Annotated in this window: 88 protein-coding genes and 2 tRNA genes (2 of these 90 cut by a window edge); 60 read left to right on the top strand and 30 right to left on the bottom strand. The window is 60.9% G+C overall.

The features are described 5' to 3' along the window. Nucleotides 1-729: the 5' portion of a gluzincin family metallopeptidase gene (locus BM193_RS09150; RefSeq protein ID WP_092798540.1), read on the bottom strand. It extends 669 nt beyond the left edge of the window; 729 of the gene's 1,398 nt are visible here — the first part of the coding sequence; the start codon lies at nucleotides 727-729; the stop codon falls past the left edge of the window. A gap of 198 nt (nucleotides 730-927) precedes the next feature. On the opposite strand from BM193_RS09150, the gene BM193_RS09145 reads away from it, so the two are divergent. From BM193_RS09145 to proX, 4 genes are all read left to right on the top strand, one after another. Next, complete coding sequence (locus BM193_RS09145) at nucleotides 928-1,212, top strand: polyhydroxyalkanoic acid system family protein (RefSeq protein WP_092798165.1); 285 nt, start codon at nucleotides 928-930, stop codon at nucleotides 1,210-1,212. Between the two features lie 583 nt (nucleotides 1,213-1,795). Further along, nucleotides 1,796-3,028 carry a glycine betaine/L-proline ABC transporter ATP-binding protein ProV gene (proV, locus tag BM193_RS09140; protein ID WP_092798541.1) on the top strand — a complete coding sequence of 411 codons (1,233 nt, stop codon included), beginning with the start codon at nucleotides 1,796-1,798 and terminating at the stop codon, nucleotides 3,026-3,028. After that, nucleotides 3,025-4,119 carry a glycine betaine/L-proline ABC transporter permease ProW gene (proW, locus tag BM193_RS09135; RefSeq protein WP_092798166.1) on the top strand — a complete coding sequence of 365 codons (1,095 nt, stop codon included), beginning with the start codon at nucleotides 3,025-3,027 and terminating at the stop codon, nucleotides 4,117-4,119. The genes proV and proW overlap by 4 nt, the downstream gene beginning before the upstream one ends. 12 nt (nucleotides 4,120-4,131) lie before the next feature. Next, the gene (gene proX, locus BM193_RS09130; protein ID WP_092798167.1) at nucleotides 4,132-5,184 is read left to right on the top strand and encodes a glycine betaine/L-proline ABC transporter substrate-binding protein ProX; all 1,053 of its coding nucleotides are present in this window, start codon (nucleotides 4,132-4,134) and stop codon (nucleotides 5,182-5,184) included. A gap of 91 nt (nucleotides 5,185-5,275) precedes the next feature. Here proX and BM193_RS09125 read toward each other — a convergent pair whose 3' ends face one another. The 3 genes from BM193_RS09125 to BM193_RS09115 all read right to left on the bottom strand — a co-directional run bounded on the left by BM193_RS09125 (nucleotide 5,276) and on the right by BM193_RS09115 (nucleotide 6,594). Then, nucleotides 5,276-5,737 carry a GNAT family N-acetyltransferase gene (locus BM193_RS09125; RefSeq protein ID WP_092798168.1) on the bottom strand — a complete coding sequence of 154 codons (462 nt, stop codon included), beginning with the start codon at nucleotides 5,735-5,737 and terminating at the stop codon, nucleotides 5,276-5,278. Nucleotides 5,738-5,782: 45 nt separating this feature from the next. Next, nucleotides 5,783-6,037: an acyl-CoA-binding protein gene (locus BM193_RS09120; RefSeq protein WP_034782468.1), complete on the bottom strand. Its 255-nt coding sequence runs from the start codon at nucleotides 6,035-6,037 to the stop codon at nucleotides 5,783-5,785. 200 nt (nucleotides 6,038-6,237) lie between these two features. Continuing rightward, nucleotides 6,238-6,594 (bottom strand): FKBP-type peptidyl-prolyl cis-trans isomerase, encoded by a 357-nt coding sequence (locus BM193_RS09115; RefSeq protein WP_092798169.1) that lies wholly within the window; start codon nucleotides 6,592-6,594, stop codon nucleotides 6,238-6,240. A gap of 198 nt (nucleotides 6,595-6,792) precedes the next feature. On the opposite strand from BM193_RS09115, the gene BM193_RS09110 reads away from it, so the two are divergent. The 7 genes from BM193_RS09110 (at nucleotide 6,793) to BM193_RS09080 (ending at nucleotide 15,287) form a co-directional block, all read left to right on the top strand. Continuing rightward, nucleotides 6,793-7,764: a YVTN family beta-propeller repeat protein gene (locus tag BM193_RS09110; RefSeq protein WP_092798170.1), complete on the top strand. Its 972-nt coding sequence runs from the start codon at nucleotides 6,793-6,795 to the stop codon at nucleotides 7,762-7,764. Between the two features lie 197 nt (nucleotides 7,765-7,961). Next, nucleotides 7,962-8,651, top strand: coding sequence for a polysaccharide deacetylase family protein (locus BM193_RS09105; RefSeq protein ID WP_254786003.1), 690 nt, complete (start codon nucleotides 7,962-7,964; stop codon nucleotides 8,649-8,651). Beyond that, nucleotides 8,648-9,673 carry a sterol desaturase family protein gene (locus BM193_RS09100; protein ID WP_254785970.1) on the top strand — a complete coding sequence of 342 codons (1,026 nt, stop codon included), beginning with the start codon at nucleotides 8,648-8,650 and terminating at the stop codon, nucleotides 9,671-9,673. The genes BM193_RS09105 and BM193_RS09100 overlap by 4 nt, the downstream gene beginning before the upstream one ends. Continuing rightward, complete coding sequence (locus BM193_RS09095; protein WP_092798171.1) at nucleotides 9,673-10,500, top strand: EI24 domain-containing protein; 828 nt, start codon at nucleotides 9,673-9,675, stop codon at nucleotides 10,498-10,500. The genes BM193_RS09100 and BM193_RS09095 overlap by 1 nt, the downstream gene beginning before the upstream one ends. 62 nt (nucleotides 10,501-10,562) lie before the next feature. Continuing rightward, nucleotides 10,563-11,348, top strand: coding sequence for a competence/damage-inducible protein A (locus tag BM193_RS09090; protein WP_092798172.1), 786 nt, complete (start codon nucleotides 10,563-10,565; stop codon nucleotides 11,346-11,348). A 381-nt stretch (nucleotides 11,349-11,729) separates the two neighbouring features. Next, nucleotides 11,730-14,846: a transglycosylase domain-containing protein gene (locus tag BM193_RS09085; RefSeq protein WP_092798173.1), complete on the top strand. Its 3,117-nt coding sequence runs from the start codon at nucleotides 11,730-11,732 to the stop codon at nucleotides 14,844-14,846. Between the two features lie 60 nt (nucleotides 14,847-14,906). Further along, nucleotides 14,907-15,287 (top strand): hypothetical protein, encoded by a 381-nt coding sequence (locus BM193_RS09080; RefSeq protein ID WP_092798174.1) that lies wholly within the window; start codon nucleotides 14,907-14,909, stop codon nucleotides 15,285-15,287. On the opposite strand, the gene BM193_RS09075 is transcribed toward BM193_RS09080, so the two are convergent. Then, complete coding sequence (locus tag BM193_RS09075; protein ID WP_092798175.1) at nucleotides 15,284-15,889, bottom strand: glutathione S-transferase family protein; 606 nt, start codon at nucleotides 15,887-15,889, stop codon at nucleotides 15,284-15,286. The two genes, BM193_RS09080 and BM193_RS09075, sit on opposite strands and share 4 nt — an antisense overlap. 132 nt (nucleotides 15,890-16,021) lie before the next feature. Here BM193_RS09075 and BM193_RS09070 point away from each other — a divergent pair, with 132 nt between their 5' ends. Beyond that, nucleotides 16,022-17,392 (top strand): TAXI family TRAP transporter solute-binding subunit, encoded by a 1,371-nt coding sequence (locus tag BM193_RS09070; protein ID WP_092798544.1) that lies wholly within the window; start codon nucleotides 16,022-16,024, stop codon nucleotides 17,390-17,392. On the opposite strand, the gene BM193_RS09065 is transcribed toward BM193_RS09070, so the two are convergent. The 3 genes from BM193_RS09065 to BM193_RS09055 form a co-directional block, all read right to left on the bottom strand. Next, nucleotides 17,379-17,663 carry a helix-turn-helix domain-containing protein gene (locus BM193_RS09065; RefSeq protein WP_092798176.1) on the bottom strand — a complete coding sequence of 95 codons (285 nt, stop codon included), beginning with the start codon at nucleotides 17,661-17,663 and terminating at the stop codon, nucleotides 17,379-17,381. The genes BM193_RS09070 and BM193_RS09065 overlap by 14 nt on opposite strands. Continuing rightward, nucleotides 17,660-18,010 carry a type II toxin-antitoxin system RelE/ParE family toxin gene (locus tag BM193_RS09060; RefSeq protein ID WP_092798177.1) on the bottom strand — a complete coding sequence of 117 codons (351 nt, stop codon included), beginning with the start codon at nucleotides 18,008-18,010 and terminating at the stop codon, nucleotides 17,660-17,662. Before BM193_RS09060 ends, BM193_RS09065 begins: the two co-directional genes overlap by 4 nt. Nucleotides 18,011-18,236: 226 nt before the next feature. Beyond that, nucleotides 18,237-18,698, bottom strand: a complete 462-nt coding sequence (locus tag BM193_RS09055; RefSeq protein ID WP_092798178.1) for a rhodanese-like domain-containing protein — start codon at nucleotides 18,696-18,698, stop codon at nucleotides 18,237-18,239. Nucleotides 18,699-19,081: 383 nt separating this feature from the next. Here BM193_RS09055 and glnA point away from each other — a divergent pair, with 383 nt between their 5' ends. The 6 genes from glnA to BM193_RS09025 all read left to right on the top strand — a co-directional run bounded on the left by glnA (nucleotide 19,082) and on the right by BM193_RS09025 (nucleotide 26,425). Next, nucleotides 19,082-20,497 (top strand): type I glutamate--ammonia ligase, encoded by a 1,416-nt coding sequence (gene glnA, locus BM193_RS09050; protein ID WP_070219258.1) that lies wholly within the window; start codon nucleotides 19,082-19,084, stop codon nucleotides 20,495-20,497. 156 nt (nucleotides 20,498-20,653) lie between these two features. Continuing rightward, entirely contained in the window at nucleotides 20,654-21,163 is a 510-nt protein-coding gene (locus BM193_RS09045) for a DUF4124 domain-containing protein (protein ID WP_368087088.1), read from the top strand. A 5-nt stretch (nucleotides 21,164-21,168) separates the two neighbouring features. Next, the gene (gene glnL, locus BM193_RS09040) at nucleotides 21,169-22,257 is read left to right on the top strand and encodes a nitrogen regulation protein NR(II) (RefSeq protein ID WP_092798179.1); all 1,089 of its coding nucleotides are present in this window, start codon (nucleotides 21,169-21,171) and stop codon (nucleotides 22,255-22,257) included. Nucleotides 22,258-22,305: 48 nt separating this feature from the next. Further along, complete coding sequence (gene ntrC, locus BM193_RS09035) at nucleotides 22,306-23,793, top strand: nitrogen regulation protein NR(I) (protein ID WP_092798180.1); 1,488 nt, start codon at nucleotides 22,306-22,308, stop codon at nucleotides 23,791-23,793. 160 nt (nucleotides 23,794-23,953) lie between these two features. Next, the gene (gene corA / locus BM193_RS09030) at nucleotides 23,954-24,919 is read left to right on the top strand and encodes a magnesium/cobalt transporter CorA (RefSeq protein WP_092798181.1); all 966 of its coding nucleotides are present in this window, start codon (nucleotides 23,954-23,956) and stop codon (nucleotides 24,917-24,919) included. Between the two features lie 132 nt (nucleotides 24,920-25,051). After that, complete coding sequence (locus tag BM193_RS09025) at nucleotides 25,052-26,425, top strand: GAF domain-containing sensor histidine kinase (RefSeq protein ID WP_092798182.1); 1,374 nt, start codon at nucleotides 25,052-25,054, stop codon at nucleotides 26,423-26,425. Between the two features lie 8 nt (nucleotides 26,426-26,433). Here BM193_RS09025 and BM193_RS09020 read toward each other — a convergent pair whose 3' ends face one another. Further along, the gene (locus tag BM193_RS09020; protein ID WP_092798183.1) at nucleotides 26,434-28,062 is read right to left on the bottom strand and encodes an NAD(P)/FAD-dependent oxidoreductase; all 1,629 of its coding nucleotides are present in this window, start codon (nucleotides 28,060-28,062) and stop codon (nucleotides 26,434-26,436) included. Nucleotides 28,063-28,065: 3 nt separating this feature from the next. On the opposite strand from BM193_RS09020, the gene BM193_RS28270 reads away from it, so the two are divergent. Further along, nucleotides 28,066-28,500 carry a hypothetical protein gene (locus BM193_RS28270; protein ID WP_139176137.1) on the top strand — a complete coding sequence of 145 codons (435 nt, stop codon included), beginning with the start codon at nucleotides 28,066-28,068 and terminating at the stop codon, nucleotides 28,498-28,500. 131 nt (nucleotides 28,501-28,631) lie between these two features. On the opposite strand, the gene BM193_RS09015 is transcribed toward BM193_RS28270, so the two are convergent. Continuing rightward, on the bottom strand, nucleotides 28,632-28,949 hold the full coding sequence (locus tag BM193_RS09015; protein WP_139176138.1) for a hypothetical protein: 318 nt from the start codon (nucleotides 28,947-28,949) through the stop codon (nucleotides 28,632-28,634). Between the two features lie 282 nt (nucleotides 28,950-29,231). Between BM193_RS09015 and BM193_RS09010 the strand changes: the two genes are divergently transcribed. Further along, on the top strand, nucleotides 29,232-32,093 hold the full coding sequence (locus BM193_RS09010) for a TonB-dependent receptor domain-containing protein (protein WP_092798185.1): 2,862 nt from the start codon (nucleotides 29,232-29,234) through the stop codon (nucleotides 32,091-32,093). 78 nt (nucleotides 32,094-32,171) lie between these two features. Here the strand turns inward: BM193_RS09010 and BM193_RS09005 are convergent, their stop codons facing one another. After that, nucleotides 32,172-32,897: a 16S rRNA (uracil(1498)-N(3))-methyltransferase gene (locus tag BM193_RS09005; protein WP_092798186.1), complete on the bottom strand. Its 726-nt coding sequence runs from the start codon at nucleotides 32,895-32,897 to the stop codon at nucleotides 32,172-32,174. 186 nt (nucleotides 32,898-33,083) lie between these two features. Between BM193_RS09005 and tkt the strand changes: the two genes are divergently transcribed. Together tkt and gap are read left to right on the top strand one after the other, a co-directional pair. After that, on the top strand, nucleotides 33,084-35,081 hold the full coding sequence (gene tkt, locus BM193_RS09000) for a transketolase (RefSeq protein ID WP_092798187.1): 1,998 nt from the start codon (nucleotides 33,084-33,086) through the stop codon (nucleotides 35,079-35,081). Between the two features lie 100 nt (nucleotides 35,082-35,181). Beyond that, nucleotides 35,182-36,192 (top strand): type I glyceraldehyde-3-phosphate dehydrogenase, encoded by a 1,011-nt coding sequence (gene gap / locus BM193_RS08995; protein ID WP_046685413.1) that lies wholly within the window; start codon nucleotides 35,182-35,184, stop codon nucleotides 36,190-36,192. 66 nt (nucleotides 36,193-36,258) lie between these two features. On the opposite strand, the gene BM193_RS28265 is transcribed toward gap, so the two are convergent. From BM193_RS28265 to glnE, 5 genes are all read right to left on the bottom strand, one after another. Continuing rightward, a complete protein-coding gene (locus tag BM193_RS28265; RefSeq protein ID WP_139176139.1) occupies nucleotides 36,259-36,453 on the bottom strand; it encodes a hypothetical protein in 195 nt (64 codons plus the stop codon). A gap of 137 nt (nucleotides 36,454-36,590) precedes the next feature. Then, nucleotides 36,591-37,373, bottom strand: a complete 783-nt coding sequence (locus BM193_RS08990) for a YoaK family protein (RefSeq protein ID WP_092798188.1) — start codon at nucleotides 37,371-37,373, stop codon at nucleotides 36,591-36,593. 96 nt (nucleotides 37,374-37,469) lie between these two features. Then, nucleotides 37,470-37,931: a hypothetical protein gene (locus BM193_RS08985; protein WP_254785968.1), complete on the bottom strand. Its 462-nt coding sequence runs from the start codon at nucleotides 37,929-37,931 to the stop codon at nucleotides 37,470-37,472. 104 nt (nucleotides 37,932-38,035) lie between these two features. Continuing rightward, nucleotides 38,036-40,879 (bottom strand): TonB-dependent receptor domain-containing protein, encoded by a 2,844-nt coding sequence (locus tag BM193_RS08980; protein ID WP_254785966.1) that lies wholly within the window; start codon nucleotides 40,877-40,879, stop codon nucleotides 38,036-38,038. Between the two features lie 1,020 nt (nucleotides 40,880-41,899). Further along, nucleotides 41,900-44,683, bottom strand: a complete 2,784-nt coding sequence (gene glnE / locus BM193_RS08975; RefSeq protein ID WP_302847653.1) for a bifunctional [glutamate--ammonia ligase]-adenylyl-L-tyrosine phosphorylase/[glutamate--ammonia-ligase] adenylyltransferase — start codon at nucleotides 44,681-44,683, stop codon at nucleotides 41,900-41,902. 237 nt (nucleotides 44,684-44,920) lie between these two features. On the opposite strand from glnE, the gene BM193_RS08970 reads away from it, so the two are divergent. From BM193_RS08970 to tldD, 3 genes are read left to right on the top strand one after another with little or no spacing between them, the layout of a single operon-like run. Continuing rightward, nucleotides 44,921-49,096 (top strand): YhdP family protein, encoded by a 4,176-nt coding sequence (locus tag BM193_RS08970; RefSeq protein ID WP_368087089.1) that lies wholly within the window; start codon nucleotides 44,921-44,923, stop codon nucleotides 49,094-49,096. A 30-nt stretch (nucleotides 49,097-49,126) separates the two neighbouring features. Beyond that, a complete protein-coding gene (locus BM193_RS08965) occupies nucleotides 49,127-49,927 on the top strand; it encodes a carbon-nitrogen hydrolase family protein (RefSeq protein ID WP_092798193.1) in 801 nt (266 codons plus the stop codon). A gap of 19 nt (nucleotides 49,928-49,946) precedes the next feature. Then, the gene (gene tldD, locus BM193_RS08960) at nucleotides 49,947-51,407 is read left to right on the top strand and encodes a metalloprotease TldD (protein WP_092798194.1); all 1,461 of its coding nucleotides are present in this window, start codon (nucleotides 49,947-49,949) and stop codon (nucleotides 51,405-51,407) included. 206 nt (nucleotides 51,408-51,613) lie between these two features. Here the strand turns inward: tldD and BM193_RS08955 are convergent, their stop codons facing one another. Further along, on the bottom strand, nucleotides 51,614-54,460 hold the full coding sequence (locus BM193_RS08955) for a TonB-dependent receptor (protein WP_092798195.1): 2,847 nt from the start codon (nucleotides 54,458-54,460) through the stop codon (nucleotides 51,614-51,616). Nucleotides 54,461-54,994: 534 nt separating this feature from the next. Here BM193_RS08955 and aroG point away from each other — a divergent pair. Beyond that, on the top strand, nucleotides 54,995-56,059 hold the full coding sequence (gene aroG / locus BM193_RS08950; RefSeq protein WP_092798546.1) for a 3-deoxy-7-phosphoheptulonate synthase AroG: 1,065 nt from the start codon (nucleotides 54,995-54,997) through the stop codon (nucleotides 56,057-56,059). Nucleotides 56,060-56,149: 90 nt separating this feature from the next. Here the strand turns inward: aroG and BM193_RS08945 are convergent, their stop codons facing one another. Next, the gene (locus BM193_RS08945) at nucleotides 56,150-58,696 is read right to left on the bottom strand and encodes a TonB-dependent receptor (protein WP_254785965.1); all 2,547 of its coding nucleotides are present in this window, start codon (nucleotides 58,694-58,696) and stop codon (nucleotides 56,150-56,152) included. A gap of 461 nt (nucleotides 58,697-59,157) precedes the next feature. Next, on the bottom strand, nucleotides 59,158-61,827 hold the full coding sequence (locus BM193_RS08940; protein WP_092798196.1) for a TonB-dependent receptor: 2,670 nt from the start codon (nucleotides 61,825-61,827) through the stop codon (nucleotides 59,158-59,160). A gap of 592 nt (nucleotides 61,828-62,419) precedes the next feature. Here BM193_RS08940 and BM193_RS08935 point away from each other — a divergent pair. The 21 genes from BM193_RS08935 to BM193_RS08835 all read left to right on the top strand — a co-directional run bounded on the left by BM193_RS08935 (nucleotide 62,420) and on the right by BM193_RS08835 (nucleotide 88,485). Further along, complete coding sequence (locus tag BM193_RS08935) at nucleotides 62,420-64,264, top strand: ABC transporter substrate-binding protein (protein WP_254785964.1); 1,845 nt, start codon at nucleotides 62,420-62,422, stop codon at nucleotides 64,262-64,264. A gap of 40 nt (nucleotides 64,265-64,304) precedes the next feature. Further along, a complete protein-coding gene (locus BM193_RS08930; RefSeq protein ID WP_092798198.1) occupies nucleotides 64,305-65,243 on the top strand; it encodes an ABC transporter permease in 939 nt (312 codons plus the stop codon). A 6-nt stretch (nucleotides 65,244-65,249) separates the two neighbouring features. Continuing rightward, on the top strand, nucleotides 65,250-66,368 hold the full coding sequence (locus BM193_RS08925; protein WP_092798199.1) for an ABC transporter permease: 1,119 nt from the start codon (nucleotides 65,250-65,252) through the stop codon (nucleotides 66,366-66,368). A gap of 9 nt (nucleotides 66,369-66,377) precedes the next feature. Beyond that, nucleotides 66,378-68,069, top strand: a complete 1,692-nt coding sequence (locus BM193_RS08920) for an ABC transporter ATP-binding protein (RefSeq protein WP_092798200.1) — start codon at nucleotides 66,378-66,380, stop codon at nucleotides 68,067-68,069. Nucleotides 68,070-68,096: 27 nt separating this feature from the next. Beyond that, nucleotides 68,097-69,059, top strand: coding sequence for a VTT domain-containing protein (locus BM193_RS08915; protein WP_092798201.1), 963 nt, complete (start codon nucleotides 68,097-68,099; stop codon nucleotides 69,057-69,059). A gap of 389 nt (nucleotides 69,060-69,448) precedes the next feature. After that, nucleotides 69,449-70,468, top strand: coding sequence for a glucokinase (locus BM193_RS08910; protein ID WP_092798202.1), 1,020 nt, complete (start codon nucleotides 69,449-69,451; stop codon nucleotides 70,466-70,468). A 410-nt stretch (nucleotides 70,469-70,878) separates the two neighbouring features. Next, the gene (gene scpB, locus BM193_RS08905) at nucleotides 70,879-71,667 is read left to right on the top strand and encodes an SMC-Scp complex subunit ScpB (protein ID WP_092798203.1); all 789 of its coding nucleotides are present in this window, start codon (nucleotides 70,879-70,881) and stop codon (nucleotides 71,665-71,667) included. Next, nucleotides 71,660-73,738: a 23S rRNA pseudouridine(2605) synthase RluB gene (rluB, locus tag BM193_RS08900; RefSeq protein WP_092798204.1), complete on the top strand. Its 2,079-nt coding sequence runs from the start codon at nucleotides 71,660-71,662 to the stop codon at nucleotides 73,736-73,738. The genes scpB and rluB overlap by 8 nt, the downstream gene beginning before the upstream one ends. Before the next feature lie 344 nt (nucleotides 73,739-74,082). Next, entirely contained in the window at nucleotides 74,083-74,571 is a 489-nt protein-coding gene (gene rimP / locus BM193_RS08895) for a ribosome maturation factor RimP (RefSeq protein WP_034760462.1), read from the top strand. Next, nucleotides 74,568-76,133 (top strand): transcription termination factor NusA, encoded by a 1,566-nt coding sequence (gene nusA / locus BM193_RS08890; protein ID WP_092798205.1) that lies wholly within the window; start codon nucleotides 74,568-74,570, stop codon nucleotides 76,131-76,133. Before rimP ends, nusA begins: the two co-directional genes overlap by 4 nt. Before the next feature lie 46 nt (nucleotides 76,134-76,179). Beyond that, complete coding sequence (gene infB / locus BM193_RS08885) at nucleotides 76,180-79,038, top strand: translation initiation factor IF-2 (RefSeq protein WP_092798206.1); 2,859 nt, start codon at nucleotides 76,180-76,182, stop codon at nucleotides 79,036-79,038. A gap of 117 nt (nucleotides 79,039-79,155) precedes the next feature. Next, nucleotides 79,156-79,578: a 30S ribosome-binding factor RbfA gene (rbfA, locus tag BM193_RS08880; protein ID WP_092798207.1), complete on the top strand. Its 423-nt coding sequence runs from the start codon at nucleotides 79,156-79,158 to the stop codon at nucleotides 79,576-79,578. 2 nt (nucleotides 79,579-79,580) lie between these two features. Beyond that, complete coding sequence (truB, locus tag BM193_RS08875) at nucleotides 79,581-80,516, top strand: tRNA pseudouridine(55) synthase TruB (RefSeq protein WP_092798208.1); 936 nt, start codon at nucleotides 79,581-79,583, stop codon at nucleotides 80,514-80,516. Nucleotides 80,517-80,770: 254 nt separating this feature from the next. Further along, the gene (typA, locus tag BM193_RS08870) at nucleotides 80,771-82,603 is read left to right on the top strand and encodes a translational GTPase TypA (protein WP_076569139.1); all 1,833 of its coding nucleotides are present in this window, start codon (nucleotides 80,771-80,773) and stop codon (nucleotides 82,601-82,603) included. Between the two features lie 117 nt (nucleotides 82,604-82,720). Then, entirely contained in the window at nucleotides 82,721-83,716 is a 996-nt protein-coding gene (gene dusA / locus BM193_RS08865) for a tRNA dihydrouridine(20/20a) synthase DusA (protein WP_092798209.1), read from the top strand. Further along, entirely contained in the window at nucleotides 83,716-84,180 is a 465-nt protein-coding gene (locus tag BM193_RS08860) for a hypothetical protein (protein WP_092798210.1), read from the top strand. The genes dusA and BM193_RS08860 overlap by 1 nt, the downstream gene beginning before the upstream one ends. Before the next feature lie 518 nt (nucleotides 84,181-84,698). Further along, on the top strand, nucleotides 84,699-86,459 hold the full coding sequence (locus BM193_RS08855; RefSeq protein WP_254785963.1) for a methyl-accepting chemotaxis protein: 1,761 nt from the start codon (nucleotides 84,699-84,701) through the stop codon (nucleotides 86,457-86,459). A gap of 77 nt (nucleotides 86,460-86,536) precedes the next feature. Beyond that, nucleotides 86,537-86,806: an energy transducer TonB gene (locus tag BM193_RS08850; RefSeq protein ID WP_092798548.1), complete on the top strand. Its 270-nt coding sequence runs from the start codon at nucleotides 86,537-86,539 to the stop codon at nucleotides 86,804-86,806. A gap of 51 nt (nucleotides 86,807-86,857) precedes the next feature. Then, nucleotides 86,858-87,184: an energy transducer TonB gene (locus tag BM193_RS08845; RefSeq protein ID WP_092798549.1), complete on the top strand. Its 327-nt coding sequence runs from the start codon at nucleotides 86,858-86,860 to the stop codon at nucleotides 87,182-87,184. A 169-nt stretch (nucleotides 87,185-87,353) separates the two neighbouring features. After that, nucleotides 87,354-87,926, top strand: coding sequence for a hypothetical protein (locus BM193_RS08840; protein WP_092798212.1), 573 nt, complete (start codon nucleotides 87,354-87,356; stop codon nucleotides 87,924-87,926). Nucleotides 87,927-88,101: 175 nt separating this feature from the next. Then, nucleotides 88,102-88,485 (top strand): hypothetical protein, encoded by a 384-nt coding sequence (locus BM193_RS08835; RefSeq protein ID WP_092798213.1) that lies wholly within the window; start codon nucleotides 88,102-88,104, stop codon nucleotides 88,483-88,485. Between the two features lie 300 nt (nucleotides 88,486-88,785). Here BM193_RS08835 and BM193_RS08830 read toward each other — a convergent pair whose 3' ends face one another. The 3 genes from BM193_RS08830 to BM193_RS08820 form a co-directional block, all read right to left on the bottom strand. Then, nucleotides 88,786-89,235, bottom strand: coding sequence for a hypothetical protein (locus BM193_RS08830; protein WP_092798214.1), 450 nt, complete (start codon nucleotides 89,233-89,235; stop codon nucleotides 88,786-88,788). Nucleotides 89,236-89,489: 254 nt separating this feature from the next. Continuing rightward, nucleotides 89,490-90,149, bottom strand: coding sequence for a DUF642 domain-containing protein (locus BM193_RS08825; RefSeq protein ID WP_092798550.1), 660 nt, complete (start codon nucleotides 90,147-90,149; stop codon nucleotides 89,490-89,492). A gap of 330 nt (nucleotides 90,150-90,479) precedes the next feature. Then, nucleotides 90,480-92,591 (bottom strand): TonB-dependent receptor family protein, encoded by a 2,112-nt coding sequence (locus tag BM193_RS08820; RefSeq protein ID WP_092798215.1) that lies wholly within the window; start codon nucleotides 92,589-92,591, stop codon nucleotides 90,480-90,482. Between the two features lie 286 nt (nucleotides 92,592-92,877). Between BM193_RS08820 and BM193_RS08815 the strand changes: the two genes are divergently transcribed. After that, complete coding sequence (locus tag BM193_RS08815) at nucleotides 92,878-93,324, top strand: response regulator (RefSeq protein ID WP_175533209.1); 447 nt, start codon at nucleotides 92,878-92,880, stop codon at nucleotides 93,322-93,324. On the opposite strand, the gene BM193_RS08810 is transcribed toward BM193_RS08815, so the two are convergent. The 6 genes from BM193_RS08810 to BM193_RS08785 form a co-directional block, all read right to left on the bottom strand. Further along, on the bottom strand, nucleotides 93,325-93,582 hold the full coding sequence (locus BM193_RS08810; protein WP_092798217.1) for a hypothetical protein: 258 nt from the start codon (nucleotides 93,580-93,582) through the stop codon (nucleotides 93,325-93,327). It lies immediately after the preceding gene. Nucleotides 93,583-93,632: 50 nt separating this feature from the next. Then, nucleotides 93,633-94,994 carry a family 43 glycosylhydrolase gene (locus BM193_RS08805; protein WP_092798218.1) on the bottom strand — a complete coding sequence of 454 codons (1,362 nt, stop codon included), beginning with the start codon at nucleotides 94,992-94,994 and terminating at the stop codon, nucleotides 93,633-93,635. A 181-nt stretch (nucleotides 94,995-95,175) separates the two neighbouring features. After that, a tRNA-His gene (locus tag BM193_RS08800) sits at nucleotides 95,176-95,251 on the bottom strand. A gap of 133 nt (nucleotides 95,252-95,384) precedes the next feature. Then, nucleotides 95,385-96,230: a glutamate racemase gene (murI, locus tag BM193_RS08795; protein WP_092798219.1), complete on the bottom strand. Its 846-nt coding sequence runs from the start codon at nucleotides 96,228-96,230 to the stop codon at nucleotides 95,385-95,387. Nucleotides 96,231-96,378: 148 nt separating this feature from the next. After that, the gene (locus tag BM193_RS08790; RefSeq protein WP_092798220.1) at nucleotides 96,379-97,920 is read right to left on the bottom strand and encodes a fumarate hydratase; all 1,542 of its coding nucleotides are present in this window, start codon (nucleotides 97,918-97,920) and stop codon (nucleotides 96,379-96,381) included. A 189-nt stretch (nucleotides 97,921-98,109) separates the two neighbouring features. After that, complete coding sequence (locus tag BM193_RS08785) at nucleotides 98,110-98,724, bottom strand: YqhA family protein (protein WP_092798221.1); 615 nt, start codon at nucleotides 98,722-98,724, stop codon at nucleotides 98,110-98,112. 308 nt (nucleotides 98,725-99,032) lie between these two features. Here BM193_RS08785 and acs point away from each other — a divergent pair, with 308 nt between their 5' ends. The 10 genes from acs (at nucleotide 99,033) to BM193_RS08735 (ending at nucleotide 110,012) form a co-directional block, all read left to right on the top strand. Continuing rightward, nucleotides 99,033-101,039 (top strand): acetate--CoA ligase, encoded by a 2,007-nt coding sequence (gene acs, locus BM193_RS08780; protein ID WP_092798222.1) that lies wholly within the window; start codon nucleotides 99,033-99,035, stop codon nucleotides 101,037-101,039. A gap of 249 nt (nucleotides 101,040-101,288) precedes the next feature. Further along, nucleotides 101,289-101,379 (top strand) — tRNA-Ser (locus tag BM193_RS08775). Nucleotides 101,380-101,610: 231 nt separating this feature from the next. After that, a complete protein-coding gene (locus tag BM193_RS08770) occupies nucleotides 101,611-102,921 on the top strand; it encodes a tyrosine-type recombinase/integrase (protein WP_092798223.1) in 1,311 nt (436 codons plus the stop codon). After that, on the top strand, nucleotides 102,914-103,552 hold the full coding sequence (locus tag BM193_RS08765; RefSeq protein ID WP_160309316.1) for a DUF4102 domain-containing protein: 639 nt from the start codon (nucleotides 102,914-102,916) through the stop codon (nucleotides 103,550-103,552). The genes BM193_RS08770 and BM193_RS08765 overlap by 8 nt, the downstream gene beginning before the upstream one ends. Before the next feature lie 997 nt (nucleotides 103,553-104,549). Beyond that, nucleotides 104,550-105,416: a phage integrase N-terminal domain-containing protein gene (locus BM193_RS08760; protein ID WP_092798224.1), complete on the top strand. Its 867-nt coding sequence runs from the start codon at nucleotides 104,550-104,552 to the stop codon at nucleotides 105,414-105,416. 136 nt (nucleotides 105,417-105,552) lie between these two features. Next, complete coding sequence (locus BM193_RS08755; RefSeq protein ID WP_092798225.1) at nucleotides 105,553-105,753, top strand: helix-turn-helix transcriptional regulator; 201 nt, start codon at nucleotides 105,553-105,555, stop codon at nucleotides 105,751-105,753. Between the two features lie 588 nt (nucleotides 105,754-106,341). After that, the gene (locus BM193_RS08750) at nucleotides 106,342-106,881 is read left to right on the top strand and encodes a hypothetical protein (RefSeq protein ID WP_217638482.1); all 540 of its coding nucleotides are present in this window, start codon (nucleotides 106,342-106,344) and stop codon (nucleotides 106,879-106,881) included. Then, entirely contained in the window at nucleotides 106,878-108,251 is a 1,374-nt protein-coding gene (locus BM193_RS08745; protein ID WP_092798227.1) for a 7-cyano-7-deazaguanine synthase, read from the top strand. The genes BM193_RS08750 and BM193_RS08745 overlap by 4 nt, the downstream gene beginning before the upstream one ends. Further along, nucleotides 108,248-109,417, top strand: a complete 1,170-nt coding sequence (locus BM193_RS08740) for an XRE family transcriptional regulator (protein ID WP_092798228.1) — start codon at nucleotides 108,248-108,250, stop codon at nucleotides 109,415-109,417. Before BM193_RS08745 ends, BM193_RS08740 begins: the two co-directional genes overlap by 4 nt. Next, nucleotides 109,392-110,012, top strand: coding sequence for a PIN domain-containing protein (locus BM193_RS08735; RefSeq protein ID WP_092798229.1), 621 nt, complete (start codon nucleotides 109,392-109,394; stop codon nucleotides 110,010-110,012). Before BM193_RS08740 ends, BM193_RS08735 begins: the two co-directional genes overlap by 26 nt. 255 nt (nucleotides 110,013-110,267) lie before the next feature. Here BM193_RS08735 and BM193_RS08730 read toward each other — a convergent pair whose 3' ends face one another. Beyond that, complete coding sequence (locus tag BM193_RS08730; protein ID WP_092798551.1) at nucleotides 110,268-111,593, bottom strand: hypothetical protein; 1,326 nt, start codon at nucleotides 111,591-111,593, stop codon at nucleotides 110,268-110,270. Nucleotides 111,594-112,497: 904 nt separating this feature from the next. After that, nucleotides 112,498-113,259: an IclR family transcriptional regulator gene (locus BM193_RS08725; RefSeq protein ID WP_092798230.1), complete on the bottom strand. Its 762-nt coding sequence runs from the start codon at nucleotides 113,257-113,259 to the stop codon at nucleotides 112,498-112,500. Nucleotides 113,260-113,439: 180 nt separating this feature from the next. Here BM193_RS08725 and BM193_RS08720 point away from each other — a divergent pair, with 180 nt between their 5' ends. After that, nucleotides 113,440-114,294, top strand: a complete 855-nt coding sequence (locus BM193_RS08720; protein ID WP_092798231.1) for a fumarylacetoacetate hydrolase family protein — start codon at nucleotides 113,440-113,442, stop codon at nucleotides 114,292-114,294. A gap of 105 nt (nucleotides 114,295-114,399) precedes the next feature. Next, nucleotides 114,400-115,343: the 5' portion of a bifunctional 3-(3-hydroxy-phenyl)propionate/3-hydroxycinnamic acid hydroxylase MhpA gene (locus BM193_RS08715; protein ID WP_092798232.1), read on the top strand. 556 nt of this gene lie beyond the right edge of the window; only the first 944 of its 1,500 coding nucleotides appear in the window; the start codon lies at nucleotides 114,400-114,402; the stop codon falls past the right edge of the window.

Genomic DNA, 115,343 nt, shown 5'->3' with positions numbered 1-115,343 from the left:
CGACTCGTGCAGGCCGCCCGTCTGCGGTGGGTTGTTGCTGAGCAGCCAATTCGGCTTCAAGCCATCGAGCACGGCATGGCCCGTTTCATGCGAGACGATGTCGAGCGAGCGGCAGGTATAGACGCGCTCGGTGGCGCCGCTGGGAATGAAGTCGCCGAACTTGAGGGCCTTGTCGCTGCGGCTGTAATAGGCATTCATGACATTCGGCAAACCGTGCGGAAACACGCGCAAGGGCGCCGTGTTGCTGGCACTGTTCCATTGCCAGGGCAGCGGTGGCGCCGTGTCGTTGCTGGCCAGGGCGCGCTGGTACATGGTGAGCGTCATGCGCACGATGGCGAAGGTGTGGACGGCATCGAACTGGTCGGTGTTGGGCGAGACGATGAAGTCGCCGAAGGCGTTCGGGCTGACCTGGGCGATGCCCGGCTCGCCAAAGGTGATGCGCGCGTCGCGCGGGCCTTGCAGGATCAGGCCCGGCAAAAAAGCTTTGCGGGTGCCCAGGTCGCTGACGGACGGATCTTGCTTCCAGATCAGCACGCGCGAGCCGACAGGCACGGCGGCTACGCCGCGGGCCGTCGCTTCCGTGAGGCGGGGCGGACCCGGTTGCAAGGTCAGCTGGGCATTCTTGCGGTGCTCGCGGTAAGGCGCCGAGGGGGTGGGGACATAGCCGACGGGCAGGGACACGCATTTGGTCAGCACGGCTTCGACCGGCACGATGACTTTCTGGTCCATGGTGGTTCTCCCAAACATGCTGCGACTGGAACTGAAATAGTCGGCCTGCTTGGGCGGATCAGGTTTGATGCGGCGCAAATGAGCGACTGGAAAATGCGTTTTTATGCCTTGCATCGGCACCCGCCATGGTCGTGCCTGCCGTAGCGTGGCTGGTATGATGCTGGCCGTAAGGTTCGTTTTTAATAAAAGGAAAGCTTGATGGCGGATATAAATATAGTTCAGCAACATAAGCTGACAGCGGTAAAGGCCCGTGAAGCGGCGCAGCAAGTGGCCGACAAGCTGGCCCGGGAATATGACCTGGCGTGCGCCTGGGATGGCGACGTGCTGCGTTTCGAGCGCAGCGGCGTCGACGGCTCGCTGACCCTTGAAAAAGAGCAGGCGCAGCTGCATATCAAACTGGGATTCATGCTCAGCGCCTTCGCTTCCACGATTGAAGGCAAGATCGCGGAAAAGATGCGCAAGGTATTTACCGAGCAGGTTTGACGGCGCGCGGCCAGCTTGTCTGGCGCCCCGTTTGGTGGTAAGGATGGCGCCGCGGCGCCAGGCGGAAAGAGGCTTCTTTTCGCCCCATTTCCCCCTTGTTTTGCGTCTGACTGTGCGCCAACACACATTGCTATCACATTTCTATTTGGAAAGCTATTGGACTTTTGTGTCTTTTTGCGTTATACTTGAGTCATATTTACAACAGCTACACCGCGTTTCACCTTCTGCTTCGCAGTACTCCCCACTCGCTGAGTGGTGAATAATTCATTGGGTTTCACACCCGCATCCGGTTAAAAAAGTAAGTTGATCGTTTTTTCGGTCAAATACATTTGGTGCCATGTATTTGCATGGCGCTAGCGTTGTTAAAAGTCCTGAACCACAGCCTCTTTTAGCACGCACACGGCACCCCGGCATCGGCTTTGGCCATCCGCTGGTCACACGCGTGTCACCCCCTGTTTCCTGTCGCTCCCGTGCGCTTTGTGCGCCGTGGCGTAGCCGACGCAACAGGGTTTGCTGATTCCCGCCGCAAGCTAGCAGCTTGCAGGGTTTCATTCCATTCGTCCAATCGAGGGAGAACCACATCGTGGCAAAACAAATTATTATCGACCATGTGTTCAAAGTGTTCGGCGACAAGCCAGAAGAAGCACTTGAACTCGTCCGTCAGGGCGCCAGCAAGCAAGATATCCTGGCCCAGACCGACTGCACCATCGGCGTCTTCGACGCCACCTTTACCATTGAAGCGGGCGAGATCTTCGTCATCATGGGCCTGTCCGGTTCGGGCAAGTCGACCCTGGTGCGCATGCTGAACCGCCTGATCGAGCCGACCGCCGGGCGCATCCTGATCGACGGCAACGACATCAATACCCTGCCGGATGCCCAGTTGCGTGCCCTGCGCCGCAAGGACATCAGCATGGTGTTCCAGTCGTTCGCGCTGCTGCCGCAAATTACCGTGCTCGACAACACTGCCTTCGGCATGGAGCTGGCCGGCATGCCAAAATCCGAGCGCCATGCGCTGGCCCAGCAAGCGCTGGAGCAGGTGGGCCTGGACGGTTATGGCGCCAGCTATCCCGACGAATTGTCGGGCGGCATGCAGCAGCGCGTGGGCCTGGCCCGTGCGCTGGCCTGCGATCCATCGATCCTGCTGATGGATGAGGCGTTTTCCGCGCTCGACCCGATTATTCGTACGGAAATGCAATCGGAACTGCTGCGCTTGCAGCAGATCAAGCGCCGCACCATCGTCTTCATTTCGCATGACCTCGACGAAGCCATGCGCATCGGCGATCGCGTTGCCATCATGAAAGACGGCCACGTGGTGCAAGTGGGCACGCCGGAAGAAATCCTGCGCAAGCCGGCCAACGACTATGTGCGCAACTTCGTGCGCGGCGTCGATGCGGCGGCCGTGTTCAAGGCCAGCGATATCGCCCGCAAGAGCCAGATCGTCGTCTCCGAGTCGCCGAGCCGCGGTTCGCGCGCCGCGCTGTCGATGCTGGAAGAGCAGGATCGCGCCTATGCCTACGTCGTCAATCCGCAGCGCAAGTTCCTTGGCGTCGTCTCGGCCGATTCGCTGCGCAATGCGCTCGACGGCCATGTCGGACCGCTGGGCCTGGCGCATGCCTATCTGCCCGACGTGCAGACCATTAACGCAGATGAGCCCGTCGCCGGCCTGTTCGGCCAGGTAGCGCAACTGCCTTACGCCGTCCCTGTGGTGGCCAATGATGGCAGCTTCCGCGGCGCCATCAGCAAGACGACCTTGCTGAAGTTCCTCGACCGCGATACGCCAGCCATTGCTGAACAACAACAGAAAGGACAAGCATGAACCCAAGCACCGTTTCCACAGTAGAACCTGTTGTTGAACAGGCCGCCCAAATCAACCCCTGGGCGCTGACGCCGCCGGGCGACACGTCCTGGCTGGACGCGGCCGGACCGGCCGTGCAGCCGGAACACGCGGCCTCGGGCTTTCACCTGACGCAAATTTTTGACGGCTCGCTGCCGCTGGAAAGCTGGATCAACCAGGGCCTGGGCTGGGTCGTGGCGCATTTCCGCCCCTTCTTCCAGGCCGTGCGCGCGCCGATCGACAGCGTGCTGTCGGGCGTGGAAGGCGTGCTGCTGGCGGCCCCGTCGCTGACGGTGATCGCCATCATCGGCTTGCTGGCATGGCAATTTACCAGCCGCACCCTGGCCATCGGCACCGTGCTGGCGCTGCTGCTCGTGTCGATGCTGGGCATCTGGCCGGAAGCTATGACCACCTTGTCGCTGGTATTGACGTCGCTGGCCTTCTGCCTGGCCATCGGTTTGCCGCTGGGTATTTTCCTTGCCAGCAGCGATCGCGCACAGAACATCCTGCGCCCCTTGCTGGACGCCATGCAGACGACGCCCGCCTTCGTCTATCTGGTGCCGGTGGTGATGCTGTTTGGTATCGGTAATGCGCCAGGCGTGATCGTGACGATCATCTTTGCCCTGCCGCCGCTGGTGCGCCTGACCAACCTGGGCATTCGCCAGGTGCGTCCTGACCTGATCGAAGCGGCCCGCGCGTATGGCGCCTCGCCGTGGCAGCTGCTGACCCGCGTGCAATTCCCGCTGGCCATGCCGTCCATCATGGCCGGTATCAACCAGTCGCTGATGCTGTCGCTGTCGATGGTGGTGATCGCCTCGATGATCGCCGTCGGCGGCCTGGGCCAGATGGTATTGCGCGGCATTGGCCGCCTGGACATGGGCCTGGCAACGGTCGGCGGCCTGGGTATCGTGCTGCTGGCCATCACGCTGGACCGCCTGACGCAAGCCATGGGCCAGCCGCGCCGTGGCGTGCGCCACTGGTACCAGACGGGTCCTGCCGGTTTCGTGATGCGCCTGGTACGCGGCAATAAAAATACGGTGGAACAGCAAGCTACGCTGGCCACGGCACAATAAGAAAGGATTTACATGCATCAAATCGAACATTTTAAAGTGACGCAAAAATCGCAACGCAAGTTCCAGCTGTTTTCCGCCCTGGCGCTCGCCGCCCTGGCCCTGACCACCAGCCTGGCCATGGCGCAGACGCCGGCCGGCGATACCTTGCCCGGCAAGGGCATCAAGGTGCAGGCGCTGCAAAGCTCGATCGCGGAAGAAACCTTCCAGACCATGCTGGTCGACAAGGCCCTGGAAAAGCTGGGCTATGAAGTGCAGCCGATCAAGGAAGTGGAGTATCCGACGGCGCATATCGCCATCGCCAACGGCGACGCCACTTTCATGGCCGTGCACTGGGACCCCATGCACAAGGATTTCTATAACAATGCGGGTGGCGACGCCAAGCTGCTGCGCACGGGCCAGTACGCTGGTCCCGCCGCGCAGGGGTATCTGATCGACAAGGCGACGGCGGAAAAGTACAACATCACGAATATCGACCAGTTGCGCGATCCCACCCTGGCCAAGCTGTTCGACCACGACGGCGATGGCAAGGCCGACCTGACGGGATGTAACCCGGGCTGGGGCTGCGAAGCGCTCATCGAAAACCACATGGATGCCTATAAACTGCGCGAAACGGTGACGCACGTGCAGGGCAGCTACGCGGCCCTGATCGCCGATACCCTGGGCCGCTACAAGCGTGGCGAACCCATCCTGTATTTCACGTGGACGCCGTACTGGGTCAGTGGCGTGCTGGTGCCGGGCAAGGATGTGATCTGGCTCAAAGTGCCGTTCTCGGCCAATCCGGACAAGGTGAACACGCGCCTCGACAATGGCAGCGATTACGGTTTTGCCGTCAACACGGCGCGCATCGTGACCAACAGGGCCTGGGCGGAGAAAAATCCGGCCGCGGCCAAGCTGTTCGAGGTGATGCAATTGCCGGTGGCCGACATCAACGCGCAGAACGAGCGCATGCGCCGCGGTGAAAACACGCAGGCGGACATTGCCCGCCATACGGCCGGCTGGATCAAGTTCCACCAGCAGACCTTCGATGGCTGGATCGCGCAAGCGCTGGCGGCGGCGAAGCCGTAAACTGAAGGTTGTTTCAGCATCAGGAAGGTGGCTACCGATTCGGTAGCCACTTTTGCGTTAACGGCCTGTTTTGGTGGGTTTTGGTGAGTTTTCAGGCGTTTTCGGCCAGTTTCAGGTGCAAAATGGGGAAAGGCTTGCCGAACGGGTCGCATCCCGAGCGGCTCTCCACGATAAAGCCCAGGTGCTGGTAAAAGCCGTGTGCCTGCGTGTTGTGCTCGTTGACGTCGACGGTCGTGGCGCCCAGCGTCACGATGGCGTGTCGGACCAGGCTGCGGCCGGCGCCGCTGCCGCGCCGGTCAGGGTGCACGAACAGCATCTCGATCTTGGCGTGCTCGACGCACACGAAAGCGTAGGGAACATCGTCGGCATCGCGCAGCACACGCAGCAGCTGGTTCGCCGTCACCCTGGCCAGTTCGTCGCGCACGAAGGGGCAGAGGAAAACGATGTCGCCGTCGGCAAGGAAATCGTGGGTGGCGCGCACGGACAGGTGCCAGACGTCGAACAGGCGGGGCAGGTCGGCGGCGCGCGCCAGGGAAATTGGTGAAGCTGTCATACGGGAATGGGAAAATGCCCCGGCAGGCGCCGGGGCAGGGGAGGGTTAGTCCTTCAAGTCTTCGATCAGGTCGATGTATTGCTGCTGCGCCTCTTCCTTCGAGGTGCCGGCCAGGGCCGCCCAGGCGTCGAATTTGGCGCGGTTGACGAAGTCGGTCATGCCAGGGCGCTCGCCCGTGGCGTCGCCGCTCGAGGCTTGCTTGAACAAGGCGTAGATTTTCAACAAGGTCATATTGTCCGGACGCTCGGACAGGGTCTTGGAATCGAGCTGCGCTTGTTCGAATTGCTCTTGTAAACTCATGATGGCTCCTGTGTGCTGATGGAATCGCTGGAAAAGTGCGGCCGGCCCGGCGGAGTGGCCACCGTGCGTGCTGCAGTGCCTGACATCATAGTGAAAAAAGGGCGCGCTGCATTAGAGGGGATACTCAAAACAAAAACGCCGCCGCTGAGTGAACAGGGGCGGCGCCTGGCGCGCTCTTGCGACCGCAGCCTGGTCTGTTCTTATACGCCCAGCAGTTCGACGTCGAAAATCAGGATGGCGTTCGGTGGAATCACGCCGCCGGCGCCGCGCGTGCCATAGCCCAGCGCTGCCGGAATGATCAGCTGGCGCTTGCCGCCCACTTTCATGCCTTGCACGCCTTCATCCCAGCCTTGAATGACGCGGCCAGCGCCCAGCGGGAATTCGAACGGGTCGTTGCGGTCCTTGCTCGAATCAAATTTCGAACCGGCGCTGCCGTCGTCGTTTTGCAGCCAGCCCGTGTAATGCACGACAACATTGTTGCCAGCTTGCGCTTCAGCGCCTTCGCCGACAACGGTGTCGATGTATTGCAGGCCGGAAGCGGTGGTAGTGGTGGTCATGATAATCCTTGTGTAGGCGATGAAAGCTTCAGATTGTAGAGCAATGGCTTGCAAAGCGCCATTGCGCGCCGCGCCCGCCCCAAAAACCGGAAATTACCGCCGTTTGTGGCTGGCGGTATCATTCACGGGGGAATTAATTCAAAAAATACAGTGTTTCCACGTAAAATACATGTTTTGTATTTAACAGTGATTTCCTCCATGTTCCGCAGTCTACGCCGCCTTGTTTTTTCCTCGCTGTGCCTGGTTTCCGCAATATCGACGGCGCAAGCCGAAGTGGTGGTGGTGCTCAATTCCCGTGACGCTACGGTGCAACTGCTGGACCAGAAAACCTATGCCCCCCTGTCCACCTTTGCCGTCGGCAAGGAACCGCACCACCTGATGGAAACGCCGGACGGCAAGTCGCTGATCGTCGCCAGTTCCGTCGGCAATGAGCTGATCTTCCTCGACCCCGTGTCGGGCCAGATCCAGCGCCGCATCAGCAATATCCTCGACCCGTATCAAATTGGCTTTTCGCCGGACCAGAAATGGTTCATCTCGAACTCGCTGCGCCTGGACCGCATCGACCTGTACCGCTACGACGGCAAGAACCTGACCCTGGCCAAGCGCATCGCGCTGCCGAAGCTGCCCAGCCACATGGCGTTCACGGCCGACAGCAGCATGGCCTTCATTACCCAGCAGGGCAGCAACCAGGTCAGCGCCATCGACCTGGCCACGCAGACGGTGAAATGGACCATGCCCGTCGGCCCGGCGCCGGCCGGCATCACCATGACGCCCGATGGCAAGCATTTGTTGGTCGGCATCATGGGCAGCGACTACGTGGAAGTGATCGACTGGCGCACGCAAAAGACCGTCAAGCGCATCAAGGCGGGCGCCGGCACGCATAATTTCCGCGCGCTCGGTGACAAGCGCATGACCTTCGTCTCGAACCGCGTCTCGAACACCATCAACATCATCGACCAGCAAACCCTGGAAAACGTGGGCACCATCCATGTGCCCGGTGGCCCGGACTGCATGGAAATCACGCCGGACGGCAAGACCATGTGGGTGACCCTGCGCTGGATCAAGAAAGTGGCCGTGATCGATTTGACGACGCGCAAGGTGATCAAGCTGATTCCCGTGGGCCGCTCGCCCCATGGCGTGTATTTCGCCAGCCACTCGCCGCGCATGTGATGGTGCGTGTGATGATGATGCGTTTGATTCCCGCAGTCCACGTGCGCGCCATGCTGCTGTGCGCCAGCGCCATGCTGTCGTCCGCGCATGCCGCCGTGCCGGCGCCAGCAACGCCGGCTCCTGCCCCACCTTCAGCCCCACCTTCTGCCCCACCTTCCGCCCCTGCGGCCCCCGCCGCCTGCAAGGGCACGATCTACATGACGTTCGACACGGGCAGCCAGTCGCAGGCGGAACTGATCGCCGATGTGCTCAATAAACGCCACGTAAAGGCGACGTTTTTCCTGGCCAATGAAAAGACGACGCGCGGCGACTATTCGCTCGATCCGTCGTGGGCGCCGTACTGGAAAGCCCGGGTCGCCGAAGGTCATGCGTTTGGCACGCATACGTTTGACCATGTGTACTGGAAGAAGGATCTGGCCAACGGCTTGATGCAGGTCAAGCCCCAGTTCGGCAAGGAGGGCGGCAAGCTGGCGTCGTTCTCGGATAAGCAGTTCTGCGAGGAACTGCGCCGCGTCGACACGCGCTTCCAGACCCTGACCGGGCACCAGCTCGACCCGTTCTGGCGCGCGCCGGGCGGCTATACGTCGCCGCGCACCCTGGCCGCCGGCAGCGCCTGCGGCTACCGGCATGCGGGCTGGGCGCCGGCAGGGTATTCCGGGGACGAACTGCCCAGCGACAAGTATCCGAATGCCATGCTGCTCAAGAAAGCCCTGGAGAACCTGCGCAGCGGCGACATCTTCATTGCGCACATGGGCATCTGGTCGCGCAAGGATCCGTGGGCGCCCGCCAACCTCGACGCCCTGATTGTCGGCTTGCAAGACAAGGGCTTCTGCTTTGCCACCCTGCGCGAGCATCCTGATTACGCGACAAAGAAGGGCCAGCCATGATGGAAGTGCTCACTCCCGTCGTCGACACCATCCTCGAGACCTTTGGCGAAGCGCAAGGCTGGCTGTTCCAGACGGTGGTGAATCCCCTCGTGTATCACCTGGGCTTTGGCGAATTCACGGAAGAAGCGTTCGAGGGCACGGAATGGCTCTTGATCGGCCTGTGCGAGCTGGTGCTGCTGTTTCTCGTGCTGCGTCCGCTCGAAGCCTGGATACCCGCGCAAAAGATCACCGACCCGCGCGCCCGCTGGAACGATTTCATCTACACGGTGCTGCACCGCATCGGCCTGTTTTCCGTGCTGGTCTTCTTCACGCTCGATCCCTTGATGGATGGTCTGGCCGGCGCCTTGCGTTTCGACAATATCCATCCCCTGAACCTGGAGTCGCTGTTGCCCGGCATCAGTCCCTTGGTCAGTTTTATCATTTATTTTGTGATATTGGACTTCGTCGACTATGGCTACCACCGTGCTTCGCATCACTTTGGCTGGTGGTGGGGCTTGCACAGCCTGCACCACAGCCAGCAAAACATGAACTTGTGGAGCGATAACCGCAACCACCTGCTGGACGACTTGTTGCGCGACGTGGTCATGGCCCTGGTGGCGCTGGGCATTGGCGTGCCACCGGGACAATATGTGCTGCTGGTGTCGATTTCACGCATTTTGCAAAGCTTGCAGCATGCAAATGTGAGGATACACTTCGGCCGCATCGGCGAGCGGCTGCTGATTTCGCCGCGTTTCCACCGCACGCACCATGCCATTGGCGTGGGGCATGAGTCGAAGGGCAAGGGCAGCCTGGGTGGCTGTAACTTCGGCGTGGTGCTGCCAATTTGGGATATGCTGCTGGGCACCGCGAATTTTTCCGCGGGCTATGCGCGCACGGGCGTGCGCGACCAGCTGGCCCGCATCGATAGCGCAGGCGTCGGCCGGCCGGGACGCAACTATGGACGCGGCTTCTGGCAGCAGCAATGGCTGGGCCTGCGCCGCATGGTGGAATTTGCAAGATTGAAACGAAAAGGACGCCGTTGATGCGTAATGTGTTGAATTCGTATGGCCGTGCCTTCCTGTCGCAACTGCACGGCAGGATATTGCTGTTGAGCGCCGTGCCGTTTGTGCTGTCGCTGGTGCTGTGGGGCGTGCTGCTGTATGTGGGCTTGCAGCCGTTGATCGACAGCCTGCATGCGCTGTTTACGCAGTATGACTTTTTCCGCACCAGCGGGCAGGTGCTGGCGACGTTCGGCCTGGGCGTGCTGAAAGCCGTCATCGTGCCGCTGATCGCCATGTTCATGCTGCTGCCGCTGATGATCCTCACGGCGCTGATCTTCATGGGCCTGTTCGCCATGCCGGCCATCGGCCGCCACATCGGCGGGCGGCACTTTCCGCAACTGGAAAAGAAATATGGCGGCAGTCTGCTGGGCAGCGTGGGTACGTCGCTGGCCACGTTTTTGCTGTTTATCGTCATCTGGGTGCTCATGCTGCCCCTGTACGCGTTTCCGCCGGCCGCGCTGGCGGGCCAGGCCGTGCTGTGGGGCTGGCTGACCTACCGCGTCATGGCCTATGATGCCATGGCCGACTACGCCAGCAAGGAGGAGCGCCTGGCCATCATGCGCGAGCAGCGCTGGCCCCTGCTGGCCATCGGCATGGTCTCCGGCGCGGCCGGTGCCGTGCCGGGCTTGCTGTGGATGGGCGGCGTGATGTCGGTGGTGTTCTTCCCCTTCCTGGCCGCGTTCGCCATCTGGCTGTATGTGCTGATCTTTATCTTTACGGGCCTGTGGTTCCAGTATTACTGCCTGGAAGCGCTGGCGCGCCTGCGGGGCGTGCGCGGCATGACCGACGTGGCGCCGGCAGACGCTTGAGATTAACGCTTGAGATTAACTTAACTACCGAACTTAACTATCGAATCGAACGAGGAAGTTTCATGGCTATCGGATTGATCATCATCGGCGACGAAATCCTGTCGGGCAAGCGCACCGACCAGCATTTTCCGAAAGTGGTGCAGATGCTCAAGCAGCGCGGTTTGCAGCTGAGCTGGGCGGAATACGTGGGCGACGAACCGGCACGCCTGGTGGCCTTGCTCAAGCGCAGCTTTGCCAGCGGCGACATCGTCTTCAGTTTTGGCGGCATCGGCGCCACGCCGGACGACCATACGCGCCAGGCCGCCGCCGATGCGCTGGGCCTGCCGCTGGTGCTGCATCCGCAGGGCAAGCGCAATATCGAGCAGCGCATCACGGAAATGGGCGAGGAGGCGGGCGTGCCGGCCGACTTGGGTTCGCCGGAAAACCTGCACCGCCTGAAAATGGCGGAATTCGTGCAGGGTGCCGAGCTGATTCCGAATCCGTACAACAAGATTGCCGGCTTTGCCGTGCGCGAGCATTACTTTGTACCGGGTTTCCCCGTCATGTCGTGGCCCATGATCGAATGGGTGCTCGACACGCATTACCGCCATTTGTTCAACCAGGTGCCCCACGCGGAACATGCCTTGCTCGTGTACGAAACGGCCGAGTCCCTGCTGACGCCGCTGATGGTGCGCCTGGAAGCGGAGTTTCCCCTGATCAAGGTGTTCAGCCTGCCCAGCGTGGGCGATGCGCAGACGCGGCGCCATATCGAACTGGGGGTCAAGGGCGAACCGGCTCAGGCGGCCGCCGCGTTTGCCGAGATGCGCGCCGAACTCGACGCCATGCGCGCGGAATACACCCCGCTCTGACAGTCGCCAGCCCGGCGCCGGCGGCATTTTCGCTGGCGCCCAGCCCGCCTTACGCTTATGTTCGCAAGCGTACAGTCCAAGTCGTTGTTTTTTTGCGAAAATCTTCAATGAAGCAAGATTTTTGTACGCGCTCGTCAGTCGTTTTCATGCCGATGTGGTGGAATGGTGAACAGGGGCTTTGCGTGTCAAAACGGGGGCCGCCTGCCTGTGCAATAGAACGTATTTTTGATTCACCGGTCTGGACATCATGTTAAGCAATCTTCGTTGTTACCGGCCTTGCCGCCCCTTGGCCGTGATCTTGCCTGGCGCCGATAGTGCTGCCGAGTGGTATTGCCACCGCATTCTCCGCGCCGTCCAAACCCAACCTTACCCCAGCATCCCATGAAAGACACAGGCGTCAATCTGGCCGCGCAAGAGCGGCCCCAGGAAGAACCAGCCCCGCCGGCCCCACCGCCGGTGAGCCCGCCGAAGAAGCGCCGTTCGCGCGTCTGGCCCATCTTTGCCATCCTCGTGCTGGCGCTGATCGCCGGCGTGGCCTGGTTCGTCATGCGCGAAGTGCGCACCTCGGCCCTGCAAGCGGAATTTTTCACGCGCCTGGACCGCCAGCTGACCTACAAGGTCGAGCCCGGTCCCGCGCCGGCCGACGCCATCCGCTACCCGCAGCACGGTCCGTACGACGAGCGCCTCGGCTATGCCAGCCTGCCCGATTTTATTACCAAGCTGAACGCCCGCGACTATGCCGTCACGGCGCAGGCGCGCATGTCGCCAAAAATGGTGCAACTGGTCGACCGGGGCATCTTTGCCACCTATCACGAGAAAAATCGCGCCGGCCTGTCGATCCTCGATTGCCGCGCCGCCCCCTTGTTTGCCGCCAGTTATCCGGAACGCATGTTCGACGGCTTCGCCGAAGCGCCGCCGGCGCTGGTGCAAAGCCTGCTGTTCATTGAAAACCGCGAATTGCTCGATCCGGGCACGCCCATGCGCAATCCCGCCGTGGAGTGGGACCGCTTGAGCAAGGCCATACTCGACAAGGCGCTGAACCTGTTCGGCGGCCACCGCGGCGGCGGCGGCAGCACGCTGGCCACGCAAATCGAGAAATACCGCCATTCGGAAGATGGCCGCACCAGCTCCATGCAGGACAAGCTGCTGCAGATGATTTCGGCCAGCCTGCGCTCGTACCAGGATGGCGAGAACACCATGGAAGCGCGGCGCAAGATCGTCGTCAACTACCTGAATACCGTGCCGCTGTCGGCGAAAAGCGGTTTTGGCGAAGTCAACGGCATCGGCGACGGCATGTGGGTCTGGTATGGCCGTCCGTTTTCCGAAGTGAAAACCTTGCTCAGTGGAAAAATGGAACAGCCGGGCAGCGCGCTGGCCTACAAGCAGGCGCTGAGCCTGCTGATCGCGCAGCGCCGCCCCTCGCACTACCTGGTGGCCGGCGGCGCCGACCTGGAAGAATTGACCAACAGCCATCTGCGTTTGCTGGCGCAGGCGGGCGTGATCTCGGCGCGGCTGCGTGATGCGGCCATCGCCGAGAAGCTGCGCCCGTCGACGGCGTCCGGCGTGCAGTCGGAGGCATCGACCTCGTTTGTCACGCGCAAGGCATCGAATGCCGTGCGCAATCACCTGGCCAGCATGCTCGGTGATCCGCGCTTGTATAACCTGGACCGCCTGGATTTGAAAGTGGTCAGCACGCTCGATGCGCAGGCGCAAAACGCCGTCACCAAGGTCTTGCGCGAGCTGCGCGATCCGGAAGTGGCGAAAGCGGCCGGCCTGACGGGCAAGGGCATGCTGGGCAATGGCGATCCGGCCAACGTGGTGTACAGCTTTACCTTGCTGCAGAAAGGCGACCAGGCCAACTTGCTGCGCGTGCAGACGGATAATTATGACCAGCCGCTGGACATCAACGAAGGCGCCAAGCTGGACCTCGGTTCCACGGCCAAGCTGCGCACCCTCGTCACTTACCTGGATATCATCGACCAGTTGCACCAGCGCTATAGCGGCATGAGCGCCGCCGAGCTGGGCAAGATTGCCGTCGATCCCAAGGACATGCTGTCGCAGTGGGCGATTGCCTATCTGAAACCATTGCCGCTGGGCGAGGCGCGCAACCTGCCCGCCATGCTGGCGGCCGCCATGGAACGCAAATATTCGGGCAATCCCGGCGAAGGCTTCTTTACGGGTGGCGGCTTGCACCATTTCGGCAATTTCTCCAAGCTCGACGACAGCCGCATCATGACGGTGCAGCAAGCCTTGCGCCAGTCGACCAACCTGGTGTTCGTGCGCCTGATGCGCGACGTGGCCCGCTACTACATGTTCTCGCGTCCCGATTCCTCGGCCTCGCTGCTGGCCGACGCGGACGATCCGCGCCGCGCCCAGTACCTGAGCCGTTTTGCCGACAAGGAAGGGCGCGAATTCCTGCACCGCTTCTACCAGAAGTACCGCGGCAAGAGCGTCGACGAGCAGGAGAAAATCCTGTTGGCCAGCATCCGCCCGACGCCCGTGCGCCTGGCGAATATCTTCCGCACTATCAATCCGAAGGGGACACTGGAAGAATTTGGTGATTTCCTGAACGCCAACCTGCCTTCCCAAAATGAAGTGCCGCCCGAGCGCGTGGCCAAGATGTACCAGCAGTACGCGATGGAAAACTGGTCCTTGGCCGACCGCGGCTATCTCGCCAATGTGCATCCGCTGGAACTGTGGATGGTGGCGTACCTGCGCCAGCACGAAGGTTCCACCCTGACGCAGATGGTGGCGGCCAGCGAAAAGGAACGCCAGGAAGTGTACAAATGGCTGTTCAACACGCACCGCAAGCATGCGCAGGACCGGCGCATCGCCAACTTGCTGGAGGTGGAAGGGTTCCTGGAAATCCACCGCCAGTGGAAGAAGATGGGCTACCCGTTCGACTCGCTGGTGCCGTCGTATGCGACGACGCTGGGCGCGTCGGCCGACCGTCCCGCCGCGCTGGCCGAGTTGATGGGCATCATCATCAACGATGGCGTGCGCAAGCCGAGCGTGCGCATCGATTCCATGCATTTCGCCGCCAACACGCCGTACGACACCATGGTCAAGCGGGGCAGCAAGGTGGAAGCGGAGCAAGTGCTGTCGCCGGACGTGGCCAAGGCCGTGGCCAAGGCCATCCGCGAAGTGGTGTCGGACGGCACGGCGAAACGGGCCAAGACGGCGTTTGTCGGCGCCGACGGCGTGCCGATCCCGATGGGCGGCAAGACGGGCACGGGCGACCAGCGCTTCGACGTGTATGGCGCCGGCGGCCGCCTGATCGAGTCGCGCTATGTGAACCGTTCCGCCACCTTCGTCTTCAATATCGGCGAGCGCTTCTATGGCAGCATGACGGCGTATGTGCGGGGGCCGGAGTCAAAAAACTACGACTTCACCAGCGCCCTGCCGGTGCAATTGCTGGTCTCGCTGGCGCCGAGCCTGATGCCGCTGATCGAGGCACCCGCACAGGCCGAAGGCGTGGCGAAGCAGTGCACGAATTAAGGTTTTTTTTGCAGCGGAAAGCCGGCCTACACGGGCCGGTTTTTTTTTGAGGGAGCGCCATTGGACAGGACGCAGCGGATTTTTCAGCACTACCACCGCTTTGACGATGGCGCGCTCGTCTCCATCGAGCAGCAGTACCGGCCCGGGGGCGTGCAGGCCGTGCGCATCGTGCTGTACGCGAGAAACCATGCGCTGGAAGGCAATGTCTGGCGCCAGGTGGCCGTCACGCTGGGCGATGTGCGGGAATTGCTCATCAAGATGCCGGGCAACTTCGTCAACCGCATCTGCTGCGGCGTGAAGCTGCTGCGTTTCGGCGAGCTGTGGTGCGTGGATGTGGATGGCACCTATGCGCACGACGATCCCGCGAGCCTGGACGAGGTGCGCCGCGATGGCGATTGCTACGTCATCGGCGGCACGGTCGAGGCCATCGAACTGGACTAGCCTGCAAAATCCGCCGTCTTGCCGGCCAGGCGCGCGTGATACGCGGCGATGGCGCGGTAGTCGGGACGCTGCATGGGCGCCATCCGCCAGCGCTTGACGGACAGGCCCAGCACGATATCGGCCAGCGTGAATTGCTCGCCGCACACGTAGGCGCCCGTGCGCTGCAGCTGCTGTTCCAATACGCCCATCATCTTGTTCCATCCGCTCATGCCCGCCGCCAGCTGGGCCGCATCCTGGTGCGCTGGACTCTGGCGCACCAGCGACATGAAGGCATAGCGCCAGCTGTTGTTGAGGTCGCCCATTTGCCAATCCATCCATTTTTCCACTTCCGCGCGGGCGCGGGGCGTGCTTGGCAGCAAGTCGTCGCGGCCCGCCTGGGCGCACAGGTAGCGGCAGATCGTGTTCGATTCCCACAGCACCAGGTCGCCATCGAGCAGCACGGGCACCATGGCGTTCGGGTTCAGCGCCAGGAAAGCGGGATCGTCGGTACTGCGAAAGCCGCTGCCCCAGTCTTCGCGTTCGTACGGCAGGTCGAGTTCCTCGCAGGTCCACAGGACCTTGCGGACATTGATCGAGGCGGCTTTTCCAAGAATTTTCAGCATGCGGGGGCTCCCGAGGGCAGGTGGTCGATCCAGCACTGTAGCCGAAATGGCCACGCCGCGCGCATGAAAGTGCCTTGCATAGTTGCGGTTTTCTTGGCATCGTAGCCACCCATGAAACCTATGCGCCACCACATGTCCAAAATCCTCGCGTTCAGCCGCTTTTCCGTGCGCGATTTCCTCGCCACCGCCGGCCCCACCTTGCTGCTGGTGGGCGCGTTTTGCGCGCTGGCGTACTGGCTGGTCGACCCGGCGCCGCCGCGCCAGGTGAGTTTGTCGACGGGGCAGGACAATAGCGCCTACGAAGAGTTCGGCAAGAAATATGCGGCCACCCTCGCCAAGCACGGCATCAAGGTGACTCTGCAGCCATCGCTGGGCTCGCAGGAAAACCTGCAGCGCTTAAATACTGGCACGACCGATATTGCCTTTGTGCAAAGTGGTTCGACGGAACACGCCGACGCCGAGCGCCATGGCCTGATCTCGCTGGGCAGCCTGTTTACGGAACCCGTGTGGCTGTTCATGCGCGAAGACAAGGCAGTCACGGAACTGACGCAATTGAAAGGGCTGAAGATCAACCTGGGGCCGGAAGGCACGGGCGTGCCCAGCCTGTTTCGGCAATTGCTGTCCGTGAATGGCGTGGAAGCCAATGAATTGACGGTGAGCGACTTGCAGAATACGCCCGCCACGGTGGAGCTGCTGGAAGGGCGCATCGATGGCCTCGTGTTCAGCTCGGCGCCGGAAGCGCCGCTGATCCAGATGCTGCTGCAAACGCCGGGCATCAAGCTGTTTGATTTTTCACAGGCGGAAGCCTACACGCGGCGCCTGCCCTTCCTCACGCACGTGGTCTTGCCACGTGGCATCGTCGACCTGGGGCAGAACATCCCCGCGCAGGATTACCAGCTGATCGCGCCGACGGCCACCCTGGTCGCGCGCGAAGACTTGCACCCAGCCCTGGTCGACCTGTTCGTGCAGGCGGCGGCCGGCATCCATGGCGGCACGGGGTGGTTCCAGCAGCAGGGGCAGTTCCCGTCGGCGCGCTACACGGAAATTCCCGTCGCGCCCGAAGCGCTGAAATTCTACAAGGATGGCGCGCCCGTGCTGCAGCGCTACATGAGTTTCTGGCTGGCCAATTTCTTCGACCGCATGTGGGTGCTGGTGGTGGCGCTCGGTGCCCTGATATTGCCCCTGTCGCGCGTGGTGCCGCCCCTGTACGTGTGGCGCATCCGCTCGCGCGTGTACCGCTGGTATGGCCAGCTGCGCACGGTGGAGCAGGCGCTGGAAGACGTGCCGCCAGGGCAGCGCGCGCAAGTGTATGCGGAACAATTGAAACGCCTGGACGAGATCGAGGACATGGTCAACCAGATCTCGATTCCATTGTCGTTTGCCGATGGCCTGTATGGCTTGCGCAGCCACATCAATTTCGTGCGCAAGAGGATACTGACCCTGATGGGCGAGCATCCTGCCGCAGAGGTGGGCGAGCCGGCCTCTACGCTTAAACGAGAGTGACCGACAGCTTGCGCCCAAGCAGCGCGGCGGCCCGTTCCAGCGTGGAGAGCGTCACGTCGCTGCCGGGGTCGAGCAGGCGGTCGAGCTGCGAACGGCTCGTCTGCAGCAGGGCCGCCATGCGCGTCTTGGACATCGCCTGTTCCTGCATCGCCTGTGTCAATTGCCAGGCGATGACTTCCTTGATGGCGCGGTTTTGCGTTTGCTCGAAGATGCCTTCTTCTTTTAAGAAGTCGTCGAGGCTGCTGCCGAGGTGGGGAGCGGTGGCGTTCATGTCAGTTCCTTGTGGCGTTTGCGGGCCAGCGCCAGGTCGTCGTCCGGCGTCGTCCGGGTTTTCTTGATAAAGCCGTGCAGCGCCACCAGGCAATCGCCGTGATGGCAGATCAGCACGCGCGCGATGCGCTTGCCGGGCAAGCTGCTGCGAATTTCCGATAAACCTTGCCCCAGATGCCGGCACAGGGGCATGCCCACGGGCCAGCGCCATTGCGCATGCATCAAGTCTTGTCCGATGACATGGCGTTCCTCAATGGGGAGCGACTTGAGCCAGTCGCGTACGGGTTCGCCGCCATGGCCGTTCGCGTAGAACAGCAGGGTAATCTGCCGCAAGCGGGACGCATCCATGACGCACCTCTACGTTGTACTATATAAGGTACATATTCGCAAGGAGAATTTGCGCCGCAATGGAAAAATCGGGCGCGCATGGATGGTTGTAGCCGATGGCGGGCCATCGCGTGGCCCGCCAGATCAAACACGGTTCAGATAATCAAGTGGCCAGCATCAAGCGGCCAGCGTCAAGCGGCCAGCCTCAAGCGGCCAGCCTCAAGCGGCCAGCCTCAAGCGGCCAGCGTCAGGCGCCCAGCCACGGCAGTCCCGCCTTGCACCAGCCGCCTACCTGCTTGCGGTGGCCGTCGGCATCCTTGTCGCCCTCGAAACCTTCGAGGATGTCGTAGCAGTTCGCGTAGCCGTGCTCGGTGGCCAGCTTGGCCGCATGGCGCGAGCGCACGCCGGAGCGGCACAGGAACAGCAATACGTCATCCTTGCCGGCCTGGCTGGCCAGCTGCTGGACGAAATCGGGATTCGGCACGCCGCCCGGATAGGTGGCCCATTGCACCGCACCATGCTGGGTATCGGCGATGTCGACGCGGCCGACCCAGTCGCGCTCGGCATTGGTGCGCACGTCGATCAGTTTCACGGCAGCATCGAGCTGCAGCAGGTCATACGCTTCCTGCGGCGTCACGGCGCCGGCATACGCCGTGCCTTCGTTGGCGCGGCTGCGGGCGGTGGTCAGGATATCGGCGGCGGTGGTCATGGCGTCCTCGATGAAAGTGAAAAGGTGAGGACGATTATAGTGCGCCCCGCGCGCCCCGCAAGCGGGAATGCAGGTCGCCGTTCAGCGCACCATAAGGAGGCATTTTTGAGGAAATCACCAGAAATGCACGATAATGGTGCGTTATTCGTTTTTCGCACTTGTATAGTGCATTCTTGATTTGACGCAAAGGCGGCGGAAAATCGCCGGCTGGAAAATTTTCACTGGGATGACAGCAATTTGCCTGCGCCTGCCGGGACGCTCCTGGAGCTGGCATGGAATCTGCTATGATCCTTTTGAGTTTTGGTGGCACGCAATGTTTGCTTCGCTTCATCAGCCCGGACGCACTAAGGTCGGCTCACCCCACATTCATTTAGGAGATACGCATGGCAATGACAGCCGCAGAAGTCTTGAAGATGGTAGAAGAGAACGAAGTCAAATTCGTTGATTTCCGCTTTGCCGATACCCGTGGCAAAGAGCAGCACGTGACGGTTCCCGTGTCGCACTTCGATATGGACAAATTTGAGTCGGGCCACGCCTTCGATGGCTCCTCGATCGCCGGCTGGAAGGGCATTGAAGCGTCCGACATGATCCTGCTGCCGGATCCGAACACCGCCAATATCGACCCGTTCATGGAAGAAACGACGCTGTTCATGCAGTGCGACGTGATCGAGCCGTCGGATGGCAAGGGCTACGACCGCGACCCGCGCTCGATCGCGAAACGCGCCGAAGCCTACCTGAAATCGTCGGGCATGGGCGACACCGCCTACTTCGGCCCTGAGCCGGAATTCTTCATCTTCGACAGCGTGCGCTGGAAGATCGACATGTCGGGCTGCTTCGTCAAGATCGGTTCGGACGAAGGTTCGTGGTCGACCGGCAAGGACATCGAAGGCGGCAACAGCGGCCACCGTCCGACCGTCAAGGGCGGCTACTTCCCCGTGCCACCAGTGGACAGCTTCCAGGACATGCGTTCGGAAATGTGCCTGATTCTCGAATCGCTGGGCATCCCCGTTGAAGTGCATCACCACGAAGTCGCCGGCGCCGGCCAGAATGAAATCGGCACCAAGTTCTCGACCCTGGTCGAGCGCGCCGACTGGACGCAAAACCTGAAATACGTGGTGTGGAACGTGGCGCACAGCTATGGCAAGACCGCCACCTTCATGCCGAAACCGATCGTTGGCGACAACGGTTCGGGCATGCACGTGCATCAATCCGTATGGAAAGATGGCAAGAACCTGTTCGCCGGCGACGGCTATGCCGGCCTGTCCGATTTCGCCCTGTACTACATCGGCGGCATCATCAAGCACGCCAAGGCACTAAACGCGATCACCAACCCGGGCACCAACTCGTACAAGCGTCTGGTACCAGGCTACGAAGCGCCGGTGAAACTGGCGTACTCGGCGAAAAACCGTTCCGCCTCGATCCGTATCCCGCACGTGGCCAATCCAAAAGGCCGCCGCGTGGAAGCGCGCTTCCCGGATCCACTGGCGAACCCGTACCTGTGCTTCGCCGCACTGCTGATGGCCGGCCTGGACGGCGTTGCCAACAAGATCCATCCGGGCGAAGCCGCCTCGAAAGATCTGTACCATCTGCCGCCGGAAGAAGACGCGCTGATCCCGACCGTGTGCGCGTCGCTGGAAGAAGCACTGGAAGCGCTGGACAAGGACCGCGAGTTCCTGACCCGTGGCGGCGTGTTCAGCGATTCGATGATCGATGCGTACCTGGAACTGAAAATGCAGGACGTGCAGCGCATGCGCATGACCACGCATCCTGCCGAGTTCGACATGTACTACTCGCTGTAATGGCGCCATGCCGGCAAGCTGCCGGTCGTGAATAAAAAACGCGGGTGAGGCGATGGTCTTGCCCGCGTTTTTTTATGTGGCGCGCCAAGGCGGCGCCAGCGCGGTGTTGTATAGTCGGCCCAGGATCGATGCGGCATGTGCCGACAGGAGTAAAGATTGACCAAGCATTACAGAATGGCGCTGATGGCAGGATTGCTGGGCGCGGCGGCGCAGGCGCACGGACAGCTGTATGTCTGCGCCGATGCGCAGGGACACAAGACCTACACGGACAAGCGGGCCGGCGCGCATTGCCAGCTGCTCGACTTGCCCGGTGCCATGACGGAGCCGCCGCGCAAGGCGGCGCCATTGGCGGGCACGCCTGCGCGGCCCGCCATGCAGGCGGCGGGGACGCCGGCGCCGGCCGCCGGGGCCTTTCCCAGGGTCGATGGCGCCGAGCAGCGCGCGCGCGACCTGGACCGCAGGCAGATCTTGCAGGATGAATTGCGCAGCGAAGAGCAGAAACTGGCGGCGCAGCGCCTGGAATTCAATGCAGGCCAGCCCGAACGCCAGGGCAATGAGCGCAACTATGCCAAGTACCAGGAGCGAGTGGCGCAGTTGAAGGACAACATCAGCCGCACGCAGCAAAATATAGACGCCCTGAAACGCGAGATCGCGAATATTCGGTAAAGCACATGACACTAGACACCCATGCCAGCCGCCCGGCCCACCTGGCCGGCCTTGATTTGCTGGCCTCGGCCGTGATCCTGCTCGACGGCGATGGCCGCATCGGCTACGCCAACGCGGCGGCGGAAAACCTGCTGGAAAGCTCATTAAAGGCTCTGTCGCGGCAAAAGCTGACGGCCCTGTTCCTCAATCCCGAGGAGCTGGCCGGCATTTGCGCGCAGGCGCTCGAGCATAAATTTTCCGACCTGCGCCAGGACCTGAGCCTGGAACGCCCGGGACGCGAGCCCTTGCGCGTGCACAGCATCATCAGCGCGCTCGATGCGCCGCGCGACAGCGTGCTGATCGAACTGCGCGAAAACGTGCAGCAATTAAAACTCGACCGCGAGGAGCGCATCCTCGACCAGAGCCAGGTCAACAAGGAGCTGATCCGCAACCTGGCGCATGAAATCAAGAACCCGCTGGGCGGCATCCGCGGCGCGGCCCAGCTGCTGGAACTGGAATTGCCGGCGCTGCACCTGAGCGAGCTGCGCGAGTACACGCAAGTCATCATCAAGGAAGCGGACCGGCTGCAGACCCTGGTCGACCGGCTGCTGGCGCCGCACCGCCGCCCGCACATCGTGGGCGACGTGAATATCCACGAAGTGTGCGAGCGCGTGCGCAGCCTGATCCTGGCCGAGTTCCCCAGCGGCCTGACCATTTCGCGCGATTACGATGCCTCGATTCCCGAGTTTCGCGGCGACAAGGAGCAGCTGATACAGACGGTCCTCAACATTGCGCACAACGCGGCGCAGGCGCTGGCCGAGCGCATCGAGGCGGGCGATGCGGAGTTGATTTTCAAGACGCGCGTGGCGCGCCAGGTGACTCTGGCCAAGGTGCGCTACAACCTGGCATTAGACTTGCATATCATTGACAATGGACCGGGCATCGCACCCCAGATCCGCGACCGGATTTTCTACCCGCTGGTGTCGGGCAGGGAAGGCGGCAGCGGTTTGGGGCTGACCTTGGCGCAAACCTTCGTGCAACAGCACCTGGGCGTGATCGAGTGCGAAAGCCGGCCTGGATACACCGATTTCAGGATCGTTCTCCCCTTGCCATAAGCGAGGCTGTATCCCACCCATGAAATCCATTGCGGGACGCACACACTAATGAAGCCAATCTGGATAGTTGACGACGACGAATCAATCCGCTGGGTGCTGGAAAAGGCCCTGGCGCGGGAAAACCTCGCCACCAAGAGTTTTGCCAATGCGCGCGATGCCATCGCCGCGCTGGAACTGGACACGCCGCAAGTGCTCGTCTCGGACATCCGCATGCCGGGCGCCTCCGGCCTGGAATTGCTGCAGACGGTCAAGTCGCGCTTTCCTGGCTTGCCGGTCATCATTATTACCGCCTTTTCCGACCTCGACTCGGCCGTCGCGGCGTTCCAGGGCGGCGCCTTCGAATACCTGGCCAAGCCCTTCGATATCGACAAGGCCGTCGAGCTGATCCGCCGCGCGCTGGAAGAAAGCCTGCGCGAGACCAGCGTCGAGTCGGGCCCCTCCGAAACGCCGGAAATCCTCGGCCAGGCGCCGGCCATGCAGGAAGTGTTCCGCGCCATCGGCCGCCTGTCGCAATCGAATGTGACGGTGCTCATCACGGGCGAATCCGGTTCCGGCAAGGAACTCGTGGCGCGCGCGCTGCACAAGCACAGTCCGCGCGCGGCGCAGCCGTTCATCGCCCTGAACACGGCGGCGATCCCGAAGGATTTGCTGGAATCGGAACTCTTCGGTCATGAGCGGGGCGCGTTTACGGGCGCGCAGACGACGCGCCGGGGCCGCTTCGAGCAGGCCGAGAACGGCACGCTGTTCCTCGACGAGATCGGCGACATGCCGTTCGATCTGCAGACGCGGCTGCTGCGCGTGCTGTCCGACGGGCATTTCTACCGCGTCGGCGGGCACCAGCCCATGAAGGCCAATGTGCGCGTGATTACGGCCACGCACCAGAACCTGGAGCAGCGCGTGCGGGACGGCCTGTTCCGCGAGGATTTGTACCACCGCCTGAACGTGATCCGTCTGCGCCTGCCCAGTTTGCGGGAGCGGCGCGAGGATATCCCCATTCTGGTGCGCCACTTCCTGGTGCAAAGCGCGCGCCAGCTGGGCGTGGAAGCCAAGCGCATGAGCGAACCGACGATGCAGTTCCTCAGCGGCCTGGATTTGCCCGGCAACGTGCGCCAGCTGGAAAACCTGTGCAACTGGATCACCGTCATGGCGCCGGGCCAGACGGTGGAAATCAAGGACTTGCCGCTGGAATTGACGCAGGGACAGGGCGACGGCGCCGCCGCCGTCTCCGCTGAAGCGGCGCCGGCCGCCGTCGGCCATGCGCCGGGCGGCCAGGTGTTCGATGCGGCGGTGCCGGCGAATGGCGCGCCGCCGGGCTGGATCGGCTTGCTGGAGCTGCAGGCGGCCGGCATGCTGGGCGCGGGGCAGCAGGAAGTCATGGCCGTGCTGGGGCGCCAGTTCGAATCGGCCCTGATCAAGACGGCGCTCAAGCATACGCATGGGCGCAAGAACGATGCGGCCGTGCGCCTGGGCATCGGCCGCAACACCATCACCCGCAAGATCTCCGAGCTGGGCATCGACGGCGCCAAGGACGATTGAAACAGGGCTGGACGGGGACTCCCCCCGTCCGCTTTGCCGCCCCGCGTGCCTGGCACGCCACAACCCCACAATAAATGCAGGCGATAAGGTAAGCTGGCGCTTGCCGGACTGTTTCGTCCGGTCTTAACTTTTATTGTGGAAATTGTATGCCGGGATTCGTATGCTGATTAACTGCGTGGCCTACCAGGATGGCAAAAAACTGGCCGACTTGCCGATCGACGATATCAGCGATTATGTCGAACGCCCCGACTGCTTCGTCTGGGTCGCCCTGCTCGACGCCACGCCGGACGAGCTGAAACAGATGCAGCACGAGTTTTGCCTGCACGAACTGGCAGTCGAGGATGCGCAGCGGGGGCACCAGCGGCCGAAGATCGAGGAATACGGCGATTCCCTGTTTGCCGTCGTGAAAACCGTGGAAATGGTCGAGAACGAACTGGTGCTGGGCGAAGTCGATATTTTCGTTGGCGCCAATTACGTGCTCTCGTCGCGCAGCAACAGCTCGCAGGGTTTCCTCGGTGTCCGCGCGCGCGCCGAGCGCGAGCCGCACCTGCTGCGCCAGGGGTCGGCCTTCGTACTGTACGCGCTGATGGATGCCGTCGTCGACCGGTATTTCCCCGTGCTCGACGCGCTGGAATCGGAACTGGAACTGATCGAGGACCGCATCTTCGACCGCGGCACGGAGCGCGACAACATCGAACGCCTGTACCAGCTGAAACGCAAGGTCATGGTCTTGCGCCATGTGGTGGCGCCCCTGATGGAAGCCGTGGGCAAGCTGCATGGCGGCCGCGTGCCGCCGCTGTGTCACGATACCCAGGAGTATTTCCGCGATGTCCACGACCACCTGGCCCGCATCAATGGCACGCTTGACACCATCCGCGACACCATCAGCACGGCCATCCAGGTGAACCTGTCGATGGTGGCCATCGATGAGAGCGAAGTGAACAAGCAATTGGCGGCCTGGGCGGCTATCTTCGCCGTGTTTACCGCCTTTGCCGGCGTGTGGGGCATGAACTTCAAGTTCATGCCGGAGCTGGACTGGCATTATGGCTATCCCGTTGCCGTGGGAATCATGAGTTGTGTCTGTGGCTATATGTACTACCTGTTCAAGCGTTCCGGCTGGCTATAAAAATTTCCCGCGCATCTGTATTATTAAACAATAGCCAGGGGTACAATCGCGGCAGGTCCCCATGCGGGCCATTGCTGAGGATAGCCGCGCCGGCAGACGTGCGGGCGCTTCCCGTGCTGCGCAGGAGTTTTCATGAGTATTCCGTTGTTTGATGTGAATTCGCAAGAACCCCTGTTCGATCCCGAGCAGCGGCGTACCCTGGCGGAAGCGGCCCTGCGCTCGATTACCGCCTCGACGGCGCGCGCCCGGGGCGACGATTTCCTGCGCATCCTCGTCAAGGACCTGGCCGAGGCGCTCGATGTGCACTACGTGATCGCCGGACGCCTGATCCGCATGGACGATGGCAGCGAAGGCATCCGCACCCTGGCCCTGTGGGGCGGCGACGGCTATCAGCCGAATATCGAATACAGCCTGCGGCACACGCCGTGCCAGGATGTGACTTGCCAGAGCATGTGTTTTCACGGCAGCGACATTCAGCGTCGCTTTCCTTTTGATAGCCTGCTGGTCGACATGCGCGCGGAAAGCTATGTCGGCATGCCGCTGATCGATACGGACGGCAAGACATTGGGCATCCTGTCGGCCATCGACACGCGTCCCATCGATGAAAACAAGCGCTTGCTGGCCTTGCTGCTGTTGTCGATTTTTTCCGCCCGCAGCGCGGCCGAGCTGCAGCACCAGGAGCATGCCCAGCAGCTGGAAGAGATTGTTCGCGTGCGTACAGAATCGCTGCTGGCGGCGCAGGCCAACCTGATCGAGCAGGAGCAGATGGCGGCGCTCGGGTCGCTGGTGGCGGGGGTGTCGCATGAAGTCAACACGCCGATCGGCGTGGCGCTGACGGCCGCGTCGAGCATGGGCAGCTATGCCGACCAGCTGGTGCAATTGCTCGGCGGCGCCAAGGTCAGCCGGGCCGAATTGATCGACGTCGCCGAATCGCTCAAGGGCGCGGCGGCCCTGATCGAGCGCAACCTGGCGCGTGCCGCCGACCTGATCGGCAACTTCAAGCAATTGGCGGTGGACCAGGTCAGCGAATACGTGGCCGACCTGGCGCTGCACGACTATGTGCACGGCCTGGTATCGGCGCACAGCCCGGAGCTGCGCAAGGCCGCGCTGGGCGTGGAGCTCGACATCGCGCCCGATTGCCAGGTACGCCTGGCGGCCGGCAAGCTGTCGCAAATCCTCTCGAACCTGTTGATGAACAGTGCCCGCCACGGCTATCCGCACGGCGGCCCGGGGCGCATCCTGATCCGCGCGCGCATCGAAGCGGCGGCGGACGACAGTGCCCTGCCATGGCTGTTGCTGGAGTTTTCCGACGACGGCATCGGCCTGGCGCCCGCCGTGCGCGAGCACATGTTCGAACCGTTCTTCACCACCAAGCGGGGCCAGGGCGGCTCTGGCCTGGGCATGCATATCGTCTACACCATCGTGCAGCAACTGGGCGGTCAGGTCTGCGCCATCGACAGCACGCCGGGCTGCCATATCCACATCAGGCTGCCGTTGGCGGCCTGATGCCGATCTTATGCCTTGGCGATGGACAGGGCGACGGCCTCGGCCACCTTGATGCCGTCGACGGCCGCTGACAGAATGCCGCCCGCGTAACCGGCGCCTTCGCCAGCCGGGAACAATCCCCGCGTGTTCAGGCTTTGCAGGTCGTCGTCGCGGCGCTTGATGCGGATCGGCGAAGAGGTGCGCGTTTCCACGCCCGTCAGCACGGCGTCGGCCTTGTAATAGCCCTTGATTTGCTTGTTGAACGCGGGGAAGGCTTCGCGCAGGGCCGTGATCGCATACTCGGGCAGGGACGGCGCCAGGTCCGTCAGGTGCACGGCCGGCTTGTACGACGGCACGACGCTGCCGAACTCGGTCGAGGCGCGGCCGGCGACAAAGTCGCCCACCAATTGTCCGGGTGCATCGTAATTACCGCCGCCCAAGGCAAAGGCGCGCTCTTCCAGCTCGCGTTGCAAGGCGATGCCGGCCAGCGGGTCGCCCGGGTAGTCGGCCGGGGTGATGCCGACGACGATGGCGCTGTTGGCGTTGCGTTCGTTGCGCGAATACTGGCTCATGCCATTCGTCACCAGGCGGCCCGGCTCCGAGGCTGCCGCCACCACGGTGCCGCCCGGGCACATGCAGAAGCTGTAGACGGAACGGCCATTGCTGGCATGGTGCACCAGCTTGTAGTCGGCCGCGCCCAGAATCGGGTGGCCGGCGCTGGGGCCGAAGCGGCAGCTGTCGATCAACGATTGCGGGTGTTCCACGCGGAAGCCGATCGAGAACGGCTTCGCCTCGATATACACACCGCGCTTGTGCAGCATTTCAAAGGTGTCGCGCGCGCTGTGGCCGATGGCCAGCACCACGTGGTTGCTGGCGATGGTCTCGCCGCTGGCCAGCACCACGCCGCGCACCTGGCCGCCGTCGGCGCCGGGCACGATGTCGATGTCGACGACCTTGCTCTCGAAGCGGTATTCGCCGCCCAGCTGCTCGATATTCGCGCGCATTTCTTCCACCATCTTGACCAGGCGGAAGGTGCCGATGTGCGGCTTGCTCACATACATGATTTCTTCGGGCGCGCCCGCCTTGACGAATTCCGTCAGGACTTTGCGGCCGTAGTGTTTCGGGTCCTTGATCTGGCTGTACAGCTTGCCGTCGGAAAAGGTGCCGGCGCCGCCTTCGCCGAACTGCACGTTCGATTCCGGGTTCAGTTCGCGCTTGCGCCAGAAGCCGAAGGTGTCGACCGTGCGTTCGCGCACCTGTTTGCCCCGTTCCAGGATGATGGGGCGCAAGCCCATCTGCGCCAGGATCAGCGCCACGAACAGGCCGCAAGGGCCCGTGCCGATGACGATGGGGCGCGGTTCATTGCTGTGCCCAGCCAGCTGTTCGCCACCGGCGACGAATTTATAGTCGGTGTCGGGCGCGGGCATCAGGTGCACATCGTGTTGCAGGCGGGCCAGCACGGCCGCCTCATTCTTGACCTCAACATGCAGCGAGTAAATCAGCACCACGGCGCTGCGCTTGCGCGCGTCATAGCTGCGCTTGAAGACGGTAAAGCCCAGCAGGTCGGCGGCATCGATGCCGAGCCGGGCCAGGATGGCGGCGGGCAGGGCCGCTTCGTCGTGTTCGAGGGGGAGTTTTACTTCGTTGAGTCGCAACATGGTGTGTATTTTCAAAAATTGCCGGGCTCCGTATCTAGCGGAGAGTCTGTGAGGCGCGCGCGGGCGCTGCGTCAAGGCGCTATTTTACCTGCTGTGCGGCGTGTTGTAGCGGCGGGAAGGGCCGGCCATCGGTGCTGGCGGCTGGCGGCGTTGCAGGAAAGCGCTCAGCGGCGTGGCGCAGCGCAATGCGGCGATCCGGGCTTGATATCAGGAAATAATGAAGAGATATTCGGCGCGCTGTCCGCAAGCATGAATTTTTTCCATCCGGTGGAAATGAATTTATCCGCAATTTTAAATGGCGTGCCGATACGGCTGCTACATTGCAGCGATCATTGTGGCGGTAATTTAAATGAATGGCCGGGAGAATGTCGGCGGATATTTAACGAATATCCATGGATTATCTGGATATATATTTTCGCGAAACGAAAAATATCCTGATATCTTATTGGCGTGAATTTTGAATATGCGGAAATATCTGCAGCCGATATGGATGGACAGTGTTTCGCAAGCTCACTACTTGTTTGAAAGCTGGATAGTAATGTAGTGGAAAAAATTGGTTTTTGATAGATTTAATTCGTCTTGTTGTAATTTTCCAACATGATCATTTCGACATCATCCTCAACGTGGCGCAGGGCGCCAGCGGTTGCTGCCAGGCTTGTGCCACGCGAAAGCTGTGTCCGGACGGCTGTCCAGCCCTGCGCCAGATTGGTGCGCCAGCGGAGTGAAAACAGGCGCGCAGCCCGATGGCGGGCAATTTTTCGCTCAACCGGATGCTTGGCCATGAGCATTGGTCGGCGTTGCCGGGCGTTTTTCGTGTTGCGTGTCATTGCCCCTGAAATGGCGCATAAAACACGGGTGTTTTTTTCTTGCACCAATTCGGTGCGCACGGATTTTTAAACAGTGTAGCAATATTTTTTACGCGCACAAATTAAAACAGCGGTCTGAAAAAAAGTGTTGTTTCTGGGTTGAATTCATTTTTGAGTATGATTGACAGCGCTGCTTTGAAAATGGTTTGATGGCGTAATGTCATAGTAACGACGCTGACTCGCTCATAAAGCGACAGACGGTTGGATACACGGCCGACAGCGCGGGAAGAAAGACATTAAACATAATTTTATGTTTACAAGAGCCTGACTAGATCAGTAGGTATTATTAAAATCGGAGAATTTATGCATCAACGCACCAAGATTGCAGTCGCAGTAGCGATGGCATTGAACGCACTCACTGCATTTGCCCAAGCGCAAGCCGAAGCCGAAGCTCCCCAGCGCGTCGAAATCACGGGTTCGCGGATTCGCCAGGTTGACCTGGAAACCGCACAACCGGTCTCGAAAATCACTGCACAGCAGATCCAGGCTACCGGTCTGGTGACTGTTGGCGATATTCTGAATCAAATGACCTCGTCGGCCCCGCCTACCGGCTTCAGCAAGGGCTCGACCCTGACGTCCAATCTGGAAATGGGCGGCCAGTACATCGACTTGCGCAACCTCGGCCCAGAGCGCCTGCTGGTGCTGGTCGACGGCAAGCGCTGGACCCAGTCCGTGAATGGCTATACCGATCTGTCGACCGTGCCTACGGCGATGATCGAGCGTATTGAAATCCTGAAAGATGGCGCCTCGGCGATCTACGGCTCCGACGCTATCGCAGGCGTGATCAACATTATTCTGAAAACGCGGATGACCGGCGGCGCTATCAGCGCCTACAAAGGCATCAACGAAGGCGGCGACGGCAAATCGGAAGACTACTCGCTGACGTACGGCGCTGGCGATGAAAAAGCATCGATGATGTTTGGCGTCAGCCACAGCCGTCAGCGCACTGTCTGGGCCCGCGATCGCGAAATTACCAAATACAGCCGTGGCCCGAATCATCCGGACGCAGGCCTGGGTGGCGGCCCATGGGGCGCCATCCGCCTGAAGGATGCCGATGGCGAGTGGGGCGACCAAATGGTCCTCAATCACACCGGCGGCAAGTATGGCGACGGCGTGGGTGCCGATGTGCGCAATCCAGCCAATTACCATCCGGCCAGCGCCAGCATCAACGACGACAAGTACAGCACCACCAATGACATGATGTTCCAGGCGCCAACCGCGCTGACAACCATCATCACCAAGGGTGAAATCGCCTTGCCGAAGGACATGCGCCTGAAGACCACGGCGATGTATTCCGAGCGTACGTCGAGCACGCAGAATGGCGGCTACCCGCTGCAATCGGCGACGCAGGACGCGTACCCTGTGTACATCGACAAAGACAGCTATTTCAACCCGTACGGCAGCTCCGTCGCTGGCGCGGGCAACGGCCAGGACCTGTACTTCAACCGTCGTACCGTCGAGCGCCCACGTGTCACGGAAAACCGTAGCCAGACCCTGCATATCGATGCAGTGCTGGAAGGCGATTTCACCCTGGCCGGCAAGGCATGGAACTGGAGCGCCGGTTACAACCACAACTCCGTGGCGGGTAACATCAAGGGCACCGGCAACCTCAACTTGCTGAATCTGAAAAAGGCCCTCGGCCCGTCGTTCATGAACGCCAGCGGCGTGGTGCAGTGCGGTACGGCTGCCAATCCGATTGCCTTGGGCGATTGCGTGCCATTCAACATCCTGGGCGGCCCTTCCGCATCGAGCAAGCAGGCGCTCGACTACGTGATGGCTGTTGGTCAATCGACCTACGGCAGCACGATCAACAGTGCTACGGCCGACATCTCCGGTGAACTGTTCACCTTGCCAGCTGGCGCAGTCGGCATCGCCGGTGGTCTGGAGCATCGCTCCGTGCGCGGTTACGACCAGCCTGGTCAGTTTGAGCAATCGGGTTACTCTTCCGACCTGGCGGGTAACGCCACGTACGGTAACTACTCGGTCAAAGAAGCGTATCTGGAAGCAAATATTCCAGTGCTGAAAGACAAGCCGTTTGCAAAACTGCTGTCGTTGAACGTGGCTTCGCGCTACTCCGATTACAGCAACTTTGGCAGCACCACCAACAGCAAAGCCAGCTTCATGTGGAAACCGGTTGACGACTTCCTCGCTCGCGGTACCTGGGCTGAAGGCTTCCGCGCTCCGTCGCTGGGCGATACGTTCGGTGGCGGCACGCAGTCGTTCGATGACTACATGGACATTTGCGACAGCGTCAATGGTCAGCGTTCGAATCCGACCGTGGCGGCAAACTGCCTGGCCGGCGGCGCGCCAGTTGGCTACCGTCAAGTCGATCAATCGGGCAACCCGGTTGATGCAGGCGGCAACCAATCGAACGTGGCATTCCAGGCTGGCGCAGGTAACGCGTCGCTGAAACCGGAAATCGCCAAGACCAAGACCTTGGGCTTCGTCTACAACCCATCGTTTGTTCCGGGCCTGACCGCATCGCTGGACTGGTTCAAAGTCAGCGTCAAGAACCGTATCACCGCCATTGACGCCGATTTCGTGCTGGATCAGTGCTACCTGAAAGGCGTGGCATCGTACTGCTCAGTCATCAAGCGTGATGCTGCCGGTAACGTGATTGCTCTGGCCCGCGGCAATGCCAACCTGGGTGAACTGTCGACGGAAGGTGTCGACATCGGCCTGGGCTATCGTCTGCCACGCACCGCGTATGGTCAATTCAACATTCGTTCGGACTCGACCTGGGTCAAGTCGTTCAAGAGCAAGAGCTCGGATGAGTCCGAATGGCAAGAATATAACGGTGAATACAACTACAACCGCTTCAAGACGAACTTGTCGGTTGACTGGAGCCTGGGCAACTGGAGCGCCACGGTCACTTCCCGTTACTCCAGCGGCGTGAAGGGTAAATGCTACTCGGCTACGGAAGAGTGCAGCAACCCAGATGGCGATGCAAGCTTTGGCCGTTACAACAAAATGGGTTCGGTTACGTACACCGACGTGAGCGTTGGTTACAAAACGCCATGGAAGGGCCAGATCCTGGTTGGCGCCAACAACTTCTTCGACAAAGCACCGCGTATCACCTACAGCGGCAATTCGTCGGGTAGCTCGGTTGACCCTAACGCGCCGATCGACCGCTTCGTCTACGTACGCTACAACCAGGCTTTCTAATCCGGTGCTCCGCAAGGAGTGCAGGTTGATGGTCTGAACAAAGCCCGCCAGGTTCGCCTGGCGGGCTTTTTTGCGTCCTTACATCCCGCCCCACAAGGCACTCAGCGTGGCCAGCGCCGTCAAGCCCGCCGTCTCCGTGCGCAGGATGCGCGGTCCCATGGACAGGCCGATGGCGCCGGCGGCCAGCGCGGCCTTTTCTTCCGCCTCCGAAAAGCCGCCCTCCGGCCCCACCATCAGCGTGATCGCCTGCGGCGGCTGGTGGCGGGCCCAGTCGGCCAGCGACTGGTCCGCGCGCGGCGTCAGGATGATGCGTTTATGCAAATCTTGCTGCTTGCTCCAGCTATTGAAATCCTGCAATGGCGCCAGCTGCGCCAGGCGGTTGCGCCCGCTTTGTTCCGATGCCGAAACGATGATGCCTTGCCAGTGCGCCAGTTTTTTCTCTGCCCGTTCGGCGGACAGGCGCACGACGCAGCGCTGCGCCGCCAACGGCACGATGCCTGCCGCGCCCAGCTCGATGGCTTTCTCGATGATCCAGTCCATTTTCGACGCTTCCGGCAGCGCTTGCGCCAGGGTCACGGCATAGGGCAGCTCCGCTTCGCGCGCCACGTGCGCCTGCACTTCGGCCGTGACGCTGCGCTTGGCGACCGTTACCAGGCACGCCTGCGCCTCGCCGCCTTCGCCATTGAACAGGGTGATGAGGTCGCCCGGCGCCAGGCGCACGACCTGGATATGGTGGGCGACGGCGTCAGGCAGGTCGATGGTGGTGCCGGCGACGAGCGGCTGGGGGCAGAAAAAACGCGGCATGCAAATCCTAATGGGGCAAAAGTGCGGTGGAATGACGGTAAAGTATAGCGAGTTGGCGCGCCAGTACGCCGCAATTCTAATTTGCAGCCCCCCAGTCTGGTAAAATAGTTGACTACAGAAAGCAGCCGGCTTCCCTGTCCGTGCTGTTGCAAACGAATCCCAAACTCGCGACTGACCCACACCATCATGACAACTACGCTCCCGACTACCAAAATGGCCAATGCGATCCGCGCACTGGCAATGGACGCTGTACAAAAGGCCAATTCCGGCCATCCAGGCATGCCGATGGGCATGGCCGAGATCGCAGTTGCCCTGTGGAGTGGTCACTATCGCCACAATCCCGCGAACCCGAAATGGCAGAACCGCGACCGTTTCCTGTTGTCCAACGGCCACGGCTCGATGCTGCACTACGCGCTGCTGCACCTGACGGGCTACGACCTGTCGATGGACGACATCAAGGCCTTCCGCCAGATGCATTCGAAAACCCCGGGCCACCCGGAAGTCGATATCACGCCAGGCGTGGAAACGACCACCGGCCCGCTGGGTCAGGGCATCGCCAACGCCGTCGGCATGGCCCTGTCGGAGCAATTGCTGGCCGCTGAATTCAACAAGCCTGGCCACGACATCGTCAACCACTACACCTACGCGTTTGTGGGCGATGGCTGCCTGATGGAAGGCATTTCGCACGAAGTGTGCGCACTGGCCGGCACCCTGGGCCTGAATAAACTGATCGCCCTGTACGACGACAATGGCATTTCCATCGACGGCAAGGTCGAAGGCTGGTTCACGGACGACACCCCGGCCCGTTTCGAAGCGTACGGCTGGAACGTCATCCGCGCCGTCGACGGCCATGACGTCGCCGCCGTGGCCGCCGCCATCGCCGCCGCCAAGACCGCCAGCAAGCCAACCCTGATCTGCTGCAAGACCATCATCGGCAAGGGTTCGCCGAACCTGCAAGGCGGCGACAAGGTTCACGGCGCCGCGCTGGGCGACAAGGAAATCGCCGCCGTGCGCGAATACATCGGCTGGGATGCCGCCCCGTTCGAAATGCCGGCCGACGTGTACGCGGCCTGGGATGCGAAGGAGCAGGGCGCCTTGCTGGAAGCGGACTGGAACGAGCGCTTTGCCGCCTACAGCCGCGAATTCCCGCAGCAAGCCGCTGAACTGACCCGCCGCATGCAGGGCGAGCTGCCACAGGCATTCGAAGCGGCCCTGAGCGCCGCCATCGCCTCCTGCGTCGAGAAAAAAGAAAACATCGCCACCCGCAAGGCCAGCCAGAACGCCATCCAGGCGCTGGCGTCGTCGCTGCCGGAATTCCTGGGCGGCTCGGCCGACCTGACCGGTTCGAACCTGACCAACTGGAAAGAGTGCGTTGCCGTGCGTTCGGGCCAGCCTGGCAACCATATCAACTACGGCGTGCGCGAATTCGGCATGAGCGCCATCATGAACGGCATCACCCTGCACGGCGGCTACATCCCGTTCGGCGCCACGTTCCTGACGTTCTCCGACTACAGCCGCAATGCGCTGCGCATGGCCGCCCTGATGAAGCTGCGTTCGATCTTCGTGTTTACCCACGATTCGATCGGCCTGGGCGAAGACGGCCCGACGCACCAATCGGTCGAGCACGTCTCGTCGATGCGCCTGATCCCGAACCTGGACAACTGGCGTCCGTGCGACACCGTCGAGTCGGCTGCTGCCTGGGGCGCCGCCGTGCGCCGCAAGGATGGCCCGTCGACCCTGATCTTCTCGCGCCAGAACCTGCCGTACCAGGAGCGTAGCGCCGAACAGATCGACAACATTTTCCGCGGCGGCTATGTGCTCAACGACGTGGCCGATGCCAAGGCGATCCTGATCGCCACCGGCTCGGAAGTGGAACTGGCCGTGGCCGCCGCCAGCGCGCTGGCGTCGGAAGGCATCAATGTGCGCGTCGTGTCGATGCCGTCGACCGACGTGTACGACCGCCAGGACGCGGCCTACAAGGCCAGCGTGCTGACCAAGGGCGTGCCGCGCGTGGCCATCGAGGCGGGCGTGACCAGCTTCTGGTACAAATACGTGGGCCTGGAAGGCGCCGTGGTCGGTATCGACACCTTCGGCGAATCGGCGCCGGCTGGCGTGCTGTTCAAGCACTTCGGCTTCACGGTCGACAACGTCGTGGCTAAAGTCAAAGCCGTGATCGCCGGGTAATCGATCGACGCGTTTCCGCCGCCAGCGCCCCGCAGATGGGCGCGGCGGCGAGCAGATTTTTTAATGTGCTAAGTACTTTCTATTCAATCAGGAGCAGAGTATGACGATCAAAGTTGCAATCAATGGCTACGGCCGCATCGGCCGTAATGTGTTGCGCGCTTTCTACGAAGGCGGCAAGAAACAGGATATCCAGATCGTTGCCATCAACGACCTGGGCGATGCCAAATCGAACGCCCACCTGACCCGCTATGACACCGCGCACGGCAAGTTCCCCGGCACGGTCACCGTCGAAGGCGACAACATGATCGTCAATGGCGATCCGATCCGCGTGTTCGCACAGCGCAACCCGGCTGAAATCCCATGGGGCGAGCTGGGCGTGGATGTCGTGCTGGAGTGCACGGGCTTCTTCACCACCAAAGAGAAAGCGTCGGCGCACTTGAAGGGCGGCGCGAAAAAAGTCATCATTTCGGCACCAGGCGGCAAGGACGTTGATGCCACCGTCGTGTTCGGCGTGAACCACTCGGTCCTGAAATCGACCGACACCGTCATCTCGAATGCATCGTGCACCACCAACTGCCTGGCACCGCTGGTCAAGCCGCTGAACGACGCCATCGGCATCGAAACGGGCCTGATGACCACCGTGCACGCCTACACCAACGACCAGGTACTGTCCGACGTGATGCATGAAGACCTGCGCCGCGCCCGTTCGGCCACCATGAGCATGATCCCGACCAAGACGGGCGCTGCCGCCGCCGTGGGCCTGGTGCTGCCGGAGCTCAATGGCAAGCTGGATGGCTTCGCCATCCGCGTGCCGACCATCAACGTCTCGCTGGTCGACCTGTCCTTCATCGCCAAGCGCGACACCACCGTGGAAGAAGTCAACGCCCTGATGAAGTCCGCTTCGGAAGGCGCCCTGGAAGGCATCCTGACGTACCAGACCGAACCGCTGGTATCGATCGACTTCAACCATAACCCGGCTTCGTCGAACTTCGATTCGACCCTGACCAAAGTGTCGGGCCGTCTGGTGAAAGTATCGTCGTGGTACGACAACGAGTGGGGTTTCTCGAACCGCATGCTCGACACCACCGTTGCACTGATGTCGGCCAAATAATTTTGTGACCGCCCAAGAAAAAACGCCCCTCGGGGCGTTTTTTTTCGTCTGCTGACAGGCGGGCGCTTATTGCGCGCCGTCGTTGGCGCACTTGTTGTACCAGAGCTCGCATGCTTCCTGATTGCCCTGGTAGCAGCTGTTCAGGATGTAGTCGCAGCTTTCCGACGGAATCCAAGAGCGCACGGCGGCGGTGCTGGAGAACGAGGCGGCGATGCCGACAGCCGCGGCAAAGACAAACAATGCTTTTTTAGTGGAAATCATTTTTCTCGCTTTCAGAATTGGACAACGACAGGGTGTCGAATCAAAAGGCCGCCCGGCATGCGTGATGCGCTTGCCGGGCGCAGAAAAATATTAGCATTAAAACCAATAAATCATTGCCATAAAGAAAAATATTTCTGCTAACGGGCAGTGTGAGCGTGCAGGCGGCGCCGGTAAAAGCGCCACAGCAGGCGCAAGTCGCGCAGCACGGGCACGCCGGACAGCAGGGTCAGGACGGCGGCAAGGATGATGGTGGCGGCGGGAAAGCCGATGTGCTTGAAGGCGAGGGCGCCGCTGACGCCGCCGATGAAGAAGCAGGCGATCAGCAGGCTGTGCGTGATGAGCTTGCCGCGGTTGACCTTGACCACGCGGTCCGGCAGTTCGCGCCGGTTGTAGTACGCCATCTTGCCCAGTTCGATGCCGATGTCGGTGGACAGTCCCGTCACGTGCGTGGTGCGGATGACGGCGCCTGAAATCTTGGTAATGATGGCGTTCTGCAAGCCCATCACAAAGCACAGCAGCAAGATGGTGACGGGACCCAGCACGTCGGGCATGGCCGCCAGGTAGTTGCCGGCCAGGCCGAACAGCAACAGCAGGGCCGCTTCCAGCAGCAGGCTGGCGGCAAACTGGCTGTGCAGCCGGCGCCGCTTGCCCCAGTTCACCATGATGGCCGTCACGGCCGCGCCGCTGACGAAGGCCAGCCAGGCGCCCAGCGCGGCCAGCGCCACCGTGATATTGCCCAGCGCCAGGTCGTCCGCCATGCCCGAGACGATGCCCGTCATGTGCGAGGTGTAGCCGCCAATGGCGAGAAAGCCGCCCGCATTCACGGCGCCGGCCACCAGCGCCAGCACGCAGCCCAGCTGCAGGTTGGCTTGCGTGTCGCGCGCCGCGCCGCTCAGGCGGGACAGGTAATTCAAGGGCATGGGAACATGTTTCCTTCGTCAACATGGCAGTGAGTACCATCATACGCCTTGCCGCTGCGATGAAATATCTTCGAGGAAACTTTCAAGGGGCGTCCGCTATTGGATGCGTACCACCTTCGGTGAGCGGGACGCTCCATCGATATCCAGATAGATGGCGCCCAGCATGCCGCGCACCAGGGTGGCTTTCAAATCCTTGCCGACCACCACGCCATCGCTGCCATCGACCACTTTCCAGCGCTGGCCATTGGCCAGGGTAATGGTTTGTCCCGGTTGCCAGCCTTCGAACTTGCCGGGAATATGGCTGCTCAGGCTCGCCAGCGGCGGGGCCGAGACGGCATCGACGGCCCGCTTTTGCTTGCCTTCCATGCCGAACGCCTGTTTTTGCTGTTCCACCGTCACGGGGGCGGCGAGCGCAGCGGTTGGCGCGGCGCCGACGGGCATGGCGTCATAGCACGCCAGCCGTGCCGGGCCATCTTTCAAGGTGCGGCAGTGCAATGTTGCCGCATCGTCCGCCAGGACAGGACCACAGACTGCCAGCAAAAGTAATAATTTCTTCATGTCCATTCCCTGTATTTTCTTCTTCGGAAAAGAAAACGGCGCACCGTAGCGCGCCGTTGTTGCGAGAGGATGAAGAGCGCTGGCGCCCTCCATCCGCAGCAGGATTACAGCGTCACGCGCATGCCGACATAGTAGCGGCGGCCGATCGGGTCATACGTACCGGCATCGGTGTTGGTGCCGGTGGAGTTGCCTGGCAAGCCGCTGTAGATCGGAGGCGCCGACGTGTCGAAGGCGTTGTCGATACCCAGGTACAGCTGAATCTGCTTCTTCACGTCGAAGGTGAGCTGGAAGTCCTGGTAGGTACGTGCGCCAACTTTCACCGAATTCGCCGGCAGGTCGAACTGTGCCAGGAACTGGTCATCCAGCGCCGAACGGCCGATGAAGTTTGTCGTGCTGCTGATGCCGAAGCTGCCCCATTTGTAGGCCAGGTTCAGGTTAGCCTTGTTCTTGGCTGCACCGACTTCACCGGCAAACGGATCCTTGTCTTCGCCTTTCAGCGGAATCACATAACCCTCTTTGACGTAGGTATATTGAACCTTGGCACTCAGGCGGCCTGGGCCAACCATATCCACCCACGAAGCGGTCAAGTCGACACCTTTGGTGCCCAGGCCACCGCTATTCGACGATGCCGAATCGATGTAGCTGAGGGTACCGATGTTGTTGCCGCCACTGGTCGCCGTACGGCGCGTGATGAAGCTGCAGAATGCCGGATTGCCGCCGCCGTAGCATTGGCTCAGGGCATACTGACGCGGGGTATCGACGATGGCGTCCGAGATCTTGATGTCGAAGTAGTCCGCCGTGAACGTGAACTTGCTCAGCATTGGGATCGAACGCGGAGTCACGACGACGCCGAGGGTGGTCGAACGGCCTTGTTCGGCTTTCAGCTCAGGATTGCCGCGATCATAGCCGCTGATGCCTTGCAAGTCAGACTGCGTTTGCGTGAACACGCCGTTCGCCTGGATATTGGCCAGCACGGAAGGCGTCGCACGGCAGCCTGCCGAGAACTCGGTGTTGGACGTCAAGGTGACGCCTTTGCACGGATCGGAGATGCCAGGTGGGAAGGTTTGCTTCGCTGGCGAGTACAGTTCGTTGATATTCGGCGCGCGCGTCGAAATCGAACGCGTGGCGCGGAATTTCACATCCGACGTTGGCGCCCATTCCACGCCCGTGTTCCAGCTGTTGGTGTGGCCGATCGTCGAGTAGTCGCCCACGCGGTACGCTGCGCGGAAGTCCAGCTGTTTGGCAAGGAACTTGTCTTTCAGCAATGGCACCAAGGTTTCCAGGTACGCTTCCTTGACATTGAATTTGCCGAAGGTCGGTGGCGCGGCATTGCCGGCGTTCAGACCCGCCTGCGTCAGCGCATCAGCCACGCTGCTCGATTCTTCCTGACGCCATTCGAGGCCGCCCGACAAGCCGACTTTACCTGCTGGCAATTGGAACAATTCGCCACTCAAGTTACCGCCGGCGATTTTTTGCGTGGTCGACGTGATCAGCGAACCTGGCGCCGCCACATATTTCGCCGCTTCAGGCGAAATCGAGTTGTAGCCGAAGATGTTAATAGGTACGCAACCTTGTGCACGTGCGATCGGGTCCGCGCACTGTACGCCGCCTTTGCCGTCAGGAATTGCCAGCAGGGCATTGCGGAAGCTCATGACATTGACTTGGCCAGTCGAATTCTGTGCTTCCTTGGTCTTGCCGTACGACACAAAGGCTTCATAGTTCCAGTCCTTGATCGTGCCTTTCAGACCGGTTGCCAGACGGAAGGTATCGCGTTCCGCCGTGCTGCCACGCGTGCCGACTTCGGACAGGCGGCGCGAGAACGAATAATCGCGGATGCCATCGCCATCGGTGTCGGTGGCGCGGTCATACAGGTATTGCGGCACCAGTGGATTGCGCACGAAAGCGCCATTGACCATGGAACCCGTCGGGACGGAGCCGCCCGGGAAAATGTTGACTGCCTGCAGGCCGAAAGGCTCGGTACGCGATGTCACCTTGGTCGAGGAATACGTACCTTCGAAGAAGGCGCTGTGGTCTTCGTTGAAGGCATGGTTGCCATTCAGGGCAAACAGGAAGCGCTCGGTCGGGACGGCGATCGTACGGAATTCATTGCGGTTGAAGCCCGTGGCTGCCTGGGTGGCGGAGCCGTTGGTATTCCACGGAATGACGTTGCCGGCCTTGTCGTAGGTAAAGTTTCCAGCCGTGGCGCCCGAGCCGTACAGGAAGCGGCCCTGCGGTGCGAGACCCGAATAGAACGGCGTTTGCAGCGAGAAGATGTCGCCGGCTTCGCCAGTGACCAGGGCTTTCGACTGGTTGTCGACAGCCGTGCCAGGACGGTTGCGCGAATACACGGCGCCTTGCTTCGAGTAACCGAAGTGGCCCATGATATTGCTGGCGCCATCGGCGCTGTTGGTGCCGAAGGTCACTGCCAGTTTTTTCTTCGAGTCATCGTGGTAATCGCTTTGGCCCAGCGATGCGTCGACCAGCACGCCACTGAAGTTACGCTTCAGGATGATGTTGACCACACCGGCGACGGCGTCGGAGCCGTAGGCGGCGGAGGCGCCACCGGTCAGCAGCTCGACGCGCTCGATGAAGTCGGTCGGGATGGTGTTCATGTCGACCGCGGATTCGCCAGGTACGCCAGCGACAAAGCGGCGGCCGTTGACCAGCACCAGGGTGCGCGACGTGCCCAGGTTGCGCAGGTCAACCGTGGCCACGCCGACGCTGGCGGTCTGGAAGTTGGAATTGGTACGGCTGATGCTCGGCGTACCCAAGGTTGGATTTTTCAGCAACAGTTCCTGCAAGTTGGTGGCACCCGATGCGGCGATATCGGCCGAGGTCAGGATTTGCAGCGGCGATGGCGATACGGCATTTGGCGAGGACAGGCGCGAACCGGTGACTTGCACCTTGGTGACGTTTTCCTCTTCGGTTTGGGCAAATGCGGAGTGCATGGTAAGCGCGATACTGCCTGCGCAAATGAGTCTGACTGAACGCGCTAGAACTGTTTCATTCAACATTGTCGATTCCCTTGTGTTGTAAGTTAATAGTTATGTTTTAAAAAACTTTACGACAATCGACTGTACATAAGCACAAGTTTCAAGTCAATTTAATAGTTGCAATCTTTAAAAATAACAACAACTTGCATTTGTATTATCTTTTTGTGCGCTTGCACAATTTTTCTCATGTGCTGCAGCCATCTCGACACCTGTGGGGTTGGCAATGAAAGCGGTGTCCACATTTTTCTGCAATAAAATTTTCAGTGCGCGCATTGCACTGCATTGATGCCTGCCTGTCTAGACAATATGGACTGAAGATTGTGACATTCGAGCGTTATTTCTTGCGAACGCATTAAATGGCCATGAATTGAAAATTTGTCTTTCGTGCAATTCAATGTTTTCCATGTTTATTTTAATGGTGTAATAAATGACGAAGCGTGTGCATTTATTCCGATTATTTGTTTTAAATTGCTGTGAATTGTAATTTTGAAAATTAATGTGCCGCCTTGCAATGGCGGTTCATAGAGGCGACGGCGTGGGTGTGCGCACCTCTTGCCCTGCTTGTCGACGCGCGAGAACTCGACTGGAAATGGTGGTGGTTTGCTTAATGTGGGGGCCGGCATGGATCGATCGCGACGGTGATCGAGGATAGGGGGAGCGGCGATTTTTTGATTGTTATTGCGTGGGAATAAAATGGAGGCCGCGCCTGAATATGGTTTGGAAAAACATTCAGGTGGAAATGCGATGATGCTTATCCTGGCTTACTGCGCATGTAACTGGCGATAAGAAACGATACAAAATGATACATGCTGTCGGCATCACGAATTCGTCTCGGACCGACATCGCAGTGTGGTGTAGATACCCGTGCTGGCACGCCAGAACGGCGTGCCAGTCTTCGAACAGCGGCATCGGACCGGTCGATTTTCTGTGGTAAGTTTGCCACAACGGCAAGCAGCACGAGGTGGCTAAAGGGGGTCAGCCAAGCGGCTGAAAGATCGCTTGCCACAGGCGCCGCACATTCTCCGCATGCACGCGCACCCGTTCCGGTTCCACGCGGGCCAGGTCTTGCCCTTGCAGCCGCAGCTGATGCTGCAGCTTGCGCAGCGCGCGATAGGCGTCGGCCACCAATACGGCCAGCTGCGCGTCGATCAGACCCAGTTCGCCGCACAGGCGCAGCAGGGCGATATTGCCCGAGTTGGCCGTCAGCTGCGGGTACTGCGCCGCATGCTGCAGCACCAGGTATTGCACCATGAATTCGATGTCGATCATGCCGCCCGGATCCTGTTTCAGGTCGAAGTTGCCGGGGCGGGGCGGGTGGGCGTCCAGCATTTTCTTGCGCATGGCCACCACTTCGCCCTTGAGCGGGCCATTTTCCGGGCGTTCCTTGCGCAGGATGGTGTCGCGGATGCGTTCAAAGTGCTTGCCGATGGTGGCGTCTCCCGCGCAGAAGCGCGCGCGCGTCAGCGCCTGGTGTTCCCACACCCAGGCGGCGCTGCTCTGGTAGCGCTCGAAGGCCTGTAGGCTGGACACCAGCATGCCCGAGGCGCCGTCGGGGCGCAGGGCGATGTCGATATCGAACAGGATGCCGGCCGAGGTGTGCGAGGTCATCCAGGTAATAAAACGCTGCGCCAGCTTGGCGTACAGGCCAGGCGCTTCCTGGTCGTCGTCGTCGAACAGGAAGATGACGTCGAGGTCGGAGACATAGCCCAGTTCCTTGCCGCCCAGCTTGCCATACGCGATGACGGCGAATTTCGGCACCTCGCGGTGGCGGCTGGGGATGGTTTGCCACACGGCTTGCACGGTGGCGGCGACGATGATGTCTGCCAGCTGCGACAGGTAGTCGGCCAGCTTTTCCACGCTCAGGTCGCCCGCCAGGTCTTGCGCCAGGCACTGGAACAGCTGTGCATGGTGCATTTCGCGCAGGATGTCCATCTGCCGCTCCGTGTCGCCGGGCGCGTCGTCGAGCTGGCGTTGCAGGTCCAGCGCCAGGGCGGCGGGGTCCGGCACGGTGTGGCGGATGCGCTCGTCTAACAGTTCGTCCAGCAGGATCGGATGCTGCGTGAGGAAGGTGGCGGCCCAGCCGCTGGCGCAGACCATGCGCACGACGCGCTCCAGGGTGTGCGGATACTCCGTCAGCAGCGACAGGTACGCCGAGCGGCGGGCGATGGCTTCGAGGAAATCGAGCAGCCGGCCCAGGGTGGCCAGCTGGCTGGCGTTACCGTTGGAAACGGAACAATCGGTGATCAGCGGCAGGGCGGAATTGACGAGGGCGACGAGGCGCGTGCGGCTCGCTTCGGGCAGGGATTGCAGGCGCGGCGCTTGCCAGGTGGCCAGCAAACGCCGGGCGCAGGCGGCCGGTTCATGGAAACCCAGGGCGGCAAAGCGCGCCTCGATGGCTTCCTGCTGGTCCGACGCCGCGCAGTCGTTCGACGTTTGCGGGTCGATGCCCGTGTCGGCCGGCGGCGTGCCGCTGCTCTTGTCGCTGAACATCTCGTCGAACTGGCCGGCGACAAACACGCGGTGCGCTTCCAGCCGGGACAGCAGGGTGGGCGTGTCGGGCAAGCCCATCATCTGCGCCACCACCAGGCGGTCGGCGTCGCTGGCGGGCAGGGTGTGGGTTTGCGCATCATCAAGATACTGCAGCCGGTGTTCCAGGTTGCGCAGGAAAGTGTATGAATTGAGCAACTGCTCCACGATGGCGGGTTCCAGCAAGCCTTTTTCTGCCACGGTGCGCAGGGTGGCGCGCGTGGAGCGGTCGCGCAGCTCGGCATCGCGCCCGCCGCGTATCAATTGAAAGACTTGCGCGAGGAATTCGATTTCGCGGATGCCGCCGCGGCCCAGCTTGACGTTATTGCTGCGGTCCGGGTGCAGCCGTTCCTGGCGGTTGACTTCGGCGCGGATCTGGCCGTGCATGGTGCGGATGGCGTCGATGACGCCGAAATCGAGGTAGCGGCGGAAGACGAAGGGGCGCACGATGGCGTCGAGCGCGGCGATATCCTCGGGTTTGCCCGTCACGGCGCGCGCCTTGACCCAGGCGTAGCGTTCCCATTCGCGCCCTTGCACGATCAGGTATTGCTCCACCATCCCCAGGCTGGCGGCCAGCGGTCCCGAGTTGCCGTTCGGGCGCAAGGCCATGTCCACGCGGAAAGTAAAGCCGTCCTGCGTGATCTCGGCCAGGGCGGCGATCAGCTTCTTGCCCATGCGAATGAAAAACTCGTGGTTGGACAGGCTGCGCTGGCCCGGCTGGGTCACTTGCGTGTCGCCATCTTCCGGGTAGACAAAGATCAGGTCGATATCGGATGAGACATTCAGCTCGCCGCCGCCTTGCTTGCCCATTGCCAATACCATCAATGCCTGTTCCTCGCCCGATTCCTCGCCGACAGGCATGCCGTGCTGGGCCACCATCTCGGCCATGATCGCGTCCACATGCGTGCGGATGGCAAAATCGGCAAAGCCCGTCATGGCCGTGACGACTTCGTTCAAGTCGGCCTGGCCGCCCAGGTCGCGCTCGATCAAACCGCACACCAGTAAATTGCGCAGGCGGCGCATGGCCCGCTCGGCCGGCAGCGGCGGCGTGGCCACGTTCGCCTGTCCTGCCAGGGCGGCGGAAAAATCGAGCTGGTCCAGCGGTGCGCGCACCAGTTGCGCCACCTGCGCGGCGCGTTCAGGGGCGGCATTCAGCCAGCGTTGATAGAAACGGGAGGCGGAAATCAAAGGCGTTTGGCTCATGGTGACGGTGTCGGTAAGTGCTGCGTGAATGCTTCGTGCATGGATCTTGCGTAACTTGGCTGCGAACGGCGAGGGATGCGGTAAAATTGTGCCGCCGGCGGGGTTGCTGCCGGCAGTGCGCGGTCTCCCGGACGATGGTAAGGGAGGCCTTGTTCAGAAGCAAGCGCAAGGAGGCAGGCGCGCGCCACGAATGCAGACGATTTTTGCCATTATTTGACGCCAGGCCAGTTTATTAGCTTATTGATGCAAAAACCGCCAGAAGCAAGCGTGACAGAACATGTGCCATTGGCTCTGCGCTGGCAGCGGCTGCGTGCCGCCTATCGCATGGCCAACCTGGCAACCCACCACGTGCTGGGTTTCGCCATCAAGGGCGTGCTGCTGGCGTATTTCGCCTTCGCCGTGCTGTTCCTGTTCCTGCGCTACGCCATCCTGCCGAATATCGATTACTACAAAGGCGATATCGAGCGGGCGGCCAGCCGCGCGCTGGGCAATCCCGTGAGTATCGCGCGCATTTATGCTTCCTGGCACGGCGTGCGGCCGAATCTGTTTCTGGCCGACGTGACCCTGCGCGACCACTCAGGCCGCCAGGCGTTGAGCCTGCCGAGCGTGTCGGCCACCGTATCGTGGTGGAGCGTGCTCGGTTCCGTGCGCTTTGACACCCTGGAAATCACGCGGCCCGACCTGGACGTGCGGCGCAGCCAGGATGGCAAGCTGTATGTCGCCGGCGTGCTGGTCGACAATAACCAGGGCAGCGATGGCAAGGGCGCCGATTGGCTGCTGTCGCAGCACGACATCATTATCCGCGACGGCAAGGTGCGCTGGACGGATGAGGCGCGCGGCACGCCCGAGCTGGCGCTGGAACAGGTCAATTTGTTGCTGCGCAACCGCTGGCGCAGCCACCGCCTGGGCCTGCAGGCGACACCGCCCGCCAGCCTGGCCGCGCCGATCGATGTGCGCGCTCACTTCACGCATCCGCCTTTCAGCACGCGCATCTCGGATGTGTCGATGTGGAAGGGGGAGTTGTATGCGGACTTGAAAAATGCCGACCTGGCCGCCTGGCGCCGCTACCTCGATTATCCGTTTGAAGTGAGCCAGGGCAAGGGCGCCCTGCGCGCCTGGCTGAGCCTGGATCACGCGCGCCTGGCCGGTTTCACGGCCGACGTGGGCCTGAGCGACGTGCAGGCGCAGCTGGGCCAGCATATTGCCCCGCTCGACCTGCTGACGGTGAGCGGACGCATTTCCGCGAAAGAAGAGCTGTCGGCGCAGGTGCCGGATGGCAAGCCGACTTTCGGCGCGAATGGCCATCAGGTGGAACTGACGAATTTCGCGCTGGAAACGCGTGATGGCCTCCGCTTGCCGCCGACCACCCTGTCCGAACGCTTTATTGCCGCCACGAAGCGCAAGCCGGCGCAGACGGAAATCGCCGCCAAGTCCCTCGACCTGCAAACACTGGCTGCGCTGGCCGACAAGTTGCCGCTGGGGCAGCAGCAGCGCCAGCGCCTCGATGCCCTGGCGCCGCGGGGACGCCTGGAAGATTTTTCCGCGCAATGGCAAGGCGACATGGCCGCGCCCGCCAGCTACCGCCTGCGCGGCAAGCTCGTCGAGCTGGGCCTGAATGCACAGCCGGCACGCCTGGCCGTGGCGAAGACGGCCAGCAACCCCGCGCAGGCCGCCGCCCCAGCCATTCCAGGCTTCGACCACTTGACGGGCACGATCGATGCCAGCGACAAGGGCGGCACGCTCAGCATCGCCGCGCAGGACCTGGTGCTGCAACTGCCTTCCTACCTGAGCGAACCGGCCATGCCGTTCGAACAATTTGCCATGCAGGCGCGCTGGACGTTTGAAGCGGAGAACATGCTGAAAGTCGCGCTGGACAAGCTGGACTTCGATCAGCAAGGCTTGCGCGTGGCCCTGCATGGCTCGCACCGCATGCCGCTCGACGGCAGGAACCTGGGCCAGGTGGATTTGACGGGCACGATCGACAATTTCCAGATCAACACCATCGGCCGCTACCTGCCCATGCAAACGCCCGAGCACCTGCGCCATTGGCTGACGGGCGCGCTGGAAGGCGGCGTGGCGCGCGACGTCAGCCTGCGCCTGCGCGGTGAACTCGACCAATTCCCGTTCAATGCGGCCACGCCGGCGCAGCGGGGTGCCGCCCAGCGCAACCGGGGCGAGTTCCGCGTGGCCGGCAAGATCGACAACGGCACCCTGAATTACGCGCCGGGCGAATTTGCCGAAAGCGGTCCGCTGGCCGGCAAGGCGCCGCTGTGGCCGCAGGCGGAAAAGATCAAGGGCAGTTTCCTCTTCGAACGGGCGCGCATGGAAATTCGCGGCGACACGGCCACCACGGGCGGCGTGGCGCTGACGAACGTGAAAGCCGTGATTCCCGATCTGACCGTGTTCGACACCTTGCTCGATATCGACGGCAATGCGGCCGGCCCGATGCAGGAATTCCTCAAGTACGTGACGGCCAGCCCCGTGCTGGGCTGGATCGAGCATTTCACGGATGAAACGACGGCCACCGGTAACGCCAAGCTGGCGCTCAAATTGCATCTGCCGATCGAACGCCTGATGGAGTCGACGGTGCAAGGCAGCTTGCAGCTGGCCGGCAACGACGTGGTGCTGTTCCACGACATGCCGCCCGTGCTGGGCACGCAGGGCAAGATCGAATTCAACGAGAAGGGCGTCAACCTGAATGGCTTGAATGGCAGCTTGCTGGGCGGGCCGCTGGCCATCTCGGGCGGCACGCAGGCGGACAATTCCATCCAGGTCAAGATTGCCGGTAACATGACCATCGACGGCTTGCGCAAGACGTATCCTGCGCCCGTGCTGCAGCGCCTGGCCAAACACTTGAATGGCGGTGTCCGTTATAACGGACTGATCACGGCGCGCGACCACCAGGTGGTGGTGAACGTGGAGTCGCCGCTGACAGGACTGGGCCTGGATTTTCCCGCGCCCTTGAAAAAGGCGGCGGGCGACAGCCTGCCCGTGAAATTCACCCTGACGGGCAACGCGGCGAATGCGGCCGGATTGCGCACGGACGAGATCCGCATCGCGCTCGGTTCCGGCATCGCCGCCCGTTACCAGCGCCAGAAGCAGGGCAAGGAGCCATGGCGTCTGGTGCGCGGCGGCATCGGCGTGAACGTGCCGGCGCCGGAACCGGATAGCGGGATGATGCTCAACGTCAATATGAAGTCGCTCGACGTGGATAGCTGGATCGATGCCGGCAGCGAAATCGCCGGGAATGGCACTACTCCATCCGATGCGGGCGCTGCCGATGGCGAGGCGCCCGATATCGCGCAATATGTGGTGCCCGACATGATGGCCGCGCGGGCCGGCGAACTGATGCTGGGAGAGCGCAAGCTGGAAAACGTGGTCGTGGGCGCCACCCATCAGAAAGATGTATGGCAAGCCAATATCGATGCGAAGCAAGTGTCCGGTTATGTGACGTGGCTGGAAACGCCGTCCGGCCTGGGCAAGATGACGGCGCGGCTGTCTTCGCTGATCATCCCGGAATCGGCGGCCAACGATGTGAAGAATCTGCTGGAGGGAAAAAGCGGCGCGCAGTCGATTCCGTCGCTCGATATCGTCGCCGAGCAATTTGAACTGTTCAACAAGAAGATCGGCCGCCTGGAGTTGCAGGCGTATAACACCATGGCGGCCGGCGGGCGCGAGTGGCGCGTGGGCAAGCTGCAATTGTCGAATCCCGATGGCGCCCTGAGCGGCAATGGCAAATGGGTCATCAAGGATGGACTAAGCACGACCAGCCTGCGCTTCGGCCTCGATATCGTCGATGCGGGCAAGCTGCTCGACCGCTTCGGTTTCGTCGATACCGTGCGCCGCGGCAAGGGGCGCCTGAGCGGCGACATCGCCTGGAACGGCTTGCCGTACTCGCTCGACATCCCCACCTTGTCCGGGCAGATCGAGATGAACGTGGAATCGGGCCAGTTCCTCAAGCAGGACCCGGGCGCGGCCAAGCTGCTGGGCGTGCTCAGTTTGCAAGCTTTGCCGCGTTTGCTGAAGCTCGACTTCCACGACGTGTTTTCCGAAGGCCTGGCTTTTGACGGCATCACGGCCAACGCCAGCATCAAGCGCGGCGTGGTGACGACTGATAACCTCAAGATGCATGGCGTGGCGGCGACCGTGCTGATGGATGGCAAGGCCGACATCGCCAATGAAACGACGAATTTGCACGTGGTGGTGATTCCCGAGTTCAACCTGGGCACGGGCCCGCTTGTGTACGCGCTGGCCGTCAACCCCGTGATCGGCCTGGGCAGTTTCCTGGCGCAATTGTTCCTGCGCGCCCCCGTGATGAAGGCGCTGACCTATCACATGCAGATCGCCGGTCCCTGGAAGTCGCCCGTGGTGACCAAGCTCGATGGTGGTAAATTGGAACCTGTCGCCGTGCCTGCCGCCGCGGCGGAGGCGGTGGCGAAATAGGCCAGGCGTTTGAATGGACAAGAGGTGGAGATGATGCACACAGTCGCAGCGATACAAATGATTTCCTCGCCCTCCGTGGACGATAACCTGGCCACGGCCCGGCGCCTGGTGGCGCAGGCGGCAGCCGGTGGCGCCATGCTGGTGGTGCTGCCCGAATACTGGGCCATCATGGGCCGGCAGGAAACGGACAAGCTGGCCCATGCGGAACAGCCCGGCAGTGGCCCCATCCAGGACGGCATGGCGCAGATGGCGCGCCAGCACGGCATCTGGCTGATCGGCGGCACCTTGCCCCTGATCTCGGGCCAGGAAGGTAAAGTGCTGAACACGACCCTGGTGTATGACCCGCAAGGCGAACCGGCCGGGCGCTACGACAAGATCCACCTGTTCGGTTTTACGCGCGGCGCCGAATCCTATAATGAGTCGCGCACCATCGTGCCCGGCGCGCAGGTGCGCTCGATCGAGACGCCGTTCGGCCGGGTTGGCCTGTCCGTCTGCTACGATTTGCGCTTTCCCGAGCTGTACCGCGCCATGGGCGATTGCGCGCTGATGGTCGTGCCGGCCGCGTTTACCCACACGACGGGCCGCGCCCACTGGGAGGTGCTGCTGCGCGCGCGCGCCATCGAAAACCAGTGCTATGTGCTGGCCTCGGCGCAGGGCGGCCTGCATCCGAACGGCCGCCGCACCTGGGGCCACAGCATGCTGATCGACCCCTGGGGCGAAGTCAAAGCCGTGCTGCCCGAAGGCGAGGGCGTGGTCAGCGGCGAGATCGATCCGCTGTTTTTGGCCGGCGTGCGCGAATCCTTGCCCGCATTAGCCCACCGCACCATGTAAATGTAAAGAATAGATAGCCATGAAGCCATTTGAACCCAATCTGTCCAGCCTTGCCGTGGCGCGCGAAATCCTGCTGACACCGTTCGGCCTGGACGAAGACAAGCTGTTGAAAGCCCTGGGCACGATGTTTACGCACAAGGTCGATTACGCCGACCTGTACTTCCAGTTCACCAAGAGCGAAGGCTGGAGTCTGGAAGAGGGCATCGTCAAGACGGGCAGTTTTTCCATCGACCAGGGCGTGGGCGTGCGCGCCGTGTCCGGCGACAAGACGGCGTTTTCGTATTCCGACGAGATTTCCGAACGGGCCCTGCTGGAAGCGGCAGCCGCCACGCGCACCATCGCGCGCGCCGGCGCGGGCAAGGTCAAGATTGCGGGCCACATGCTGCCGCAGGGCGGACGTTCCCTCTACCTGCCCAACGATCCGCTGGCCTCGCTCGATGCCACGGCCAAGGTGCAACTGCTCGAGCGCGTGGAAAAGATGGCGCGCGCGAAAGATCCCAGAGTCGTGCAAGTGATGGCGGGCCTGGCCGGCGAGTATGACGTGGTGCTGGTGTTGCGCAGCGACGGCGTGCTGGCGGCCGACATCCGTCCGCTGGTGCGCGTTTCGCTGACCGTGATCGCCGAGCAGGATGGCCGCCGCGAAACGGGGGCGGCCGGCGGTGGCGGGCGCTACAGCTATGACTATTTCACCGATGCCGTGCTGGAACAATACGCGACGGACGCCGTCAATTCGGCACTGGTCAACCTGGAAGCGCGCCCCGCGCCAGCCGGCCCGATGACCATCGTGCTGGGACCGGGCTGGCCCGGCATCTTGCTGCACGAGGCGATCGGCCACGGCCTGGAAGGCGATTTCAACCGCAAGGGCTCGTCCGCGTTCTCCGGCTGCATCGGCGAACGGGTGGCCGCCAAGGGCGTCACCGTGGTCGACGACGGCACGCTGGCGGGCCGCCGCGGCTCGCTCAATATCGATGACGAGGGCAATCCCACGCAGTGCACGACGCTGATCGAGGATGGCATCCTGAAAGGCTATATCCAGGACACGATGAATGCGCGCCTGATGAAGATGCCCGTGACGGGCAATGCGCGGCGCGAGTCGTTCGCCCACCTGCCCATGCCGCGCATGACGAATACGTATATGTTGGGCGGCGACAGGGACCCGGGCGAGATCCTTGCCTCCGTGAAAAACGGCTTGTATGCCGTCAATTTCGGCGGCGGCCAGGTCGACATCACCAATGGCAAGTTCGTCTTCTCGGCCAGCGAAGCGTACATGATCGAGAACGGCAAGCTCAGCTATCCGGTGAAGGGCGCCACCCTGATCGGCAATGGGCCGGACGTGCTCAACCGCGTTTCCATGATCGGCAACGACATGCGCCTCGATTCGGGCGTGGGCGTGTGCGGCAAGGAAGGGCAAAGCGTGCCCGTGGGCGTAGGCCAGCCGACCTTGCGCCTCGATGGCATCACGGTGGGCGGGACTGCCTGATTTTTCGGACAGCGTGAGGCCAACGCGATGGCCGGATGACGCCCTCCGGGCCAATCCGACCTGCTTTTTCCCAGACGGCGCGGTCGGGTTGGCGCACGTTGCGCAAGCCGGCACCACGGCCGGCCGCGTCAACACGGTAGTCGGATGACGCGTGGCTTCGCCCCGCCAATCCGACCTTGTAGTATTCGACCTGCGCTGCCGATTTCTCAGAACTTGTATTTCACCCCCGCACTGAAAAAGCGTCCCGCCGCACCCGCGTAGTCGAGCGGGTTGTAGCCCGTGGCGCCATACGTCAGCGGGTCCAGCGGGGCGACCTTGTCGAACAGGTTTTGCACCGTCGCATACACTTCCAGCTTGGGCGTGGCCAGCCAGCGCGCCGTCAGGTCCACCGTGGTGAACGAGGCGATGCGGCAGCCGTGGGGCGCATCCGTGCCGTCGGCGAAGTGCGTGGCGCAGCCGTCGGGATCATTCTTGAACAGCACGTTGTCCAGCGATGCGCGGTAGTTGACGTTGGCGGTGACGCGCCAGGCCTGGCGTTCCCAGGTGGCGCCCAGGTTGATGCGGTCGTCCGGCGTGCCCATGCAGTTCGACACATCGCAATTGCCATGTGTGCCGGCGAAGTCGCGCTGCGTGCCGTCCTGCTCCGTGCGCAGCCATTTGTACAGATGCGTCCATTTCACGTCGAATGTCAGGTTGCCATAATCGCCGCCCAGGTTGAAGCGCTGCCGCGCGTCGACATCGAGGCCGCGCACCGTCGTTTGCGCCGAATTCACATAGTTGGCGAGCACGGCGGTGATGGCGCCGGGATCGCCGGCAATGCCCGTGGCGGTCGACGGGTCGCGCGCCACATGGCCTTCGGCGATCGCCGTATCCGTCTGCTCCTGGTTGATTTCGTTCTTGCGGCGGATTTGCCACAGGTCGACGGAAATGCTGGTGCGCGGCAGCGGGTCCCACACGGCGCCCACGGAATAGCTGCGTGAACGCTCGGGCGACAGGTTCGGATTGGGCGAGGTGATGACGGCGATCGAGGCGGGATCGCACGCGACGGTGACGCCCAGCGCGCAGCGCAGCGGGTCGCTGGCGGTGGAAAACGCGGCCAGGCCGCCAACGCCGTTTTCCGCCGCGCTGGGGGCGCGAAAGCCCTTGGCGAACGTGCCGCGCAGGGCCAGTTCACGCACGGGCGTCCATTTCACGCCCACTTTCGGCGTATAGGAATTGCCCACGTCGGTGAAATGGTCGGCGCGCAGGGCGCCCGACAGCTCCAGGTTGCGCAGCACGGGCGCCAGCACTTCCGCATAGATGGCCGAGGCGTTGCGGCTGCCCTTGTAGGCCGAGTAGCCGAGGCCGATGATATTGCCCCGTTCCGTACCCGTGGTGGGCTTGAGTTCCGTCGCTTCGTGGCGGAACTCGGCACCCAGGGCCACGCCCAGGGCACCGCCGTCGAGCTTGCCTATTTCGCGGCTGGCCTTGAAGTCGATCTGTGCGATGTGCGTCTTGGCATCGTTCGAGATGCGCGGCGACAGCGCCGCATACAGCGCGGGCGAATTGAGGCCCGCGTTTTCCGCGATGCGCCACAGGCTGCCGGCCGGCAAGGCCGCATACGCGGGATTTGTGCTGGCGGCCGCCACGTTGGCGGCGGTCGGGTTGAGCAGGGCGAAGGCGACGTCGCGCTGCAGGTAGCCGCCCTGGTCGTTCGAGACCTTGTTTTGCGAATACAGCAGCGCGCTGTCGATGTCCCAGCCCGCCACGGCGCCCTTGATGCCGGCGACGAAACGCGTGAAGGTGGAATCGACTTCCGAGGTGCGCGGCCCCACGTCGGCCGCCAGGTAGCGCAGCCGCGCAGCCGTGCCGAAATACGGGTTGTCCGGGTGGTCCGCGCCCAGCGCCACGCCCGCATTGCTGACGGGCCCGCCAGGAAAGCCAACCGAGCCGCTGACGGTCGACGGCGTGGTGGCCGAGTTCGATTCGCTGTGATACAGGTTCAGTTCGGCATACGTCTGCAGTGCCGGCGTCAATTGCCAGGCGGCGCGGCCAAAGAAATTGATGTTCTTTTGCTTGGGCTGGATCTGCCCGTATTGTTGCGCCGCGTCCGTCAGGCAGCCGCCGCCGGGGTCGCCCTGCGGATGGTTCGTGAAGTTGCTGCAGGCGGCGCCGGGGAAGGTGCGCGTAAATCCCACGCCGGCCAGGTTGCCCCGGTTGTAGTAATCGAGCGTGTCCGGATTGCGCACATTGCCGTTGACGGCGCTGCCGGCCGCGTTGTTCGTGGTGATGGCGCCGGCGCCGCTGAGGGTTTCCTGCGCGCTGAAGCCCAGGTCGCGCAAGTCGCTGCGGCCGACGGCGCCCCGTCCGGCCCGGTCGCGGTTCCAGATGGCGGCCTTTTCGCTGTATTCGAGGTTCAGCAGCACGTTGTAGCGGTCTTTGTCGATGTCGCCAAAGCCGTGCGTGATGGCGGCGCGCGCGTCGCGTCCGTCCCAGTCCTTGGTCTTGCCGTAATTGCCCTTGATGGCCGTGCCCTGGTAGTCGCGCCGCAGGATCACGTTGACCACGCCGGCGATGGCATCCGAGCCATAGATGGCCGAGGCGCCATCCTTGAGGATTTCCACCCGCTCCACCGCTTCCAGGGGAATGATGTTCAGGTCGGCAAATACTTTCTGCCCGTCGTCGGCCAGGCCGTACGGCGCCACCCTGCGTCCATTCAGCAGCACCAGGGTCGAGGCCGTGCCCAGGCCGCGCAGCGACACGCCCGACGCACCGGCCGCAAAGCCGTTGCCGAACGTAGTGGGAACGGAGCCCTGGTTGTCGACGGCCAGGGTTTGCAGCAGTTCGGCCACGCTGGACTTGCCCGATTTTTCAATGTCGGCCGCGTTCAGGGTTTGCACGGGCGATGCCGTTTCCGCTTGCGCGCGGCGGATGTTGGAGCCGGTGATTTCCACGCGGGCAATCGGTGCGGCATCCTGTGCCAGCACGGGCAGGCTCAGCAGGGCACCCGCCAGGGCCAGGCCCAGGCGTGGCGGCGAGATGCAGACGGGAGGGGCGAAAGTTTTATGGATCATGCTGTTCTCCGGGTAAGGTCAGACTGTCAAAGGGGATCGATGCGTCCTTGAGTCTTGTCCTTGCAGGCAGCGCGGATTAGATATTGATCAGAAGTGTGTCGCTTGCCGCCGCCCGCGGTGGGGATCGTGGCGCGTTCGCCACGGCGGACACAGCGCTGGTGCGGGCAGGCGCACGCCATCCGCCTGCGCCGTGGCAAGGTCGCTTGCGGTACCGGGCACGCGCAATTTTTGATGCTTTTTTGCGCGCTGTGCAGTGTGAAACGGCAGCGGCATGCGGCTTTGCCGACAAATATGCTTGCCAACCCTTGCAATTTAGGTTTATAGTCGTTCATCACTTACGGATGACTCGCATGTTCGCTCGCCACTTTTTTACCGCTTACTTTTACTTTAGCAATTCCAACCCAAAGGCGGTGGAGTAGCGGTCGGTTCACGTAGCAGCAAAAACGAGATCCCAGCAAATTCTAAAAAACCGCCACTGATGGCGGTTTTTTTTTACCCAGATGTTTTACCCCTGTTTAAATTTTGGAGAAAATGATGCCCCGCACCGATGATTTGCGTATCCGCGAAATGAAGGAATTGACCCCGCCGTCCCACCTGATCCGCGAATTCGCCTGCTCGGAGCAAGCCGAACAGACAGCCGCCAGCGCCCGCATCGCCCTGCACCGCATCCTGCACGGCCAGGACGACCGCCTGATGGTGGTGATCGGCCCGTGCTCCATCCACGATACCAAGGCGGCCATGGAATATGCGCGCCTGCTGGTCAAGGAGCGCGCGCGCTTCGCCGGCGAACTGGAAATCGTCATGCGCGTGTACTTCGAGAAGCCGCGCACCACGGTGGGCTGGAAGGGCCTGATCAATGACCCGTACATGGACAACAGCTTCCGCATCAACGATGGCTTGCGCATGGCGCGTGAACTGCTGCGCGACATCAATGAACTGGGTTTGCCTGCCGGTACCGAATTCCTCGACGTCATCAGCCCGCAATACATCGCCGACCTGATCAGCTGGGGCGCCATCGGCGCGCGCACCACGGAATCGCAGGTGCACCGCGAGCTGGCGTCGGGACTGTCCTGCCCCGTCGGCTTCAAGAATGGCACGGACGGCAATGTGAAAATCGCCGTGGAAGCCATCAAGGCCGCCTCGCAGCCGCACCATTTCCTCTCCGTCACGAAGGGCGGCCACTCGGCCATCGTCTCGACCAATGGCAATGAGGATTGCCATATCATCCTGCGCGGCGGCAAGACGCCGAACTATGACGCGGCCAGCGTGGACGAGGCCTGCAAGGCCATCGCCGCGCAGGGCCTGGCGGCGCGCCTGATGATCGACGCCTCGCATGCGAACAGCTCGAAAAAGCCGGAAAACCAGATTCCCGTGTGCGCCGACATCGCCAGCCAGGTGGCGGCGGGCGACGGCCGCATCGTCGGCGTGATGGTGGAATCGCACCTGGTGGCGGGCCGCCAGGATCTGATCCCCGGCAAGGAACTGATCTACGGTCAATCCGTCACGGACGGTTGCATCGACTGGAGCGCCAGCGTGGCGGTGCTGGAAAACCTGGCGCAAGCCGTGAAGCAGCGCCGCCTGCAGGGCGACGCGGAGTAATTTGAGGTGGCGCGCAGCATGAAAAAAAGCCCGGAAAGCTAAGCTTTCCGGGCTTTTTCAGTTGTTAGCTGGTAGCAGTTGCGCAGCAGCTTAGAACTTGTAGGTGGCGCGCACGTAGAAGGTACGGCCCAGCGGATCGGCGAAACGCGGATCGTAGCCGGACTGGAAGGTACCGATCTGGTTACTGAACGGTGGATCCTCGTTCAGCAGGTTCTTCACGCCGACGGTGACTTCCGTGTTCTTGAAGCCGGAGTAGGCACCCGACAGCGACCATACCGAGTACGCCTTGACGCTTTGCTCGAATTCAGGATCGACGTAGTTCTGGTCGCGGTAGCCGCTCATGTACTTGTTCGACAGGGTGGCGTTCCACTTGTCCAGATTCCATTGCAGGGAGGCATTGTGTCTCCAGCGGAAGACCGGTGCATTGTCGCCATACACGCCGACGTTTTGCACGAACTCGCCGCCGCGCTCATTCTGGTATTCATACTTCTGAACCCAGGTACCGTCGAAGTTGAACGTGAAGTTGCCGTACTGGCTGCGTGGCAATTTCCAGTTCAGGCCCAGGTCGATGCCCGAGGTGTGCATTTCACCCAGGTTGCCCAGGGTGGCCAGCACGTAGTCGAGCTTGCCGTCAGCCGTATAGATGAAGTTGCTCTGATACTTCTCGTAGTTGTCGAACAGGGTCTGTTCGGCCACGGTACCGATCTTGTCGCGCAGCTTGATCTTGAAGTAATCGAGCGATACGGTGACCGATTTGACCGGCTCGATGACGATACCGGCGCTGAAGGTCTTCGATTTCTCTGGACCGACGTCCGGATTGCCACCCGAACGGATGTATTGCTGCGCGCCGCAGGCGACGTTGCTGTTGGCGCCAGGAATGGCGACGCCGCCCGGGCACAGGCGCGGGTCGTCATACTTGTTGGCCGTGAAGGTCTTGGTTTGCGGGCCATGCAGGTCATACAGGGTTGGTGCGCGGAAACCGGTATTGTAGGAGCTGCGCAGCAGCACCTGGCTCGTTGGCTGCCAGCGTACGCCGACTTTCGGGTTGAAGCTGCCGCCGACGTCGTTGTAGTGGTCATAACGGGCGGCCAGCGACAGTTCCAGATCTTTCACGACTGGAATGCTCAGCTCGGAGAAGATGGCGGCGATGTTGCGGCTGCCCGACTGGTTCTGCGCTTCGGCGTAGCCGGAGCTCGATGCCTGGCCAGCCAGGTCGCGGTTCACATTGTATTCCGCCTTGTCGTTGCGGAATTCCGTGCCGACGGCGAAACCGACGGCGCCGGCAGGCAGGTTGAACAGCTCGCGGCTGACCTTGGCGTCAACTGCCGTGCTGGTCATCTTGGCGCTCAGGTACTCGCCTTTCAGCACGGAGTCATTCAGGTAAGCCTGGCCGGCGGCGCTCTGTTCGCCGAACGGATTCAGGATGCCGCTGCCAACGCCGTCGATGATGCGCTGGTCGTTCAGGTAGCCGCCCGTGAAGGCGCTGGTGGCCTTGCTGACGGAGTAGCTGAGGCCAACGTTATAGTCCCATGCGCCCAGCACGCCTTCGGACGCCAGTACCAGGCGGTCCGAGGTACTGGTGTCGAAGCCGCGGCGCTGGCCCGATGCCACTGGACGCCAGCTGATGTCCAGCGCTTCGCCCGACAGGCCTGCCACAGCGGGCACGCCGCCGCTGCCGCCTGGGTAGTAAGGCGAGCTCGACGACATGAGGATGCCGATGTTCGACATTGGCGGCGGCGAGATGGCCGCTTCGTTGGTGCTGCGCGAGTGCAGGTATTCGATGGTGGCCAGGTGATCCTGGTTCAGCTTGAAGCTGGCCTTGCCCAGGAAGGATTCCTGCTGGGTCTTGGGAATGGCCTGGATGAACGGTGTGACATCCATGGCGCAGGTGCTTTTGCCCGAGGTGTTCTTGTACAGGTTCGGACCCACGCAGCCGGAAGCGAAGGCCGGGTTGCCGATCACGCCATTGCCCGTATCGTAGAAGTTGGCAGGGAAGGTGGTGCCGCTCAGGTTATCGACGCCCTTGCTCGGGATGTAGCCGCTCTTCGAGAAGGAACGGTCGGCCGCGCTCAGCGCCGACTGGCGGTGCACGTCGACCACGCCGAAGACGTTGAAGCCGTCTTTGTTCAGGTCGCCATAGCCGGCGGACAGGTTCAGGCGCGACTCGTCGCCGCCGCCCGATTTTTGTGGCTCGTAATGTTCGACGGTCACGGAACCGCCCTTGACCGAGCGCTTGGTGATGAAGTTGATCACGCCGCCGATGGCGTCGGTACCGTAGATGGCGGAAGCGCCGTCACGCAGCACCTCGACGCGTTCCAGGGCCGAAATAGGAATGATGTTCAGGTCGACGGACGAGCCGTTGAACGGGTGGCTGGCGATACGGCGGCCGTTGAGCAGAACCAGGGTCTTGTCGCCGCCGATGCCGCGCAGGTCGGCAACGGACTGGCCGCCGGTACCGGAGCCGACGGATTGCGAGCTGCTTTGCGAGCTTTGATTCATGGAAATGGTGGACAGGACTTCCTGTGCCGTCGTCAAGCCTTGCTTGGCGAAATCGTCAGCCTTGATCGAGGTGATCGGCAGCGCGGTTTCCGACGCCAGGCGCTTGATGCTCGAGCCGGTCACTTCCACGCGCTGCATGGCGCCTTCTGTTGTTTCTTGGGCATATGCAGCGTGCATGCCCAGGGCCAGACTACCAGCAAACATGAGGCGCAGCGACCGCGATATTACACTTTCAATCATCATTTGTAATTCCTTGTTTTTGTGATAAAGGTAGCAATTATCTTGATATAAGTTGTTGCTTGCTAACAATTAATTTGCTTCTTTTTAAATTCGCCAGTGAAAATTCGGTAAATTTTCTGGACCCTCATCAAAACATTCACCATTCAGATTGTCAATTTCGTGCAGGCTTTTTGGACGAAATGCAACAAATTGCTAATCTTTTTGCATTACTTCAGTAATAAAATATCGCGGACCCTTGTCAGGTGTGCTCAGATGGGTAAAATAAAACGGCGCACATCATGACTGATGGCGCCGTTTCTGGTACTGCAGGCAAACGCTGCTCAGCGTTGCCCTTTCATCTCTGTTTCAGCCAATCTCCCTTAGAACGTATAGCTGCCACGCAAGTAGTAGGCGCGTCCGATCGGATCCGTGTAGCGCGGGTCATAGCCTTTCTGGAACAAGGTGCCCTGGTTCGAGAACGGCGGTTCCTTGTCGAACAGGTTTTTCACGCCGGCCGTCAGCAGCAAGCCTTTCCAGACATAGCTGCCCGACACGCTCAGCAGGCTGTACGACGGCACGTCGTGCTTGTATTGCGGGTCCACATTGTTCTGGTCCGTGTAGCCGGACTTGAACGTTTGCGACACGGTGGCGCCCCAGTTGCCCTTGCGCCAGTTCAGCGCTGCCGTATGCTTCCAGCGGAACACGGGGTTGTTGTCCGCGTAGCGGCCCACGTTGGAAATGAATTCGCCGCCGCGTTCATTCTGGTAGTCATATTTATGCGTCCAGGTGCCGTCGACCGACACGCTGAAATCGCCATACGCGCCGCGTCCCAGGCGCGCATTGAGGCTCAGGTCGATGCCGTCCGTTTTCACTTCGCCCAGGTTGTCGTTCAAGTCCAGAATTGCATACGGCGAACCATCGGGATTACGCAGGAACAAGTCCTTGTACTTCTCGTAGTTGCCATAGATCGATTGCTCGGGCAGCGAGGAAATCTTGTCCTTCAGGTGGATGTTCCAGTAATCGATGGCAACGGTCACTTCCTTGATGGGCTCGAGCACGAGGCCGAAGGCAAACGTGGTGGATTTTTCCGGCTTCAGCTTTTCATTGCCGCCTTGCAGCTTGAACTGCTGCAAGTCGCAATCGCGCAGGGGATTGGCGCCAGGCTGGGGCACGCCGCCCGGGCACAGGATGGGGTCGTCATACGAATCGTTGGTGTCGTTCTTCGATGGCGGCGCGTTCTTTTCAAACAGGGTGGGGGCGCGGAAACCCGTGCTGGCCGAGCCGCGCAGCACCAGCGCGCTGCTGGCCTGGTAGCGCAGGGCCACCTTGGGATTGGTGGTGCTGCCCACGTCGCTGTAATGGTCGAAGCGGGCCGCCAGCTGCACTTCCAGGTCCTTGATCACTGGCAAGTTGATCTCGCCGAAGACAGCCTGGATCGTGCGCGAGCCATCCTTGGACAGCGAGCCGGACAGGCCGGAGCTGGCGGCCTGGCTGGCGATCTCGCGGTTCACATTGAACTCCGCCTTCTCACGTCGCAGTTCGCCGCCCAGGGCGATGGCCAGCGGACCGCCGGCCAGTTGCATCAGTTCGCGGCTGCCCTTGATGTCGAAGCCGGTGGTGGTGACCTTGGCGTTCTGTACTTCGCCGCGCAGGGCGGTGCTGTCCAGGTAAGCCTTGCCGGCCGCATCCTGCATGCCGAACGGATTCAGGATGCCGTTGAGCACGCCAGCGGCAAAGCCCGCATCCTGTACATAGCCGCCCGTAAATTTCTCGGACGACTTGCTGATGGCATGGCTCAGGCCTGTCTTGTAGTCCCAGCCCGCCAGTTCGCCTTCGACGGCCACGACCAGGCGGTCTGCCTTGCCGTCCGAATCGATCTGCCGCTGGCCCGCTTCCACGGGGCGCCAGTTGACGCTCAGCGGCTGGCCCGACAGACCCGGCTGGGCCGGTACGCCGCCCGCATTGCCCGGATAGTATTTGCTGGTGTTAGGCAGAATCAGGCCCGTTTGCGGTGGTGGCGCCGTGCGCGCCTTGACCTTGTTTTCCGAATGCAAGTATTCCACGGTAGCCAGGTGCCCGCCGCCCAGCTTGAAGGCGCCCTTGCCGAAGAAGGCCACTTGCTCCTGTTCCGGCAGATCGTCGATCTGGCGCGTGTAATCCTGGCGGCAGGTGCCATTGGCGGCCGCGACCGACAGGGGCGGATTGCATCCCGTGGCCGCGTAAGGATTGCCGGCCAGGCCGTCGCCGCCGTTGGCGGCCGCGTCAAAGTAATTGCCGGGGAACGTCGTGCCGCTGGTCAGCGACAGGCCGCGCGAAGGAATGATGCCGGTCTTGGAGAACTCGCGGTCTTGCGAGGTCAGCACTTTTTGCTTGTGGTAGTCGACCACGCCGAAAATATTGTAGCCATCCGTGTCGAGCTTGCCGAAGCCGGTGGACAGGTTGATGCGGTGTTCGCCGCCGCCCTTGTGTTCCGGGGCGATTACCTCGGCGGTGATATTGGTGACGTTGATCGAGCGCTTGGTGATGAAGTTGATGACGCCGCCGATGGCGTCCGTGCCGTAGATGGCCGAGGCGCCGTCGCGCAGCACTTCGACTCTTTCCAGCGCGGCGATCGGGATGATGTTCAGGTCGACGCTGGCGCCGTCATACGGGTGGTTGGCGATGCGCCGGCCGTTCAGCAGCACGAGGGTCTTGTCGCCGCCCAGGCCGCGCAAGTCGGCACTCGCCTGGCCGCCTGTGGGCAAGCCGCTGGTGTTGCCGCCGACAGCATTGCCGCTGCCCATGCTGGATGAATTCGAGGGGATCTTGCTGAGGACTTCCTGGGCCGTGGTCAGGCCCTGCTTGGCGAAATCCTCGGCCTTGAAGATGGAGAGGGGGGTGGCTGTTTCCGATACCAGCCGCTTGATGGAAGAACCGGTGACTTCAACGCGCTGCATGCCGGCCGTATCGCCGGTTTCCTGGGCCAGTGCCGGCTGGCTGAGGATGCCGGCGGCGAGTCCGCCGGCGCAGATCAAACGGATGGAACGGGACAGGCATATTTCTCTAATCATGTTCAAGACTCCTGATGAAGCGGTTGGCTAAAAGGGCAAGAACGGCCGCACCGGTAAGCGCGTCCGAGAATATTGAAAAAATCTAAAACTGTTTACACGTTTTCAATTGATCGAATGTAATGATTGGCAAAACTCTTTGTCAATACCGCTTTGTACTTTGTGTTTTTAAACAACGGCTCGCGCTCCGTCATGTTGATTTAAAACAAACGTGGCTGTTTTTGTGGTGTATTTCCCCACCGAAACTGTTTTTTGCTGCGTAGCGCGTGTCCCGACACTGAATGCTGTACTGCAGCGTAGATACCCGCACCGTCCGTTTCCTGTCGGCGCAGACACGGTCTGATGCGCCGCAGCAAAATGGCGCCTGGCCCGGACCCGCCGCGGCGAGGAAGGGATTTCTCTTGGTCGGCGAGGGGGAACTGCGTTATCGTTACGCGTTTTTCAGACAGTCGAGACGGCTGCCGCGACGGCTGATAACAAGGCATAGATCTTGCGAGGATGGACTGGTTTTGGCGGTGGAATCCTGTATCCCAGGGGGAAGCCAGTACAAGCGCACCAATACGGTGCGACAGATAATCGAGATGAAGGGTATTACATGAAGTCACCATGGATGCGGCGCGTGGCGCTGCTCGCCTGCCTGGCCACCCTGCCGCCGGCGGCCTTTGCCGCGGATGCCGCGCCTGCTACTGCGGGCGCGCCGGTCAAAACCTTGCGCTATATCCTGCCGGCCGCCGAGACGGGCTTTGACCCGGCCACCGCGCGCGACCTGTATTCGAACCACATCACGCAAGCCGTCTTCGATACCCTGTACACGTACGACTACCTGGCGCGCCCCGTCAAGGTGGTGCCCGGCGCGGCGGCCGCCATGCCGGAAGTGTCCGCCGATGGCAAGACCTACACCATCCGCCTGAAAAAAGGCATCCTGTTTACGCCGGACGCCGCGTTCGGCGGCAAGCGCCGCGAACTGACGATGGCCGATTATGTGTATTCGTGGAAGCGCCTGTTCGACCCGCGCCTGGCGTCGCCGCACAGCTGGCTGTTCGAAGGCAAGGTCGTGGGCCTGGACGACCTGGCGAAGGAAGCGGCCAAGTCGAACAAGTTTGACTACAACAAGAAAGTCGCCGGCCTGGAAATCCTCGACCCTTACACCTTGCGCATCACGCTGACCAAGACCGATTTCAATTTCCCCATGATCCTGGCCTACGTGCCGACGGCCGCGCTGGCGCGCGAAGTGGTGGACAAGTATGGCGACGTGAAGGGCGAAGTGGGCTCGAATCCCGTCGGCACCGGCTATTACACCCTGGGTGAATGGACGCGCGGCAACCGCATTGTCCTGAACCGCAACACGCAGCATTTGCCCGAGACGTGGAATTTCATGGCCGGCGACGACCCGGACGACCAGCGCATCGTGCGTCAGATGCAGGGCAAGCGCATACCCGCCATCGACCGCATTGAAATTTCCGTGATGATCGAAGACCAGTCGCGCTGGCTGTCCTTCCAGAGCGGCGGCACGGACGTGTTCTGGCTCGATGGCCCGCTGGCGCCGAAAGCCTTGTTGAACGGCAAGCTGCGTCCCGAGCTGGCGGAGAAGGGCGTGCAACTGTCGCGCCTGCTTGATCCGGAAATCAGCTATTACTACTGGAACATGGAAGATCCGACCCTGGGCGGCTTCAGCAAGGAAAAGATCGCCCTGCGCCGCGCCATTGCCATGGCGCACAATATCGACGAAGAAATCCGCATCATCTGGAACGGCCAGGCCAAGCGCCTCGACTATCCGATCCCTCCTGGTGTCGTCGGCTACGACCCGCACTATAAATCCCTGCTGCAATACGATCCCGTGCTGGCCAACAAATTGCTGGATAAATTCGGCTACAAGAAGGGTGCCGATGGCTGGCGCACTTTGCCCGATGGCAAGCCGCTGCTGATCCGCTACGCCTCGCGCAATGAAGCCAACGGCGTGCTGCAGGCGGAAATGTGGCGCAAGACCTACAACTCGCTGGGCATCCGCATGGAAAACGACCGCATGATCTTTTCCGACATTTTGAAAACGGAAAAGCAGTGCAAGATGCAGACGCGCACGGCGCCCTGGCTGGCCGATTATCCGGACGGCGACAATTTCATGCAGCTGTTCTACGGTCCGAATACGCACCAGAACAACAACGGCTGCTACCAGGATCCCGAGTACGATCAGTGGTACGCGGCCAGCCAGCACATGCCGGCCAGCCCCGAGCGCGACGAGCTCTACCACAAGATGGCGCGCCGCCTGGAAGTCAACGCGGGCGCCCTGATCGGCTACGCGCGCTACCGCAACATGCTGGCGCAAAAGACGGTGCAAGGCTACAAGAAGCACCCAATCCTGTTCCAGGAATGGGCGTATATGGATATCGACAGCACGGGCGCGCCAGCGGCGCCAGCCCCTGCGGCCCCGGCGAATAAATAAGCGCCGCCGCTTATAACGCCATATACAACAAGGAATCATTATGTTCGCTTATATCCTGCGCCGCTTGTGGCAGATGCTGCCCACCATGCTGGGCGTCGTCCTGCTGGTGTTTATCTTGTTCAACTGGGTGGGCGGCGACCCCGCCTACATCCTGGCCGGCAAGATGTCTAGTGCGGAAAGCATCGCCAATATCCGCCGCCAGCTGGGCGTCGACCAGCCCTACTATGTACAGTTGTGGATCTTCATCAAGCAGATCGTCACCTTTGATTTCGGCCAGAGCTGGGCCACGGGCGAGTCCGTGTCGCACATCATCACCTCGCGCCTGGGGCCATCGATGATGGTGCTGATCCCGCTGACCGTGCTGGAAACGTTCTTTGGCGTGGCGCTGGCGCTGGCCATCGCGTTCGTGCGCGGTTCGCTGACGGACCGCATGGTGATGATCGCCTGCACGGTGGGCATGTCGATTTCCATCCTCGTCTACATCATCGTCTTCCAGTACGGCTTCGCCTACAAGCTGGGCCTGTTCCCCGTGCAGGGCTGGGGCGACAGCTTCTGGGAAAACCTGCTGCGCTATTCGACCCTGCCGATTTTGATCGGCCTGGCCGTGTCCATCGCGCCGACCCTGCGTCTGTTCCGTACCTTCGTGCTGGACGAGGCGAACCAGGATTACGTGCGCACGGCGCGCGCCAAGGGCCTCAAGGAAGGCCGCATCATGTGGGTGCACGTGCTGCGCAATGCCGCCATTCCCATCATTACCTATGTGATGTCGAACTTGCCGGCCCTGCTGATCGGCGCCTTCCTGCTGGAACGCTTCTTCGGCATCCCCGGCATCGGGCGTGAAGTGATCCTGGCCGTCGAGCGCAGCGACTTTCCGGTGATCAAGGCGATCACCGTGTATGTGGCCGCCGCCACCATGCTCTTCAACCTGCTCACCGACCTGCTGTACCAGGCGGTCGACCCTCGCGTACAACTGAAGTAGAAAGTGATGATGTCGAAACCTCATACTTCGCCCGGCCTGTGGGCCCTGGCGTGGCGCCGTTTGCGCGGCGACAAGATTGCAATGGTATCGCTGGCCGTGGTCGGCGCGTTTTTCCTGCTGGTGCTGGCCTCCGCCAGCGGCCTGGTGGCGTCGAACTGGGAAGATGAAGTGGCCGTCAGCTATGCGCCGCCCACCTTTGTCGGCGCCGACAGGGATGTGGCCGGCGCCGCCGACGGCGCCATTCCCCAATCCGACGAGCGCAGCGCGCCCACCCCCGTCAACGTGCTCGACCCGCTGGCCGACGATATCGCCGAACTGCGCGCGCAGATGGGCAGCAACCCGTCGGCGGGCGTCGAGATGTACGGCGTCACCGACCCGCTGGCCGACGACTTGACGGCCTTGCGCGCCGGCATGGGCAAGGCGAAAAAGCTCGTCACGCACAAGGCGGCAACCTTGCCGTTCGGCGCCGACAAGTGGGGCCACGACATCCTGCAGAAAACCATCAAGGGCGGCGAAACGTCGATCGTCGTGGGCCTGGTGGCGGCCTTGCTGGCCGTCGTGCTGGGCACCATCTTCGGCGCCGTCTCCGGCTACTTCGGCGGCATCGTCGATGACTTTTTTAATTGGTTCTACAGCATCTTCACGTCGATTCCGTCGATTTTGATGATACTGACGGTGGCGGCGGTCTTGCAGCAGAAGGGCGTGCTGACCATCGTGCTGATCCTGGGTTTGACGGGCTGGACGGGGCCGTACCGGCTCATCCGCGCCGAATACATCAAGCACAAGGCGCGCGAATACGTGATGGCGGCCGACGCCATCGGCGCCTCGCACTGGCGCAAGATGTTCTCGCACATCTTCCCGAATGTGAGCCACGTGGCGCTGGTGCAAATGTCGATTCTCGTGGTGGGCTTCATCAAGGCGGAAGTGATCCTGAGTTTCCTCGGCTTTGGCGTGCCGGTGGGCACCGTCTCGTGGGGCAGCATGCTCAACGAGGCACAAAATGAACTGATCCTGGGCAAATGGTGGCAACTGACGGCCGCCGCCACGGCGATGGCCGTGCTGGTGACGGCGTTCTCGCTGTTTACCGATGCCTTGCGCGATGCGCTCGACCCCAAAGTGAAATAGGAGTTGCTCATGGACCAGAATAACCTGTTGGAAGTGCGCGACCTGCGCGTCACTTTCCGCCTGGACAAGAAGACCACGTTCGAAGCCGTCAAGGGCATCTCGTTCAACGTGCCGCGCAACAGTACCGTCGCCCTGGTGGGCGAATCGGGCAGCGGCAAGTCCGTCAGCTCCCTGGCCGTGATGGGCCTGCTGCCGCCGGACAGCACCATCATCGCCCCCGCCTCCAGCATCCATTTCGGCGGGCGCGACCTGCTCCAATTGTCGATCGCCGAGCGCCGCAATATGTGCGGCAAGGATATCTCGATGATCTTCCAGGAGCCGATGTCGTCGCTGAACCCCGTGTTTACCGTCGGCTTCCAGATCGCCGAGGTGCTGCGCCAGCACATGGGCATGAACCGCAAGCAGGCGCGCGCCCGCACCTTGGCGCTGCTGGAAGAAGTCGGCATCCCCGACCCCGCCACCAAGATCGACGCCTACCCGAGCCAGATGTCGGGCGGCCAGCAGCAGCGCGTGATGATCGCCATGGCGATTGCCTGCGAGCCGAAACTCTTGATCGCGGATGAACCGACGACGGCGCTGGACGTGACGATCCAGAAGCAGATCATGGACCTGATCGCGGCGCTGCAAAAGAAACACCAGATGTCCGTGCTCTTCATTACCCACGACCTGGGCCTGGTGGGCGAGATCGCCGACCAGGTGATCGTCATGCGCCACGGCGAAGTGCGCGAAACGGGCGAGGTGCGCCAGGTGTTCGAGGCGCCGCAAGACAGTTATACGAAAGCCTTGCTGCATTGCCGCCCATCCCTGGACGAGCGCCCGTGGCGCCTGCCCGTCATCGCCGACTACATGGAGGGCAAGGCCGGCCCCGGCGTGGAAGTGAAACAGCGCACGCGCGGCTACACGCCGGGCGACGAGCCGGTGCTGGTGGTCAATAAGCTCAGTAAAAGCTTTTATACGCGCGAGGGCCTGTTCGGCAAGCGCGAATTCCAGGCCGTCAAGGACGTGTCGTTTACCCTGCCGCGTGGAAAAACCCTGGGCGTGGTGGGCGAATCCGGTTCCGGCAAGACGACGGTGGGCTTGACCCTGCTGCGCCTGCACCAGGCCACGAGCGGCACGGCCATGTTCCATGGCAAGGATCTGATTGCCATGCCGAACAAGGAATACCTGCCCTATAAACGCCGCATCCAGATCATCTTCCAGAATCCGTACGCTTCCCTGAACCCCCGCTTCACGGTGGGACAGATTTTGCTCGAACCGATGCGCATCCATGATATCGGCGCCGATGACAAGGAACGCATCGCCAAGGCGTATTGGCTGCTGGACAAGGTGGGCTTGCCGGAGCAGGCTTTCCACCGCTATCCGCACGAGTTCTCGGGCGGCCAGCGTCAGCGCATCGCCATCGCCCGCTGCCTGACCATGCAGCCGGAAATCCTGGTGTGCGACGAATCCGTGTCGGCGCTGGACGTGTCCGTGCAGGCGCAGGTGCTCAACCTGCTGCAGGACTTGCAGGATGAATTCGGCCTGTCCTACATCTTCATCTCGCACGACTTGTCGGTGGTGAAATACATCGCCGACCAGGTGATGGTGATGCACAAGGGGCAGGTGGTGGAGCTAGCCGATTCGGATGAGCTGTACCGCAATCCCGTGCATCCGTACACGCGCACCCTGTTGAGTGCCATACCGAAGGGCGTGCAGTTGTAAGGGGCTTTTTACGGTAAGATAGCGGCCATGCCCAACCTCATTTACCTGCTCGAACATTACGGTGTCCTGATTGTCTTTGGCATCGTGCTGGTGGAGCAGCTCGGCTTGCCGATTCCCGCCTTTCCCATCCTCGTGGTGGCGGGGGCGCTGGCCGTCGATGGCGACATGAATGGGGCGCTGGTGCTGGCCGCCGCGCTGGGCGCCTGCCTGATCAGCGACTTCACGTGGTTCCGCGCGGGCCGCCATTTCGGCAAGCGCATCCTGCGCCTGCTGTGCCGCATCTCGCTGTCGCCTGACTACTGCGTCAGCCAGACGGAAGACAAATTCAAGCGCTGGGGCCCGAAGGCCCTGATCGTGTCCAAGTTCGTGCCGGGTTTTAATACCGTGGCGGCGCCCATGTCCGGCGCGCTGGGCACGCCGCCAGGGCAATTCTTCCTGTACGCGGGCCTGGGCGCCTTGCTGTGGAGCGGCACCGGCATCGCCGTCGGCGTGATCTTTCACGCCAGCGTGCAGCAGGTGCTCGATTTGCTCAGCACCATGGGCAGCACGGCCTTGCTGATGCTGGCCACCTTGCTGGGCCTGTTCCTGCTGTATAAATTCCTCGAACGCCGGCGCTTCCGCCAGGCCTTGCAGGTCGAGCGCATCGGCATCGATGAGTTGCTCGAACTGATAGAGCAGGGCGAGGAGCCGCTGATGGTCGACGCGCGCAGCGCCACCGCCCAGGCCCTGGAGCCGGCCGTGCCGGGCGCCTTGTTCTTCAACGGCAAGGAACCCGTGCCGGCCATGATCGCCATGGACAAGGACCGCCACATCATCGTGTATTGCAGCTGCCCCAACGACGTGACGGCCGCGCAAGTGGCCAAGCTGCTGCATCAGCACGGCTTTCACCGGGCCAAGCCCCTGCATGGCGGCCTCGACGCGTGGAACGCCGCCTACCGTTCCGACCAGCCGGCGCCCGCCAGCCTGCTGGGCGAAGGCTTGCCGTCCTGAACCGCGCCGCGTCGGCTGGCCCGCTTGGCAGGAAAAGGCGGCAGTAAAAACCGGTAGTAATAATACGAAAACCCCATCGCCGAGGCGCCTCGCGGGGCGTGCCGCGGTGGCGCCGTTCCGTACGAAGCGCCTTTGCGCAAACTCCGGCATACTCTTCTTGCAAGGTGATTCCTGCTGCTATGCAGCATGGTTTTGGCGCGCCGCAAGAGTGCAAGCACTCACTATAAAGCATTGCTTATAAGTAATTTCGAGCGTGCTTGTTGCATTTGGAGTGGAACTACCAATAAAGCCTTGTTTTGATGTACTTAAACTACAAACTTTGCTTGCCTCGGGGCGCATTCATCCTTTAAGCTTGGCGTCCCATGCGTCCCACTTCATCATTTAAAATCATGAGCGCTTCGTCTTCACCCGTACTGCCGACTTCCGCCTTTGCCGATGGACCGCGCCTGCTGGCCGACGTGGGCGGCACCAATGCCCGATTCGCCCTGGAAGTGGCCGCTGGCCACATCGTCCTGGTGGAAGTATTGCCCTGCGCCGACTACCCGAGCCTGTCCGCCGCGCTGAAGGCCTACCTGGCCCTGCCGCACGTGGCCGCCGCCGGCGGGCAAGCCGTGCGCCATGCCGTGATCGCCATCGCCAATCCCGTCGACGGCGATTTCCTCAGCATGACCAACCACCACTGGTCGTTCTCGATCCGCGCCATGCGCGAAGAGTGCGGTTTCACGACCCTGGACGTGGTCAACGATTTCACGGCCCTGGCGCGCGCCTTGCCGCTGCTGTCGAGCGAGCAGAAGCATCAGGTCGGCGCTGGCACGGCCCGTCCCGGCACGGCCATCGGCTTGATCGGCGCCGGCACGGGCCTGGGCGTGTCGGGCCTGATTCCTTCGCATGGCGGCTGGATCGCCCTGCAAAGCGAAGGCGGCCATGTGAGCTTTGCGCCGTCGAATGAGACGGAAGTGGGCATCCTGCAGTTTGCCTGGCGCGAATTTGAACACGTCTCGGCCGAGCGCCTGATTTCCGGCGATGGCCTGGAACTGATTTACCGCGCCCTGGCCGACCGTGCCGGCGTGCCGGCCGAGGACTTGCCGGCGGCGGAAATCACGCGCCGCGCGCTGGCCGGCGAATCGCCGTTGTGCGACGACGTCATCGAAGCGTTCTGCTGCATGCTGGGCACGGTGGCGGGCAACGTCGCCGTCACCCTGGGCGCGCTGGGCGGCATCTATATCGGCGGCGGCATCGTGCCACGCCTGGGCCAGCGCTTCGGCCGCTCGGGTTTCCGCGCCCGCTTCGAACGCAAGGGCCGCTTCGCCAATTATGTGTCGCAAGTGCCGACCTTTGTCATCACGGCGCAATATCCTGCTTTCCTGGGCGCATCGGCCATTCTTTCGGAGAAACTCTCCTCCCTGTAAGGCCGGGGCAGCGTCGGTGGGTATTGCCGATTTGTAACGCCAAGACCGGGTAAAACGCGTGTTTTGCCCGGTTTTGCGCTTTTCCGCTTTTTATCAGGTACAATTGGCATCGTTGGATGAAACGACGACTGTCGCTCACTTGCCTGGCTGGTCCGCCGCCACGAGTGAAGCAGCTGCTCCGGATATCGTTTCATTGCTGGTTATTTAAGGCCAGCACCATGGATCGCAGGACTTTCACTGCATCCGCAAGTCCCGCTTTGCGCGCATCGGCCAAGGCGTCGGAAAAACAGCCTCAACTTGTAACCCCAGCATGGCGTCGTCATCGATGTCTGCCATCCGTTACGTTGAAATGAACGTTTTGATTTCTTTCGCTGCATACGAATTGCAACACACATCCGCACAGAATTGCTATGAATACAATTGAGGCTAAAAAAGTCCTCGAAACCGCGTTGCTGTGCGCTCGTGAATCGCTGACGATCCACAGCCTGAAAAAGCTGTTCGTCGATGCGGACGAGAGTGGTCGCGTGCGTGGTGTCGGCGTCGGTGCCGACACGATCAAGCAATTGCTGGAAGAGTTGCGCGAGGAGTGGGAAGGGCGCGGCATCGAGATCGTCAGTCTGGCCTCAGGCTGGCGCTTTCAAAGCCGCCCGGAAATGAAGATGTATCTCGATCGCCTGACGCCCGAGCGGCCGCCCAAGTATTCTCGGGCGACCCTGGAAACCCTGGCCATCATCGCCTACCGCCAGCCGGTGACGCGGGGTGACATCGAGGAGATTCGCGGCGTCGCCGTCAATTCGCAGACGATCAAGATGCTGGAAGACCGCGGCTGGGTCGACGCCATCGGCTACCGCGACGTGGTGGGACGGCCGGCCTTGCTGGCCACCACCAAGCAGTTTTTGGATGACCTGGGTTTGCATTCGCTGTCCCAGCTGCCGCCTTTGCAGCAAATCAGCGAAATGCAGGGCAATGGGCTGGAAGCCCTGGAAGCGGCCCTGCAGGAAAATTTTGACAAGGCAAGCAATGAGCTTGCCCCCCAGCTTGGTGCAGGTAGCAATACGGCTGTGACAGATGTGACAGCAAGCCTTGATGCCGGCCCCGATGCTTCGCCCACGGACGAAGCCTACACTCACGACCCTGCGCCAGAACTAACGGTTGACGCTGCGCCAGGTCAGCACAGCCAAGAAACGAAGAATGAATAATCCGAATACACCCGAGACAGTTACCGCCAGCGACGAAGTCATCGTTGCCAAGCCCAAGCGCCGCACCAAGGCCCAGATCGAAGCCGATGCCGCAGCCGCTGCAACCCCTGCCGCCGGCGATGCCGTCGTCGCCAAGCCGAAGCGCCGCACGAAAGCCGACGTGGCCGCCGATGCGCCTGTCGCTGCCGACGCCGCTGCCGCTGTGGAAGCTGCCCCGGCCGTCAAGAAAACCCGCGCCAAGCCGGCCCTGAAGGCCGTGGCCGAAGCGGCCGAAGCCGCCGCCGAGGCGGTCGCCGCCCCGGCGCCGCGTCCACCGCGCGCCCGCGCCGCCGCCAAGGCCGCAGCCGCCGAGGCGGAAGCCGCGCCGGAATCCGTCGCTGACAAGCCGGCCGAAGCACGCCCGACCCGTGGTCCGCGCCAGATGCGCGGCGTGCAGGCCGAACGTGCGCTGCGCCAGCCGCCGCGCGCCGAAGCGCCACAGGCCGCCGAAGCCGCTGCGCCAGCCGCCGAGCAAGCCGCCGCGCCGGCCGCCGACGTCTTCGACGCCGACGGCAACCTCGTTTCCGCACCGCGCGCACCGCGCGGTCCGCGCAACGACGTGCCGGGCGCCGGCAAGAATGCGGGCAAGAGCCGCAAGAAGGGCAAGGGCCGCCAGGCTGCGCCGGGCAAGGTCAGCGATGCCGATGCCGTGTTCTCGTTCGTTACCTCGGACGCCTTCGACAGTGAAGAGGGCGGCACGGGCCGCGTGCAAAAAGCCGCCGTGCGCCGCGACCTGACATCCGACGACGATGCGCCGAAGCTGCACAAGGTGCTGGCCGAAGCCGGTCTCGGTTCGCGCCGCGACATGGAAGACCTGATCATTTCGGGCCGCGTGTCCGTGAATGGCGAGCCGGCCCATATCGGCCAGCGCATCCTGCCGACCGACCACGTGCGCATCAATGGCAAGTTGATCCAGCGCCGCGTCAGCAAGAAGCCGCCGCGCGTGCTGGTCTACCACAAACCGGCCGGCGAGATCGTCAGCCATAACGACCCGGATGGCCGTCCATCCGTGTTCGACCGCCTGCCGACCATGAAGGCGGGCAAGTGGCTGGCCGTTGGCCGCCTCGACTTCAACACGGAAGGCTTGCTGCTGTTTACCACCTCCGGTGATCTGGCCAACCGCCTGATGCACCCGCGCTACGGCATCGACCGCGAGTACGCCGTGCGTACCCTGGGCGAGCTGGAAGAGGGCATGCGCCAGAAGCTGCTGGCCGGCGTCGAGCTGGAAGACGGCATGGCGCAGTTCTCGAAGATCGCCGATGGCGGCGGCGAAGGCATCAACAAGTGGTACCGCGTGGTGATCGGCGAAGGCCGTAACCGCGAAGTGCGCCGCATGTTCGAAGCCATCGGCCTGACCGTCTCGCGCCTGATCCGTACCCGCTACGGCGCCATGACCCTGCCGAGCGGTCTGAAACGCGGCCGCTGGGAAGAGATGGATGAAAACACCGTGCGCGACCTGCTGACCGCCTACGGCATCGAAAAGAAAATGCCGCCGTCCGGCGATCCGCGTGCCGCTGGCGCCGCCAAGGGCCGCGAAGCGCGCAAGGCGAGCCGCGATGACGAGCCGAATGGCAATCGCATCGATGTGAGCAACCGCAATGCCGATCCATTCCCCGTCGCGCCGCGCCGTGGCCAGCCGCAAGGCCAGTTTGCCCGTCCGCAAGGCCAGGGTCGTCCAGGCGGCGCCGGCCGTCCTGGTGAAGCGCGTGGCCCGGGTCGTGGCCAGCCACAAGGTCCGTTCCAGGGCGGCCAGCCGCGTTCGTCGGCGTCGTTCGAGGGCGCGCCGCAGGGCCGTGCGCCACGCGCCGCCGGCCAGGGTCAAGGCCAGGGACGTCCCGGTGGCGAAGGCCGCGCGCCGCAGCGCGGTCCGCGCCAGCCCGATCCGCTGCAAACGGCATTTGGTTTCGCCAACACGGGTCCGCGCCGCAATGCGGGCGGTGCCGGCGGCCAGTCGCGCGCCGGTGGCCAGCCGCGTGGCGGCATGGATCGCGGCGGCATGGATGGCATGCCGCGCCGCCGCAGCAAAGGTTAATTCAGGCGATATTCTTCTCGCGCCCCCGCTGATCTGCCGCGGGTGCGCGCTCTTGTAACTGTTGTAAGCCGGGCCGCTCCTTGTGTGCGGCATTGCGGCGAAGTTAATAAGAGGTTATAATCTGCAGCCTAATAAAAGTTCTCCGCAGGGTTGTTTGGTGGGGAGTGCTTTCATCTGGTTGGGGAAATACAAGAAGATGGGCAGATGCCCATTTTTTTTTTGTTGAACCGTTTGTAATGGCTCCGCAAGGGGCCATATATGACTTGAATGCGTGTTTTTCGCATGCCGCCGGTGCTGTTTCAGTGCCGCGCTGCTGAAAACGGGCCTTATTTCTGGAGAATTTCTTGCAGCAGTTGGGATTAATTGAAAAGACAGTCACTGGTCTGGGCTATGAGCTCGTTGATGTCGAACGTGCCGAGCGCGGGCTGCTGCGCGTCTTTATTGATTTCAGCGCCGCCGATGCCGCTGAAAAAGGTCCGATCACGGTCGAAGACTGTGCCACGGTGAGTCACCAGTTATCGCATGTGTTGACGGTAGAGAACGTTCCTTACGAACGTCTCGAGATTTCTTCCCCGGGTCTCGATCGTCCGGTGCGCAAGCTGGAAGACTTTGTCCGTTTCGCAGGCCAGGAAATCATCGTCAAGCTGACGGTGGCGATGCCGGGTACGAACAACCGGAAATCGTTCCAGGGGATTCTGCAAGAACCCGTGGGCGATAAATTGTCGTTGGAATTTGAAGGTAAGGATGGTCCGGCGATGTTGGAGTTTACGCTCGCCGACGTGGATAAGGCACGCTTGGTGCCGCAGGTGGTTTTTAAGGGACGCAAAGCATGAGCCGCGAAGTTTTATTATTGGTTGACGCGCTGGCGCGCGAAAAAAACGTCGATAAAGATGTCGTCTTCGGCGCCCTCGAATTCGCGTTGGCGCAAGCCACGAAGAAACGGTATGAGGGTGAAGTAGACATCCGCGTTTCGATCGACCGCGAAACGGGCGAATTTGAATCGTTCCGCCGCTGGCACGTGGTGCCCGATGAAGCTGGCCTGCAATTGCCGGATCAGGAGATCCTGCATTTCGAGGCAAAAGAACAGATTCCCGATATCGAAGTCGATGATCACATCGAAGAACCGATCGAATCGGTCGAATTCGGCCGCCGTTTCGCCCAGGATACCAAACAGGTTGTCCTGCAGCGCGTGCGTGACGCCGAGCGCGAACAGATCCTGGTGGACTTCCTGGAACGCGGCGACTCGCTCGTGACCGGCACCATCAAGCGCATGGAACGCGGCGACGCCATCGTCGAATCGGGCAAGATCGAAGCACGCCTGCCACGCGACCAGATGATCCCGAAAGAAAATCTGCGTATCGGCGACCGCGTGCGTGCTTATATCCTGCGCATCGACCGCAATATGCGTGGCCCGCAAGTGATTCTGTCGCGCACCGCGCCGGAATTCATCATGAAGCTGTTCGAACTGGAAGTGCCGGAAATCGAGCAAGGCATGCTGGAAATTAAATCCGCGGCCCGCGATGCCGGCGTGCGCGCCAAGATCGCCGTCTACACGGCTGACAAGCGCATCGACCCGATCGGTACTTGCGTCGGCATGCGCGGTTCGCGCGTGCAGGCCGTGACCGGTGAACTCGGTGGCGAACGTGTCGACATCGTGCTGTGGTCGGAAGATCCGGCGCAGTTCGTCATCGGCGCCCTGGCGCCGGCGAACGTCTCGTCGATCATGGTCGACGAAGAGAAGCACGCCATGGATGTCGTGGTCGATGAAGAAAACCTGGCAATCGCGATCGGCCGCTCCGGCCAGAACGTGCGCCTGGCGTCGGAACTGACTGGCTGGAAGATCAACATCATGACGGCCGAAGAATCGGCTGACAAAGCTGCCCAGGAAACGGCTGCCGTGCGCATCCTGTTCATGGAAAAGCTCGATGTCGACCAGGAAGTGGCCGATATTCTGGTGGAAGAAGGTTTCGCCAGTCTGGAAGAAATCGCTTACGTGCCAATTTCCGAAATGCTGGAAATCGAATCGTTCGATGAAGATACCGTCAATGAACTCCGTACCCGTGCGCGTGATGCGCTCGTGACCGAAGCGATCGCTTCGGAAGAGGGTCTGGAAGGCATGGACGAGGCGTTGGTGAATCTGGAAGGCATGGATCGCATCACCGCCGGCAAGCTGGGTCTGGCTGGTATCAAGACCGTAGAAGCATTTGCAGCACTGGCATACGACGAATTTGGCGCAATCCTGGCCTTGTCTGCGGACCGTGCGCGTGAACTGATTACAAGTGAATTTAAAGATGTGACCGACGATGAGATGAAGTTGGTTGACTCGAAATATGACGATCGTGCCAAGGCGTTGCAAGCCAAGGCATGGAGTCTGGCCGAATCCGCAAAGGCTTAATTTGAGTATCTTTATCATCTCCGCGACACATAGAAAAGAGGACTGAATGGCGAGTAACAACGTAGCCCAATTTGCCACCGAACTGAAGATGCCTGCAGATTTGCTGCTGACGCAGCTGCGTTCTGCCGGCGTCGAGAAAAGTTCGACGTCAGATCCATTGTCGAAAGATGATAAGGACAAGCTTTTGGATCATCTGCGCCGCACACACGGCGCAGCGGCTGACACAGAAAAGAAAAAAATCACCGTGACCCGCAAGGAAACGACTGAAATCAAGCAAGCTGACGCCACCGGCAAGTCGCGCACCATCCAGGTGGAAGTGCGCAAGAAACGCACCTTCGTCCAGCGTGACGAAGCGGCGCCGGTCGCCGCTGAACCGGCCGCGCCTGCCGCGCCCGTGATCGATCCCGCCGAAGTGGCGCGCCGTGAAGAAGATGCCCGTAAACAGGCAGAACTGATCGCCCGCCAGGAAGCCGATCTGCGCGAAAAGCAGGAACGTCTGGCCAAGCTCGACGCGGAAAAAGAAGCCCAGGCGAAAGCCACGCAACAGGCTGAACTGGCCGCGAAGAAAGAAGCTGAAGCGGAAGCGAAGAAAGCCGCCGCCAAGGCCGCCGCCGCGCCTGCCGCCAGCACCGCCGCGCCTGTCGTTGACGACGCCGCCGCCGAAGCGAAAAAAGCTGCTGCCGCTGAAGAAGCGAAGAAGAAGGCCGCCGCCGCTGCTGTTGCCGCCAAGGAAGCCGCCGATAAAGCGGAAGCCACCGAGCGCGCACGCAAGGCCGTTGCCGACGAAGTCGCCCAGATCAAGGCCATGATGAACGCGCCACGCCGCGCCATCAAGGCACCGGAACCCGTACCGGTTCCAGTGAAGCCGAAGGCGCCGGAAGGCACGCTGCACAAGCCTGCTGACAAGAAACCGGGCGACAAGCCGGGCGACAAGAAGCCTGCTGTTGCAGACAAGAAATCCATCAAGTCGGCCAATGTGTCGTCCACCTGGTCCGATGACGCGAAAAAACGCGGCACCACCGGTGGTCCCAAGCCACGCGGCAATAGCGGCCCAGGCGGCCGTGACAGCTGGCGCGGTGGCGCGAAGGGCCGTCGCCCGACGCACCATGACGACCGTGAATCGAACTTCCAGGCGCCGACGGAAGCCGTCGTCAAAGACGTGCACGTACCGGAAACGATCACCGTGGCCGAACTGGCGCACAAGATGTCCGTCAAGGCCTCCGAAGTCATCAAGCATTTGATGAAACTGGGCCAGATGTGCACGATCAACCAGGTGCTGGACCAGGAAACCGCCATGATTCTGGTGGAAGAAATGGGCCACAAGGCGTTCGCCGCCGAACTGGACGATCCGGAAGCGCTGCTGGCCGACGTGGGCGAACACGCGCACTTCGAAACCAAGCCACGCGCACCGGTGGTCACCGTCATGGGTCACGTCGACCACGGCAAGACCTCGCTGCTGGACTACATCCGTCGCGCCAAGGTGGCATCGGGCGAAGCGGGCGGCATTACGCAGCATATCGGCGCTTACCACGTCGATACGCCACGCGGCATGATCACCTTCCTCGACACCCCGGGTCACGAAGCGTTTACCGCGATGCGTGCCCGTGGCGCCAAGGCAACCGACATCGTCATTCTGGTGGTTGCCGCCGACGATGGCGTGATGCCGCAAACGAAAGAAGCGATTGCCCATGCGAAAGCAGCTGGCGTACCGCTGGTGGTGGCGATCAACAAGGTCGACAAACCAGGCGGCAACGTTGACCGCGTGACGCAGGAACTGGTCGCCGAGCAAGTCGTGCCGGAAGAATACGGTGGCGAATCGCCATTCGTGCCGGTCTCGGCCAAAACGGGTCAGGGTATCGACGACCTGCTGGAACAAGTGCTGTTGCAAGCCGAAGTGCTGGAACTGACGGCGCCGGTGGAAGCACCTGCGCGCGGCCTGGTGGTCGAGGCGCGTCTGGACAAGGGCCGTGGTCCTGTCGCGACGATCCTGGTGCAGTCCGGTACCTTGCGCCGCGGCGACGTGATTTTGGCGGGCTCTTCGTATGGCCGCGTTCGCGCCATGCTGGACGAGAACGGCAAAGCCATCGCTGAAGCGGGTCCTTCGATTCCGGTCGAAATCCAGGGTCTGACGGAAGTGCCGGTCGCCGGTGAAGAAGTCGTCGTCATGGCTGACGAGCGCAAGGCGCGTGAAATCGGCCTGTTCCGTCAAGGTAAGTTCCGTGACGTGAAACTGGCGAAACAGCAAGCCGCGAAACTGGAAAACATGTTCGACCAGATGGCCGAAGGCGAAGTGAAAAACTTGCCATTGATCATCAAGACCGACGTGCAAGGTTCGCAGGAAGCGCTGGTCGGTTCGCTGCAGAAACTGTCGACCTCCGAAGTGCGCGTACAAGTGGTACACGCGGCTGTCGGCGGCATCACGGAATCGGACGTCAACCTGGCGGTCGCCTCGAAAGCGGTCATCATCGGCTTTAACGCCCGTGCTGATGCCCAGGCACGCAAGCTGGCCGAGTCGAATGGCGTGGACATTCGCTACTACAACATCATTTACGATGCGATCGACGAGATCAAATCGGCGTTGTCGGGCATGTTGGCACCAGAGAAACGCGAAACCGTCATCGGCCAGGTCGAGATCCGCCAGGTTATCCTGGTCTCGAAAGTGGGCGCGATTGCCGGTTGCCTGGTCACCGATGGCGTGGTCAAGCGTGCTTCTTCCGTCCGCCTGTTGCGCAACAACATCGTGGTGTGGAGCGGCGAGATCGACTCCCTGAAACGCTTCAAGGACGATGCGAAAGAAGTTCGCGCCGGTCTGGAGTGCGGCCTGTCGCTGAAGAACTACAACGACATTCAGGTTGGCGACACGCTGGAAGTGTTCGAAGTCCAGGAAATCGCTCGTACCCTGTAATCTCAGCAAGAACATTGGCGCGGACAGAGTTGTCCGCGCAAACACGTGGGGCGCATTGGTCAACGGGCAACCGTTTGACCCATGCGCCCTGCGGCACTTAGGACAGCACTTACTATCATGGCTAAACATAGCAAAACCATGCCGGCGCGCGGCTTGCGCGTGGCTGACCAGATCCAGCGCGATCTGGCCGAAATCGTCGCCTACGAATTGAAAGACCCGCGCGTGGGCACGATGATCACCATCACCGAAGTGCAGATCACGCCCGACTATGCGCACGCCAAGGTGTTTTTCACGATGTTGAAAGACAGCAAGGAAGCCATCAAGAACACCACCGAAGGCCTGATGGCCGCATCGGGCTTCATCCGTGGCTTGCTGGGCAAGCGCCTGCACATCCACACCCTGCCGATGCTGCATTTCGTGCACGACAGCTCGACCTCGCGCGGCATGGAAATGTCGCTGCTGATCGACAAGGCCAACGCCACGCGCGCGGCTGACGCCGAGCCGGACGGCGAGCCGGAAGACAAAGCGGACGAGCAATAACAGTGGCCGGTCCGAAGAAACCGCCCGGCATCAAGCGGGTGCGCGACCTCGTGGACGGCGTTCTGCTGCTGGACAAGCCCGTGGGCTGGTCCAGCAACGACGCCCTGATCAAGGCCAAGCGGGTGCTGAACGCCAAAAAAGCGGGCCATACGGGCACCCTGGATCCGTTCGCCACGGGCTTGCTGCCGCTGTGCTTTGGCGAGGCCACCAAGTTCTCGCAGGACTTGCTGGAAGCCGATAAAACCTACGAAACCCTGGTGCACCTGGGACAGACGACGGATACGGGCGACACGGAAGGCGAAGTGCTGGAAACGCGCGACGTCAACGTCACGCCGGAGCAGATCGAGGCCGTGCTGGCGCGGTTCCGCGGGCCGATCCTGCAGACGCCGCCCATGTACTCGGCCTTGAAAAGAGACGGCAAGCCCTTATATGAGTATGCAAGGGCAGGCATCACCCTGGAGCGCGAAGCGCGCCCGGTGACGATCCACAAGCTGGAATTCTTGAGCTACGCGGCCCCGTTCCTGAAATTGTCCGTGATGTGCAGCAAGGGCACATATATCCGCGTGCTGGGCGAAGACATCGGCCATGCCCTGGGCTGTGGCGCGCACCTGAACGCCTTGCGCCGCACGCAGGTGGGCAACCTGACTTTGGACGGCGTCGTCACATTGGACGAGCTGACGGCGCATGCCACGCCGTTGAGCCTGCTGGCGCCCGTCGATGCCTTGCTGTCGAGCTTCCCCGCCGTGCAACTGACGGAAGAATTGGCCAAGCGTTTCCTGCATGGCCAGCGCATCGCGCTGGGCAAGGAAGACGTCGCCGTACCAAACGAGCCGGGCAGGGTGCGCGTGTACCACGACAGCAAGCTGCTGGGTACGGGCCAGTTGCAGGAGTACAGCATCCTGGCGCCAGAGCGCCTGATCGCGACCGCACATCAATAAAATCTGGGGTCAGACCCCCTCGACCGTTGGCGCAAGCCTCTGAGTTGGCGGGATTGAGGGTCTGACCCCGGCATGCACTCGTCAAACAGTGTCGCTTTTTTAAACAATCCGTCCCCGACTGCGGGAGCCGCCAGCATTTTTAGATAGCGTTGCAACGCAACATGCTATACTACGCGGTTCCGGAAATAGATTAGCATTCGGGTATCTCGTACATCTTGTACGCACACCGCAGTTTTTCAGTAACTACTACGACCATGTCAAATACAAAACGCGCAATTCGTAATATCGCCATTATCGCCCACGTTGACCACGGCAAAACCACGCTGGTGGATCAGCTGCTGCGCCAGTCCGGCACCTTCCGTGAAAACCAAGCGGTCGACACCCGAGTCATGGACTCGAACGACCTGGAAAAGGAGCGCGGCATTACGATTCTGTCGAAGAACTGCGCTGTTGAGTACGAAGGCACCCACATCAACATCGTCGACACCCCAGGCCACGCCGACTTCGGCGGCGAAGTGGAACGTGTTCTGTCGATGGTCGACTCGGTGTTGCTGCTGATCGATGCACAGGAAGGCCCGATGCCACAAACCCGTTTCGTCACGCGCAAGGCGCTGGCACTGGGTCTGAAGCCTATCGTCATCGTCAACAAGATCGACCGTCCAGGCGCACGCCCGGACTGGGCCATCAACCAGACGTTCGAACTGTTCGACAAGCTGGGCGCCACCGACGAGCAACTGGATTTCCCTATCGTTTACGCTTCGGGCCTGAACGGCTATGCCGGCCTGACCGAAGACGTGCGCGGCGGCGACATGAAGCCGATGTTCGACGCCATCCTGGAACACGTTCCAGTGCGTGACGACAATCCGGAAGGCCCGCTGCAAATGCAGATCACCTCGCTCGACTACTCGTCGTACGTGGGCAAGATCGGCATTGGCCGCGTCAACCGCGGTACCGTTAAAGTTGGTCAAGACGTGCTGGTCATCAACGGTCCAGGCGCCACGCCAATCAAAGGCCGCATCAACCAGGTGCTGAACTTCAAGGGCCTGGAGCGCGTGCTGGTGGACGAGGCCGTCGCCGGCGACATCTGCCTGATCAACGGTATCGACGAAATCGGCATCGGTTCGACCCTGTGCGCGGTGGACACCCCTGAAGCGCTGCCGATGCTGACCGTCGACGAGCCGACCCTGACCATGAACTTCATGGTCAACAACTCGCCGCTGGCTGGCCGCGAAGGCAAGTTCGTGACCTCGCGCCAACTGCGTGACCGTCTGGAAAAAGAATTGAAAGCCAACGTTGCGCTGCGCGTGGCCCCCACCGACGACGACACGATCTTTGAAGTATCGGGCCGCGGCGAGCTGCACCTGACGATTCTGATCGAAAACATGCGTCGCGAAGGCTTCGAGCTGGCCGTATCGCGTCCACGCGTGGTCTTCAAGATGGTCGATGGCGTGCGCCACGAGCCGTTTGAAAACCTGTCGGTTGACGTGGAAGAAGCCAACCAGGGCGGCGTCATGGAAGAACTGGGCCGTCGTCGCGGCGACCTGCAAAACATGGAATCGGATGGCAAGGGCCGCGTGCGTCTCGAGTACCTGATCCCGGCGCGTGGCCTGATCGGCTTCCAGGGCGAATTCATGACCCTGACCCGCGGTACCGGCCTGATGAGCCACGTGTTCCATGAATACGCACCAGTCGACAACACCCGTGGCGAAATGGCTGGCCGTCGCAACGGCGTGCTGATCTCGCAAGACGACGGCGCCGCCGTTGCCTACGCGATCTGGAAACTGCAAGACCGCGGCCGCATGTTCGTGTCGCACAATGACCCGGTCTACGAAGGCATGGTCATCGGTATCCACTCGCGCGACAACGACCTGGTCGTCAACCCGATCAAGGGCAAGCAGCTGACCAACGTGCGTTCGTCGGGTACCGACGAAGCGGTGCGCCTGGTACCACCTATCCAGATGTCCCTGGAATACGCGGTCGAGTTCATCGAGGACGACGAACTGGTGGAAATCACGCCAAAATCGATCCGTCTGCGCAAGCGTTTCCTGAAAGAGCACGAGCGTAAAAAAGCGTCGCGTGATTCGTAATATGTTGTAGCGCATGGCCTGCGGGCCATGCCGCTTCCGGCCCGCTGCGCCGCGTCACCATCACTGGTGGGGCGCGCAGCGGGTTTGTCATTTGCAGCCCTGTTTTTTGTAGACACCATGACTTCCTCTTCTCTGCCTTCCCGCCGCCTGTCCGTCGCCCCGATGATGGACTGGACCGACCGCCATTGCCGCAAGTTCCACCGCGAAATCACGCGCCATACCTGGCTCTATACCGAGATGGTGACGACGGGCGCGCTGGTGTACGGCGACGTGGAGCGCCACCTGCGCTTCAACGAGGAAGAGCATCCGGTGGCCCTGCAGCTGGGCGGCAGCGATCCGGCCGACCTGGCCACCAGCGCCAAGCTGGGCCAGCAGTGGGGCTATGACGAGGTCAACCTCAATTGCGGCTGCCCGTCCGAGCGCGTGCAAAAGGGCGCGTTTGGCGCCTGCCTGATGGCCGAACCGCAACTGGTGGCCGACTGCGTGAAAGCCATGCGCGACGTGGTCGACATCGACGTCACGGTCAAGCACCGCATCGGCATCGATGACAGCGAGTCGTATGACTTCGTGCGCGACTTCGTCGGCACCGTGGCCGATGCCGGCTGCAAGACGTTTATCGTGCATGCGCGCAATGCCATCCTGAAAGGCCTGAGCCCGAAGGAAAACCGCGAGGTGCCGCCGCTCAAGTATGACTATGCGTATCGTCTGAAGCGCGACTTCCCGCAGTTCGAGTTCATCATCAATGGCGGCATCAAGACTTTGGACGAGATCGACCTGCATTTGCAGCACCTGGACGGTGTGATGCTGGGCCGCGAGGCCTACCACAACCCGTATGTGATGGCGCAGTTCGACCAGCGCTATTACGGTGACGATGCGCCCGTGAAAACGCGCGAACAGGTGCTCGAGGCGATGATCCCGTACATCAGCGCGCAGTTGGAGAAGGAAGCGGGGCGATTAAAGCTGAACAGCGTGACGCGCCACATGCTGGGCCTGATGCAAAACCTGCCCGGCGCGCGCGGCTTCCGCCAGACCTTGTCGGACTCGAAGAAGCTGGCCTCGGGCGACCCGCGCCTGCTGCTGGAGGCGGCGGCGCGCCTGTCGCTGCCGGCCTGATGAGCGACAGCGGCCACGCCCATGCACTGCAGCTGCATGGCTATCTGCAAGCCGTCGGCGCCCTGAAGGACGACGGCAGCCTGTTTCTTTGCGAGTATCTGGGTCCCGTCGCGCCGCAGGCAGCGCTCGATGCCCTGTGCCGCGCGCTGAGGCTGGCGCCCGACGGCTTGCGCCTGCAGCCGATCGAGACGGTCGTGTGCAGCGGCGTCTTGTGCACGCCGCGCCAGTGGCTGCTCGAGCGCCTGGGTCCGATGAACGAAGCGGATCGCCCGCCGCTCGACGCCCGTTTGTTCGACGGTTTCGAGCGCGAACTGGCCGACCTGCTGCGCGGCGAGCCCCGCTGGTATCAACTGGTATTGTCTGGCCAGCGCAGCCTGGCCGGGCAATTGGGCGCCATCTGGAGCGTCTTTGTCTTCGGCACAGAGTGCCACGCCTATGTGATGCATTGCAGCTGGGACCGCTGATCCAGCTTGTCTATACCGCTGCCACGGCGCACTGGTATTGCCGTACTTCCCCTTCCTCTGCGTACCTTTCCCAAAACGATGTCATATGGCTATGCCATGTGTTGTAAATGCGCTGTTTCGGCGCACGCCCGCACTGTCGTGGGGCGTTTCTAGGGGGCAAGAAACGGCGTTGTTGCCATTTCCCCGAAGAAAGTTAATCTGGCATTTATTCAGGTACTTATTGCTTGCTTTGAGGCAAAATTTACACCTATAATTGATTATAGACAAATATTTCTCATATGAATGTTTGATGTTGATCTCACCATCAACAGTGTAAAAACGGCAGTGTGTGGAACAAATTTGCATTCGCAGTCACTGGTTTTTTCAGCGCTGCGGTAGACCAGGAAGCACCCCAGGCTGCGTGCGGCCGGATACCACCAGCTGACCAGTCGGCAACGGTGGAAACCGGCGTCCCGCAGCCTTCGTCTTGTCGTGCCGGGCAAAATTCTTATCAATAGTTTCATTTACGAAGAGCCGAAATGAATTTAGCAAAAATGAAGGTTGGTACCCGCCTGGGCCTGGGATTCGCCCTGGTACTGGTTCTGCTGGTGGCCGTGACCGTCCTCGGCATCGCGCGCATGGCGCAAATCCAGGAGCGTCTCGATCACGTGATCAATGTTAACAACGTCGTCACCCGCCTGGTGATCGACATGCGTGGCAACGTCAGCGACCGCATCACCTCGCTGCGCATCCTGACCCTGATGACGGACGCGAGCGATATGGAGCCGGAAATGGCGCGTATCAAGACGCAAACGGCGACCTACCAGGAAACACAGAAAAAGCTCGAAGAGAAATTTGCCGTTGAATCGACGCCGGAAGAAAAGGCCTTGCTGACGTCGATCAAGGAATATGAAGCCGCCGCCATGCCGGCCATCGCCAAGGCGTCCGCCCTGTGGATGGCCAACGATGCGGAAGGCGCGACGCGCGTGATGATCAAGGAAATCCGCCCGGTACAGAAAAAATGGATGGAAGCGCTGGAGCAGCTGGCCACGCTGGAAGACAAGCTGAACGAGCAGATGCAGTCGGATGCCCGCAAGGCCTTCGACAGCGCGCGCCTGTTCATGATCATCCTCGGCGTGCTGGCCGTGGCGATGGGCGTGGCGGCGGCGCTGGTGATTACGCGTGGCTTGCTGAAGCAGCTGGGCGGCGAACCGGACTACACGGCATCGATCGCCGGCAGCATCGCCAACGGCGACCTGTCGATCGGCATCCACACCCAGCCGTCCGATACTTCCAGCCTGCTGGCGGAAATGAAGGAAATGCGCAACAGCCTGGTGGGCATCGTCGGCCAGGTGCGCGTTGGCACGGAAACCATCGGCACGGCCTCGCGTGAAATCGCCGACGGCAATATCGACCTGTCCTCGCGCACGGAAATGCAGGCGAGCGCGCTGGAAAAAACCGCCTCGGCCATGGAAGAGCTGACCTCGACCGTGAAACAGAATGCGGACAATGCGCGCGAAGCCAACAAGCTGGCCGCCACCGCCTCGGACGTGGCCCTGAAGGGCGGCTCCGTGGTGTCGCAAGTGGTCGACACCATGAGCTCCATCAATGAGTCGGCGAAGAAAATCGTCGACATCATCGGCGTGATTGACGGCATCGCCTTCCAGACGAATATTCTGGCGCTGAACGCGGCCGTGGAAGCGGCGCGTGCCGGCGAGCAAGGCCGCGGCTTTGCCGTGGTGGCGTCGGAAGTGCGCAACCTGGCCCAGCGCTCCGCTGGCGCCGCCAAGGAAATCAAGATCCTCATCGATGATTCGGCCGAGAAGACCGAACGCGGCACACGCCTGGTGGGCCAGGCCGGCGTGACGATGGGCGAAGTGGTCGACAGCGTGCGCCGCGTGACCGACATCATGAGCGAGATCGCCAGCGCCAGCCAGGAGCAAAGCGCCGGCATCGAACAGGTCAACCTGTCGATCATCGAGATGGATGGCATGACGCAGCAAAATGCGGCGCTGGTGGAGCAAGCGGCCGCCGCGGCGCAAAGCCTGCAGGACCAGGCGGCCGAACTGGCCCACGTGGTCAGCATCTTCAAGCTGGTCGAAGGCGAAGAGAAGCCGGCGGCCTACGTGCCGGCGCCCGTGGCCGCCGTGCCGGTGGCCGTGCGCAAGCCGGCTGCGGCATTGCGTCCCGTCAAGTCGCTGACGCGCAAGGCCGAAGCCGCCGCGCCTGCCGCCCCTGCGGCGCCACGCAAGGCGGCTGCGGCCAGCAGCACCAGCAATGACGAGTGGGAAGAGTTTTGATTGTTCGGCAGCGATGGCGTTGCGTGGTCCTGGCCGCCGTACTGCTGGGCAGCGCGGGCTGTGCCGTGAAAAAGGGCATGGTAGCGCCGGTTTTTGATGCCGAGCAATGCAAGGCGGGCTATCCGGAACGCGCCCGCCAAAACAAGGAAGTCGGTGACATCACCTTGTCCGTGCTGGTGACGGCGCAAGGCAAGGTGGCGGACGCCAAGATCGAAAAGAGTACCGGTTTCCGCGAGCTGGACAAGGCGGCGATCGTAGCTGTTGCCCGCTGCACCTTTGTGCCAGCGAGCAAGGATGGCAGCGCAGTGGAAAGCTGGACCACGGTCCGCTATTCCTGGAAATTGTAATTACCGTATCTGATAATCATGGGGAAGCACATGTTTGAGAATAAGCGTTTTATGAGTGTTGCAGCAGCCTTGCTGGTATCTGTCTCTTCCGCGGCATTCGCGGCCGAGGTGCCGGCGTCGTTCGATTCCAAGAATTGCAAGGCTGACTATCCGAAAGCGTCGCTGATGAATGAAGAGCAGGGCACGGTGACGATGTCCTTCCTGGTGAATGCGGACGGCAGTGTTGCCGATTCGAAAGTCGAGAAGAGCAGCGGCTTCAAGAACCTGGACAAGGCTGCCGTCAAGGCCATTTCCGCGTGCAAGTTCAAGCCGGGCACCAAGGATGGCGCCGCCGCGCAAACCTGGACCAAGGTCGATTACGCCTGGAAGCTGGACTAATCGACGTCGCGCCGGGAGCCTGCCTCCCGGATGCGGTTTTACCCAAGACGGGCAGCGCTTGCACAGGCGCTGCCCGTCTTGTTATGTGCGCCAGCCAACGGCGCTGCCGTTCCCGACTCTGTTACTCTCGGGGCATGCCATCGCGGTTTTCCGCCAGAAGAGGTTTATTATGCAACGCACCCTGATCTTGTCCACGCTCGCCGCCGCCGGCCTGCTGCTGTCCGCCTGTGCTGCCGTGGGCACGCCCACCGGCTTGCAGGAGGGCCAGACGGTGGCCATCGTGAATAGCCTGAGCTGGGACAATCCCCTGAGCGGCAAGCGCGATGGCGTGCGCACCAGCTGGCCTGTCAAGGACGGCAAGATTGCCGCTGAATATTTTCCGTTGGCGCAGCTGAAACAATGCGATGCGGGCGGCAAGGCTTGCAGCTGGGGGGTGATGCGCGCGCAGCGCAGCGCGCCGAAGCTGGCGTATGTGGACGGCGGCGTCGACGTGGCGCTGAGCGTGTCCATCGACGTGGCGCGGCGCCAGGATGCGCGCCAGGGCGAGACGCAAACGGCCATGGCCATTCCGCAGGATGTGGCGGCGCTGTCCGGCCGCCAGCAGGTGCAGCCCAGCTGGAAATTGAAGTACGGCAAGGTCGAGCAAGTCGAGCTGGACTACGGCGTGCGCTACCAGGTGTGCGCGCAGCGTTACGATGCCAGCGGCAAGGCCATCGACACGTGCGAGATTCCCTTTATCTGACCATGTATGTGAATATTTATCGGGGGAAACGCGTAGCCCAGGCCGCTTGTGGCGGCTATGCCACATTTCATGTTGCAGTGTGCGTAGGGGTGTAACAATCGGTAAAAGCACAGCAAAGCACGGCGTAATTTCTTATAGTACTTAATTAGAAGTAGTACAAATTAGGAGAATTGCGATGAAAACCCTGTTGGCAGTCATTTCACTGGTGGCCTTGGGCGGCTGCGCCGTGGCGCCCCCCGGTCCCGCCTATTACGGCACGCGCGCGCCACAGGCAGCCTACAATCCGTACGACTGGCATACGGTGTCGTCCGAGCCGGTGCAATCGAGCCGCGTGATTGGCGAGCCGCGCGTGGAGTATACGAGTGAACCTGTGTATGTGCAGCAGCAGCCGGTGTACGTACAGCAACCGGTGTATGTGCCTACGCCCGTTTACGCGCCACAGCCGTATTACTACAACCCGCCCGTATCGATCGGGCTGGACTTCGTGTTTGGCTTCGGACGCTACGGTGGACACCGCGGCGGCTGGGGCGGGCATGGCAGGTATCACGGCCGGCGTTAACAAGCAGGCAGCCATTGGGCAAGCGCTGCTTGCCGAACATCATATTAGTGAAAATAGACCGCGCTCTGGTGCAGCACGTCCGCCGAGCACAGGATATACATCGCCGCCGCTGCCAGACCTATTTGCAAGGCGCCAAAGCTGATCGGGATGAGGCGGGACATGTCGTACTCCTGAGTGGTGTGTGGTGTGTTGGTATGCTTTCATCATAGGATGAGTTGATGCTTGAAGGCATCGGATGACTGTCCGCCGCTTTGTAGGACAACACCTCGTCACTGGCACCACGCCTGGCTTTGCGGCCGATCAGCGGTTCTTCCAGCGCACGATCGGCGCTTCCGGTGCCGTGTCGAGCACGTTCGAGATCGTCAGCCAGTGCGTCAGGCGTTCCGGGTGCTTGAGATTGATTCCCATGCCGTCGATGATGCCCACCTGTTCCAGCATGCGCGCATCGATCTTCGCCTTCGATACGGTCGGCGCGCCCATGACCATGCGGTCGTAGGCCTTGCGCGCCTTGTGCTCCCATTTGTGCAGGTTGCTTTCATCGAAGCGGTTGGCTTCGAAATACACGGTCAGGGTGCCATCGAGGTTGCCAAAGCCGACAATGCCCGCACCCTTGCGGATGGTGGTCGTGTTGTCGATGTCAAATTCCGCGGTCGGGACGAAAATGCCGGCGCGGCCATCGATGTCGGGGCGTCCTACAGGTGTTTCCTTGCCGTAGGAACTCGTTTCGGTGATGGTTTTTTCTTCAGACATGGTGCGTGCTTGGTGGTGGTGTGAGGAGCGCAAGCTCGGCACCGCCAGCCATCCTGTTCAATAAATGCGTGCTGATGATCAGGGCGGGGTAGGGGCCCTGGCGGAGCGATGCGTGGCATTGCTTGATACACGCTATTGTAGTCCTAATTTAATTCTTTTGGGCAACATTTCATTGAGCTTTGCACGCCTGCTGGCATATAAAAAGGCCGCCCGGCGGTGCTGCGGGGCGGCCTTTCGACGACTTCCGGCAAGAATCAGGCGGCGGGCTTGCGGCCCGCCATGAAGGCCAGCAAGCCCAGGCCCAGCAGCATCATGGCGTAGGTTTCCGGTTCAGGCACGGCAGCCATGACCGAGACATTGTCCAGGTAGGAACCATATGTCGGGGAGGATGCCGGGCCGATCGATTCGAAGCGCAGCACGGTCGAGGAGCCGAGCGCGGTCAGGTTCTGGCTGTAGCTTTGCCACACGCCGCCCGTGTTGCCGACCAGTGCCGTTGGCGTCAACAGGGTCGAACCCCAATACACGTTCATCAGGCTGTTCGCGCCGCCGGCCGTGTCGGGACGGCCCGAGTAGGCAAACGACAGCGCATATGTGCCGCCCGCTGTGGTGGCGATGGCTTGCGATACCGATGTCAGCTGGTCGGTATTGAGTTCCAGGTACTGCGTGCCGTTGGCGGCGACGGGATTGAAGCCACCCTGGCCGCCTTGCGTGGCACCTTTCTGGATTTCAAAGGCCGAGTTGCCGCTGGCCGAGGAGGTCCAGCCCGTTACGCTGCTGAGCGGGGCCCAGGACGAGCCGATGACGTTGCTTTCAAAACTGCCATTGACCACCAACTCGGTCGCGGCGTTGGCGCCGCCGGCGGTGACCAGGGTGGCCAGTGCGGCGATCTTCAGGAGGGTGGCAGGCGTTTTCATGGGGCTCTCTTTTGGTTGATTAAAGGATAATTTAATTTCTTAAATGACATTTAAAGAATATCACCAAAACTCACACAGAAAACGGGCGCTCGCTAAAAATATTTGTAAATGTGAAATCATTTGTATCTTTTTTGTAATTGTTTTCCGTGCTGAAACAATGGCGATAACGTGCCAAGGGGAGCTCGGCGTTGAAGCTGCTTGCATCAAAGTATTTTTGTGACATCGGGACGTCAAAAAACCTGCATCGAAACAACAACGATGCAGGTTTTTTACAGGCAGGGAGGTTGCGCCGCGGCATATCGATTCGATAGGCACTGCGGCGAGCACCGATCAGAACGCCAGGCGGCCCTGCACGTAGACCATGCGCGGTGCGCCCACCATCTTGCCCAGGTTGGCGTCGGAGGTGCGCGTGAAGTAGCGCTTGTCCGTCAGGTTGTTGATGCCCGCCACCAGTTCCAGGCCGGCCTGGCCCGGTACTTTCCACTTCGCCTGCGTATTCCAGGTGCGGAAGCCGGGAATCACGCCCACGTCGCCCTTGGCGCTTTCCGCCACGGTATTGGCGTCATCGGCGAACTGGCGGCTCTGGTGGCTGGTCGACAGGTCGAAACCCCAGGCGCCCAACTGGTAGTGCGCGCCGATGGTATCCGTGTTGCGCGAGTAGAACGGCACGTCGTTGCCCGCGTTCACGCCATCCTGCAATGTGGCCTTGGTATAGGTGTAGGTGGCGTAGGCATTCAAGCCCGCCAGCGGGCCGGACTTGTCGAAGTGGTAGTCGACGGCCGATTCCAGGCCCCGGTGATGCGTGGCGCCCACGTTGTAGAAGGTGACATTGCTGCCGCTGCCGACGGACTGGATCTGGTTGTCGAACTTGATGTTGAACAAGGTCGCCTCGGCCGACAATGCCCCGCTCTTCCAGCGGGCGCCCAGCTCGGCGGTTTTTGCCAGTTCCGGCTGCAGCGGGTTCTTGCCCGACTGCGAATTGAGCTGCGTATTTTGCACGGCGCCGAACGAACTGTTGTAGTTGCTGAACAGCGTGACATTGTTGTTCAGCAGGTAGGCCACGTTCAGCGATGGCAAGGCCTTGTTGTTGAGCAGTTCGATGGTTTCATCGGCAGGCAGGTGATTGATGCGCTCGGTCTTGATGTGTTCATAGCGCACGCCCGGCGTGATGCGCCAGGCATCGATGGCGATCTTGTTGTCGATGTACACGGCTTGCGCATCGGTGGCGTTGTCGGCGAAGCGCGTCGGCGCCTGCTGCACGCCCGTGGCGATGACGACGTTATAGACGCTCTCGTCGGCCCGCTCGGCCAGGTAACGGTAGCCGACGGTGACGTCCTGCGAGACCTTGCCCGTGATGAAGCGTTGCGTGTAGCGCGGTTCGACAGCCATGGTTTCATAGTTGCGCGGCTGGTGGCCCATGCCCGTATTGGTGGCGTTGACGAGCGTGCTCTGGCGCGAACTCTTGTTGTAGTAGGCGCGCACCTCGAATTCCTGCGTGCCGGACAGGGCGTTCAGGTAGCCCATGTCGAAGGCCTTGCGCTCGCCGCTCCAGAAGTCGCCGCGGCGCGTGTTCTGGAACGGGTCGGCCTGGTATTGCGCCACGGTCAGGCCGCCAGGCGTGCGCGACGTCACGTCGTAGTAGGACAGCTTGCCGTAGATCTCGGCAGTAGGGCTCAGGTCGTAGCGGAATTTCAGGGCGAAGTCGTTGACCTTTTCATCGCTGGCCACGCGCCAGTCGCTGCCGCGGATGCCCGAGTACAGGATGGCCAGGCCCAGGCCATTGTCGAGCTGGGTGCCGGCAAAGACGCTGGCCTGCGTGTTGTGGCCCACTTCGCTGTAGGCGTTGTAGCGCACGCTGGCGTCGCCCGTGATGCCAGGCGTGGTGGGCACGCGGCGCGTCTTGAAGTTGATGATGCCGCCCACGTTTTGCGGTCCGAAGCGCACGGCGCCGCCGCCGCGCACCACGTCGACCGTCTCGACGTTGGCCAGGCTGACGGGGGCGAACGACAGTTGCGGCTGGCCATACGGCGCCACCGACATCGGGATGCCATCGAGCAAGACCGTGCTGCGTGGCGAATAGCGTCCCGCCAGGCCGCGCACGCCGATATTCAGGGACACGGCGCTGCCGGCGCTGCCTGAGTTGTCGCTGATCTGCACGCCGGGAATGCGGCGCATCACGTCGCTGATGCTGGCGGCACCCGAATTGTCGATGTCTTCCTTTTGCACCACGGTGCGGGCGCCGGCGAAATTCTTCGTGCTGGCAGCCATGCTGGTGCCCAGCAAGTTGCTGCTGACCTGGATGGATTCCAGGATGGGGCCGGCATTATCGGCCGTACTGGTTTCCTGCGCCTGCGCGGCGAATGGCGTGCCCAGGCATGCCAGGGCGATGGCCAGCGCGCACGGGCGCAGCGAAAACGGGATGGGGGAAAAAAGGGTGGCCATGCATGAATCTCCGAATGACAGTGGTTGCGCGGGCGGTCAGGCGGCGCGACAACATCGTGGCGTAGGCATCCGGCGCAAGGGGACATGAATGATAATGATTCTCATTTTATCCGTCAATTGCGCAAACTGCGTAGCACCGGCTTTGCCAGGAGGAACAGGGAGATGTGTTGTTGGCGCGGTACAGCCGGCACCGGGATTGCCGCCTGGCACCATTGCTCGGGTGCGGCGGCATTTTGCGCGCTTCTTGTATACTCCCGCTTTTGCAGCCGTCAGACGTGAACGCACAATGAGCCAGATAACTGAACCGATAGCAGGAAGTTCCGCCGTGGAACGCCGCCAGGGCGACCAGCCGAATGCCGCCGCGCGCAAACTCAATCTGCTGGTGGTCGATGACAACCAGGAAGTAGGCGAATCGCTGGCCATGCTGCTCGAAGCGCTGGGCCACCACGTGGTGGTGGTGCGCAACTGGCAGATGGCCGTCGAGCAAGTCAAGCTATGCGTGCCCGATGCCGTCTACCTCGACATCGAAATGCCCGGCATTAGCGGCATCGAGATCGGCCGCCGCCTGCACAACAATCCCGACACGGCGAATGCCGCGCTGATCGCCGTCACCGGCCACAGCCTGCCCATGTACATGGACGATGCGCTGGCCGTGGGCTTTCGCCACTTCCTCGTCAAGCCCGTGCGCATGGAAGATTTGGCGACGACGGTGCAGTCGGTATTGGCAGGCTGATCAGCCCGTCATCAGTGCCATCCGTATCGCGGTTTCAGCCTGCGCCGTCAAGGCAGCGAACTCCTCTTCGGTAGGCTGCAGGCCGCTACCCGTCACCTGTGCCTGCTGCGCCGCCAGGTGCTCGTGCATTGCCAGGACGGCCGCTGGCAGCACGGTGGACGCCGCCCCCGGCGCTGACCGCTGGGCAATCAGGGCATTGAGCCGCTCGCAGGCATAGATGAAACGTCCTGCGGCTTGAAAATAGGCGGTATCGCGCATGGTGTCTTTCAGTGAATGTCTTCCAGTATGCACGCGTTGCTCCGCCCCCGCTATGGCCGGCTCAGCGACCACTGCTGGTTATTCGCGTTGGTCAGGTTCCACTGGATGATCTGCGCGTTTTCCGCCGTGCTCAGGTTCAACACGTCCAGGGTCAGGTTGCTGTAGCGGTTCGTGATCGTCTGGTAGCCGGACGCGGGACTGGCGAAGCGCCATTGCTGGCCCAGTCCGCCCCAGTAGCTCCATTGCGCGATGTTCGTGCCGGCCGTGGTCGAGTTGTTGTAGTCGTCCAGGCCCAGCAGGCTGTTCGCATTGATCAGGCTATAGTAGCCATCGCCGTGTCCCACGACATACCATTGCTGGTGTCTGGCGCCCGTATACGTTTGCTGCTGCGCCAGCGCGCCATTGACCGTGCTGGCGCCGGCCACGGCCATCGCCTTGCCGCTCAGGCGCGAACGCAGCACCGTGGGGCCGTCCGATATGCCGCCGCAGCTGGCCACCGTGAAATTGCGCGTCAGGCTGGGCCAGCCGCCGCTGTACGTCATCTTTAAAATGTCGAGTTTGGCCGCGCCATTGTCATTGACGTCGTAATAGTGGACGGAGGTGTAGTTGCAGCCATCCTGCTTGAGCACGCCGATATGCCCCGGTCCCTTGTACTTGCCATCGAGGTTGGGCAGCGCCGTGCGCGTGCCGCTGTACGGCCCCGTCACGCTGCTGGCGCGCTGCACTTCCACGTAATACGTGCTGGCGGCGCCCTGGCAGCATTTGCCGCGGTTGACGAACAGATAGTAATACTCGCCATCGCGCGTGATGTAGGGCGCTTCGATATCCTTGCCGCCGCCACCGAGGATGGTCGTCACGTTGCCGCTGGTCTTGCCCGTCGCCTGGTTGATTTCCGTCACGCCGATGCCGCCGAAAAATGAGCCGTACGACAGGTAGACCTTGCCGTCATAGTCGCGGAACAGGGCCGGGTCGATGGCATTGATTTCCGCGCCGCCCCCATACGATTGCACCACGATGCCCAGGTCCGTCCAGGCGGGATTCTTCAGCGAGGCCGAGCGGGCCACGCCGATGGCCGACACGGAGGTGCCGAAGGTGGACACCGAGTAATACAGATAATAGTAGCCGTTCATGTGGATCACGTCCGGCGCCCAGTACGAGCCGCTGAAGTTGGGGATTTTATTGGCGATCCAGGCCGGCGGCGTGCTGAACACGGGCGCCGGGCCGGCCGACCAGTTCAGCATGTCCGTCGAACTGGAATACCAGATGCCGTTGCCGGTGGTGAAATTGAAATACGTGTCGCCGTCGCGGGTCAGCGTGCCGGGGTCGTGCGCGTTGGGTACGCCCGTCAGGTTGAGCGCCTGCGCCGCGTGGGCGCAGCACATCAGGCAGAGTGCTGCCAGCAGATGTTTCATTGTCGTCTCCGGTGTATTTTTATATGGCGGTCTGGGCCGCACACCAGAGTAGGGCGATGGTCAAATTTGCACTAATGAATTTTTTGCGGGAAGCGATACCTGGGGCGGTATCGGTGACGATGGCAAACTGGCGCCGGAATAGAAAAAGCCCGGTTCGAAAACCGGGCTCTTCTTTATTCTGTGGGGTGGCTGATGGGGCTCGAACCCACGACAACAGGAATCACAATCCTGGACTCTACCAACTGAGCTACAGCCACCACTGTCTTACTTGCCTGTTTAGCTGTTTTGCTGAACAGGTGCCGAATTATACAAAGAACTCGGCAAAGTGGCAAATCTAAATGCAGTCTTTTTTAAAGAATCGAAAGATTGCATGAAAACGGGTGTTTTCGCTCAGACTTCCAGGTGGGCGACGGGCGGCTGCAAGTCCAGCAAACCGGCGAAGGCTTTGGCCAGCGACTCGACCGTGGAGGTCGTGTAGCCCTGCAGTCGCGGCGCCTCGTTGCCGGTGCGGCGCAGGCCGGCGGCATCGAGCAGCCGGGCCAGCTGGCGCGCCACGGCTTCGCCCGTATCGACCAGGGTGATCGGCTCCTGCGTATGCGCGCGCACCGTGCGTACGATGGCGTCCTGCACGAAGGGGTAGTGGGTGCAGCCCAGCACCAGCGTGTCGACGCCTTGCGCCAGCACGGGCGCAATGTAGCGCTCCAGCATGGCGCTGGTGGCGTCCCGCGGGTCGGTGCCCAGTTCACACTGCTCGATGCGGTCGGCCAGGCCGATGCATGGCTGCAAGATGAAGGTGGCGCCCGTCGCGTTGCTGACCTGTTCACGCAGGGCCAGCAGCTTGTCGCCGCGCAAGGTGCGTTCCGTGGCCAGCACGCCGATCTTGCCGTTGCGGCTGATGGCCGCCGCCGGTTTCAAGCCCGGTTCGACGCCGACGATGGGCAGCTCCGGGTAGCGCGCGCGCAAGGCCTTGATGGCGGCGACGGTGGCCGTGTTGCAGGCGACGACCAGCGCCTTGACGCCTTGCTGCAATAAAAACGCGGCGATCGACAGCGAGCGGTCGATGACTTGCTGCTCCGTCTTGTCGCCATACGGCGCGTAGGCGGAATCGGCAAAATAAATCACCTCTTCCTGCGGCAGCTGCGCGCGGATATGGCGCAGCACCGACAGGCCGCCCACACCGGAGTCGAAGACGCCGATGGGCAGCTTGACTGCCGGGGGCAGACCCGCTGGGGGCATCTGCTCCAGTGGAGCAGATCCCGATCCCGAAGGGACTGACCCCAGATTTGCGCTATTACTTAAGGTAAAAGTCATATAAAGCCGAAGCCGATGAAAATAAAAAAACGCCGCGCTGGGGTTGCCGCGCGGCGTCTATGGTCGTGCCTGTTTAGGCAACCGTCACGGGAATCTTGCTGACGCTATTGAGTTGCTCGATCTTCGCCTGCCATTCCTTCGGGCCCGTGTTGTGCACCGAGGTGCCCTTCGAGTCCACGGCTACCGTGACCGGCATGTCGACGACGTCGAATTCGTAGATGGCTTCCATGCCCATGTCGGCAAAGCCCAGCACTTTCGCGCCCTTGATGGCTTTCGACACCAGGTAGGCGGAACCGCCCACGGCCATCAGGTAGGCCGACTGGTGCTTCTGGATCGATTCGATGGCGACCGGGCCCCGTTCGGCCTTGCCGATCATGGCGATCAGCCCCGTTTTCTCCAGCATCATGTCGGTGAACTTGTCCATGCGCGTGGCGGTCGTCGGACCGGCCGGGCCCACGACTTCGTCGCGCACCGGATCGACGGGGCCGACGTAGTAGATCACGCGGTTTTTAAAATCGACCGGCAATTCCTCGCCCTTGGCCAGCATGTCCTGGATGCGCTTGTGTGCGGCGTCGCGGCCCGTCAGCATCTTGCCGTTCAACAGCAAGGTCTGGCCCGGCGTCCACGAAGCGACTTCTTCTTTCGTCAAAGTGTTGAGGTCGACGCGCTTGGATTTTTCCGTGTCCGGCGCCCAGCTCACGTTCGGCCAGGTCGACAGCGGTGGCGGCGTCATGTAGGCCGGGCCGGAGCCGTCCAGCACGAAGTGGCCGTGGCGCGTGGCGGCGCAGTTCGGGATCATGGCGACAGGCTTCGATGCCGCGTGCGTCGGGTGCATCATGATCTTCACGTCGAGCACGGTGGTCAGGCCGCCCAGGCCTTGCGCGCCGATGCCCAGCGAGTTGATCTTGTCGCACAGCTCGATACGCAATTCTTCCAGTTTGTTCTGCGGGCCGCGCTGCTTCAGCTCATACATGTCGATGTCTTCCATCAACACCTCTTTTGCCATCAGCATGGCCTTTTCCGCCGTGCCGCCGATGCCGATGCCCAGCATGCCAGGCGGGCACCAGCCGGCGCCCATGGTCGGCACCGTCTTCATGACCCAGTCGACCAGCGAGTCGGATGGGTTCATCATGATCATCTTCGATTTGTTTTCCGAGCCGCCGCCCTTGGCTGCCACTTTCACGTCGACGGTATTGCCTTCGACCAGTTCCATGTGCACCACGGCTGGCGTGTTGTCCTTGGTGTTCTTGCGGTCGAAGTGCGGGTCGGCCACGATGGAGGCGCGCAGCTTGTTGTCGTCGAAGTTGTACGCGCGGCGCACGCCTTCGTTGACGGCGTCGGTGACGGTGCCGGAGAAGCCTTCGAAGCGCACGCCCATGCCGATCTTCAGGAAGACGTTGACGATGCCCGTATCCTGGCAAATCGGACGCTTGCCTTCCGCGCACATGCGCGAGTTGGTCAGGATTTGCGCGATCGCATCTTTCGCCGCCGGGCTTTGCTCCGCCTCATAGGCGCGCGCCAGGTGCTCGATGTAATCAGCAGGGTGGTAGTAGCTAATGTACTGCAACGCTGCGGCGACGGATTCGATCAGGTCTTCTTGCTTTATGACAGTCATGGTGTTCTCGCGGTAGATAAGAAGGGTAAGACTTTGATGCTAGTTACTTGATGCTTGGTGCTGCTTGCTCATTAGTATGGTAGTGCGGGCGCGCCAGAAAAATGTTCAGGGCCAGGCGCCTTGCCGAAAGCAGTACGACTGTGCGGCCAGGCAAGGCAACAACGCCCTGGACTTTTGTATGGATGCTCCTTAATGCGCTCGTGCCTGGTTCTGGGTGACCGTCATGATGCGGTCGGTGTAGGCAATCGCCATCGCCGACAGGATGAAGACCATGTGGATCACCGTTTGCGCGATGATCACTTCGATCTTGTACGAGTTGGCGTTGATAAAGGTCTTCAGCAGGTGGATGGACGAGATGCCGATGATGGCCATCGCCAATTTCGTCTTCAGCACGGAAGCATTTACATGCGACAGCCATTCCGGCTGGTCTGGGTGGTCATCGAGGTGCATGCGCGACACGAAGGTTTCGTAGCCGCCGATAATGACCATGATCAAGAGGTTCGAGATCATGACCACGTCGATCAGGCCTAATACCACCAGCATGATGGTCGCTTCGTTGAGCTTGGTCGGCAGGGCGCTGCCCGGCACGGCGACGGCCGTCAGCACATGCTGCAGGGCCGCATCGTTGCCGAACACGGCGCCGATCAGGTCGGACAGTTCCACCCAGAAATGGAATACATACACGCATTGTGCGAGGATCAGGCCCAGGTACAGCGGCAGTTGCAGCCAGCGCGACATGAAGATGAAGGCGGACAGCGGATGCAGCTTGGTATGTTTGGTGGTCGGTGGTAGGTGGTCGATCATGTGGAGTGTCCTGGGGGAGTAAATACCAATTTTTGGCATGCCCGACATTTTACACTTGCTGTTGATCACTGCGCATGACCTGGCTCTGGATTATTGGGTTTGATGAAACACAAAGTGGTATTGAAGCTTCGGTGCGCGAGGCAATTTCCCAGCGAAAATACTGTACGGCGTCCCCTTGACTCCCATCGTGGAAGGCGCTTATGGTTAGCCTGGACAGAGGGAAACGCTGCACAAAATGCACAATGTAAGGCGTCCGTAAGACATGGCGCTTATCGTGTTAGCAAACAATTACTACACTGGAGACAAGCATGGCCGCTACAGAAAACCAAGGACAGGGCACGCAGCAGCAAGGACCAGAAGAGGCGCGCGTATTTGAACCATCGGCGGCCTTTGCCGCACAAGCCACCATTTCCGGCATGGCCGCCTACCACGCCATGGTGAAAGAGGCGGAATCCGACTACGAGGGCTTCTGGGCCCGCCTGGCGCGCGAGAACCTGAGCTGGAAAAAGCCGTTCACCCGCACCCTGAACGAAGACAATGCGCCATTCTACAAATGGTTCGAAGACGGTTTGCTGAACGTCTCGTACAACTGCCTCGACCGCAACATCGAAAATGGCCTGGGCGACAAGACCGCCATCATCTTCGAAGCGGACGATGGCACTGTTACCAAGGCAACATATAAAGAACTGCACGAGAAAGTCTGCAAGTTCGCCAATGGCCTGAAAGCCAAGGGCATCGCCAAGGGCGACCGCGTGATCATCTATATGTCGATGTCCGTCGAAGGCGTTGCCGCAATGCAAGCCTGTGCGCGCATCGGCGCCACGCATTCCGTCGTCTTCGGCGGCTTCTCGGCCAAATCCCTGCAGGAACGCATCATCGACGCGGGCGCCGTGGCCGTCATCACGGGCGACGAGCAATTGCGCGGTGGCAAGAAACTGCCGCTGAAAGCCATCGTCGACGAAGCGCTGGCGCTGGGCGGCTGCGATTCCGTGAAAAACGTCATCGTGTACAAGCGCACCGGCAGCGACCTGCCGATGGTGGCCGGCCGCGACACCTGGCTGCACGAGCTGGTGGAAGGCCAGAGCGCCCAATGCGAGCCGGAATGGGTCGATGCCGAGCATCCACTGTTCATCCTGTATACCTCCGGCTCGACCGGCACGCCGAAGGGGGTGCAGCATTCGAGCGGCGGCTACCTGCTGTGGGCCGCGCTGACGATGAAGTGGAGCTTCGACATCAAGCCCGACGACGTCTTCTGGTGCACGGCCGACATCGGCTGGGTGACGGGCCACAGCTACATCGCCTATGGTCCGATGGCCGTGGGCGCCACGCAAGTGGTGTTCGAAGGCATCCCGACCTACCCGAACGCGGGCCGTTTCTGGGAAACCATCAAGAAGCATAACGTCAGCATCTTCTACACGGCGCCGACAGCCATCCGTTCGCTGATCAAGGCCGCCGACGTCGACCCGAAAGTCCATCCAAGCAACTACGACCTGTCCAGCCTTCGCTTGCTGGGTTCGGTCGGCGAGCCGATCAACCCGGAAGCGTGGATGTGGTACTACAAGAACATCGGCGGCGAGAAGTGCCCGATCGTCGACACCTTCTGGCAGACGGAAACGGGCGGCCACATGATCACGCCGTTGCCGGGCGCGACGCCGATGGTGCCCGGTTCCTGCACCTTGCCCTTGCCCGGCATCATGGCCGCCATCGTCGACGAAGCGGGCCAGGACGTGCCGAACGGCCAGGGCGGCATCCTGGTGGTGAAGCGCCCATGGCCATCGATGATCCGCACGATCTGGAACAACCCGGAGCGTTTCAAGTCCAGCTACTTCCCGGAAGAGCTGGGCGGCAAGATGTACCTGGCAGGCGACGGCGCCATCCGCAACAAGGATACGGGCTACTTCACCATCACGGGCCGCATCGATGACGTCTTGAACGTGTCGGGCCACCGCATGGGCACGATGGAAATCGAATCGGCGCTGGTGGCCAACCCGCTGGTGGCCGAGGCGGCGGTGGTGGGCCGTCCGGACGACACGACGGGCGAATCGATCTGCGCCTTCGTCGTGCTCAAGCAAGCCCGTCCGACCGGCGAGGAAGCGAAGAAGCTGGCCCTGGAGCTGCGCAACTGGGTCGGCAAGGAAATCGGCCCGATCGCCAAGCCGAAGGAAATCCGTTTCGGCGACAACCTGCCCAAAACCCGCTCCGGCAAAATCATGCGCCGCCTGCTGCGCGTGCTGGCCAAGGGCGAGACGATCACGCAGGACGTGTCGACGCTGGAAAACCCGGCCATCCTGGAGCAGTTGAAGGAAGCGTCTTAACCGCCCCAGGCAGCACCTGGGGGCGGGCGTTCCAAGTAGCCCGGCGATGCGTGGGCCGTCGACACCCCAATCAGCATCGGGGGCAGGCCCCTCAGGGGCCGGCCCCAGTCCTTCCGGGGCTGCTTTCGATGCCTGAATGTTTTACCCCACGGTAAATAACTTTGGCAGTCCGTAGAATCTTTGCTATAATCTGCGGCTTCGCGACAAGCGAGAAATAGTACGCAATGTAAGTAAGACACATTGCCTGCAGGAGAGGTGGATGAGTGGTTGAAGTCGCACGCCTGGAAAGCGTGTATAGGTTCATAGCCTATCGGGGGTTCGAATCCCCCTCTCTCCGCCACGGATAGCAATTAAGTAAGATCAGGACGTCTCAGGAAGTCCCTCAAAAACCGCTTAGATCATTGATTCTAAGCGGTTTTTTCGTTTTTCGGCGTCTCGAAATGTGCCAAGACGTTTCAGTACGTCTAACTTTTTTGAGGGAAAGCGCCGGGCCGGATTCCCCCATCCTTGACTACCATTCCCGCATAACTGTCCTATAGTGGTTTCAGACGCATTTGCGAAGGAGGCTACCATGGCAAAGCTCATCGTACCGCTGTCCGAACTTCAGGTCAAAAACGCCAAACCAAAGGATAAACCATACAAGTTATCCGACGGCGGCGGCCTGTTCGTAGAAGTCATGCCGAGCGGGTCTCGCATCTGGCGCTGGAAATTTCGCCAGGCCAACGGCAAGGAGAACGCACTGACGTTTGGTCCTTATCCGGAAATTACGTTGCAGGATGCGCGTGAAAAGCGCTTGGCAGCGCGGCGCCTGATGCTGCAAGGGATCGACCCGGCCAAGCATCGCGACGACGCCAAACGACTGTTGAAAGAGCGCGCCGCCAATACTTTTGAAAAAATCGCCCGCGAGTGGCATGCCAACAGGGTTCCGACCTGGAGCGAGCGCACCGCCAAGAACGTCCTGCAACGGCTGGAGGCAGATATCTTTCCTGCCATTGGCCGCAAGCCCATCGATGAACTCAAGCACCTCGATGTGATCGCCGCACTGCGCAAGATCGAGGAGCGCGGCGCAAGCGAGGTCGCCCATCGCCAGAGAGCGGTATGTGCGTCAATTTTCAGCTACGCGATTCAGTGCGGATTCACAGAGCGCAATCTGGTCACCGATATGAAGGATGTGCTGAAGACCGTCCGCGTCGGACACTTCGCCGCCATCAACGCCGACGAGCTACCGCAGTTCCTGGCCATTCTGGACCGCAACGAAGCACGTATGTTCGCGCCGACCCGCATTGCGCTGCGGCTGATGCTGCTGTGCTTTGTGCGTACCAGCGAGTTGATTGAAACGCCCTGGAGTGAAATTGACCTGGAGCGCGGCGAGTGGATCATTCCATGGCAGCGCATGAAGCGCGGCAAGCTGACCGTCAATCCGGATATGACCAACCATCACGTATGTCTGTCGCGCCAGGCGCTGGAGCTGCTGCGCGAACTGCACGCGATCACGGGCCGCAGCAAGTACCTGTTCCCGAATCAGCGCGACCACGAAAAGCCGATCAGCAATAACACGATACTGGTGGCGCTTGGACGCATGGGATACAAGGGCAAGATGACCGGCCATGGCTTCCGGGCGCTGGCCATGAGCACCATCAAGGAGCGCCTGGGCTACCGGCATGAAGTCGTGGACCGGCAGCTGGCACATGCACCGAAGGATAAGGTGGCCAGCGCCTATGACCGCGCCCAGTTCCTGGCGGAGCGGCGCCGGATGATGCAGGATTGGGCCGACTATATCGATGCCGTCAGCGGCAAGGGAGCGCCGCCGCAGACGCCAAGATTAACGCTGGTCAGTGGCGAATTCAGCCGGGATGGCGGAACAGGAGGGCACCATGTCTAAGTATGTATTGCGCCTCACGGATGAGCTTATCAAGCAAGCTGCTCCGAAGGACAAAATATACAAACTATTCGATGGGGCTGGTCTGTACATCGCAGTGCAGCCCAGCGGCAGCAAGGTCTGGCGCATGAAGTATCTCCAGCAAAGCGGTGGCGAAAGCGTTCTGACTTTTGGCCGGTACCCTGAAGTTTCCATTGCCAAAGCGAGAGAACACAGGCTTGCAGCGCATCAGCTGCTGGAGCAGCAGCAGGACCCGCACACAGAATTCAATCGAGAAAAATTGCATCCACTGCCAAAGCCTATTCCAATCGACGAAATATTCGATGAGCCGGAGTGGGGCCATGTGCAGACCAGTATTCGGCGGGCGACCCTGCTCGCTATCCGTCACCTCGAAACCGCCTTATTTCCGGCATTGCAGCGGATTTCCATCAGTGAAGCACAGCACAGTATCCAGCAAGCAGCCATTCGGCAAATTGAACAGGCTGGTTTGCAGGTCGTCTCCCGTCAGCTGGAGGGTGTCGCGACGGCGCTCGCTGCCAGTTATTTACGTAACGGTATGAGCATGGACCAATTGGTTAGTGCGATGAAGGAGTCAAGGAGGCGGGTACGTCGCCAGGGCGACAACATGCAGTAGCTATCGGAGTCTTTGACCGGGTTCCAATTCTGCGTACTACGAAAAGCGCACTTGACGAAACGAACCGCTTGCAAACGTCGATATCAGGCATAGAATGAAGCTCTCTTATGTGGGAATCGCTCCCACGAGGGCATGCATCGAGCATGTCCCTATGCTTAGCGGCATAGGCGTTGCGGTCGTCACCCGCCACCATGATACTTAGCAGTTTTTGCTAGACAGATCGCCGGGCCATGCAGAAGCATGCACATCTCGGCACGATAAAGCGCTGCCTTCAGCGTCTTCATATCCCACAATCCGCAAGACGGATTGCCTGGACGATTGCGCCCGATGGGCGCTTCCTCAAACAGGAGCAAGACTCCTGCCCCGATTGGTTCGCATGCCCGCGAGGTAGCGCACCGTATGAAGCACAGCATGGCTCTACCGCAAGCCGCACCGTCAGCAGAAATGCCAGCGATGCGATGCCATCGCGGCTGCCGCCAGCGCATGTGCTCCAGAGTCGCCAGTATCGTCACCGCGAGTGCGATGCTGGCTTGTATGCCGTCGCATGCCATGGCTGCGTGCGCGCGTCGTTACTGGCGGCGTGCTGCCAGTGACGACGCGCCGCCGACGGCATAGGCCCTGGCGGCAAGCGGAATTCCACCGCGTGATGTTGTTCAGTGACGGGGCCAGGCGCCCCGCATCGCAGGCAAGCCCTGCGATTTCCTTCGCCCGCTACGGGCTGATTCGTAGAAGTTGATCCGTGCACGATGTGCACTCCATGGACCCTGGGTGATTGGTCCCCGCTGCGGCAGCTTCCTCCGGGAGCGCGCAGCGGTGCCACACGCGCATGCGGCGCGGGCAGGCAGTAACAGCAACCGCATACACGGGAGTGGTGTCCCGAGGCCCTTGATTCAACCTTTTCTGCCGAGGCAGTGAGGGTGGCCAGAAACACTTACCAGACAGGATTACACCACGCGGCATCGATGTGAAAACCAAAGATCGAAGGGATGACTTTGCCATGCGCGACTTGAACTACCAGCTCAAGCAACTGTGTCACCGCAACCGGGATGGCAGCTTTGCGACGCAGGCCGACCGCGAGCGCTTATTAAACCTGTGCGCCAACGACCTGGCGGAACGGGGCTTCCAGCATATGAGCGTGGACAGTCTGAAACCGAAGCATGTGGCGGCGCTGCTCGATAAGTGGAAGCAGGATGGCGTCAGTACTGGAACCATCAAGAATCGCATGAGCGCCCTGCGCTGGTGGGCCGAGAAGATCGGCAAGGAGAACATCATTGCGCGCACCAACGGCGAATACGGCATCGCGGAGCGGGTGTTTGTCACCAATGTTTCGAAGGCGAAGGTGCTGGACGCCGACACGCTGGCCCGCGTGAACGATCCGTATACGCGCATGTCGCTGCAGCTGCAGGCGGCGTTTGGTTTGCGGCGCGAGGAAAGCATCAAGATCAAGCCGGGATGGGCCGATGGCGGGAACATCCTGCGGCTGCAGGATAGCTGGACCAAGGGTGGCAAATACCGGGAGGTGCCGATTGCCAGCATGCATCAGCGCGCCGTGCTGGAGGCGGCCAAGGCGCTGGCGGGAAAAGGCAGCTTGATTCCGGCGCAGTTGCGGTATCGGGACCAGTTGAACCGCTTTCGTGCGCAGTGCGACAAGGCTGGCATCCATGGCGTGCATGGGCTACGCCATGAGTACGCGCAGCGGCGCTATGCCGAGTTGATTGGCCGACCTTGCTCAGCCAGTGGCGGCCCGACGTCCAGACAGCTGGATGCTTCACAAAAGTTGGCGGATAACGCTGCAAGGTTAAAGATTTCGACGGAGATGGGACATGGCCGTGAACAGGTCACGTCCATCTATCTGGGCAGATGACCGCCCACTTTTATCAGGGGCGTAGCGCATGGAATAGAAGAGATGCAGAAGGGGCAGCGCTGGAGCTACCGGAATTATCGCGGAGAGTCGGCATGACTCTCCATTGTTTGCTGTTCATCAATCGAAGGAGAATCTTATGACCACGACTAAAAAATTCCTCCGCTTGCCTGCGGTAATTGAGGCCACCGGCTGGTCGCGCGCCACAATCTGGCGCAAGGTGAAGGCGGGTGTGTTGCCAGCACCGATTCCCATCGGCCCCAAGTCTGTCGCCTGGGACGCAGCCGAAATTGCCGAATGGCAGCAGCGCTGTATTGACGCTAGGCGTGGAATCGCTTGAGTGGGAATTAACAGTGGCTGGATTAAAAGTGCCCCCACCTCGTAAGACGTCACGGGGCGGGCTTGCCGGTCCTCTCCGAATTGTCTAACTGCTGCCTCTGCGCGGCAGCCCCGCACGCCTGCGGCGCGCGTTCGTGGTTCTAATTAGGTATCGACTGAGCATGCTTTTACGGCGTTCAATGCATCAGTCTGTGTCCGAATGGCGGACTTGACCCTGGCGGCTCGTAGACCCGCTGCGGACCGCCAATTGGCTGGTCCGTGAATCCGTTGCGTCAGGGACATCGTTCAGTCAACGGTTTTTTTCAGGCGCTGACTGTGCAGGAAGACCAGAATCCCGGCCAGCACCCGGCCAGCACCCGACCAGCGACACCTCAAGAATAAGGGGGGGGGGGGGCGGACCGGGCTCTATCGAGCTGAGGGAGCGATAGCCGATGCTTATGCATGAGGTAACATTTCCCGGAGCATTCGCAAAGTGGTGCGGTTCTTTCGTCAAAAAGTAGATATGATTTGACATTGTCGTATTTTATTTTATAAAATATGACAAAAGGGAGGGCTGGCGATGAGCGATGGACCACATAGAAGTCTGCCAATGCGAAAACCATGGAAGGAACTGGCAAAGCGCGGAGATCAATCTACCTATGATTCTGAGCAAGTGGCAGAGGCGGCAACTAGCGCACTCGCCAGCGATTTCAAGAATGAGGTTTCCTGGTCGTTGATCAGTGCCCTGAAGTCAATTTTCGCTGGGCTTGATAATTCTCTTATGATCCCCGAAATCGCCATTCAGCAACTCTCAGAGTTGCGGTCATTAGCTGCCGGTTCTGTGTTTGGGAGCAATGCCGTTGAATGGAGTATTCAACTCGTCAATGAGGGGCGCTTGGAACCCAAAGCAGTCTATGACGCCATTGGCCTCGCCGCTAAAGCTCGTGGGTTTGCAAACACCCGTTCTATTCAAGAGCATGTGCTCCGTGAAACTAACCAACATCGCGCGGAAGGCGTTGCTGCACGCTTAAACAGTGCAATCAGCGGATTATCAGAAAGTAGCCTTGGATCTATGCTTCTTGACCGTCAGCTAACTCGATCCAGCCGATTGAAGAAAAGCACTAGCCTGGATGAAGGAGTTCCACTATGACAAACTTACTTCCGCTGAAAGAACTGACTGTTCATGTAGTCGAACCGGAAGAGCGGCGACGCAAGGGGGCAGTTGCATGCCGCTTGGGGCAGAATATTAAGTTCGATATCGCGGCTCTTGAATCCTTCTCGTCGTTGAAATGGCAACCAGTTGTCTTTGATGCCCTTGTTGTTGCTGCCGTTGTTGAGTTCTGTGATCGTAGCTTGTCCCGTAGTTCGATGAATTGGGGGCGACGATTCGTTGTTCACGTCCCTGTTCATGAGCCTTTCCGATGGTCCGATAAGTCCGTTGTTGCGGCACTGGTTCAGGCGCTGAATCTCCTAACTGGAGACGACTGGCATTTCGAATTTCGGGCTCGCAAAGTAAGTGCGCAGCCACCAGCACAGTTCCGTATGGAGTTTCCTTCCAATGCAGAGGCTGTTATTGCATTTAGCGATGGGATGGATTCGCGTGCTGTCGATGGGCTTGAGCGTAAGCGGCTTGGTCAGCGCCTAATACGCGTGAGAGTTGGTAATAAGCAGCAAGATGTACCGCTGAAGGAGCGTAGGCAAGCGCCATTTGCAGCAATTCCCTACTCTGTGAGTATCAATGGGGGAAGAAATGCGGAGAGTAGCGCTCGGAGCCGTGGGTTCAAGTTCAGCGTTGTGTCTGCAATGGCGGCGTATCTTATTGACGCCCACGAAATAATTGTCCCGGAAAGTGGGCAAGGCGCGATAGGACCTGCATTTCTTCCCGTTGGACAAGGATATGAGGACTATCGAAGTCACCCTGTTTTTACCGTGCTAATGGAACGGTTTATAAAGGTGCTCCTCGCGCATCAAATTCGGTACAAATTCCCTCGCCTTTGGACGACGAAAGCCGAGACGTTGCGTGAGTTTGCAAACAATTGTTCTGACGGCGCGAAATGGATCAAGACTAGATCGTGCTGGCAGCAGTCTAGGCAGGTGGGTGTTTCCGGGGCGCAAAGGCAATGCGGTATTTGCGCGGCGTGCGTCCTTCGGCGGCTTAGCGTTCACGCAGCTGGGTTACAAGAACCACCAGAAACTTATGTATGGGAGTCGCTGCAGGCTCCCACTTGGGAGGAAGGCGCATCGAAAGATTTCAAGCGCTTAACCACCTCCTTACGTGAATATGCCATTGCTGGGGTACTTCATTTTGAACATCTGGCCCTAATTAGAAAATCGATGGAGTATGAACTCTTCAAGCGCCGGCACACGGGCGAACTAGCGCGCTCACTGGCAGAGGATTCCCAAGTTATTGCGCAGCGTCTAGACCGAATGCTGGAGCAGCATACGTTGGAATGGTATGCATTTAAAGACGCTCTTGGCCGAGAGTCGTTTGTTCGGAAATGGATAGGTAATAGATCATGAGCAAATCAGATTTTGAATTGAGCCCAGTGCAGCTGGGTGAGCGACTAAAGGTTGCGCGAGAAACTGCGAATGTTACCCAAGATATTGCAGCGAAGGCTGCCCTTATCGCAAGGACTACTCTTGTTTCTATCGAGAAGGGACAACGCGCCGCGAGGCTCGAAGAAATCCAGGCGCTTAGCCGCCTTTATGGCGTGTCAATCAACTCGTTGCTGCGCCGAGAGTCGGTCTTCGTCGATCTTGTACCACGATTCCGCTCATTGCCGGAAACTGGTGACAGTGGCATTGAGCAAGCTGCGCGGCTGCTGAACGATCTCGTCCGCGCCGAAGTTGAGCTTGAGAATATTCTAGGCGTCAAAAAAACGTACAATTATCCAGCAGAAATGAACCTGTTACCAGGAGATGTTCGCAAGCAGGCGGAGCACGACGCGCAGAATTTGCGCAACTGGTTAGGGTTGGGTGAAGGGCCGATCCAGAGCATATTTTCTATCCTTGAACTTCAACTAGGAGTCCGGGTTTACAGTCGAAAACTTGATTCAAAAGTTGCTGGACTATTTGCCTATGATGACAATGTTGGCGCCTGCATTCTTATTAATGCGAGCCACCGGAAGGACCGGCGAACTCAAACTGGTGGGCACGAACTTGGCCATTTTATCGCTACTCGTAGGCAACCAGAAATCTATCAGGACGGGAAGTATGAGAATTCACGAGAGGAGCGCTATGCAAATGCTTTTGGAAGCGCATTCTTAACTCCTACTCGCGCAGTAATGGAGAAATTTAAAGAAATAACGACTGGTGGAACTCATCTCACTCGTCGTCACATCATCTTGCTATCAAGTTTTTTTGGAGTCTCTCGTCAGGCCATGGTGCTGCGCTTGGAAGACCTCGGACTCACGAAGAAAGGCACTTGGGATTGGTTCATGGACAACGGCGGAATCACTGACGAACAAGTCCAACAGGTTTTAGGAACCTCCGCAGATGAAATGCCCGATCCTGACGTAGCGCAGTCGTCGCGTCTCTTTTTACTGGCGATTGAGGCGTGGAAGAAGGATTTTATAAGCGAAGGTCAGATGTCGGAAATGTTGAAGATAGGTCGAGAAAAAGTGCGCGAGTTGCTAGACGAGGCTGAGGAGGATGAGGTTGATGATCTTTTCAAATTATCTCACTGACCAAGGCTCAGTGCTTGTGCTTGATGCCAGCGTCGTGATCAACCTACTTGTGACTGGGCAATCCGATGCCATCCTCAAATCATTAAATGTGCCGTTGCTCGTCACCGATAGTGTTGTTCGGGAGATAGAGCAAGGTGCGGCGGCAGGTCGTCCGGAATTTGGCTTGTTGACAAAGGCAATAAACGATCAGATATTGCGATTGGAAACTATCGACGGGCCAGCTCTTGCGACGTTCTTCGGGCTGGTGTCGGGTGATGCATCGAACTCGCTCGGCGACGGCGAGGCCGCGACGCTTGCACTAGCGGATGGATTTGGATTCATTGCTGCAATTGATGAGAAAAAGGCTACTCGGATTGCTGCTGAACGATTTCCTGCGCTGAAACTTGTAACTACAATCGACATCTTGGCGCATGAGCGTGTACAAGCTGCGCTCGGAGCGGGAAAACTTGCCGATGCGACGTTCGATGCACTGCGCTTTGCGAGAATGCAGGTTCGAGATTGTCAGTTCGATTGGGTGTCCAGCCTTATCGGCAGTGAGAAAGTGGATGCCTGTCCAAGCTTAAGACGGCATGTTCGGCGCAAGTCGTTGAAGTGACGGTAATGGCCGCCAAAGGCTTGCCCAATGTCGTTGTTAGATTGCACTGTATTCTGCCCCGGAATTTGCATCGAGTTCTGACCCACTCTTTGATTAAATTTTCGGGGTTATGTTGGGGTTAGTTTGGTCTTTGTTTCCTTTTCGGTTACCCGGTTGCTGCTTCATCAGTCTTTCCTTAACGAGCCCATGAAGGTATACGACTTTCGTCGAAGCATAAAGCTAGCTAACATACGGGTTGTATGTAGTCTCGAAGCGCTATCTGAGAAATTGGTCATATGCTGCTTTAAAACCGCTAGGAACACTTGCAGGATCAATAAGGGCCAATGTTGCTTTAAATCGCTCTCTGCATTTTGCAAAGGACATTACTCGTTGACCAAGGGTAGTATTTGGTAGCGAGGCGAGCCGTATCATTGTCGCAATTTCCCTTGGGGAAAACGCCCTGATTATTTGCTCATAATTTGGCGAAGCAGCCCAACAGACACCGTACTGATTGCCGATGTTGCAGCAGACAACAACTTGAACAAATTGCTCTTGCACTGTTTCTGGTATAGCGCCTTGACGCGATAACTCTAATAATCGTTCTGCAAAAGGTGGCTCATTGTAAAAGTTGTTCGTTGCATTATGGACATTCCATAGGCGCTCAACTGCTCGATAAAATACGACATGCTGCTCGGATTCATTCAGTAATGTCAACAGTCCCAGTTTTTCGAAAAACTGTAATGATGCTGTATGACGCGGTTCATCGCCTTTTGCAGCATATTCGCTGTGCTTGTTAATGAGATCAGAGCGAAGCGAGGCGGTAAAACGATCTTTGAGAGCATTGCAGATATCTAGTGCGTTCAGTCTGGACGGTTCGGATGTGTTGGAGTCGCAGTAGATTCCATATGCCATTCCGGTTAGCATCTGACGCTGCGCATCATGCGTCTCAGAAAGACGTTGTACCCAAATTATTTTTTGATTCTCATTAAATCTCGCTCCCTTTACGGCGGAAATAAAGGCGCCAATATCAACACCTTTTGGCGACGCAGCATCAGCGAGGGCGTAGCGAACGCATCTATTCAAAAAGGTAGTGAATTCGCGATCATTTATAGTACCAATGGTCGGATGCGCAGCAGAAAAGTTGTTGCGCACGTCTCGACATTGATCAAGAAAGAAAAATCCGTCCTCATCGACCAAATTTAACTTGAGGCAAAGATCTAACAGGCGGCTGTCCTGCAGTTCCAGCAAATGCTTTTCCTCGAAATCCATTTGTTGAATTTGTGCAACTATAGGCAACCCAAAGTTGCGAACTTTTGTTCGTAACTGCAAGATGGCTGCATTCCAGATATAGTTCATTGCTCCGTCAAATAAACCAGTACTTACTGCCACACACATTCGGGCAACTAGTTCCCCTCGTAAAGCAGGGGGAATCTCTCGTAGTTCACGCGGCAGATCGTTCCACGCATATTGAATTTCTTCATCACTTGCTAGTACAGTTCGAGGAATCCCAAGGGCAGCCGTCAACGATGAGAGGGAGGGGAGGATTGTCGCTGGAAGTGCTGGCAAAATTGGTGCAGGGGGTTTCGGGACCAGCGCTGACATGACTTCTCCTAGCAAATTGACGTTCGACGATCGTAGCGTGTTGACTTCATGTTGCCACGAGGAAGTTGAAAAATCAACACTAACTATCTATGTCGTAAATTTCAAGTAGGTAAGAATTGACGTTACTTTTTGACTACGGGAATCGGCACGTGGACGCTTGGACAATTCTGTCGGACGAAATTGCTCGGCAACGGTAACAGGGGTATGGAGGGGCGTTGGACGATTGGGTAAATTGAGTCTGGAGACTGGCCGGAAATCAACCGGACACCAGGACTTTGTGTTCGACAAACAAAAACGCCAACCTGCATGGGTTGGCGATTGTCTAGGAATGTTCTTGGCGGCCCGGAGCGGAATCGAACCACCGACACAAGGATTTTCAATCCTTAGCTCGAATGGATATGTTTTGTTGCATTAATTCATGGTGTAGGTAGGAAACTTTTTGGTAAGGGCATCGTTGGGGGGATTCTTTAATCTACCATCCGTCGAAATCAGCCACCCATGCGCTTTACCAGCTATGATTCGAATCCCCCTCTCCCCACCCTTCGGCCCCCATTTCCCGTTTCTTCCCAGAGAGAATCACGCCCCCTGCCGGCCGTGCCCGGGCATCCGAAGATCCGAAAGGGCCGTGCCTGAGGAAGTCGCCCTTTCCGTATCACCCAACTGCTACCACGGCGCGGCAGCCTCGTGCACCGCGGGTGCGCGATCTTGGTTCTCTTTCCGACTGAACGGGCTACTACGGCGCCCCTGCGTCGAGCGCAGCAGTCCGGGTGCACAGCCTGGCCGGATCTGCCATTCCTGCGCCGTCTTCCTCCACCTTGCCGCAAAAAATGTCAGCGGCAGCGCTGCGGTGACTGCGGATGCCGCAGAGCTTGCCCCGTCGCCGTGTCGATCCGTTGTCGTGTGATCAGGATTGGGCCGGTGGCACGCCTTGCGCGATGACGGCCTGGATTTCCTTGCAAGCGTCCTCGAGCAGGGATTTGAGGTGGTCGACACCCAACTTCTCCATCGCGTCGCGCAACCCCACCAGCGTCAGGGCTGCGGCCACATCGCCATCGGCGTCGAACAGTGGCATGGCGGCGCCCGAGAGCCATTCGTCGAGTTCGCCTCGGGAGAAATAAAAACGCTCGTTGCGTATCTCCGTGAGCCGTGAGCGAAATTCGGGCCAGGTCGCGCCGAGGCCGGCGGCCGCTGCCTCAGCCGCGCATGATTCATAGATTTTCACCAATTGCGCGCGTGGCGTGAAGGCCAGGATGACCTTCGGTGCGGCGCCCTTGAACAGGGGACGCGGACGCCCTCGGCCATAGCTGAACTGCAGGGTGGGATCGGCGCTGGCCCGGTACGTATCGACGAGCCGTGTCGCCAGAATCGTCGACAGGACGCCATCGAGTCCGGCGCGCTTGGCCAGTTCATCGACGACGGGCACGGCAGCGAGCAGCACCGGATCGCTGCGGCGCAGCAGGAAGTCAAGTTCAATGATGCGCGGCCCCAGCGAGTAGCGGCCAGCCGCTGCCTTGCGCAAAAAGCCGGCCGCGACCAGATCCTTGACATAGCGGTAGCCCGTGGCCCGCGTATAGCTCAATTTCTCGTTGATCTCGTCGGCGTGCCAGACCGGGTGCGCTTCATCGAACAGGTTAAGGATGGCAAAAACTTTGGTTGAACTGGTCATGGGAAATCTTGTGCGGGTTCAGTCCGGTGCGAAACAGGACCGTGGTGAACGTAGGAGTGTGGCAACTTGCATGTCAGTGAATCTTACCATTTGCGACGAATTTACATCCATCTCTTGACGGAAAAATATTTCGATCATAGAATAATCTCACATTTTGAGATTTTTAATTATGGAGATAAGATGAAACTCGTAAGTTTTGAACGTCAAGGTAAAAGCGGATTTGGTGTCGTCACGGCCGATGGCGAAGGCGTCATCGACCTGGTTGCCGCCCTGGGCAATCGCTACCGCGATCTGCAGAGCCTGCTTGCGGCGGATGCCGTCGAGGAAGTGCGCCCCTTGCTCGGCCGCGCTGCCGACTTCGCGCTGGCCGATGCCACGCTGCTGCCGGTCATCCCCAACCCGAGCAAGATCTGGTGTGTCGGCCTGAACTATGCTGATCACGTGCTCGAGACGGGCCGCGAAATATCGGAGCAGCCGGTGTTCTTCCTGCGCGTGGCCGATTCGCAAGTCGGCCACGGCGTGGCGATCCCGCGCCCGCCGGAATCACCGACGCTCGACTTCGAGGGCGAGATCGCCATTGTCATCGGCAAGCCTGGCCGCCGCATTGCCGAGGCGGACGCCTGGGACCACATCGCTGGCTACGCCTGCTATAACGACGCCTCCATCCGCGCATGGCAGATGCACACGCAGCAGTGGTGCCCGGGCAAGAACTTCTGGCGCACCGGCGCGTTCGGTCCCTGGATGGTCACGGCCGACGAGATTCCCGCTGGCGCCGTCATGACGCTGGTAACGCGGTTGAATGGTGTCGAGGTGCAGCGCGCCACCACCGAGATGCTGATCCACAGCATTCCGCGCCAGATTGCCTACGCTTCCTCGATTGCGCCACTGCAAGCCGGTGATGTGATCGTGACCGGCACGCCAGGCGGCATCGGCGCCAAGCGCACCCCGCCGCTGTGGATGAAGCCTGGCGACATTGTCGAAGTGGAAGTCGATCGCCTCGGCATCCTGCGCAATCCGATCGTTGACGAGTATTAACAGCCTGCGGATAGCCTGCCCATGCATGCGCATGGCCGGCTATCCGCCACGCTTCCTTTCGAATAATTAAAGCCGCCTCCCAGCGCGGCGCTGGATCAAAGTGCCATGAATATAACGCCTTCCCTTCCTTTGAACGACCGCTATGACGTGGCAGTGATTGGAATCGGCCCCGTCGGCGCGACGCTGGCCAATCTGCTCGCCTTGCGCGGCCTGCGCGTGCTTGCGCTCGACCGCGAGCCCGATATCTACCAGCTGCCGCGCGCGATCCAGTTCGACGGCGAGTGCATGCGCGTATTCCAGACCATCGGCATCGCCGACCAGCTGATGCCGGGGCTGTTCGTTGCGCCTGGCATGAAGTTCCTGGGTGCCGATGGCAGCTTGTTGCTCGACTGGCAGCGCTCCACCGAACGGGGGCCGCAAGCCTGGCATCCCAGTTACCGCTTTCATCAGCCGACGCTGGAGCGGGCGCTGCGCGCGCGCCTGGCCGAACAGGCGGGCGTCGACCTGCGCTTGCGCCACGAAGTGTTCAGCGTCGAAGAGGGCGCCAATGATGTCGCGCTGCGTCTCGAAGACACCGCGAGCGGACGCCTGCTGCGTGCCAGTGCCCGCTATGTGGTGGGCTGCGATGGCGCGCGGTCGACCGTGCGGCGCTTCATCGGCACCGAACTGGAAGATCTGCGCTCGCACGAGCGCTGGCTGGTGGTCGATGTCATCTTGCGCCGCGACCGCCCGGACCTGGGCGACCACGCCGTCCAGTATTGCGACCCGGCCCGCCCGGCAACCTACGTGCGCGGACCTGGCGACCGGCGGCGCTGGGAGTTCATGCTGCTGGCCGGAGAAGACGCCGCCGTCATGAGCCGGCCCGAGTCGATCTGGCAGCTGCTGTCGCGCTGGATTACCCCGGACGACGCCGTCCTCGAACGGCCGGCGGTCTACACCTTCCACTCGGTGGTGGCCAAAGGCTGGCGTTCGGGCCGCTTGCTGATCGCCGGCGACGCCGCGCACCAGACGCCGCCGTTCATGGGGCAGGGCATGGCCGCCGGCATACG

Source organism: Janthinobacterium sp. 344, from assembly GCF_900112025.1.
In the GTDB taxonomy this organism is placed as follows: Bacteria; Pseudomonadota; Gammaproteobacteria; order Burkholderiales; family Burkholderiaceae_D; genus Janthinobacterium.
The sequence above is the reverse complement of the archived record's forward strand: the minus strand, read 5'-3'. Positions and strand labels throughout refer to the sequence as shown.

Excerpts from the sequence above, each read along its gene's own strand:
- BM193_RS08985 (WP_254785968.1), bottom strand. The coding sequence starts at position 37,931 with ATGAAGAAATTATTACTTTTGCTGGCAGTCTGTGGTCCTGTCCTGGCG.
- BM193_RS09145 (WP_092798165.1), top strand. The coding sequence starts at position 928 with ATGGCGGATATAAATATAGTTCAGCAACATAAGCTGACAGCGGTAAAG.
- BM193_RS09070 (WP_092798544.1), top strand. The coding sequence starts at position 16,022 with ATGTCCAAAATCCTCGCGTTCAGCCGCTTTTCCGTGCGCGATTTCCTC.
- BM193_RS08945 (WP_254785965.1), bottom strand. The coding sequence starts at position 58,696 with ATGCAGCGCGTGGAAGTGACCGGCTCGAGCATCAAGCGCCTGGCGTCG.
- BM193_RS09095 (WP_092798171.1), top strand. The coding sequence starts at position 9,673 with ATGCGTAATGTGTTGAATTCGTATGGCCGTGCCTTCCTGTCGCAACTG.
- BM193_RS08735 (WP_092798229.1), top strand. The coding sequence starts at position 109,392 with ATGATCTTTTCAAATTATCTCACTGACCAAGGCTCAGTGCTTGTGCTT.
- BM193_RS08935 (WP_254785964.1), top strand. The coding sequence starts at position 62,420 with ATGAAGTCACCATGGATGCGGCGCGTGGCGCTGCTCGCCTGCCTGGCC.
- BM193_RS08930 (WP_092798198.1), top strand. The coding sequence starts at position 64,305 with ATGTTCGCTTATATCCTGCGCCGCTTGTGGCAGATGCTGCCCACCATG.
- BM193_RS08940 (WP_092798196.1), bottom strand. The coding sequence starts at position 61,827 with ATGATTAGAGAAATATGCCTGTCCCGTTCCATCCGTTTGATCTGCGCC.
- BM193_RS09075 (WP_092798175.1), bottom strand. The coding sequence starts at position 15,889 with ATGCTGAAAATTCTTGGAAAAGCCGCCTCGATCAATGTCCGCAAGGTC.
- BM193_RS08740 (WP_092798228.1), top strand. The coding sequence starts at position 108,248 with ATGAGCAAATCAGATTTTGAATTGAGCCCAGTGCAGCTGGGTGAGCGA.
- BM193_RS08980 (WP_254785966.1), bottom strand. The coding sequence starts at position 40,879 with ATGCACTCCGCATTTGCCCAAACCGAAGAGGAAAACGTCACCAAGGTG.
- BM193_RS08990 (WP_092798188.1), bottom strand. The coding sequence starts at position 37,373 with ATGCCCTTGAATTACCTGTCCCGCCTGAGCGGCGCGGCGCGCGACACG.
- gap (WP_046685413.1), top strand. The coding sequence starts at position 35,182 with ATGACGATCAAAGTTGCAATCAATGGCTACGGCCGCATCGGCCGTAAT.
- BM193_RS09110 (WP_092798170.1), top strand. The coding sequence starts at position 6,793 with ATGTTCCGCAGTCTACGCCGCCTTGTTTTTTCCTCGCTGTGCCTGGTT.
- BM193_RS08820 (WP_092798215.1), bottom strand. The coding sequence starts at position 92,591 with ATGGCCACCCTTTTTTCCCCCATCCCGTTTTCGCTGCGCCCGTGCGCG.
- glnA (WP_070219258.1), top strand. The coding sequence starts at position 19,082 with ATGGCAATGACAGCCGCAGAAGTCTTGAAGATGGTAGAAGAGAACGAA.
- BM193_RS08910 (WP_092798202.1), top strand. The coding sequence starts at position 69,449 with ATGAGCGCTTCGTCTTCACCCGTACTGCCGACTTCCGCCTTTGCCGAT.
- murI (WP_092798219.1), bottom strand. The coding sequence starts at position 96,230 with ATGCCCCCAGCGGGTCTGCCCCCGGCAGTCAAGCTGCCCATCGGCGTC.
- BM193_RS08750 (WP_217638482.1), top strand. The coding sequence starts at position 106,342 with ATGCGAAAACCATGGAAGGAACTGGCAAAGCGCGGAGATCAATCTACC.
- acs (WP_092798222.1), top strand. The coding sequence starts at position 99,033 with ATGGCCGCTACAGAAAACCAAGGACAGGGCACGCAGCAGCAAGGACCA.
- BM193_RS08920 (WP_092798200.1), top strand. The coding sequence starts at position 66,378 with ATGGACCAGAATAACCTGTTGGAAGTGCGCGACCTGCGCGTCACTTTC.
- BM193_RS08915 (WP_092798201.1), top strand. The coding sequence starts at position 68,097 with ATGCCCAACCTCATTTACCTGCTCGAACATTACGGTGTCCTGATTGTC.
- BM193_RS08770 (WP_092798223.1), top strand. The coding sequence starts at position 101,611 with ATGGCAAAGCTCATCGTACCGCTGTCCGAACTTCAGGTCAAAAACGCC.
- BM193_RS09120 (WP_034782468.1), bottom strand. The coding sequence starts at position 6,037 with ATGAGTTTACAAGAGCAATTCGAACAAGCGCAGCTCGATTCCAAGACC.
- glnL (WP_092798179.1), top strand. The coding sequence starts at position 21,169 with ATGACACTAGACACCCATGCCAGCCGCCCGGCCCACCTGGCCGGCCTT.
- BM193_RS08785 (WP_092798221.1), bottom strand. The coding sequence starts at position 98,724 with ATGATCGACCACCTACCACCGACCACCAAACATACCAAGCTGCATCCG.
- BM193_RS09105 (WP_254786003.1), top strand. The coding sequence starts at position 7,962 with ATGACGTTCGACACGGGCAGCCAGTCGCAGGCGGAACTGATCGCCGAT.
- BM193_RS08850 (WP_092798548.1), top strand. The coding sequence starts at position 86,537 with ATGGTAGCGCCGGTTTTTGATGCCGAGCAATGCAAGGCGGGCTATCCG.
- BM193_RS08955 (WP_092798195.1), bottom strand. The coding sequence starts at position 54,460 with ATGATCCATAAAACTTTCGCCCCTCCCGTCTGCATCTCGCCGCCACGC.
- BM193_RS08830 (WP_092798214.1), bottom strand. The coding sequence starts at position 89,235 with ATGTCTGAAGAAAAAACCATCACCGAAACGAGTTCCTACGGCAAGGAA.
- BM193_RS08730 (WP_092798551.1), bottom strand. The coding sequence starts at position 111,593 with ATGTCAGCGCTGGTCCCGAAACCCCCTGCACCAATTTTGCCAGCACTT.
- dusA (WP_092798209.1), top strand. The coding sequence starts at position 82,721 with ATGACTTCCTCTTCTCTGCCTTCCCGCCGCCTGTCCGTCGCCCCGATG.
- BM193_RS08810 (WP_092798217.1), bottom strand. The coding sequence starts at position 93,582 with ATGCGCGATACCGCCTATTTTCAAGCCGCAGGACGTTTCATCTATGCC.
- corA (WP_092798181.1), top strand. The coding sequence starts at position 23,954 with ATGCTGATTAACTGCGTGGCCTACCAGGATGGCAAAAAACTGGCCGAC.
- BM193_RS08825 (WP_092798550.1), bottom strand. The coding sequence starts at position 90,149 with ATGAAAACGCCTGCCACCCTCCTGAAGATCGCCGCACTGGCCACCCTG.
- BM193_RS08840 (WP_092798212.1), top strand. The coding sequence starts at position 87,354 with ATGCAACGCACCCTGATCTTGTCCACGCTCGCCGCCGCCGGCCTGCTG.
- BM193_RS08925 (WP_092798199.1), top strand. The coding sequence starts at position 65,250 with ATGATGTCGAAACCTCATACTTCGCCCGGCCTGTGGGCCCTGGCGTGG.
- BM193_RS09060 (WP_092798177.1), bottom strand. The coding sequence starts at position 18,010 with ATGGATGCGTCCCGCTTGCGGCAGATTACCCTGCTGTTCTACGCGAAC.
- BM193_RS08815 (WP_175533209.1), top strand. The coding sequence starts at position 92,878 with ATGAGCCAGATAACTGAACCGATAGCAGGAAGTTCCGCCGTGGAACGC.
- BM193_RS09025 (WP_092798182.1), top strand. The coding sequence starts at position 25,052 with ATGAGTATTCCGTTGTTTGATGTGAATTCGCAAGAACCCCTGTTCGAT.
- BM193_RS08755 (WP_092798225.1), top strand. The coding sequence starts at position 105,553 with ATGACCACGACTAAAAAATTCCTCCGCTTGCCTGCGGTAATTGAGGCC.
- BM193_RS09085 (WP_092798173.1), top strand. The coding sequence starts at position 11,730 with ATGAAAGACACAGGCGTCAATCTGGCCGCGCAAGAGCGGCCCCAGGAA.
- BM193_RS08855 (WP_254785963.1), top strand. The coding sequence starts at position 84,699 with ATGAATTTAGCAAAAATGAAGGTTGGTACCCGCCTGGGCCTGGGATTC.
- BM193_RS08765 (WP_160309316.1), top strand. The coding sequence starts at position 102,914 with ATGTCTAAGTATGTATTGCGCCTCACGGATGAGCTTATCAAGCAAGCT.
- BM193_RS09125 (WP_092798168.1), bottom strand. The coding sequence starts at position 5,737 with ATGACAGCTTCACCAATTTCCCTGGCGCGCGCCGCCGACCTGCCCCGC.
- typA (WP_076569139.1), top strand. The coding sequence starts at position 80,771 with ATGTCAAATACAAAACGCGCAATTCGTAATATCGCCATTATCGCCCAC.
- rbfA (WP_092798207.1), top strand. The coding sequence starts at position 79,156 with ATGGCTAAACATAGCAAAACCATGCCGGCGCGCGGCTTGCGCGTGGCT.
- BM193_RS09115 (WP_092798169.1), bottom strand. The coding sequence starts at position 6,594 with ATGACCACCACTACCACCGCTTCCGGCCTGCAATACATCGACACCGTT.
- infB (WP_092798206.1), top strand. The coding sequence starts at position 76,180 with ATGGCGAGTAACAACGTAGCCCAATTTGCCACCGAACTGAAGATGCCT.
- BM193_RS08845 (WP_092798549.1), top strand. The coding sequence starts at position 86,858 with ATGAGTGTTGCAGCAGCCTTGCTGGTATCTGTCTCTTCCGCGGCATTC.
- BM193_RS09065 (WP_092798176.1), bottom strand. The coding sequence starts at position 17,663 with ATGAACGCCACCGCTCCCCACCTCGGCAGCAGCCTCGACGACTTCTTA.
- BM193_RS08860 (WP_092798210.1), top strand. The coding sequence starts at position 83,716 with ATGAGCGACAGCGGCCACGCCCATGCACTGCAGCTGCATGGCTATCTG.
- BM193_RS08835 (WP_092798213.1), top strand. The coding sequence starts at position 88,102 with ATGAAAACCCTGTTGGCAGTCATTTCACTGGTGGCCTTGGGCGGCTGC.
- aroG (WP_092798546.1), top strand. The coding sequence starts at position 54,995 with ATGCCCCGCACCGATGATTTGCGTATCCGCGAAATGAAGGAATTGACC.
- BM193_RS09100 (WP_254785970.1), top strand. The coding sequence starts at position 8,648 with ATGATGGAAGTGCTCACTCCCGTCGTCGACACCATCCTCGAGACCTTT.
- ntrC (WP_092798180.1), top strand. The coding sequence starts at position 22,306 with ATGAAGCCAATCTGGATAGTTGACGACGACGAATCAATCCGCTGGGTG.
- BM193_RS08720 (WP_092798231.1), top strand. The coding sequence starts at position 113,440 with ATGAAACTCGTAAGTTTTGAACGTCAAGGTAAAAGCGGATTTGGTGTC.
- BM193_RS09055 (WP_092798178.1), bottom strand. The coding sequence starts at position 18,698 with ATGACCACCGCCGCCGATATCCTGACCACCGCCCGCAGCCGCGCCAAC.
- BM193_RS08760 (WP_092798224.1), top strand. The coding sequence starts at position 104,550 with ATGCGCGACTTGAACTACCAGCTCAAGCAACTGTGTCACCGCAACCGG.
- BM193_RS08745 (WP_092798227.1), top strand. The coding sequence starts at position 106,878 with ATGACAAACTTACTTCCGCTGAAAGAACTGACTGTTCATGTAGTCGAA.
- BM193_RS09020 (WP_092798183.1), bottom strand. The coding sequence starts at position 28,062 with ATGTTGCGACTCAACGAAGTAAAACTCCCCCTCGAACACGACGAAGCG.
- proX (WP_092798167.1), top strand. The coding sequence starts at position 4,132 with ATGCATCAAATCGAACATTTTAAAGTGACGCAAAAATCGCAACGCAAG.
- tkt (WP_092798187.1), top strand. The coding sequence starts at position 33,084 with ATGACAACTACGCTCCCGACTACCAAAATGGCCAATGCGATCCGCGCA.
- rluB (WP_092798204.1), top strand. The coding sequence starts at position 71,660 with ATGAATAATCCGAATACACCCGAGACAGTTACCGCCAGCGACGAAGTC.
- BM193_RS08790 (WP_092798220.1), bottom strand. The coding sequence starts at position 97,920 with ATGACTGTCATAAAGCAAGAAGACCTGATCGAATCCGTCGCCGCAGCG.
- BM193_RS09090 (WP_092798172.1), top strand. The coding sequence starts at position 10,563 with ATGGCTATCGGATTGATCATCATCGGCGACGAAATCCTGTCGGGCAAG.
- BM193_RS28265 (WP_139176139.1), bottom strand. The coding sequence starts at position 36,453 with ATGATTTCCACTAAAAAAGCATTGTTTGTCTTTGCCGCGGCTGTCGGC.
- BM193_RS09010 (WP_092798185.1), top strand. The coding sequence starts at position 29,232 with ATGCATCAACGCACCAAGATTGCAGTCGCAGTAGCGATGGCATTGAAC.
- nusA (WP_092798205.1), top strand. The coding sequence starts at position 74,568 with ATGAGCCGCGAAGTTTTATTATTGGTTGACGCGCTGGCGCGCGAAAAA.
- tldD (WP_092798194.1), top strand. The coding sequence starts at position 49,947 with ATGAAGCCATTTGAACCCAATCTGTCCAGCCTTGCCGTGGCGCGCGAA.
- proW (WP_092798166.1), top strand. The coding sequence starts at position 3,025 with ATGAACCCAAGCACCGTTTCCACAGTAGAACCTGTTGTTGAACAGGCC.
- BM193_RS08725 (WP_092798230.1), bottom strand. The coding sequence starts at position 113,259 with ATGACCAGTTCAACCAAAGTTTTTGCCATCCTTAACCTGTTCGATGAA.
- scpB (WP_092798203.1), top strand. The coding sequence starts at position 70,879 with ATGAATACAATTGAGGCTAAAAAAGTCCTCGAAACCGCGTTGCTGTGC.
- BM193_RS09005 (WP_092798186.1), bottom strand. The coding sequence starts at position 32,897 with ATGCCGCGTTTTTTCTGCCCCCAGCCGCTCGTCGCCGGCACCACCATC.
- BM193_RS08805 (WP_092798218.1), bottom strand. The coding sequence starts at position 94,994 with ATGAAACATCTGCTGGCAGCACTCTGCCTGATGTGCTGCGCCCACGCG.
- BM193_RS08965 (WP_092798193.1), top strand. The coding sequence starts at position 49,127 with ATGATGCACACAGTCGCAGCGATACAAATGATTTCCTCGCCCTCCGTG.